At 58.3% G+C, this 115,343-nt stretch carries 96 protein-coding genes and 1 tRNA gene (2 of these 97 cut by a window edge); 57 read left to right on the top strand and 40 right to left on the bottom strand.

Annotated elements, in window-relative coordinates; translation table 11 throughout:
- From cyoA to AK821_RS23630, 6 genes are all read left to right on the top strand, one after another.
- Positions 1-346: the 3' end of a ubiquinol oxidase subunit II gene (gene cyoA, locus AK821_RS23655; RefSeq protein ID WP_007916947.1), read on the top strand. It extends 596 nt beyond the left edge of the window; 346 of the gene's 942 nt are visible here — the last part of the coding sequence; its start codon lies beyond the left edge, outside the window; its stop codon occupies positions 344-346.
- 3 nt (positions 347-349) lie between these two features.
- Positions 350-2,380, top strand: coding sequence for a cytochrome o ubiquinol oxidase subunit I (gene cyoB / locus AK821_RS23650; protein WP_064392123.1), 2,031 nt, complete (start codon positions 350-352; stop codon positions 2,378-2,380).
- A gap of 3 nt (positions 2,381-2,383) precedes the next feature.
- Positions 2,384-3,007, top strand: a complete 624-nt coding sequence (cyoC, locus tag AK821_RS23645) for a cytochrome o ubiquinol oxidase subunit III (RefSeq protein WP_016985612.1) — start codon at positions 2,384-2,386, stop codon at positions 3,005-3,007.
- The gene (cyoD, locus tag AK821_RS23640) at positions 3,007-3,342 is read left to right on the top strand and encodes a cytochrome o ubiquinol oxidase subunit IV (protein ID WP_007916940.1); all 336 of its coding nucleotides are present in this window, start codon (positions 3,007-3,009) and stop codon (positions 3,340-3,342) included. The genes cyoC and cyoD overlap by 1 nt, the downstream gene beginning before the upstream one ends.
- A gap of 10 nt (positions 3,343-3,352) precedes the next feature.
- On the top strand, positions 3,353-4,240 hold the full coding sequence (gene cyoE, locus AK821_RS23635) for a heme o synthase (RefSeq protein ID WP_053123579.1): 888 nt from the start codon (positions 3,353-3,355) through the stop codon (positions 4,238-4,240).
- A 321-nt stretch (positions 4,241-4,561) separates the two neighbouring features.
- The gene (locus AK821_RS23630; protein WP_007916938.1) at positions 4,562-5,053 is read left to right on the top strand and encodes a RidA family protein; all 492 of its coding nucleotides are present in this window, start codon (positions 4,562-4,564) and stop codon (positions 5,051-5,053) included.
- 289 nt (positions 5,054-5,342) lie between these two features.
- Here AK821_RS23630 and AK821_RS23625 read toward each other — a convergent pair whose 3' ends face one another.
- From AK821_RS23625 to AK821_RS23615, 3 genes are all read right to left on the bottom strand, one after another.
- Complete coding sequence (locus AK821_RS23625; protein ID WP_007949995.1) at positions 5,343-6,044, bottom strand: hypothetical protein; 702 nt, start codon at positions 6,042-6,044, stop codon at positions 5,343-5,345.
- Positions 6,045-6,178: 134 nt separating this feature from the next.
- Complete coding sequence (locus AK821_RS23620) at positions 6,179-6,583, bottom strand: GNAT family N-acetyltransferase (protein WP_064392121.1); 405 nt, start codon at positions 6,581-6,583, stop codon at positions 6,179-6,181.
- A gap of 55 nt (positions 6,584-6,638) precedes the next feature.
- Positions 6,639-7,544, bottom strand: a complete 906-nt coding sequence (locus AK821_RS23615) for a LysR family transcriptional regulator (RefSeq protein ID WP_064392119.1) — start codon at positions 7,542-7,544, stop codon at positions 6,639-6,641.
- Between the two features lie 102 nt (positions 7,545-7,646).
- On the opposite strand from AK821_RS23615, the gene AK821_RS23610 reads away from it, so the two are divergent.
- On the top strand, positions 7,647-8,819 hold the full coding sequence (locus AK821_RS23610; RefSeq protein WP_064392117.1) for an aspartate aminotransferase family protein: 1,173 nt from the start codon (positions 7,647-7,649) through the stop codon (positions 8,817-8,819).
- Between the two features lie 117 nt (positions 8,820-8,936).
- Here AK821_RS23610 and AK821_RS23605 read toward each other — a convergent pair whose 3' ends face one another.
- From AK821_RS23605 to AK821_RS31105, 3 genes are all read right to left on the bottom strand, one after another.
- On the bottom strand, positions 8,937-10,868 hold the full coding sequence (locus AK821_RS23605) for an alkaline phosphatase D family protein (protein ID WP_064392115.1): 1,932 nt from the start codon (positions 10,866-10,868) through the stop codon (positions 8,937-8,939).
- Between the two features lie 57 nt (positions 10,869-10,925).
- Positions 10,926-11,705, bottom strand: coding sequence for a hypothetical protein (locus AK821_RS23600; protein WP_064392114.1), 780 nt, complete (start codon positions 11,703-11,705; stop codon positions 10,926-10,928).
- Between the two features lie 99 nt (positions 11,706-11,804).
- Positions 11,805-12,005, bottom strand: a complete 201-nt coding sequence (locus AK821_RS31105; protein ID WP_236708335.1) for a hypothetical protein — start codon at positions 12,003-12,005, stop codon at positions 11,805-11,807.
- Between the two features lie 283 nt (positions 12,006-12,288).
- On the opposite strand from AK821_RS31105, the gene AK821_RS23590 reads away from it, so the two are divergent.
- Both AK821_RS23590 and AK821_RS23585 read left to right on the top strand, forming a co-directional pair.
- Positions 12,289-13,044, top strand: a complete 756-nt coding sequence (locus AK821_RS23590) for a hypothetical protein (RefSeq protein ID WP_064392113.1) — start codon at positions 12,289-12,291, stop codon at positions 13,042-13,044.
- A gap of 36 nt (positions 13,045-13,080) precedes the next feature.
- Positions 13,081-13,449, top strand: a complete 369-nt coding sequence (locus AK821_RS23585) for a PH domain-containing protein (protein WP_064392111.1) — start codon at positions 13,081-13,083, stop codon at positions 13,447-13,449.
- A gap of 12 nt (positions 13,450-13,461) precedes the next feature.
- Here the strand turns inward: AK821_RS23585 and AK821_RS23580 are convergent, their stop codons facing one another.
- Together AK821_RS23580 and AK821_RS23570 are read right to left on the bottom strand one after the other, a co-directional pair.
- The gene (locus tag AK821_RS23580) at positions 13,462-13,791 is read right to left on the bottom strand and encodes a hypothetical protein (protein ID WP_064392109.1); all 330 of its coding nucleotides are present in this window, start codon (positions 13,789-13,791) and stop codon (positions 13,462-13,464) included.
- 699 nt (positions 13,792-14,490) lie between these two features.
- Complete coding sequence (locus tag AK821_RS23570) at positions 14,491-14,865, bottom strand: hypothetical protein (RefSeq protein WP_064392107.1); 375 nt, start codon at positions 14,863-14,865, stop codon at positions 14,491-14,493.
- 1,081 nt (positions 14,866-15,946) lie between these two features.
- On the opposite strand from AK821_RS23570, the gene AK821_RS23560 reads away from it, so the two are divergent.
- Together AK821_RS23560 and AK821_RS23555 are read left to right on the top strand one after the other, a co-directional pair.
- A complete protein-coding gene (locus AK821_RS23560; protein ID WP_152974192.1) occupies positions 15,947-20,539 on the top strand; it encodes an NACHT domain-containing protein in 4,593 nt (1,530 codons plus the stop codon).
- Positions 20,540-20,613: 74 nt separating this feature from the next.
- Positions 20,614-21,540, top strand: a complete 927-nt coding sequence (locus tag AK821_RS23555) for a DUF2971 domain-containing protein (RefSeq protein WP_064392101.1) — start codon at positions 20,614-20,616, stop codon at positions 21,538-21,540.
- Positions 21,541-21,862: 322 nt separating this feature from the next.
- Here the strand turns inward: AK821_RS23555 and AK821_RS23550 are convergent, their stop codons facing one another.
- The 10 genes from AK821_RS23550 to AK821_RS23505 all read right to left on the bottom strand — a co-directional run bounded on the left by AK821_RS23550 (position 21,863) and on the right by AK821_RS23505 (position 30,805).
- Positions 21,863-22,807: a hypothetical protein gene (locus tag AK821_RS23550; protein ID WP_064392099.1), complete on the bottom strand. Its 945-nt coding sequence runs from the start codon at positions 22,805-22,807 to the stop codon at positions 21,863-21,865.
- Positions 22,808-22,899: 92 nt separating this feature from the next.
- On the bottom strand, positions 22,900-25,806 hold the full coding sequence (locus AK821_RS23545; RefSeq protein ID WP_064392097.1) for a DUF927 domain-containing protein: 2,907 nt from the start codon (positions 25,804-25,806) through the stop codon (positions 22,900-22,902).
- Positions 25,803-26,075 carry a DUF3077 domain-containing protein gene (locus AK821_RS23540; protein ID WP_064392095.1) on the bottom strand — a complete coding sequence of 91 codons (273 nt, stop codon included), beginning with the start codon at positions 26,073-26,075 and terminating at the stop codon, positions 25,803-25,805. Before AK821_RS23540 ends, AK821_RS23545 begins: the two co-directional genes overlap by 4 nt.
- Positions 26,072-26,356: a hypothetical protein gene (locus AK821_RS31100; RefSeq protein ID WP_064392093.1), complete on the bottom strand. Its 285-nt coding sequence runs from the start codon at positions 26,354-26,356 to the stop codon at positions 26,072-26,074. The genes AK821_RS23540 and AK821_RS31100 overlap by 4 nt, the downstream gene beginning before the upstream one ends.
- A 534-nt stretch (positions 26,357-26,890) precedes the next feature.
- A complete protein-coding gene (locus AK821_RS23530; RefSeq protein ID WP_064392091.1) occupies positions 26,891-27,196 on the bottom strand; it encodes a hypothetical protein in 306 nt (101 codons plus the stop codon).
- Entirely contained in the window at positions 27,193-27,801 is a 609-nt protein-coding gene (locus AK821_RS23525) for a hypothetical protein (protein WP_064392088.1), read from the bottom strand. Before AK821_RS23525 ends, AK821_RS23530 begins: the two co-directional genes overlap by 4 nt.
- A complete protein-coding gene (locus tag AK821_RS23520; RefSeq protein ID WP_064364333.1) occupies positions 27,798-28,064 on the bottom strand; it encodes a helix-turn-helix transcriptional regulator in 267 nt (88 codons plus the stop codon). Before AK821_RS23520 ends, AK821_RS23525 begins: the two co-directional genes overlap by 4 nt.
- An 85-nt stretch (positions 28,065-28,149) precedes the next feature.
- On the bottom strand, positions 28,150-29,070 hold the full coding sequence (locus AK821_RS23515) for a hypothetical protein (RefSeq protein WP_064392156.1): 921 nt from the start codon (positions 29,068-29,070) through the stop codon (positions 28,150-28,152).
- A 244-nt stretch (positions 29,071-29,314) separates the two neighbouring features.
- Positions 29,315-30,556: a tyrosine-type recombinase/integrase gene (locus tag AK821_RS23510; RefSeq protein ID WP_064392086.1), complete on the bottom strand. Its 1,242-nt coding sequence runs from the start codon at positions 30,554-30,556 to the stop codon at positions 29,315-29,317.
- Positions 30,557-30,720: 164 nt separating this feature from the next.
- A tRNA-Leu gene (locus AK821_RS23505) sits at positions 30,721-30,805 on the bottom strand.
- Positions 30,806-30,912: 107 nt separating this feature from the next.
- Here AK821_RS23505 and queA point away from each other — a divergent pair.
- The 6 genes from queA to AK821_RS23475 all read left to right on the top strand — a co-directional run bounded on the left by queA (position 30,913) and on the right by AK821_RS23475 (position 37,016).
- Positions 30,913-31,977: a tRNA preQ1(34) S-adenosylmethionine ribosyltransferase-isomerase QueA gene (queA, locus tag AK821_RS23500; protein WP_064392084.1), complete on the top strand. Its 1,065-nt coding sequence runs from the start codon at positions 30,913-30,915 to the stop codon at positions 31,975-31,977.
- A gap of 14 nt (positions 31,978-31,991) precedes the next feature.
- Positions 31,992-33,107: a tRNA guanosine(34) transglycosylase Tgt gene (gene tgt, locus AK821_RS23495; RefSeq protein ID WP_161806670.1), complete on the top strand. Its 1,116-nt coding sequence runs from the start codon at positions 31,992-31,994 to the stop codon at positions 33,105-33,107.
- Positions 33,108-33,150: 43 nt separating this feature from the next.
- Positions 33,151-33,489: a preprotein translocase subunit YajC gene (gene yajC, locus AK821_RS23490; RefSeq protein WP_007916913.1), complete on the top strand. Its 339-nt coding sequence runs from the start codon at positions 33,151-33,153 to the stop codon at positions 33,487-33,489.
- Between the two features lie 64 nt (positions 33,490-33,553).
- Positions 33,554-35,422, top strand: a complete 1,869-nt coding sequence (secD, locus tag AK821_RS23485) for a protein translocase subunit SecD (RefSeq protein WP_064392080.1) — start codon at positions 33,554-33,556, stop codon at positions 35,420-35,422.
- A 9-nt stretch (positions 35,423-35,431) separates the two neighbouring features.
- Entirely contained in the window at positions 35,432-36,346 is a 915-nt protein-coding gene (gene secF, locus AK821_RS23480) for a protein translocase subunit SecF (protein WP_064392078.1), read from the top strand.
- A 121-nt stretch (positions 36,347-36,467) separates the two neighbouring features.
- Complete coding sequence (locus AK821_RS23475) at positions 36,468-37,016, top strand: glycine zipper 2TM domain-containing protein (protein ID WP_064392076.1); 549 nt, start codon at positions 36,468-36,470, stop codon at positions 37,014-37,016.
- 249 nt (positions 37,017-37,265) lie between these two features.
- Here AK821_RS23475 and suhB read toward each other — a convergent pair whose 3' ends face one another.
- Positions 37,266-38,084: a type III secretion system regulator SuhB gene (suhB, locus tag AK821_RS23470; protein ID WP_064392074.1), complete on the bottom strand. Its 819-nt coding sequence runs from the start codon at positions 38,082-38,084 to the stop codon at positions 37,266-37,268.
- Positions 38,085-38,229: 145 nt separating this feature from the next.
- Here suhB and trmJ point away from each other — a divergent pair, with 145 nt between their 5' ends.
- The 21 genes from trmJ (at position 38,230) to AK821_RS23365 (ending at position 57,172) form a co-directional block, all read left to right on the top strand.
- Positions 38,230-39,000, top strand: coding sequence for a tRNA (cytosine(32)/uridine(32)-2'-O)-methyltransferase TrmJ (gene trmJ / locus AK821_RS23465; protein ID WP_064392072.1), 771 nt, complete (start codon positions 38,230-38,232; stop codon positions 38,998-39,000).
- Between the two features lie 3 nt (positions 39,001-39,003).
- Complete coding sequence (cysE, locus tag AK821_RS23460) at positions 39,004-39,780, top strand: serine O-acetyltransferase (protein ID WP_007916901.1); 777 nt, start codon at positions 39,004-39,006, stop codon at positions 39,778-39,780.
- Between the two features lie 245 nt (positions 39,781-40,025).
- The gene (gene iscR, locus AK821_RS23455; protein WP_003227911.1) at positions 40,026-40,517 is read left to right on the top strand and encodes a Fe-S cluster assembly transcriptional regulator IscR; all 492 of its coding nucleotides are present in this window, start codon (positions 40,026-40,028) and stop codon (positions 40,515-40,517) included.
- 47 nt (positions 40,518-40,564) lie between these two features.
- Positions 40,565-41,779, top strand: coding sequence for an IscS subfamily cysteine desulfurase (locus AK821_RS23450; protein WP_008084662.1), 1,215 nt, complete (start codon positions 40,565-40,567; stop codon positions 41,777-41,779).
- 100 nt (positions 41,780-41,879) lie between these two features.
- Positions 41,880-42,290, top strand: a complete 411-nt coding sequence (gene iscU / locus AK821_RS23445; RefSeq protein ID WP_064392070.1) for a Fe-S cluster assembly scaffold IscU — start codon at positions 41,880-41,882, stop codon at positions 42,288-42,290.
- Positions 42,291-42,300: 10 nt separating this feature from the next.
- On the top strand, positions 42,301-42,624 hold the full coding sequence (gene iscA / locus AK821_RS23440) for an iron-sulfur cluster assembly protein IscA (protein WP_003227904.1): 324 nt from the start codon (positions 42,301-42,303) through the stop codon (positions 42,622-42,624).
- Between the two features lie 8 nt (positions 42,625-42,632).
- Entirely contained in the window at positions 42,633-43,154 is a 522-nt protein-coding gene (gene hscB, locus AK821_RS23435; protein WP_064392068.1) for a co-chaperone HscB, read from the top strand.
- 51 nt (positions 43,155-43,205) lie between these two features.
- Positions 43,206-45,071, top strand: a complete 1,866-nt coding sequence (gene hscA, locus AK821_RS23430) for a Fe-S protein assembly chaperone HscA (protein WP_064392066.1) — start codon at positions 43,206-43,208, stop codon at positions 45,069-45,071.
- The gene (gene fdx / locus AK821_RS23425; protein WP_064392064.1) at positions 45,071-45,412 is read left to right on the top strand and encodes an ISC system 2Fe-2S type ferredoxin; all 342 of its coding nucleotides are present in this window, start codon (positions 45,071-45,073) and stop codon (positions 45,410-45,412) included. Before hscA ends, fdx begins: the two co-directional genes overlap by 1 nt.
- A gap of 14 nt (positions 45,413-45,426) precedes the next feature.
- Complete coding sequence (iscX, locus tag AK821_RS23420; RefSeq protein WP_008084655.1) at positions 45,427-45,627, top strand: Fe-S cluster assembly protein IscX; 201 nt, start codon at positions 45,427-45,429, stop codon at positions 45,625-45,627.
- An 88-nt stretch (positions 45,628-45,715) separates the two neighbouring features.
- Positions 45,716-46,141, top strand: coding sequence for a nucleoside-diphosphate kinase (ndk, locus tag AK821_RS23415; protein WP_007916882.1), 426 nt, complete (start codon positions 45,716-45,718; stop codon positions 46,139-46,141).
- A gap of 28 nt (positions 46,142-46,169) precedes the next feature.
- The gene (rlmN, locus tag AK821_RS23410) at positions 46,170-47,318 is read left to right on the top strand and encodes a 23S rRNA (adenine(2503)-C(2))-methyltransferase RlmN (protein ID WP_038362965.1); all 1,149 of its coding nucleotides are present in this window, start codon (positions 46,170-46,172) and stop codon (positions 47,316-47,318) included.
- 12 nt (positions 47,319-47,330) lie between these two features.
- Complete coding sequence (pilW, locus tag AK821_RS23405; RefSeq protein ID WP_064392062.1) at positions 47,331-48,089, top strand: type IV pilus biogenesis/stability protein PilW; 759 nt, start codon at positions 47,331-47,333, stop codon at positions 48,087-48,089.
- Positions 48,089-49,123: a RodZ domain-containing protein gene (locus AK821_RS23400; protein WP_064392060.1), complete on the top strand. Its 1,035-nt coding sequence runs from the start codon at positions 48,089-48,091 to the stop codon at positions 49,121-49,123. Before pilW ends, AK821_RS23400 begins: the two co-directional genes overlap by 1 nt.
- 3 nt (positions 49,124-49,126) lie before the next feature.
- A complete protein-coding gene (ispG, locus tag AK821_RS23395; protein ID WP_008084646.1) occupies positions 49,127-50,236 on the top strand; it encodes a flavodoxin-dependent (E)-4-hydroxy-3-methylbut-2-enyl-diphosphate synthase in 1,110 nt (369 codons plus the stop codon).
- A 37-nt stretch (positions 50,237-50,273) separates the two neighbouring features.
- Positions 50,274-51,563, top strand: coding sequence for a histidine--tRNA ligase (hisS, locus tag AK821_RS23390; RefSeq protein WP_064392057.1), 1,290 nt, complete (start codon positions 50,274-50,276; stop codon positions 51,561-51,563).
- 41 nt (positions 51,564-51,604) lie between these two features.
- Positions 51,605-52,246, top strand: coding sequence for a YfgM family protein (locus tag AK821_RS23385; protein ID WP_038362971.1), 642 nt, complete (start codon positions 51,605-51,607; stop codon positions 52,244-52,246).
- Complete coding sequence (gene bamB / locus AK821_RS23380; RefSeq protein WP_034156262.1) at positions 52,239-53,390, top strand: outer membrane protein assembly factor BamB; 1,152 nt, start codon at positions 52,239-52,241, stop codon at positions 53,388-53,390. The genes AK821_RS23385 and bamB overlap by 8 nt, the downstream gene beginning before the upstream one ends.
- 136 nt (positions 53,391-53,526) lie before the next feature.
- Complete coding sequence (der, locus tag AK821_RS23375; protein ID WP_008084638.1) at positions 53,527-54,996, top strand: ribosome biogenesis GTPase Der; 1,470 nt, start codon at positions 53,527-53,529, stop codon at positions 54,994-54,996.
- Positions 54,997-55,244: 248 nt separating this feature from the next.
- Positions 55,245-56,393 (top strand): pyridoxal phosphate-dependent aminotransferase, encoded by a 1,149-nt coding sequence (locus tag AK821_RS23370; RefSeq protein ID WP_064392055.1) that lies wholly within the window; start codon positions 55,245-55,247, stop codon positions 56,391-56,393.
- A complete protein-coding gene (locus AK821_RS23365; protein WP_064392053.1) occupies positions 56,381-57,172 on the top strand; it encodes an amidohydrolase in 792 nt (263 codons plus the stop codon). Before AK821_RS23370 ends, AK821_RS23365 begins: the two co-directional genes overlap by 13 nt.
- Positions 57,173-57,272: 100 nt before the next feature.
- Here the strand turns inward: AK821_RS23365 and leuA are convergent, their stop codons facing one another.
- The 4 genes from leuA to AK821_RS23345 all read right to left on the bottom strand — a co-directional run bounded on the left by leuA (position 57,273) and on the right by AK821_RS23345 (position 62,640).
- Positions 57,273-58,952, bottom strand: coding sequence for a 2-isopropylmalate synthase (gene leuA / locus AK821_RS23360; protein ID WP_016984364.1), 1,680 nt, complete (start codon positions 58,950-58,952; stop codon positions 57,273-57,275).
- Positions 58,953-59,416: 464 nt separating this feature from the next.
- Complete coding sequence (locus AK821_RS23355; RefSeq protein WP_064392050.1) at positions 59,417-60,238, bottom strand: M23 family metallopeptidase; 822 nt, start codon at positions 60,236-60,238, stop codon at positions 59,417-59,419.
- A 3-nt stretch (positions 60,239-60,241) separates the two neighbouring features.
- The gene (xseA, locus tag AK821_RS23350; RefSeq protein WP_008082520.1) at positions 60,242-61,621 is read right to left on the bottom strand and encodes an exodeoxyribonuclease VII large subunit; all 1,380 of its coding nucleotides are present in this window, start codon (positions 61,619-61,621) and stop codon (positions 60,242-60,244) included.
- A 131-nt stretch (positions 61,622-61,752) separates the two neighbouring features.
- Positions 61,753-62,640 (bottom strand): LysR family transcriptional regulator, encoded by an 888-nt coding sequence (locus AK821_RS23345; protein ID WP_064392048.1) that lies wholly within the window; start codon positions 62,638-62,640, stop codon positions 61,753-61,755.
- A 100-nt stretch (positions 62,641-62,740) separates the two neighbouring features.
- On the opposite strand from AK821_RS23345, the gene AK821_RS23340 reads away from it, so the two are divergent.
- The 4 genes from AK821_RS23340 (at position 62,741) to guaA (ending at position 67,458) form a co-directional block, all read left to right on the top strand.
- Positions 62,741-63,508 (top strand): sulfite exporter TauE/SafE family protein, encoded by a 768-nt coding sequence (locus tag AK821_RS23340; RefSeq protein WP_064392046.1) that lies wholly within the window; start codon positions 62,741-62,743, stop codon positions 63,506-63,508.
- A gap of 138 nt (positions 63,509-63,646) precedes the next feature.
- Positions 63,647-64,195 (top strand): sugar ABC transporter ATPase, encoded by a 549-nt coding sequence (locus AK821_RS23335; protein ID WP_064392044.1) that lies wholly within the window; start codon positions 63,647-63,649, stop codon positions 64,193-64,195.
- Positions 64,196-64,311: 116 nt separating this feature from the next.
- A complete protein-coding gene (guaB, locus tag AK821_RS23330; RefSeq protein WP_064392042.1) occupies positions 64,312-65,781 on the top strand; it encodes an IMP dehydrogenase in 1,470 nt (489 codons plus the stop codon).
- 99 nt (positions 65,782-65,880) lie between these two features.
- The gene (guaA, locus tag AK821_RS23325; RefSeq protein ID WP_034156271.1) at positions 65,881-67,458 is read left to right on the top strand and encodes a glutamine-hydrolyzing GMP synthase; all 1,578 of its coding nucleotides are present in this window, start codon (positions 65,881-65,883) and stop codon (positions 67,456-67,458) included.
- An 82-nt stretch (positions 67,459-67,540) separates the two neighbouring features.
- Here the strand turns inward: guaA and AK821_RS23320 are convergent, their stop codons facing one another.
- Positions 67,541-70,567, bottom strand: a complete 3,027-nt coding sequence (locus AK821_RS23320; protein WP_082355485.1) for a membrane-targeted effector domain-containing toxin — start codon at positions 70,565-70,567, stop codon at positions 67,541-67,543.
- Positions 70,568-70,785: 218 nt separating this feature from the next.
- Here AK821_RS23320 and AK821_RS23315 point away from each other — a divergent pair, with 218 nt between their 5' ends.
- A complete protein-coding gene (locus AK821_RS23315; RefSeq protein WP_064392154.1) occupies positions 70,786-72,162 on the top strand; it encodes a multicopper oxidase family protein in 1,377 nt (458 codons plus the stop codon).
- Positions 72,162-72,662, top strand: a complete 501-nt coding sequence (tadA, locus tag AK821_RS23310; RefSeq protein ID WP_053123497.1) for a tRNA adenosine(34) deaminase TadA — start codon at positions 72,162-72,164, stop codon at positions 72,660-72,662. Before AK821_RS23315 ends, tadA begins: the two co-directional genes overlap by 1 nt.
- A gap of 578 nt (positions 72,663-73,240) precedes the next feature.
- Here tadA and cmoB read toward each other — a convergent pair.
- The 8 genes from cmoB to AK821_RS23270 all read right to left on the bottom strand — a co-directional run bounded on the left by cmoB (position 73,241) and on the right by AK821_RS23270 (position 84,297).
- Entirely contained in the window at positions 73,241-74,197 is a 957-nt protein-coding gene (cmoB, locus tag AK821_RS23305) for a tRNA 5-methoxyuridine(34)/uridine 5-oxyacetic acid(34) synthase CmoB (protein WP_064392040.1), read from the bottom strand.
- Positions 74,194-74,937: a carboxy-S-adenosyl-L-methionine synthase CmoA gene (gene cmoA, locus AK821_RS23300; RefSeq protein WP_064392038.1), complete on the bottom strand. Its 744-nt coding sequence runs from the start codon at positions 74,935-74,937 to the stop codon at positions 74,194-74,196. Before cmoA ends, cmoB begins: the two co-directional genes overlap by 4 nt.
- A gap of 200 nt (positions 74,938-75,137) precedes the next feature.
- A complete protein-coding gene (locus AK821_RS23295; RefSeq protein ID WP_177330976.1) occupies positions 75,138-75,776 on the bottom strand; it encodes a lysoplasmalogenase in 639 nt (212 codons plus the stop codon).
- A gap of 2 nt (positions 75,777-75,778) precedes the next feature.
- Positions 75,779-76,171 carry a protease inhibitor I42 family protein gene (locus tag AK821_RS23290; RefSeq protein WP_064392034.1) on the bottom strand — a complete coding sequence of 131 codons (393 nt, stop codon included), beginning with the start codon at positions 76,169-76,171 and terminating at the stop codon, positions 75,779-75,781.
- A gap of 216 nt (positions 76,172-76,387) precedes the next feature.
- Complete coding sequence (gene lon, locus AK821_RS23285) at positions 76,388-78,805, bottom strand: endopeptidase La (protein WP_064392032.1); 2,418 nt, start codon at positions 78,803-78,805, stop codon at positions 76,388-76,390.
- Between the two features lie 685 nt (positions 78,806-79,490).
- Positions 79,491-79,862 (bottom strand): DUF6124 family protein, encoded by a 372-nt coding sequence (locus AK821_RS23280; protein WP_064392030.1) that lies wholly within the window; start codon positions 79,860-79,862, stop codon positions 79,491-79,493.
- Positions 79,863-80,306: 444 nt separating this feature from the next.
- A complete protein-coding gene (locus AK821_RS23275) occupies positions 80,307-82,718 on the bottom strand; it encodes a glucose/quinate/shikimate family membrane-bound PQQ-dependent dehydrogenase (RefSeq protein ID WP_064392028.1) in 2,412 nt (803 codons plus the stop codon).
- Between the two features lie 217 nt (positions 82,719-82,935).
- Positions 82,936-84,297: a carbohydrate porin gene (locus AK821_RS23270; RefSeq protein ID WP_064392027.1), complete on the bottom strand. Its 1,362-nt coding sequence runs from the start codon at positions 84,295-84,297 to the stop codon at positions 82,936-82,938.
- A gap of 333 nt (positions 84,298-84,630) precedes the next feature.
- Between AK821_RS23270 and AK821_RS23265 the strand changes: the two genes are divergently transcribed.
- Both AK821_RS23265 and AK821_RS23260 read left to right on the top strand, forming a co-directional pair.
- Positions 84,631-84,861: a VF530 family DNA-binding protein gene (locus AK821_RS23265; protein ID WP_008088485.1), complete on the top strand. Its 231-nt coding sequence runs from the start codon at positions 84,631-84,633 to the stop codon at positions 84,859-84,861.
- 1 nt (position 84,862) lies between these two features.
- Positions 84,863-85,501: a Pr6Pr family membrane protein gene (locus tag AK821_RS23260; protein ID WP_064392025.1), complete on the top strand. Its 639-nt coding sequence runs from the start codon at positions 84,863-84,865 to the stop codon at positions 85,499-85,501.
- 99 nt (positions 85,502-85,600) lie between these two features.
- Here the strand turns inward: AK821_RS23260 and AK821_RS23255 are convergent, their stop codons facing one another.
- The gene (locus AK821_RS23255; RefSeq protein WP_064392023.1) at positions 85,601-86,389 is read right to left on the bottom strand and encodes a siderophore-interacting protein; all 789 of its coding nucleotides are present in this window, start codon (positions 86,387-86,389) and stop codon (positions 85,601-85,603) included.
- Positions 86,386-86,961, bottom strand: coding sequence for a PadR family transcriptional regulator (locus AK821_RS23250; protein WP_064392020.1), 576 nt, complete (start codon positions 86,959-86,961; stop codon positions 86,386-86,388). The genes AK821_RS23255 and AK821_RS23250 overlap by 4 nt, the downstream gene beginning before the upstream one ends.
- Positions 86,962-87,476: 515 nt before the next feature.
- On the opposite strand from AK821_RS23250, the gene AK821_RS23245 reads away from it, so the two are divergent.
- The 5 genes from AK821_RS23245 to AK821_RS23225 all read left to right on the top strand — a co-directional run bounded on the left by AK821_RS23245 (position 87,477) and on the right by AK821_RS23225 (position 93,353).
- On the top strand, positions 87,477-87,953 hold the full coding sequence (locus tag AK821_RS23245) for a CS1 type fimbrial major subunit (RefSeq protein WP_177330975.1): 477 nt from the start codon (positions 87,477-87,479) through the stop codon (positions 87,951-87,953).
- Positions 87,954-88,061: 108 nt separating this feature from the next.
- Complete coding sequence (locus tag AK821_RS23240; RefSeq protein WP_064392017.1) at positions 88,062-90,584, top strand: CS1-pili formation C-terminal domain-containing protein; 2,523 nt, start codon at positions 88,062-88,064, stop codon at positions 90,582-90,584.
- Positions 90,585-90,618: 34 nt separating this feature from the next.
- Positions 90,619-91,884, top strand: coding sequence for a hypothetical protein (locus AK821_RS23235; protein ID WP_064392015.1), 1,266 nt, complete (start codon positions 90,619-90,621; stop codon positions 91,882-91,884).
- Between the two features lie 216 nt (positions 91,885-92,100).
- Positions 92,101-92,865 (top strand): pilus assembly protein, encoded by a 765-nt coding sequence (locus tag AK821_RS23230; RefSeq protein ID WP_064392013.1) that lies wholly within the window; start codon positions 92,101-92,103, stop codon positions 92,863-92,865.
- Entirely contained in the window at positions 92,862-93,353 is a 492-nt protein-coding gene (locus tag AK821_RS23225; RefSeq protein WP_064392011.1) for a CS1 type fimbrial major subunit, read from the top strand. Before AK821_RS23230 ends, AK821_RS23225 begins: the two co-directional genes overlap by 4 nt.
- Before the next feature lie 53 nt (positions 93,354-93,406).
- Here AK821_RS23225 and AK821_RS23220 read toward each other — a convergent pair whose 3' ends face one another.
- Both AK821_RS23220 and AK821_RS23215 read right to left on the bottom strand, forming a co-directional pair.
- Positions 93,407-98,089, bottom strand: coding sequence for a dermonecrotic toxin domain-containing protein (locus AK821_RS23220; RefSeq protein WP_064392010.1), 4,683 nt, complete (start codon positions 98,087-98,089; stop codon positions 93,407-93,409).
- 165 nt (positions 98,090-98,254) lie between these two features.
- Complete coding sequence (locus AK821_RS23215) at positions 98,255-101,368, bottom strand: transglycosylase domain-containing protein (protein WP_064392008.1); 3,114 nt, start codon at positions 101,366-101,368, stop codon at positions 98,255-98,257.
- Positions 101,369-102,023: 655 nt separating this feature from the next.
- Here AK821_RS23215 and AK821_RS23210 point away from each other — a divergent pair.
- Positions 102,024-103,445, top strand: a complete 1,422-nt coding sequence (locus tag AK821_RS23210) for an amino acid permease (protein ID WP_064392006.1) — start codon at positions 102,024-102,026, stop codon at positions 103,443-103,445.
- 141 nt (positions 103,446-103,586) lie between these two features.
- Here the strand turns inward: AK821_RS23210 and AK821_RS23205 are convergent, their stop codons facing one another.
- The gene (locus tag AK821_RS23205) at positions 103,587-105,206 is read right to left on the bottom strand and encodes an FMN-binding glutamate synthase family protein (protein WP_064392004.1); all 1,620 of its coding nucleotides are present in this window, start codon (positions 105,204-105,206) and stop codon (positions 103,587-103,589) included.
- Between the two features lie 171 nt (positions 105,207-105,377).
- Positions 105,378-106,178 (bottom strand): helix-turn-helix transcriptional regulator, encoded by an 801-nt coding sequence (locus tag AK821_RS23200; RefSeq protein ID WP_064392003.1) that lies wholly within the window; start codon positions 106,176-106,178, stop codon positions 105,378-105,380.
- Positions 106,179-106,303: 125 nt separating this feature from the next.
- Between AK821_RS23200 and AK821_RS23195 the strand changes: the two genes are divergently transcribed.
- From AK821_RS23195 to AK821_RS23175, 5 genes are all read left to right on the top strand, one after another.
- Complete coding sequence (locus AK821_RS23195) at positions 106,304-107,125, top strand: carbon-nitrogen hydrolase family protein (RefSeq protein WP_064392001.1); 822 nt, start codon at positions 106,304-106,306, stop codon at positions 107,123-107,125.
- Between the two features lie 298 nt (positions 107,126-107,423).
- Complete coding sequence (locus AK821_RS23190; protein ID WP_064391999.1) at positions 107,424-108,749, top strand: APC family permease; 1,326 nt, start codon at positions 107,424-107,426, stop codon at positions 108,747-108,749.
- 76 nt (positions 108,750-108,825) lie between these two features.
- On the top strand, positions 108,826-109,260 hold the full coding sequence (locus AK821_RS23185; RefSeq protein WP_064391997.1) for an NUDIX hydrolase: 435 nt from the start codon (positions 108,826-108,828) through the stop codon (positions 109,258-109,260).
- A gap of 23 nt (positions 109,261-109,283) precedes the next feature.
- Complete coding sequence (locus tag AK821_RS23180) at positions 109,284-109,922, top strand: LysE family translocator (protein WP_064391996.1); 639 nt, start codon at positions 109,284-109,286, stop codon at positions 109,920-109,922.
- A 2-nt stretch (positions 109,923-109,924) separates the two neighbouring features.
- On the top strand, positions 109,925-110,422 hold the full coding sequence (locus AK821_RS23175) for a GNAT family N-acetyltransferase (RefSeq protein ID WP_064391994.1): 498 nt from the start codon (positions 109,925-109,927) through the stop codon (positions 110,420-110,422).
- Positions 110,423-110,439: 17 nt separating this feature from the next.
- Here AK821_RS23175 and metR read toward each other — a convergent pair whose 3' ends face one another.
- Complete coding sequence (gene metR / locus AK821_RS23170) at positions 110,440-111,357, bottom strand: transcriptional regulator MetR (RefSeq protein ID WP_064391992.1); 918 nt, start codon at positions 111,355-111,357, stop codon at positions 110,440-110,442.
- A 141-nt stretch (positions 111,358-111,498) separates the two neighbouring features.
- Positions 111,499-115,343, bottom strand: partial view of a dermonecrotic toxin domain-containing protein gene (locus tag AK821_RS23165; protein ID WP_064391990.1) — the 3' portion only. The gene runs 1,357 nt beyond the window's last position; the window shows 3,845 of its 5,202 coding nt (coding positions 1,358-5,202); its start codon lies beyond the right edge, outside the window — the gene reads right to left on this strand; it ends in the stop codon at positions 111,499-111,501.

Genomic DNA, 115,343 nt, shown 5'->3' with positions numbered 1-115,343 from the left:
CGCTGAAATGGACGGTATCTCCGCCAACTACAGCGGCGCGGGTTTCACCGGCATGAAGTTCAAAGCTATCTCCACCACTCAGGAAGATTTCGACGCCTGGGTAAGTGAAGTCAAGAAGTCACCTAAACAGCTTGATCAAGCTGAATACGCGGCCCTTGCCAAACCGAGCCAGAACAACCCAGTCGAGCTCTACTCCTCGGTCACGCCGAACCAGTTCCAGATCATCGTCGACAAGTACGAAGGTATGAAGCCGGGCAAGCCGCTGAAGCACGAGAAGAAAGAGAAAGAAGTGGCGGCCACGGAAATTGACTCGAGTTCGCATTCAGCTGCCGGGGCAGAGGAGTAAACGATGTTTGGTAAATTAAGTTGGGAAGCAGTCCCATTCCACGAGCCGATCGTGATGGTGACCATCGCCATGATCGCCCTCGGTGGTCTGGCGCTGTTCGCTGCAATCACCTACTTCAAGAAGTGGACGTACTTGTGGACCGAGTGGTTGACCTCGGTCGACCACAAGAAAATCGGCGTGATGTACATCATCGTTGCCATGGTCATGCTGCTGCGCGGTTTTGCCGACGCCATCATGATGCGTACCCAGTTGGCCATGGCCACCGAGGGTTCGCCTGGCTACCTGCCACCTGAACACTATGACCAGATCTTCACCGCTCACGGTGTGATCATGATCATCTTCATGGCGATGCCATTCTTCACCGGCCTGATGAACCTTGCAGTGCCGCTGCAGATCGGCGCGCGTGACGTTGCGTTCCCGTTCCTGAACTCCCTGAGCTTCTGGCTGCTGGTATCCGGCGTAGTACTGATCAACCTGTCCCTGGGCGTCGGCGAATTCGCCAAGACCGGTTGGGTTGCCTATCCACCATTGTCGGGTCTGCAGTACAGCCCTGGCGTGGGTATGGACTACTACATCTGGGCGCTACAGCTATCCGGCTTAGGTACGACGCTAACGGGGGTCAACTTCCTCGCGACCGTACTGAAAATGCGTACCCCTGGCATGAAACTGATGGACATGCCGATCTTCACCTGGACCTGCACCTGGGCAAACGTTCTGATCGTGGCTTCGTTCCCGATCCTGACCGCTACCCTGGCACTGCTGACCCTTGACCGTTACATGGATTTCCACATTTTCACCAATGAACTTGGTGGCAATCCAATGATGTACGTCAACCTGTTCTGGGCGTGGGGCCACCCTGAGGTTTACATCCTGATCCTGCCGGCATTCGGCATCTTCTCGGAAGTGATCTCGGCCTTCACCGGCAAGAAACTGTTCGGCCACCACTCGATGATCTACGCCTCGGGCGCGATCTCGGTACTGGGCTTCATGGTTTGGCTGCACCACTTCTTCACCATGGGTTCGGGTGCCAGCGTCAACGCCTTCTTCGGTCTGGCGACGATGCTGATTTCCATCCCGACGGGTGTGAAGCTATTCAACTGGCTGTTCACCATCTACCAGGGCCGTCTGCGCTTCACCAGCCAGGTTCTGTGGACTCTGGGCTTCATGGTGACCTTCGCCATCGGCGGCATGACCGGCGTACTGCTGGCCATTCCGGGTGCTGACTTCGTTCTGCACAACAGCCTGTTCGTGATCGCACACTTCCACAACGTGATCATCGGCGGTGCGGTATTCGGTTACATCGCTGGTTTCGCGTTCTACTTCCCGAAAGCGTTCGGCTTCAAGCTGCACGAAGGCTGGGGTAAAGCAGCGTTCTGGTTCTGGATCTCGGGCTTCTTCGTCGCGTTCATGCCGCTCTATGCACTGGGCTTCATGGGCATGACCCGTCGTCTGAACGCCACCACCAACCCTGAGTGGGTACCGTACCTGTACGTTGCCATGTTCGGTGCGGTGATGATCGCTGTGGGTATCGCCTGCCAGCTGATCCAGCTCTATGTGAGCGTGCGTGACCGTAACAAGCCAGAGAACGTTTGCGATCACGGTGACCCGTGGAATGCACACACCCTGGAATGGTCGACCTCGTCGCCACCTCCGTTCTACAACTTTGCCGTGCTGCCTAAGGCTGACTGCATCGACCCGTTCACTGAAGCCAAGGAAAACGGTACTGCGTACCAGCAACCGGCCAAGTACGAGCCGATCCACATGCCGAACAACACAGCCACTGGCGTGGTGATGGGCGCACTGTTGACCGTCTTCGGTTTCGCGATGATCTGGCACATCTGGTGGTTGGCGATCGCCAGCCTGGCCGGCACCATCATCTACTTCGTGATCCACGCTGCACGTGACGACCAGGGCTATATGGTTCCGGTTGAAACGATCGAGCGTATCGAAGCCGAGCAGCACAAGCGTCTGGTTGCGGCAGGGAAAATCCCGGCCGGTGCCACCCGTGTTGAAACCTCGTTGGAACAGGCTTAAACCATGTCGAACTTAGTGACCAATGTTGGACACGCCCATGGTGACCATGGGCACGATGACCATCACCACGACTCGGGCGAGATGACCGTATACGGTTTCTGGCTCTACCTGATGACCGACTGCATTCTGTTTGCGTCGATCTTCGCGGTGTACGCAGTACTGGTAAACAACGTAGCCGGTGGCCCAGCGGGCCACGACATCTTCGAACTGCCATACGTGCTGGGCGAAACCGCTCTGCTGTTGTTCAGTTCGATCACCTACGGCTTCGCCATGCTGGCGTTGTTCAAAGGCAAGAAGCAGCAGGTTCTGGGCTGGTTGTTCATGACCTTCCTGCTGGGCGCAGGCTTTATCGCCATGGAGATCAACGAGTTCCACCTGCTGATCTCCGAGGGCTTCGGTCCTAGCCGTTCGGGCTTCCTGTCCGCGTTCTTCACCCTGGTCGGTACCCACGGTCTGCACGTATCTGCGGGTCTGATCTGGATGGGCATCATGATGTACCAGGTCAACAAGCACGGCCTGACGGCGACCAACAAGACCCGTCTGAGCTGCCTGAGCCTGTTCTGGCACTTCCTGGACGTGGTGTGGATCTGCGTATTCACCGTTGTTTACCTGATGGGGACTCTGTAATGGCTAATGCACACTCCCATGACAGCCATGATGCTGGCCACGGCAGCGTAAAGTCGTACGCCATTGGCTTCATCCTGTCGGTGATCCTGACCGTGATTCCTTTCGGTCTGGTGATGTACCCGAGCCTGCCGAAAGCCACCACGCTGGCAATCGTTCTGCTGTTCGCAGTGATTCAGGTGATCGTTCACCTGTATTACTTCCTGCACCTGGACCGTTCCATTGCTCAGCGTAACAACGTGATCGCATTCGTCTTCACGGCGATCGTGATCGTGCTGCTGGTTGGCCTGTCGCTGTGGATCATGTTCAGCATCCACACGTACATGATGGCGAAGTGAGGTAGACCCGATGTCGCTCAAGCACTTTATCCAAATCACCAAACCGGGGATCATTTTCGGTAACGTGCTTTCTGTGGCAGGCGGGTTCTTCCTGGCCTCGAAAGGGCATGTCGATCTGGCGGTGTTTCTGGCTGCCATGATCGGTACATCCCTGGTTGTTGCCTCCGGTTGCGTGTTCAACAACTGCATCGACCGCGACATCGACCTGAAGATGGAACGCACCAAGAACCGGGTGCTGGTGCAGGGCTTGATCTCCCTGAAACTGGCCTTGGTCTACGCGACCATCCTTGGTGTTCTCGGCGTTGCTTTGTTGTACAAGGTGGCCAACCCGTTGGCCGCTTTGTTCGCGGTGATCGGCTTCGTTATCTACGTCGGCTTCTACAGCCTGTACCTCAAGCGCAAGTCGGTTCACGGCACGCTGGTGGGCAGTCTGTCGGGCGCCATGCCGCCAGTGATCGGTTACGTTGCCGTCACCAACAGCTTCGACATGGCCGCGCTGACGTTGCTGGTGATGTTCAGTCTGTGGCAGATGCCGCATTCCTACGCCATCGCGATCTTCCGCTTCAATGATTACCTGGCCGCATCGATTCCGGTGTTGCCAGTGAAGCGCGGGATTCAAGTGGCGAAGAAGCACATCCTGCTCTACATCCTGGCGTTCCTCGTGGCGACCTTGATGCTGACCTTCAGCGGTTACGCCGGCATGAGCTACCTCGCCGTCGCCGCGGCCATGGGCATGTACTGGTTGTACATGGCCTGGACCGGCTACAAAGCGGTGGATGACACGGTCTGGGCACGCAAGCTGTTCGTGTTCTCGATCTTCACCATCACTGCGTTGAGCGTCATGATGTCCCTGGACTTCAAGGTGCCGGCAGAGTTGCTGCTGACGTACGCGCCGTAAGGCTCAAAGGCTTGAAGAAAAACCCCGCACATTGAGAGATGTGCGGGGTTTTTTGTTGGGTGGATTATGCTGATTTGATGTGCTGCCCTTCGCGAGCAGGCTCGCTCCCACAGGGGATATTCGATCGACGCAGATCCAATGTGGGAGCGAGCCTGCTCGCGAATTCCAACGTCACTGAATTTGCTGGGTTGCTGGTTGCAGACTTCCAGTAAACCCCCTAGATTTGGATCCAACCATGACAGTGGTAGCGCCTTGCCATTTGCTCGCGCTCAACTGTCCTGACCTACGGTTTTTTATGCACTGATCATAAGGCTGGGCGAAATGACTGAGAGGATGACCTGCGACGAGCGTTTTATTGCCCTGGCCCAAGAGCTGAACTACGACATCTATGGTGAGAACACCGCCGGCGGCAATTACGCGCCGCTGATCCGTCATCATGATGAGCTGTACATCAGCGGTATGGTGCCGCGCACTAATGGCAAGATTCAGTACCCGGGTCGCGTCGGACTGGAGCTGACCCTCAAGGATGCGCAAGCCGCCGCGAGCATCAGTGCAATGCGTTGCCTGGCGCTGATCGTCGATGCGGTGGGTTCACTGGACAAGATCAAGGCGTTGTTGCGGGTGACGGTGTATGTGAAGTCGACGCCGGACTTCGTTGACCTGAGTGAAGTGGCCAACGGTGCCTCGGACGTGTTCAGTCATGTGCTCGGCGATGCCGGCCGGCACACGCGCACCACAGTCGGTGTTTATCAGTTGCCGAAGAATGCGGCGATTGAGGTGGACATGATTGTAGCGTTGCATCCTTCGGCTTGAGGGTGACTTCACGGCTTGCCCTCACCCTAACCCTCTCCCGGAGGGAGAGGGGACTGACCGAGGTTTCTTGCGCTATACATCGACCTGAGAGGCCGAGGCGATTGTGGATTCGGCACCGCACTTTCATTTCGGTGCATCTCTTGAATATCTCACGATCGGCTCCCTCTCCCTCGGGAGAGGGCAGGGGTGAGGGGCGAGGATTTTCGCCTCCTCACGAATCCCCAGCCGAAAACCAAAAAGCCCCGCACTGAATCCCAGCGCGGGGCTTTTTCGTACAGCGGCTGCGCTATTACTGCGCGGCGATGCTATAGCCATCGAACGCAGTCTGCTGTTGCAGCGCGGTGATGATGTTCTTGCGGTTTACCGCCTGCTCGGTGCCAGCGTTGTCGACGAAGACTTCGCTTTCCAGTTCCGCTTCTTCGCCTTCACCGACGAAGGTGAAACCGAGGAACTCCAGCGCTGCACGGTCAACGTTCAGGCGCGAGCGTGGCGTGCGCAGTGGCAGGGTCACACTGATGCCGTCCTTGCTGATGGTGAAGATTTCGACTTCTTTCTTCTTCGCAGCCTTGCTCTTGCCGCCGCTCGGGTTGCTGATCGCCTGATGGGTCTGGTTCAGCACTTTCAGCGCGAGGCCGTAAACGATTTCCTGGAACGCCGGATCGTCCTTGAAGCTGGACAGGATGCGGCCGATCGAGAACTTGCTGCTGAGGTCTTCAAGGGCGGCGAGGTCGGCGGCTTCGGCGTCTTTCAGTGCCTTGAGTTCGCCCATCAGCTCGTAGGCCTTGTCGTCATCGAAGCTGTCGTGAGCCTGACGGATCGCCGCGCGCAGCTCGCGGATCTGGTCGCTTTCGCGGGTCGACTGGAACGCGTCCAGGACCATCTCGCTGATGATTTTGGCTTGTGGCAGGTGTTGTGAAAGATTGATGGAGTTTTCGTATTCCGCTTTGGACGATTCGGTGACTACGGATTCAGCGGTGTTGAAATCGGACATTGAAATTTCACTACTTTTTAACTTGAGTGGAGATGAGAAAACCCAAGGGCTTTTTCAGGCCGACTAATTTAGGGGAGCGCGGCGGCGTTGTCACGGAGCAACGGTCTGCCGGTCGAGTTTTTTCCCGCAGTGGGTTATTTCCGGCGCGGCCGTTCCATGGCGATCACCGAGGTCTCAAAACCCAGGCTGGCAAAAAAAGCCTCTGCGCCTTCGCGCCCGGCACGCAGCACCCACGTGATATCCGGTTTGTCGCCCATGATGTGCTCGACCAGTGCGCGGCCAATCCCCTCACGCCGATGCTGGTCATCGACCACCACCATCGACAGGTAACCGTTGGACAAACCATCGCTGATTCCGCGGGCGAATCCGATGATCTGCTCACCCTCGACGGCGACGGCGGTGCGCTGAGAGTTCTTGATCAGCAGGGCGAAGTGTTCAGCTGAGCCGGTGCGATGGCCCCAGCCATGCTCCCCGAGAAACTGCCGCACCGATTGCGTTTCGGCGGGCAGCAAATCACGTACGTTGAGAGTGTTGTTCATCTGCTGTTCGGGTCCTTGTCAGCGATTTTTCATGGAAGGGTGGAGCCGCGCAGCCTCAGGATTTCCCCCACGTCTGCATCGCAAACTCCACGAACCGGCGCAATTTTGGCAAGCGATAGCGATCCGGCGCGTAGAGCAGATGCATCGGTCGGCTGGGTGGCTGGAAGTCGGCGATCACCTTCACCAGTCGGCCTTCACGCAGGTCTTGTTCCACCAGCGCATCCGGCAGCATCACGATGCCCATGCCGGTGCGTGCCGCCTGATGCAGGCCGGCGGAGCTGTTGATCAGCATAGGCCCGCTGACGTCGACCATGATTTCCCCGTCGGGGCCGCCGAGGCGCCAGCGTTTTTCCACCGATTGCCAGTCGTCGCCGGCGGGATAGGCGAACGACAGGCAGTCGTGTTGTTGCAAGTCTTCCGGGGTTTTCGGCATGCCGCGCCGGGCAACATAGTGCGGCGAGGCGCACACGGTCAGGGTGTAGTCGATCAAGGGTCGGGCGATCAGGTTGGACTGGTCGAAATTGCCCAGCCGAAACGCCACATCGAGGCCGCTTTCCAGTAGATCGGGACGGCTGTTGGTCAGGATCACATCGAGTTTGACTTGGGGGTACAACAGGGAAAACTCACTGAGCGCCGGCGCCAGCCGTTCGACGCCGAACGTCAGCGGCGCGGTGAGGCGCAGCATGCCCCGCGGTTGATCGAGGGTCTGCTCGGCGAGACGTTCGGAATCGGCGACCAACCCCAACACTTCCAGACAGCGCTGGTAGTAAACGCTGCCGAATTCAGTGAGTCGCTGACGTCGAGTGGTGCGCTGCAACAGTTGCACACCGAGCCGTTGCTCCAGCGCGCGAAGATGATTGCCAACCATGGTCGTCGACATGTCGCACTGCAACGCGGCCGCCGTCATGCTCCCGGCTTCGACGACTTTGACGTACACGCTCATCGACTGGAACAGGTCCATTATCAAGCTCTGCTTTTAAATGAATGAAGTTTTGCCGAGTTTATCCAGTTTCGCTGGCTAACCATACTGCCAGCACACCGACCTGCACTGGAGTTTCAAGTCATGACCGCCGCCTTGATGAACACCTACCAACCACTGGCCTTGAGCTTCACCAAAGGCCTGGGCACTCGCCTGTGGGATCAGGCCGGCCGCGAGTATCTGGATGCGGTGGCCGGTGTCGCGGTGACCAATGTCGGCCACTCGCATCCGCGGATCGTTTCGGCGATCAGCGAGCAGGCCGGGTTGCTGCTGCACACATCGAATCTGTACAGCATCGACTGGCAGCAACAATTGGCCAAACGGCTGACCGAGCTGTCGGGCATGGAGCGGGCGTTCTTCAATAACTCCGGTGCTGAGGCCAATGAAACGGCATTGAAACTGGCGCGTTTGTACGGTTGGCGCAAGGGCATCGAACAGCCGCTGGTGGTGGTCATGGCCAACGCGTTCCACGGCCGCACACTCGGCACCTTGTCGGCCAGTGATGGTCCGGCGGTGCGCCTGGGTTTCAACGAATTGCCGGGGGATTTCCTCAAAGTGCCGTTCGGTGATCTCGCTGCGCTGGAACAGGTGCAGCAAAAGCACGGCGAGCGCATCGTCGCGATTCTGGTCGAGCCAATCCAGGGCGAAAGCGGTGTGCAGCTCGCGCCGCCCGGTTACCTGAAAGCGCTACGCGAACTGTGCAATCGCCATGCGTGGTTATTGATGCTTGATGAAATCCAGACCGGCATCGGACGCACCGGGCGCTGGTTCGCGTTTCAACATGAAGGCATTGTCCCGGACGTCATGACCCTGGCAAAAGGACTGGGCAACGGCGTGCCGATCGGCGCGTGCCTCGCCCGGGGCAGGGCGGCAGATCTGTTTACGCCCGGGAGCCATGGCAGCACCTTCGGCGGCAATCCACTCGCGTGCCGGGTCGCTTGCACGGTGCTGGATATCATCGAAGAACAGGGCCTGCTGGAAAACGCCCGGATTCAGGGGCAACGGCTGTTGACTCGTCTGCGTGCAGAGCTGGCGGACAATCCCAATGTGCTGGCGATTCGCGGGCAGGGCTTGATGATCGGTATCGAGCTGAAACAACCGGTGCGTGATCTGACCCTGATCGCCGCGCGGGATCATGGGCTGTTGATCAACGTCACGCGGGGCAAGACGATACGGCTGCTGCCACCGCTGACGATTGATGAGCGGGAGGTGGAGATGATTGTCAGAGGAGTTGGGCGGATTGTTTCCGCGAGTTAATGGATATCCGATAACCCTGTGGGAGCGAGCTTGCTCGCGAAGGCGTCGTCACAGTCGACATTAATGTTGAATGCTCGACCGCATTCGCGAGCAAGCTCGCTCCCACACGGGAAGCCTCTAGTCCGGATAATCCGCCAGATCCGGCGCCAGCATCCGTGTCTTCGCCTTGCCATTCGAATTGTGCTGAATGATCTCCCGCGGCTGCCCCTGTTCATTGAAAAACACCTGACCGATCCCCGCCGAATTCCATAAGCGTTCACCTGCCTCAGCATGTTCCGGCGTGTACGGCACGATGCGCATGCGTCGGCGTTTGGTGAACCAGTTCAGCGGGGAGCGTGGCGAGTAGAGCCAGCGGTTGAGGCGGTCGAACCATTCCAGCAGGCTTTTCGGAAACTCGTTCTTGATGCCGCTGCTGGTGATCTGCCAGATTCGCGGACCGGCCTTGCGGTGGCGGATAAGCACTTCGTAGACGAAGGAATAATGCACATCGCCGGACAGCACCACGTAGTTACCCGGTGTGCGCGAGTGGCGGAAAATGTTCAGGATCACCTGCGCCGCACCGCGATGGGCCATCCAGTTTTCCGCGTCGACCAGCAGCGGGTAACCGCACCAGCTGAACACCTTCTGCACCGTTTCGATCAGCTTCACGCCGAAGATCGGTGCCGGGGAAACGATGATCGCTGACGGGTGATCGAGCAGTTCCTGTTGCAGCTCGCTCAACGCCTCCCAATCGAGCAGGCCCGAGGGTTGCTTGAGCGCCATCTCACTGCGCCAGCGCCGGGTGCGCGTGTCGATGACCACGAGCGCCGGGCTGCTCGGCAGGACGAAATGCCATTGTTGAAAGCGCAGCAAATCATCGATCAGAGCATCCTGCACCGGGCTGTCGAGATATTGGTCATCACCGCTGGCGCTCAGCCCCAGGGTTTTCTCCAAGACATCCTTGAAAGCATCGGGATTATTGCCCCAGCCCTGACACAACATATACGCGATCAGCGCATTGCCGATGATGCGTTTGGAGAACGGATGACCGTAGGCCGTTTCCTCCCATTGCGCAGACAGGTTCCAGTCATCGGTGATGTCGTGATCGTCGAAAATCATCAGGCTCGGCAGATGCGCCAGCGCGCGGGCGACCTTGTCCAATCCAGCCTTGAAGGCATCGATGCGAGTCTGTTCGAGGGTGTAGCGCTTGAGGCGTTCGGGCGTCAGTTCAGGAGCTTGCGGATTGATCAGCGACCAAGCCGTCGGCGACCACACCAACAAGTACATCGCCATGACTTCGGCGAAGGTCACCAAGTGATTGTCAGCGCTGCTGCTGGTGAAAATCGGCTTACGCGCACCACCGAAAAATCGCTCGCGCAATGTCTCGTTACTTTCCAGCGCCGGTAACAAATCCGCACGGTGGTAGTAACTGGCCGGGTGTTTGTAGAGCTTGGCGCTATCGCTGACCACGGCGCCTTCGAGGTGTTCATCGAACAGTCCGAGTCGTTCGATCAAGGCATGAATTGCGCGCAACATCGGACCGGCAACATCGTCGGCGTAGACCTGGTCGCCGCTCATCATGAGCAGGGCGGGGCGTTGTTGCGGGTCGGTTTCCGTCGCTAACAGTTGATCGACGCAGAGCAGACCGTCCACCGCCGGGTGATGGGGTTTGCGGCAGGAGCCATGTAGCAATTGGTCGATTCGCGAACGTATGACGAAGTTCGGGCAGCGGGCATCGCCGTAAAGTAAGTGCGGCGCCCAATCGGCAATTCCGCTTGCCGTCTCATCAATCAGCAAGTCGTAATCGACCCGCGTGTCGCAGGGTAGCGGGGTAGTTAATGCAACATCGATCAAATGCACGAAAGCATGCTGGCCCACCGCGATGGTCGTACAGTTGCCATCGTCCAGCGGTATATCGGCGACATCTTGCAGACGCAGCGTCAGCGAAAGCTTGCGGCTTGCGACCAGCCACATCACCAGGCGTGCCGGTTCCAGTCGCCGCAGCAAAGGGCCCGCCAGTATTGCAGGCAGTGAGGCGGGGGAATCAGGCGATAGCGCGGAAGCAGGCATCCGGTGTCAGGACTCTAAGTGCAGGTCGGCGATCATAGCGCAGGCAGCAAACGGCGTTCAGCGAGATGTTTGCGTGAGGCTCAAATCCACCAGGTTCCACTGGGTATCGCCATCTGCGCCCGCGACTGCTTGCATGGAGCAGCTGTAGTTGTAGACGACCGTCGCGGCCAACATGTTGTCTGCCGAGATAACCGCGGGGACTTTATAAATCTGGTCGTTCTGGCGGCTAGCTTTGAAGGCCGGGCCAATCACACGCTCTGTGGAGGGGAAACGCAGAGCGTGCTGTAACGCCGGAATGCACATGACAACGGCCATGTAGGATCGGTCAGCGTCTGCTCCATCACCAGCAGCCTGGCGTTTGGCATTGATGACGGCGCGATCGGTCTCGTTGAAATCGTTGACGATAAGGTTTTCGGATAAGGTTTTTCGCGACCGGCCACGGTAATCAGGAAGCAATGCAGATTCCGGCGGTTCAGACTTTTGTGTCGTGGCATTCGGCGCGGCAGAAGCGGCTGTGGCGACCGCTGCTTGCGCAGGTGCCGGCGGCGACACCGCTTCGGCCACTGCAACGGCCGGCTCTGCCGGCGCGATGACCTGTGTTTCAGCGGAGGGCATGAGTTGTTGGGATGTCTGCGCTGTTGTCTCGACGGTTTCGGCAGATTTCTTGTCGGGAAACAACGACAGCGAAATGGAAAGCACCACCATGGCCACAATCACACCGCCCGCCACGCCGACAATGTTGCCGAAGAACAGATTCCAGTTGCCGCGGTTCTTCACCACCCAGCGCCACATGAAACCCCAGGTAGCGACAAAAACCACTAAATGCAGAAAATCCATTCGATCCTTTCCTTAAACCTTCTAAACCTGAAACCAACGCATGTTCGAGGTGAACGCTGATGATGGGCAGCACGATAGCAAAACAGATGCACCGTCCGATCAAGTGTTGGGGAAATAATTCACCGCCAGAAACATCAAGGTGATCATGCCGGCAGTGAAGCCACACACCGCGCCCAGCAACTGACGTGCAATCGGATGTTCGGGTTGGCGGCGATTGGCGACCCACATCCACACGCCCGCGAGGACCCCGGCGCTGGCCAGGAAACCCACCAGGCTGCGATCCAGGTTGGCCGTCGCCATCGGGGTGCCAAGAGCCCGCCGTAAATCAGTGTGAAGACAATGCCAGTCACCACGCTACTGCCGGCGCCGGCAAGGTTGGCGAGTAACAGATTCCACTCGCCGCGTTGCTTCACCACCCACAACCAGGTTCCGCCCATTACCAGCAAGCACAACAAAGCATCCATTGATTTATTCCCGAGCGCCCGTTAACAGAAGCGCTTGATACGCCTCCATCGAAAGTGGACGGCAAGATAGCAAAATAGTAGCTTCGCGCCACCTTCTTCCACTGCGTAACGGACTACACATGCCTACCGTTTCTTCTGTCTCGCGCCTGCTCAGCGCTTTCCTCCTCGCCACCGTTATGACCCCGGCGCTTGCCGGCTGGGATGAAACCCCGGAGGTCGCCTGGAAAGGATACCTCGCCGATTGTCAGAGTTTTCAGGACGTAGTGAACAGAGTCCAAAGCGGGGCCATGACGAGCAGGCAAGCGATGAACCGCGTCGACAGCTTGAATCACACTCTTTACGTCCATCGCGATCACCTTGCCCCGGCAAGCCTTGCCTCTCCCGAATATGCCCGTTGCGAAACCGTCATTGCCCAAGCGTTCGAGATCCGCAACAAGGAGGAGCCGGTCCTGGTCGCCGAGCTTCAAGAGCAATACTACAAGGATCAGGCCGAGCACCAGAAATCCCCGGAATACAAGCGCGCCCGTGCTCTGGGCTTTAGCGACGTCGGCGGAATCGGCAAGCTCAAAGAACTCGCCGAGGAATCGGAAACGGATGGCGAAGCGTATCTGAAGACGTTGATGATTAAGGTCGACTGGAAATGCGGCCGGCATTTCCGCGCGGTGCAATACGTCAAACCCTATGTGGTCTACTTCGTCGGCCCCAATGCGGGCAGCTGCGCCGTCTACAGGGAAGTCGCGGTGCTGGGTGGACCAATGGTAGAGCGGGGCGACCCCATCGACGAGAACTTGATATTCCAGTACGTAGGATGGAAGACGCTGAAGGGAGCGGGTGGGTTTCCGATCAAGATTCGAGTGGTGAAAGTGCGCAAGTGATTTGCCGGGTTTTTTATTCAACCAGAGGATGGACAGATGATCGACTTCAACAACAAAGGCTTCTTCAAACTCAAGCAAAACAATGAATACGCCGAGCGCGTTACCTCCCTCTTGCTGGAAGGTGAAGAAGTGATCGACGCCTACAAGGCCATGCGCGATGGCGTGGTGTTTACCAACAAACGCATCATCGCAGTCAACGTTCAGGGCATTACCGGCAGCAAGAAGGATTTCACGTCCTTGCCATACAAAAACATCGTCGCGTACTCCGTGGAAACCTCGGGAACGTTCGATCTGGACTCAGAGCTGGAGATCTACTTTTCGTCGCTGGGGAAAGTGAAATTCGAATTCTCCGGGAAGACATCGATGGTGGAGATTTCCAAGTACATCTCCAAGCATCTGCTGTAACGGCTCAGCTCATCACAGGATGTCTTTCAAATAACCCTTGAGCGCGAGGAGCGGCTGATCCAGCTGCTCCAGCGAACGCGCTTCGCTGAACTCGGCGGATAATTTGTGCAACTCGCGTCCGAGCGGTTTCTCGATACCGCCCAAGGCGTCCATCGCTAGGCCAAGGCATTCGTTCATCTTGAACTGAATAGTCTCGACATCCCCACGCCGCACCAATAGTTCGAAAATGTCTTTCTGGTAATCACCCATGACCATGTCGTCCCGCAAAATCGGGCTCAGGCCTTCTTCCTCGTAAGCGAGTTTGAGGGAGAAAAGGGCGACTGTTTCCAGTGACGTTTCCATGGGGGGATCCTTGGGATTTCGGTTGACCAAGAAGCGGTGAATCAAAAGATCGCAGCCTTCGGCAGCTCCTACAACAGCAGGCACTTTCCGGCAGACGAAAAAAAAGGCCTTGCTAAGCAAGACCTTTCTTAATTTTGGTGCCCGAGGGAGACTGTAGTGTTCCAGTAAACTCAAGGCCTCCAGAGAGGTTTGCTATTTCGGGATACATGTAGGGATACATGGTCTCTTTTGCTGGGCTTAGTATGAATAGTCCATAGGGTGCCATGCAAACCTTTCGATAGACCAAGCGTCGTTTGAACTGGAGCCTGTGAGGCCCGGTTTATAAGGGGGCGACCTGCCGTGGTTTGGTTAGGCACACACGTGGGCATACAGGGTGCATCGCGCCGCTTACTTTGTCGCTCTCTGAAACGCCCGGTCGTTAGCCTCCGTGACGAACGATTGTGGGCGTGTCCTGGTGATTCTCGAGCACGGCATATCCTCCTTTCTTCGTAACAAGAGAAATAGGCTGTGAGGATTCGCCCCCATCAATGGAAATGCGGACCTCCAGACTCTGATCCTCGAAAGAGCGAAGTTCTTGTATCAACTGTGCGACGGTTTTGCCGCGACCGATCCATTCTGGGGTCATACATACTCCAACTGAAGGTATGCGCTGCTGGGGAAATCAGCTGTTGAGTGAAGGCGTTACCGGGGCTTGCAGGATTAAGTAGGAAAAACCCCATGGTCCTCGGCCCACTTTCCGTACGCACTCGCACCCATATTCACAAAATCTGGGAAAACGCCGACCTCGACGGATTGAAAAAAGGCGAGGCAATGACTCCAGTCGGAGTCGCTCGGATCGTCCACGGCCCAGCACTCGTAACCCAACGACTTCCAGTCAAGCTTAGGGTCTGAGTTGGATGCCCGCAGGAGTTCCTCAGCAATACGCTCTGCCCATGCAATTGCTTTACCTGCAGTGGAGGCCGCGACGTAAATACCTGTGGATGACTCGCAGTCTTCAATGATGCCTTTTTGAAACAAGGCCCACCGTTCTGGCTCGTGGTAGGTGAATCCTACGAGGAATTTATTGATGTTCAATCCTTTTGGTTCTGTCGCTGGCAGCAACGTTACCGTGCTTTCGCGGACCTCAGTAATCGGGTAAATCTGGAAATCGCGAGATGTATGTCATCTTGGGTATCTCCGTCCCACTCCTCAACCGTTTCCAGCTCTGCACGTAACCTGGCAATACGCTGTTCGATCTCTTCGATCTCGGGGGCGCCACATTGCTTAGCGATTGCCTGCCAACCGTCATCAGAGATTTTTTCCTGAAAGGATGAGCCGGACTGGGCATCTGCGATTAGCTTCTGGAGGTTACTCATCTGAGATCTCGGGTGGGTTACAGAAAAAGGCGCTGGGGACCCTGACGATATCCTGAGGATACGGGGTCGGAAACCCGCGGGACTGCATTAGTGGAAGGTTTCCAAAGTTACTGAAATTTCAGGCATTGAAATCGAAAGAAATCTGCTGAAAAAAGGCCATCGTTACCGCATCGGTAACGATGGCCTTTTGTGTTGATGATTATGGACACCTTGGGCTGTCAACCGAGTCAGCCTGTCAACCAATGTAAAAAAATCAGCCACTGCCAAGATCACGCGGGTTTTATGCCCCGTGTCATTCAGAAGTGCTCAGGGTCCCCGGCGACTCTCAGCAGCTTGTGCAATTGCACTGGTGAACTGTCTGTTCACCCGGTTCACCTGTTCACTAAGCTGGGCATCTGTCCGCTAACAAAGTCCGGCGGGTTTCCGACCCCGTATGTGTCTCGAAGCCTCAGGGGCCCCGGTACCTGCTGGGGTTTCAGCGCTGACGGAACACGTTGCTAATGGGGGGTGGGGACATATACCTCCCAAATGTCGTGTAACACGTGTTACGGGTGTAATGACTATCTATAACCTGTTGAATTTAAAGGGTAAAATAGGCGTTACACTAAGTGTTGGCTTTCTTTGTGTTCAGTGTAACAACTCCTCATAGGTGTAACGTTTTTAGCCAGCCGATGGTGCTAAGAATCCTCCGAGCTCGAGGTTTGCTGTCTGCTAAGGATCGAGGTTCGCCAAAGAATGCTCCCCGCTAACGCGGTCGATCACTTGAGTGATTTTCACGGTATGCAGAAAGGTACGCGTGATTGCAATGGCATGCCGGGCACGTGGAACGTGCGGGTGAACCGTGGCATATTCCTCGCACATTCCTTCAACTGCAGCGCGGTCAACCAATGACGGTCTTGAGAACTGACATCGAAAGGGCACTCGATGAAATCGCTTCGCAAGAGGAGGGTATGCGTTTTCAGGGGCTGGCAATAGTACTCGGCAAGAAGCTCTGGCCTGAACTCATCGCCCGCCAGAGGAAGAAGGATTTTGGTCTTGATGCATACGCGAGCGCGAGTCTGACGCCAGATTCTGTCGGCAAGGGGCTAGCCGCTTCCATCACACCAACGCTGAAGAAGATTTCTGACGACGCAGAGACCGCCAAGAAGAATTTCCCTGACCTCGGAAAGCTACTCTTCGTGACGTCCGCCAAAGTCGGTAACGCTGACCGAAGGAGGTGGGAAGAGGCAATTCAGAAAAACCAAGGTGTAGAACTTCACATCATCGAGCGCGAAGAGATTATTACGCAGATGATGATGCCGGAGAATGCTTCACTCCGTGCGAGCTTCCTCAACCTCGGGATTGATGCCGAACCACAGGTCGCTGACCTCATTGAAAGAACAAGGCGCGCAGCCACTACTGTCACTCGGGCTTGGACATCTAAGACAAAAGGGCATCCGCTCATTGATCTGACTGCCGTGCGGCTTGAAACGAACGGTGCGAAGTCTGCGGATATGCTCTCGCTTGAACAAATAGATCTGGCGCTGATGCAGAGCGGTCGCATCGTTCTCGAGGGGCCGGCAGGTCGCGGAAAAACCACGACACTTGTTCGACTAGCGCAGCTCGCACGCACTGTCGGTACACCGCTTATCGTTGAACTTCCTGCCTGGACGTCATCGCACCGGGGAATTCTAGAATACATTGCAGGCATGCCTGCGTTCCAGGCCGAAGGTCTCTCGGCCACCGACCTCGCGCGCGTACAGCAAACAGAACCCTTGCTGTTCTTGTTGAACGGGTGGAATGAAATTGCGGAGTCGAATTCTTCTCGGGCGAACGACGCGCTTCGTGAACTCGAACGGGACTTTCCGAGCGCGGGCATCATAGTCGCAACACGCACGCACCATTTAACACCACCACTCCCTGGTGCGTTACGGCTGCGATTGTCGCGTCTGCGGCGTACGCAGCGTGCGGCTTACCTAGCGGAACGCCTTGGCGAGAAAGACGCTCAGCTCCGCGCCCGCATCGATGCTGATTCGTCGCTAGATGAATTGACCCGTACGCCATTTATTCTCTCTGAAGTCACTTCGCTGTTTGAAGCCGGCGTCGAAATTCCCTCCACGAAAATCGGAATTCTAGATCAAGTTCTCTTATTGCAAGAACAGCGTGACGAACACAGGAATGCGCTTCAAACGGCACCTATCTTTGGCCGGCAACAGGATTACTTAAAAGCTATCGCAACTGAGATGACTCGCATCGGCGCGACGACATTGCTCGAGGCTGACACACGGACAGTCGTTGCTGCCGTCGTCCGAGACCTTGCTCTCCATGGGCAGATTGAGCCAGTGGGAGCACCGGCGGTTCTCGCGACGCTCACAGCTCATCACATCTTAGAGCGCGTTGATTATCCGCTGACATCGTTTCAATTTGAGCACCAGCAGCTTCAGGAATATTACGCTGCACTTGATTTACGTGGATTGCTTCTCAACTCGCTGAGCGATGAAGTCGATGCGACCGCCAATTTTATAGCCAAGTATGTGAATGTTCCGGCCTGGGCTGAATCGTTGCGCATGATTGCCGAGACGATTGCCGATGAGGCCGCCGACAACAAAAGCGAATTGAGAAACATCAGTGCAGGTGTGAAGCTGGTGAAGATGGCTCTCTCCGTCGACCCGGTATTCGCCGCCGAGCTTGCGCAGTTATGCGGCGGGGCCGTATGGAATGAAGTTCGCGCAGTCGTCGGCGAGCATCTTCGCGGCCTCTATGCCACCCGTGGCGGCAGTTTTCGGCATTACGCCACTGCTGCCTTGCTCGCTACCGGCTCGGACGACTTCAGTGACCTCATCGTGCCTCTGCTAACGGAACAAGACCAACAGACGCGGCTCCACACGTACCGGCTCTGGCCGGACATTCAAGTATCATCGTTAGGAGTAAATTGGCAGGAGCTGGCGCGTGGATGGAGCGAGGAGGTGCGCGCGGATTTTGTCTCCGAGTTGTTACATCATCGTGTTGATGACGAGATCTCGACCCTCGCTGCCGAAGATAAAAGCGTTGCGGTGAAGAAGGCAGCTGTCTCCGGGCTCATGTGGACCGGGTCTAGCGACGCATTGGTTCGCGTCCTGGAGTCGATGGATGAACAGACATTCGACGAGGTCGCTCTCCAAAACGCGGACCGCATGCCCGATGCACTCAGGCTCAAGACCATTGCGTCGATGAGTAAATTCATCGCGAACTCCCAGGACCATCCTGCGCGCCTGCGAGTCGCTGTTGATTTGATTGGTTTTGGCCAGACAAATTTGGAAGACGTCATCAGGGGGGCACTGGCTGCTCTGTCCATTGGCGACATACGCAATTTCGGCCTGCACTATATACGGCCGGCGCTGGAACATCTGCTTAAGACCGATCCCGTTTGGCTGAGCGAATGGATGACCGTCCAAATCGCCGAACGCGGTCTCCACGAGCACGAGGATTGGTTGTCGTTTGCGCCTGTCATTCCCGACAGCCTCGTCGAGAAGTACCTGCAACGCCTCGAGACAGAAGATCTTGGGAAAGTCAGCTTCGGGGGCATCATTTCCATCGTTGCCAAAGTTGCAGATGCGAAACTTGCGGCGCGGGTTTTTGCGAAATTACGCGAGTTGCGTCGTCAGGTGGACGGAGAGCCTGACGTGCAACACCACCTCGAGTGGCAGGTGACTCGGCAATTAGAAGCCCTATTTCGCCACCTACCCGGCGACCTCGCAGCGGCAGGCATTCTCTCGTCCGTCGCAAGCGGTGATCCGCTCGACATCAAGGTCGCGGCTGGCCTGCTAAGCAAGGTTGCCAGATCGGAAATGGAACCACTTCAAATTGCGGACGGGGAACTGAGAACACAGCTTCATACCTACCTGAAAAGCAACGTCGATGTTGTCCTGCGCCAAGACGACTTCAACGGCGGGGAAAAATCCAACTTCGCCTCGTCGATCGCCCAAGCTGGAATACCTGAAGACATGGCGGATCTCGTGCGGCTCATCCGCGCTGACATTGAGCGTGTTCGCCGCGGTCGAGCCGCGCATATAGCCGGCGACCGCAGCCCTCTTGGAAATGGTGGATCTATGAGCTACGCCAGATGGAATATAGATGCCATCTTGCAGCTCGACGCGTCCGGTGCTGAGCAAGTTCTCATTGATCTGCTCTCCGAGTCGGAATACCGCTCCGAAGCCGCCGCTGCGATGGCGCGCGACTTCTTACCGAAAACGAAGCGTTTCTCCAACCGGACTTTCCGCTATGACTTGATGTGGGCCGCACGTGAAGGTCGCATTCCGCATCCGGGTGATAATCAGCGGCGCCTGCGATTTGCCAGTGCACTTGATGCCGAAATCAAGCGCACGCGAGAGCGGAGCACAGACGGGAAAGCAAGCACAGGGCCGACAGATCTCGCAATGGCGCTTGCCGCAATTGATGGCGTCGGCTACGCGTCAGTTGTGCTCGACGTGATTGCTAAGCCCGGTCAGTGGGACCACTACAATTGTCTCGATGTCGTCGAGCGTCTGTTGATGGCGGGTGTGGGCTTGCCTACGTGCACTGTTTTCGCACTTGTCGATTCCATCGTAGAGCGCACGGAGAAATGGGTGCAGGATGCAGACAGGTCTCTGATGCGTCGTATCCTTACGATATGCCCGTTCGCCAACGATCCACATGCCGGCATTTCCAAAATGCGAGAGATGCTCGGTAAGTGGCAATTCCGGGGAGCTGAACTCGGGGAGCTTGTCACTGCTCTGGGTGAAAGTCGATCAGATGCTGCCGCTGATTTCCTGTACGAGCTTGCGTCCGATGCGCCTACGTTCGCTCAGTGCGAGGACGATTTTTTCAATGCCTTTGCGGTACTCGACACGTCACGGACGCAGGAGTTGCTGCTGGGGTTTGTAGATCCAGATATTCACGGCATCCCACTGACGCGTCATTACTGCGGCGACACGCTGGTCATGCGACTGGTGGAGTTGGCCCAGCGCAAGCCTGAGGTGGCCGATTATCTACGGAATTTGTGTGAACGAGATCTACCTGATCCCTATCGGCACGTCCTTTCAATGGTGATGAGCAGGCTACGCACACCTGAAGCCGATATCGCAAATATGAATTTGATCGATGATACCCAGCCATCACCGATTCCACAGGGTATTTGGTACCAGCTTGAAAGCGCATTCGTTGAGCGTCAGCCCTATGGGCAAAACTCCAACGTCTTCACGCAACAAGCACGCGCTTCAAATGAACTGCGTGTTCTGCTGTTCAGAATGGCAATTGAGGACGATAAACGACGCAAGTCTGCATTCGTGCTTCTCGGCCAAATCGAAGAATGGCGGCTGGAACATGGCAGGCCGACGGGTGAACCTCGTCACCCTGATCTTGCATCCGGTCAACCTTGGCCGCCCGTAGATCCGTGACCTTTTTCTTTAGCTATAAGAAAAAGGCCCTATTTTATAAATTACGAGAGTCGCGGAACTTGGGAGAGGTATGAATGCGTATTCTATATAAGTATATGCCTTTTAGGCTCGAGTTTTTCGAAGATCCCCTACTTAGACTAACACCGCCCTCTAATCTCAATGATCCGTTTGACTCGAAGCCTACTCAATCAGGGATTGATAAAAAGCTTAAGTTCTTTTTTGATGATCAAGGTGAGTATGAAAGTTCTAAATTAAAGTCTGAGGGTATACGCTCTACATACGAGAAGGGGCTTAGGGATGGACTTGATCAGTTCGGAATAATTTCGCTAACAGAAGATCCGTACAATCTTCTGATGTGGTCGCACTACGCCGATGAGCACAAAGGTTTGGTTGTATCAATTGCGTGTGATTCATCGACATTTGAATATCACGACAAATTTACAGAAGGATGCGGTGTGTCAAAAATAATCCCGGCGAGGGTTAGGTATAGCAATATGCGCCCAGGCTTTCAGATGCCTGATGATGCTATATATGAATATTTTGAACACAATTTTTATACTCACTTTGCTACGACAAAAGGTAATGACTGGATTTACGAAAAAGAATATAGGTATCTTTTAAGGTTGACGGAAGCCGATGTCGCGATCGTAGATGTTGCTTTTGAAAGTTGGGTGAATAATCTAGGTCCAGATATCCGTATAACTCATTTGCGTAATAGTACTTATAAGGTCGAATCGTCTAGTGCTGAGAAGCGGGATCTACTGCCTTGGGTGCTAGCAATCGCTCAAGGAAAAAAAGAAATATCCAATGTGATGCTTTTCAAGCGATTGAAAAAAAACTCAGTTACAGGGGTGTACTTTGGAAGTCGTGTGAGTGATGAGAGTATTCTTCAGGCACGCGAGGGTATTGAAAGAAATACTATTTTCGGACGTTCGGTGAGTGTTCATAAAAGTATTATCAGTCAAGATAGATTTGAAATAAACTTTGAGAGATTGCACTGATTTATCAATTAATAGGAATGGTGGGGGTAGTTGTTGGTGGCGGTGAGCAGTTCATTTGTTCGAGTGTTGGTGCTAAAAAGGGGCCTTGTGGGCCCCTTTTTGGGTGAAACAGCTTAATTGGTTTTTACAAGTCTCTCTGTGCCGTCATAAGGAAATTATTAAAATTCAGATCTATTTTCGACGATGCAGTTGGTCGTCAATATGCGCTATTTCCGCTTTAATTGCCTTGATGGCCAGCGCTTCAGTCTGACTTGTTTTTTTCGTTACTACGTTCATTGTTTTCAAAAGAGAGTTCAGATGAGCTTTCCGGTTTTTGAGCGTGTCAGACAAGCTCGTGCTGTTTTGTATTGGATTTTTCATTACGTTCATCCTTGCGTTGTTCCAGACTGATCATATCTTCGGGCTGCTGCTGCACCTGCAGGCTGTCGAGCTGTATTAAGTCCTGCGCGCTGTATTGGTAAGAGCGGTCTATGAGCTCGTGCCATGTCCATCGCCCATGATTTTCACCTTGTTCGGGTACGGCCAAATTCATCATCCCTACCTGATCAAGATCCAGCAGTTTGTAATTAGCCCACAGCTTTCCACCCACCTCGAACAACGCTTTCGCGGCCTCGTTCCATCGCTCCTCGAGTACAGTCTGCGAGAGCCAAAGCGCGGTGCGTTCTATCGCCTTATGTTTTTCCTGCGCTTCAGCGATGTATTTATCTACGGTGAGGAGCTCTTGCTCCAAAGCGGCCATGATCAGGTGTTGCCGACGGTCATGTTCGGCGGCGGCTGTCAGGTTCTTCGCCGCCTTTTGTGCGTCGGTGTTGGCGGTCTTCTCGCCTTCGGTATCGCCCCATGCAACGGCCTGTGCGTACGCAGTGGCAGCGTCCGTTTCCGCCTGACGCGCTTTGACCATGTCCTCCGCTGCCTGTTGTTGGATCTGTTCCAGGCGAGTGCTGAGGCTCTGGCGCTTTTCGTTTAGCTCCTGCTCATCAGCCTTCCAGTTATCCATCGCCTCGATGTAACCCGCCATCAGGGAGTCGCAGTTGAGAAGATTCTCACGGCGACTGATCTTCCGATCTAAAAGGTCGGCATTGTTGTTGCGCGAATCGAAATTCCGTTTCAGCTCGTTGTACTTGTCCCGCAGTTCGCGTTTCCGATCCGGTTCAATGGGGTCGTCACTTTCCAGCACGGTCTCAAGTGGCAGCATTGCGGCGTGAAACCGTTCTGCCTCGCTGCGCAGTTGGTCGCGACGGTCTTTCAGGTCTTGAATCTCGTTCATGTGTTTAGTCTCTGTTCAGTTCGATTGGGATTGGTTGAGTGGCTGGCGAGGCCGGGACTTAGCCGGCGCTACCTCGATCAGCAGAGATGCCCTCAGGCAGCCCGAGCCTCGCTCTCATCCATTCCCGGAATCGTCTTCACGATGTAGCAGCGTTGCGTGCCGAGACCGGGTAACCGGATCAGGCTCGACGCCTTCCCGTCCTTTCCCGGTTCCAGAACACCGCGCTGTAGCAGTTCCTTGTTCACCGCGTTGATGTTCATGCCCCGGAAGATCTCCGAGCGCCATAACTCGGGGAGCACGTAGTAGGTGTTGGTGGTGTGCAGGGCATCTCCTAGACCGTGCTCCAACGTCTTACGAAAACCGAGTCGGTCGATGGTGCGCGGCCCGTGCTCATCGATTTTTGCCGCCGCCGATTCCCAGCGCGTGAAGCGGCTTTCACCGAAGCGCTCGATGACCTGGCGCAGCCGCGCCAAGATCGCATCGCCCTCGAAGTTGCCTGCGCCGCCGCGCTCGTTCATCCATGCATTGAGACACACTCGAGCAGCGGTGGTGGCAGTCCCGTCGGGCCAGCCTGTGATGCCCATCGCCGTGGCCAGCTCGCCCGCTGCTGCGGCGAGACCGAAGCGAGCGGCGGCACGGTGCGCTTGTCCACTGGCAGATGCTGGTAACGACTGGGCAATAAAGCCTTCCAGCGTGCGGCGCAGGATGGCGGACCATCCGTGACGCTTACCGGGTTCACACAGCGCCGTCAGGAAGGCCGTGAGCGGCGTGCCGTAGTACTTCGCTACGCGTGTCTTGAGCGCGTCGGACAGTGCCGCCGCATCCTCAAAACCGTTAAGCAAATCGAACATGCCAAGGCCTTTGCTGGCATCGGCCGGGACAGCGAGCATGCGCACTTCCATACCCGCTTTCAGTTCCTTGTTCGCTTCGGCCATGTGCTGGGCCAAGGTCTTCTCGCCGGTGGAGAGAAATAGCAGGCGCCACTCCTGTACCTGTCGGCCAGCTTGGCCTCGATCGTTGGCGCGTGCCTTGCCGGTGCCATTGCCGAGCATGTACACCGTCTCGCCGATAATGCGCGGGTCGCACATGCCTATTTCATCCAAGACCAGAAGGCCGTCGGAATGCGCGGCGGCAATGGATTCGAGCGCGTTATCGGTCGACCGCCACGAACGCACCAGACGCGGTCCGCCGTAGATTGAGGCGGCAACTTGCAAGTGCGTGGTCTTGCCGCCGGAGCTATCGCCGTACAAGTGAAAGCCGCCCGACTCTTGACCAAGCATGTGCAGCAGCGGGCCTGCGAAGGCCACCCCGACGACAAACGCCAAACGGTGATTACCGATGCACAGCGCGCCGATCTGTTCCTGCCATTGTTCAAGCGTGCCCGCTTCGCTGATCGGCGGAAGTTGCGAGCCGGCCTCGTAGAAGTGCAAGTGTTCGCTGTGCGCGCCTACCTGCTGCTCGGGTAGTAGAAAGGCAGTGTCATGCCAACCCAAGCGCGTGACCAGTCGAGCCCGTTGCGCGCTGTCGAAGCCGCCGAGATAACTCTGCAGGTCATTGCGTGCATTGCGGCCAGAACGACTGCCTGCGAGGCGTAGCCCCATGTCCACCAGTGGACCCAGCACATCTTTGCCGAAGTCACCGGTCATGGTGCGCGCCGGAATGTTCCAGCGCTTCTTGGCGCCGTCGGGATCGTCGAATTCAACCAACAAACCCCAGTTCTGACCTTTGTCGTCGCGAGTACGGGCGAGGATCTCCAGTGGTGAACACACCGGACGCGCTTCACCGTCGTCACCGGCATAAAACACACCTTCGGACGTCAGCCGAAAGCCGCCGGGCATCAGATCATTTTTCGATTTTGTCGGGCGTTTGGCTCCTGATTTCGTCTTCGCTTCCGGCTTGGCTTCTGGCTGCTCCGCTGCTGGCTTTTCCTCGATCAAACCGTACAGCTCGCCGCTGGTCTCCAGCGCGGCGAAATGGGCGGCTGTCCAATTTTTTGTGAGAGCATCAGCAGCGTCATCACCATCATCCCATTGACCACCTTTGGCGAAAGCGGCGCGGCCACTCTTCAGCGTGGGGTTGTGTTTGAACGAGTCCAGAGCGATGAAACGGACCGAGGCGGCGCCGATTTCGCGCAGCTTCTCGGCGACGGTTTTCATGCAAGCTTTGCCGCTGTCGTCGTTGTCAGGCCACAACAGCACATCGCGACCTTTAAGTGGTGTCAGGTCAGCTTTATGCCAAGAGTTGGAACCGTTCGGCCAGCAGGTGGCCACGTGGCCCGGCAGCAGTTCGGCGGCAGCATCGGCAGCTTTTTCGCCTTCGCATAAAACTATCGGTGCATCACTGCGCTCAGCCAGTTCATCAAGTCGCAACAGCGGACGTGGATCGGGCAGACCCTGCCAGCGCCATTGCTTGGTTTGGCCATCGGCGCGCTCGCACCATGTAAGTGGTGCAAAGACCTTTTTCGGCTTGCCGTCCTCATCGGGCGTCAGGTCGAAGCGGTAGAGCGCCATAAGCGGCTGGCCTTGTGCATCACGGTAGATCCACACCTTGGACGGTGCGCCGTGCTGCCGATGCTTGGCAGGGCACTTGTTCATGGCCTCCGCTGGGATCGGCTGAATGGCAATCCACTCAGGGGCTTTCGTCTTGGCAGGCGCGTTCTTCGCGTGGGCGGTGCCGGGCGCAACATTCAGTAGGTCTGCGAGTTTATTGCATGCCTCGACGTCTGTGCCGCCGTCCAGATAGCGCACCAGATCAATCAGGTCGCCGCCCTTGTCGCCGGTAGCAAAGTCGGCCCATGTGCCCTTGCTCAGATTGATCTTGAGCGAACCGGCGCGCTTATCGCTGCGTGTCGGGTTAGGTGCTGTGTATTCCTTGCCTCCATCGACGCGCTTGCCATTGGGCAGCCAGTGCGACAGAACGCGATCAATGTCTTTCAGTGCAGCGGCTTTCACGTCGGCAAAGCTTGGACGTTTTGCGGAGGTGCTCGGGCGTTGGCTCATGCGTCAGCCCTCGGCAAAAACAGTGCGTCGTTGATGTCATCGATCAGCGCTTTGGCCATTTCGCCAAGGTACAGAGCAGGCCAACTGAAACGCTCACCGCTGTCACTCATGGCCGCGTCGAAATTGAGCTGGTTGGCGTGATGCTGCAGCAGGGAAACCATCTCCAGTGCATCCTCGACCGGTACTCCGGCATTGACTCGGAACAACTTCAAATCGGTGGCGTTCACGCGAGTAAATGTGGCGTGACCCAGCGTGGTGGACGTGGTCATAGCGCACCGCCTTTCTGCGTAGCAGGCATCGAGGTGGAGTCGCCGTGCAAGGTCAGTGTTTTAATCAAACCAAGAGTGCCGCGCACGTCCCAGAGGACGGCGGCGATGACATGATTAGCGAGGCGCGAGGAGTCGTTTTCGAAGTGTTCTTCAAGCAACGTCAGAACCGAGTCGGCACGAGCAATGGCGCAGGTGATGGCGTCGATTGGCACACCGGCTTCTGCGGTCGGATTCACGCAGAGCAGGTCTTCGGGCAGGGCGAAACTCAAAGCGTTGTTCATTGGGCACCGCCTGCGGTTTCGAGTGCGCGGGCTTTGGCCATGTGAGCGTTGTAACGGGAGAGGCGTGTAGCGAGACTGGAATTGGCGTGTAAAGCGGCGAGAGCCATTGCACGATGTGCAGCGGCGCGAATTTTGGACGGATTGAGGGCGTGCATGAGTGGCGCTCCAAGTTTTGACTATGGAACTGCCACGATCCTTTCCACGGGATTGGGTGGCAGCTGTGCATGGGGTGGAAATACCGGGAAACTTGGAACCCGGCCAGGCCGAAGCCTGCCCACACACAGCCGCCATAACTCGAAATCGCAGGCGTAAAAAAAGACGCCTGCAATCGTAATGGGGGCGCCTGTGCGCCAAGTTTTCAAACGGGTTTCCACGCCCGGTCGCTGATTTTGCAGCGACGGCCAAAGAGTAACGTCCGTTTTTCGAAAGTGCAACTGCGCTGATTGCTTGCGGTTTTTTCAGGTGCGGCATAAATTGTTCGTGCATGTAGATTGACCTCAACGCCTCCGGATCGCCCCCGGAGGCGTTTTCGTTTCAGGCATGGGCTTCCCAGCGCAGGGATAGGAGGGGTAGGAAGCCGCCGCTGAGCATCGAGCGGGCGTCTTCGTACGCTTGGGTTTGCTGCCCTTCGTCGACGATCACAGCGCCGGTTTTTTCACAGTGGAGGGTGAGGGCGCACCAGGTGCCGTCGGCCCAACTCAGTACGCTGACCACGCGGCCTCGCTTTTCCTGTTGGCTGCGGTGGCGTTCAAGGCGCTGCATGAAGCGAGTAGAAAATCCGATCCGGCGCAGCACGGAGAACGGATGCATCAAGGCGTTATCAGCGATCTTGCGATTCATGCTGCCTCCTGCGCATTAGCGAACAGTGGAGGCGGTGTTTCGCCTTTGAGCCAGGCGAGGATCTTGCTGTCTTCAGCACAGCGGCGACGGTGTAAAACGGCCATTTGCTCGCGGCGTTGTGCAACACACTCCTCGACATAACCGTTCAGGTCGGAGGTCAAGCGCATATCTTGATGAGCGCGCTCGCTTGTCGTCTTCTCAACGGCAAGATCCTCATCCGTGATGCGTTGCCATACCGCCGGATCGTTCGCGAATGCCGCTGATTGATCGACGAGCCAGTAGGTAACCCAGTCGGTCATGCCGCGCGATTTCAACGAGGCGAGGCGGCTTTGGCTCATAGCAAAATTGCCGGAGCCGTGAACGCTCGAAAACTCTCTGCGCACCGCATTTTTGCGGATCAGTTCGGGCAGTTCCCAAGGATTGGCTTTCAGTGGAAGCACGAGACCATCAGGGTTGAAAAAGAACGCTTCTTGCTCTTCGCCGTTCCAGCTCACGCCCGCAATGGTGCGATGACGCCAGTTGATTTCACCAGGTTGATAGAGCCGGAATCCGATGCTGTATGAATCGAAGAATGGTCCCTTGAAAGGGCAGTAATTGCGCTTCATGCGGCCACCTGGTCACGTGCCTCAATGCGACTACGTGCCCAAGCTTGAACTTCGCCAAGTACCCACGCGACAGGAGCGCCGCGAGCATTGCTCATGCTTAATTTTACGGGGCGCGGAAAGCCGCTTTCAGCGCACTGCATAAGCTTGTAGATGGTGGGGCGAGCTAAGCCAATGATGGCCATGACCTCAGATATTCTGATCAGGGTCGTGGCTGGGTCGCGATGAGAGAGGGAGTTTGTTTCAGTAGCAATAGAGATAGTCATAGTCGTGCCTTTATGGTGAGAGACAGGCACAGACTAGGGGGCGAAAAAAAAGCAAACATGGTTTGCTTTTTGTGAACTTGAAAAATTATCGAGGAATAAATCCACCTTTCCTTAAGTGCTTCCTAACGGTCGGCGCAGATGCCTTGCCCTGCGCGACTATCGTTTTGACTAACTCGGTTTCGGATATTTTTGGATTGCTGGATATTTGGCTTCTCGCGGCTGTACTAATTTCCTCGAAAAGTTTGTGGCTGTTTTCCTGCTTTACTGCGCCTGGATTTCTATTCGCCTTTCCAGCAGCTTGGGCTCTTGCTGAAGCTTTAGCCGCAAAGGCCTTATCCAATGCACTTCTTAGAAAACTTGATGCCGCGAAATCGTTACGCAGACCATCGCTGAAATCAGCCTGTTGATAGAGAGAAGCTAGCATCAAGATCTTGGAGGCCTCGCCATTGAAAATGGCGAAGTCTTCCCGAGCAATGATTTCTGAGCTGCTATCTCGTCTTCGCGCTCGGGTTACGAGTGCAAGGTACTGCTGAGGATCAGTTTGTCTTAGCTGCTCTATCAGGTCGACATCCAAGTCGTATAGAGATAGCTCTAAATCAAATAGCCAATTTGCAAGGGCTTCGACCGCCTGAACTGCTTGTATAAGAGCGTAAGTCGCTACGAGCTGAGTGTCGCTTGCCGGATGATCAATCCCGAGGAAGCGGCGGACGACTCTCGGCAGTGACGTGGTTTCGGAAAAACTGAGGTGCTCTTCAATTGTGGCGCGGAGATGAAACATTGTTTTTGTCACTGAATCAGCACAATCAGCATACCGACCATCCTCTAGCCAGAAGAAGGTTGCGTTATCGATACACGCAAAAGCGTCGCGAAAGCTCTCAGCAAAATGGCTATACAACGCTAGCTCGCGGACGGCTTGCTCGACCTCGTCAAGATCCCAAAGGAGACTGGTCACATCTGCTCCGGCGATTTCAAGTTCCAGATCTCTGGTGCCAAGTGTGTGTTCCATCAGAGCGCCCCTCGCCCCCACAAAGGATGGCTGACCCTGCGTGCAATGCCCTGGAAAGAGGTTGCCGACAGGGAGCATGTGGCTCCGTGTCCGTTACACATCCCGCCGACGTAACACGCGGTTGATGGGCGCGTCAGATACGGTGTAACTCGATATAAGTTCAATGTTTTCAATGGGTTGATGTGGTGCGTTACACGCGTAACACCGGTTACACCTGTTTTAGGTGGGGTGCGTGTTTTTGCTCTCATACAACCTTTCCAAACTGTACCTGCGACACATTCCCTGCCTCTAATGCATCAAGATGATTCGCATACCACTGCATCATTTTCACGCGTTGCTCAAGATATTGGGCTTTGTTGTACACGCCTGAGATTCCTTCTTCTTTGTGAGCAAGCTGTGCCTCAACATGTTCTTTCGGCCAACCATGTTCTCGAAGCAATGTGCTCGCTGTATGGCGAGTTCCATGCCCAACAAGGCGCCCCTTATAGCCAATGGTGGCGAAGACCTTGTTGATCGTGTTTTCACTGATGGTTGGATTTTTCGCTCCGACTCCGGGGAATAGCCAACGACTCCGTCCGGTCAAGCAGTGCAGCTCTTTAAGCGCAGCAACAGCTTGGTGAGGAAGGGGGCATACGAAATCCCGACGCATCTTCATCTTGGCGGCTGGTGTGGTCCAAATGGCTTTATCAAGGTCGAACTCTTTCCATTCAGCCAGGCGGACCATCCCCGGCCTTGATGCCGTCCATACACAAAGCCATGCAGCAGTGCGGGCCGTCAGCCTACTTGGAGTGTTTTTGAGTGCTTGGAGAAATTCAGCCAGCTCAGGCTCCAGCAGATGTGGGTGCTGTTGAGTCTTTGGGGCTTGGGCCGCAATATCGCGAAGGCGACTGCCAGGATCGTTTTCGGTAAGACCCAAGCCGATGGCCCGCCCGAATATCTGATTTATCCATGTGCGGCACTTCTCCGCCACGTTGTGTGCGTCTCGGGCTTCGATTGATGCTTGGAGTTCTGCGCAGTCGGTACGGGTTATTTCGTCTAGCGGCTTATCTCCCAGTGCCGGGAGTATGTCTTTGTCGAGGTAGGTGCGGATTTTGTTGAGAGTGGAGGGTGCGAGACCCTTCTCCTCTTTTGCCTTCAGCCAGGCATCAGCGGCAGCTCGAAAGGTTCGAGTCTTGGCCGCGTCGATAGCAGCTTTAGCGGATCTCTTCTGTTCAAGTGGGTCGGCACCGCTACTAACTACTTTGCGTAGATCAGCGGCTTTGTCTCGTGCCAGCGCGCCACTTACTTCCGGGTAACCCCCGAGCCCCATCCAAGCCCAATTGCCCGCCGGACGTTTGTAGCGAAGTTGCCAAGACTTGCCTCCATCAGGTTTGACCCTGAAATAGAGGCCGTTTCCGTCCAGCTCTCGGTATTCCTTTGATTCCGGCTCCAATCCCGCGAGTGTCGTGTCAGCGAGAGGGCGGCGCTTGATGTCTGCGCGCTTCATCCTTGTATCCCAAAGTTCGGTATTTTTCTCAGGATACAAGCAGGGATACAGGGATACAACGGATAGGGGGAGACTGGCATAAACAGACAGGCACAAAAAAACCGGCCAAGTGGCCGGTTTCTCTGGGTCTGAAAGTCTGGTAGAGACTTTCAGATACTGCTATATGGTGCCCCGAGGGAGACTCGAACTCCCACTCCTTTCGAAAACGGATTTTGAATCCGCCGCGTCTACCAATTCCGCCATCAGGGCTCAATGGCGGCGAAGTATAGAGATGAGATTACCGTCGGTCAATCAGGTACATAGAGAATTTTCAATATTTCCGCTAGACTTTCCGGCCCTGCTAGACGAACCCCATCATGCGCGTTGCTGACTTTACTTTCGAGCTCCCTGATTCGCTGATCGCCCGCCACCCTTTGGCCGAGCGTCGCGGTAGTCGCCTGCTGACCCTTGACGGGCCGAGCGGCGCCCTTGCACACCGTCAATTCACTGATTTGCTCGAGCATTTGCGCCCGGGCGATTTGATGGTGTTCAACAATACCCGGGTGATTCCGGCGCGGCTGTTCGGGCAGAAAGCGTCCGGCGGCAAACTGGAAATCCTCGTTGAGCGGGTGCTCGATACGCACCGCGTGCTGGCCCATGTGCGTTCCAGCAAGTCGCCGAAGCCGGGTTCGAAGATCCTTATCGACGGCGGTGGCGAGGCAGAAATGCTCGCGCGTCATGATGCGTTGTTCGAGGTGGGCTTCGCTGAAGAAGTGCTGCCGCTGCTCGACCGCGTCGGGCACATGCCGTTGCCTCCTTATATAGACCGCCCGGACGAAGGCTCGGATCGCGAGCGTTATCAGACCGTGTACGCCGAGAAACTCGGTGCGGTGGCGGCGCCGACGGCGGGGCTGCATTTCGATCAGTCGCTGATGGAAGCGATTGCTGCGAAGGGCGTCGAGACGGCGTTCGTCACGCTGCACGTGGGCGCGGGCACGTTCCAGCCGGTGCGCGTCGAGAAGCTTGAAGATCACCACATGCACACCGAGTGGCTGGAAGTCGGCCAGGATGTGGTCGATGCGGTCGCGGCATGCCGAGCGCGCGGCGGTCGGGTAATTGCTGTCGGCACGACCAGCGTGCGTTCGCTGGAGAGTGCGGCGCGCGATGGCGTGCTCAAGCCGTTCAGTGGCGACACCGATATCTTTATTTTCCCGGGCCGACCGTTTCATGTGGTCGATGCCCTGGTGACCAATTTCCATTTGCCGGAATCCACGCTGTTGATGCTGGTTTCCGCATTTGCCGGTTATCCGGAAACCATGGCCGCCTACAAGGCTGCCGTGGACAACGGTTACCGCTTTTTCAGCTACGGTGATGCGATGTTCATCACCCGCAATCCCGCACCGACTGCCCCTGAACAATCAGGCCCAGAGGAAACAGAATGAGTCGCGAATGTCGCATGTCCTTTGAGCTCCTTGCCACCGATGGCAAGGCCCGTCGTGGTCGTCTGACCTTCCCTCGTGGCACCGTCGAGACCCCGGCGTTCATGCCGGTGGGCACTTACGGCACGGTCAAGGGCATGTTGCCGCGTGACATCGTCGCCACTGGCGCAGAAATAATTCTGGGCAACACCTTCCACCTGTGGCTGCGTCCTGGCACCCAAGTGATCAAGGAACACGGCGACCTGCACGATTTCATGCAGTGGAAAGGCCCGATCCTGACCGACTCCGGTGGTTTCCAGGTGTTCAGCCTGGGCGCGATGCGCAAGATCAAGGAGGAGGGCGTGACCTTCGCTTCCCCGGTCGACGGCGCCAAAGTGTTCATGGGGCCGGAAGAATCGATGCAGGTGCAACGCGATCTCGGCTCCGACATCGTGATGATTTTTGACGAATGCACGCCGTACCCGGCTGACGAAGACGTCGCGCGCGTTTCGATGGAATTGTCGCTGCGCTGGGCTCAGCGTTCGAAAAATGCTCACGGTGAAAACTCTGCGGCACTGTTCGGTATCGTGCAGGGTGGCATGCACCAGGATCTGCGCATGCGCTCGCTGGAAGGCCTCGACAAGATCGGCTTCGATGGCCTCGCTATCGGCGGTCTGTCGGTGGGCGAGCCGAAGCACGAGATGATCAAAGTATTGGATTATCTGCCGGGCATGATGCCGGCTGACAAACCTCGTTACCTTATGGGCGTTGGCAAACCGGAAGATCTGGTTGAGGGTGTGCGCCGCGGTGTGGACATGTTCGATTGCGTGATGCCAACCCGTAATGCCCGCAATGGGCATCTGTTCATTGATACAGGCGTGCTGAAGATCCGTAACGCGTTCCATCGCCATGATGAATCGCCGCTGGATCCGACCTGCGATTGCTATACCTGCCAGAACTTCTCGCGCGCTTATCTGCATCATCTGGACAAGTGCGGCGAAATGCTGGGAAGCATGCTCAATACCATCCACAACTTGCGCCATTATCAGGTGCTGATGGCTGGTTTGCGCGAGGCTATTCAACAGGGTACATTGGCCGCCTTTGTCGATGCCTTCTACGCCAAACGCGGACTTCCCGTTCCGCCTTTGGACTGAGTTTTCTGACCCCAAGATTCAACATTTGCAACTGGAGTGCTAAATGAGCTTTTTTATCTCTAACGCCATGGCTGACGCGGCTGCACCGGCTGCTGCCGGCCCTATGGGCGGCGGTTTCGAGTGGATTTTCCTGGTCGGCTTCCTGGTCATTTTCTACCTGATGATCTGGCGTCCACAGGCCAAGCGCGCCAAAGAGCAGAAGAACCTGCTGAGCAGCCTGCAGAAAGGCGACGAAGTTGTGACCACTGGCGGCATCGCCGGCAAGATCACCAAAGTAGCCGATGACTTCGTGGTTCTGGAAGTTTCCGACACCGTCGAAATGAAATTCCAGAAAGGCGCCATCGCCGCCACGCTGCCAAAAGGCACGCTGAAAGCGATCTAAGAGCAACAACTTCTACTCAATCGACGGGGCGCGCAAGGCGCCCCGCGTCATAACGGGCGGCGTGATGCTGAACAAATATCCTCTGTGGAAATACATTCTGATCCTGGCGGTGCTGGCGGTCGGTCTGATTTATTCCGCTCCGAATCTATACCCCGATGACCCGGCCATTCAGATCAGCGGCGCCAGCACGGCTCTGCAGGTCAATCAGGCCGATCTGGATCGCGTAAGCACCGCGCTCAAAGAGTCCGGCATCAACGTCAAGGCAGCCACACTGGCGGCAAATGGCAAGGGCGGTCTGATCCGTCTGAGCAAGGCTGAAGATCAGCTGCCGGCCAAAGACGTAGTGCGCAAGGCGTTGGGTGATGACTACGTCGTCGCGCTGAACCTGGCACAGACCACCCCGCAATGGCTGCGCAATCTGGGCGCGCACCCGATGAAGCTGGGTCTGGACTTGTCCGGTGGTGTGCACTTCCTGCTGGAAGTGGACATGGACAAAGCTCTCGATGCACGCCTGAAAGTCTACGAAGGCGACGTCAAGAGCCTGCTGCGCAAAGAGAAACTGCGTTATCGCAGCCTGCCGCAGCTCAATGGTGCCATTCAGTTGGGCTTCAGCGATGAAGACTCCCGTGAACAGGCCCGTGCGCTGGTCCGCAAGAACTTCAACGATTTCGACATTGTTCCGGCCGACCTCAACGGTCAACCGGTACTGCGTCTGGCGATGACCCCGGCCAAGCTGGCGGAAATCCGTGAATACTCCATCAAGCAGAACTTGACCACGGTACGTAACCGCGTCAACGAGCTGGGTGTTGCCGAACCGATCGTCCAGCGTCAGGGCGCCAACCGCATCGTGGTTGAGCTGCCGGGCGTGCAGGACACTGCCGAAGCCAAGCGTATTCTCGGCAAGACGGCCAACCTTGAGTTCCGTCTGGCTGCAGAGCCGGGTGCTTCGAAAGCCACTTCCGAAACTTTCGAGTTCCGTGAAGGCAATCGTCCTCCTGCGCAGATCGAACGTGGTCTGATCATCACCGGTGACCAGGTGACTGACGCCAAGGCCGGTTTCGGCGAGCACGGCACGCCTGAAGTGAACATCCGTCTGGATGGTCACGGTGGTGAACTGATGAGCCGCGCAACCCGTTCGAACGTTGGTCGCAGCATGGCGGTGATCTTCATCGAACAACGCCCGATCACCACTTACACCAAGCAAGTGGTCGACGGCGTCGAAAAAGACGTCGCGGTGCAAACGTTCAAAGAAGAGAAGAAGATCATCAGCCTGGCGACCATTCAGTCGCCGCTGGGTGCTCAGTTCCGCATCACTGGCCTGAACGGTCAGGGCGAATCGTCCGAACTGGCGCTGCTGCTGCGTGCCGGTGGTCTGGCTGCACCGATGTACTTCGCTGAAGAGCGCACCATCGGCCCGAGCCTGGGTGCTGACAACATCACCAAAGGTATCGATGCGTCGCTGTGGGGCATGCTGTTCGTGTCGCTGTTCATCATCGCCATCTACCGTTTCTTCGGCATCATTGCCACCGTCGCACTGGCGGTGAACATGGTCTTGCTGCTGGCGCTGATGTCGCTGCTGGGTGCAACACTGACCCTGCCGGGTATCGCCGGTATCGTGTTGACCATGGGTATGGCGGTCGACGCCAACGTGCTGATCTTCTCGCGGATCCGTGAAGAGATCGCCGCCGGCATGACCGTGCAGCGTGCAATCAACGAAGGCTTCGGCCGGGCATTCACCGCGATTCTCGACGCCAACCTGACTACCTTGCTGGTCGGCGGGATTCTCTTTGCCATGGGCACCGGCCCGGTCAAAGGTTTCGCGGTGACCATGTCCCTCGGGATCTTTACCTCGATGTTCACGGCCATCATGGTGACCCGCGCAATGGTCAACCTGATCTTTGGCGGACGTGACTTCAAGAAGTTGTGGATTTAAGGGGCTGCCATGTTACGTACAATCAACTTCATGGGCGTTCGCAACTTCGCGTTCGGCGTCACAGTGTTTCTCACGTTGCTGGCTATGTTCAGTGTCGCTACCAAGGGCATGAACTGGGGTCTGGACTTCACCGGCGGTACGCTCATCGAGCTGACCTACGAGCGTCCGGCCGATGTCACCAAAGTGCGTGAGCAACTGGCTACCTCCGGTTATCACGAAGCGATCGTGCAGAACTTCGGTGCAACCACCGATCTGCTGGTGCGCATGCCGGGTGAAGACCCGCAGTTGGGCCATCAAGTAGCGCAAGCACTGCAGAAAGTCGGCGGCGACAACCCGGCGACGGTCAAGCGTGTCGAGTTCGTCGGCCCGCAGGTCGGTGAAGAGCTGCGCGACCAGGGCGGCCTCGGCATGCTGCTGGCGCTCGGCGGTATCCTGATCTACCTGGCTTTCCGCTTTCAGTGGAAGTTCGCGGTCGGCGCCATCGTTTCGCTGATTCACGACGTGATCGTAACCATCGGTATCCTGTCGTACTTCCAGATCACTTTCGATCTGACCGTGCTGGCGGCGGTGCTGGCGATCATCGGTTACTCGCTGAACGACACCATCGTGGTATTCGACCGGGTTCGTGAGAACTTCCGTGTCCTGCGCAAGGCAACGCTGATCGAGAACATCAATATCTCGACCACCCAGACGTTGTTGCGGACCATGGCGACGTCGATCTCCACTTTGCTGGCGATCGCGGCACTGCTGTTCTTCGGCGGTGACAACCTGTTCGGCTTCTCCATCGCCCTGTTCATCGGTGTTCTGGCGGGTACTTACTCGTCGATCTACATCGCGAACGTGGTGCTGATCTGGCTGAACCTGACCACCGAGGATCTGATTCCTCCGGCCAATACCGAGAAGGAAGTCGACGACCGTCCATAACGGCCATCGCTTCCCCGGCTGTCAGCCCAAGAAAGGCGCGAGTTGAACTCGCGCCTTTTTTTATGCTCCAAGGCTGGGAGAAGCGCGGGCGCGTCCCGCATGTGATGGTCAGGAGGTTCATGTGAACAAGTCGTTACTGGTTGGTGCGGTATTGGGTGCTGTCGGTGTGACTGCCGGGGGTGCTGTTGCCACCTACAGCCTGGTTAAAAGCGGCCCTGAGTATGCGCAAGTGTTGGCCGTTGAGCCGGTTAAAACACAGATCAAGACTCCACGTGAAGTGTGCAAGGACGTGGCAGTGACTCGTCAGGCACCGGTAAAGGATCAACACCAGATTGCCGGTACCGTCGTCGGTGCGCTGGCAGGTGGTTTGCTGGGTAATCAGATTGGCGGCGGCACCGGCAAGAAAATTGCCACGGTAGCCGGTGCAGTCGGCGGCGGTTATGCGGGTAACAAGGTGCAGGAAGGCATGCAAGAGCGTGACACCTACACCACCACGCAGACCCGCTGCAACACGGTCAATGACATCAGTGACAAGGTCGTCGGTTACGACGTGCGTTACTCGCTCGATGGCAAGGAAGGCAAAGTGCGGATGGATCGCGATCCGGGCAACCAGATTCCGGTCGACAAGGAAGGCAAGCTGATTCTGTCGCAGAATGAGCCGGCTCAGTAAGAACCGACTGTTTTAAAAGAAGCACCCTGCGGGGTGCTTTTTTTGTGCCCGCCATTTAAGCCGCGCAACAAATCCCCTGTAGGAGTGAGCCTGCTCGCGATAGCTATTTATCATTCGATGCAGGTGGTGGCTGATACACCGCTATCGTGAGCAGGCTCACTCCTACATTGGTCTCGTGGTGTGGCGCTTGGCGAGTTCCAGACATAAAAAAAGCACCCCGAAGGGTGCTTTTTTCGTCTCGCCGGAAGCTTAGCGCTTCAGCGAAGCCGGCAGGTGCGGCTGGATCGCCGTCAGAACTGCCTTGAAGCATTTGGTGTTGCCGGCAACGATGTGGCCTTTTTCAAGGAAGTCGTGACCGCCGGTGAAGTCGCTCACCAGGCCGCCAGCTTCTTGAATCAGCAGGGCGCCTGCAGCCATGTCCCACTCGGACAGACCCGACTCCCAGAACGCATCGAAGCGACCAGCAGCCACGTAAGCCAGGTCCAGGCTCGCCGAGCCAGCGCGACGGATGCCGGCAGTCTGGCCAACCAGGGCGCGGAACATGCCCAGGTAGTTTTCCAGGTTGTCCATTTGATCGTCACGGAACGGGAAGCCGGTACCCAGCAGGGCGCCGTCGAGGCTGGTACGACCGCTGACGCGCAGACGGCGACCGTTCAGTTGAGCGCCGCGACCACGGCTGGCGGTGAATTCTTCCTGGCGAACCGGATCCAGAACAACAGCGTGTTCCAGGCGACCACGGTACTTGCAGGCAATGCTGACAGCGAAGTGAGGAATGCCGCGCAGGAAGTTGGCGGTGCCGTCCAGTGGATCGATGATCCACAAGTACTCTTCGCCTTCGATGCCGGTACCGGCGTGCAGGCCAGTCTCTTCACCGCGGATCGAGTGGTTCGGGTAAGCCTTGCGCAGCGCGTCGATGATTTTCTGTTCAGCGGCGCGATCAACCTCGGATACATAATCCTTGGCGTCTTTTTCGTCGACCTTGATGGTATCCAGGCGCTCGATGGAGCGGAAGATCAGTTCACTGGCGCTGCGGGCGGCGCGCAGCGCGATATTCAGCATGGGCTGCATGGATGTGTCACCTAAGGTTGTTAAAGAAAGCCGCGCATTCTATCAGAACTTTTCTTCAGGTGAAGGACGCTGTTCGCTTTCATAGCTTAACGGTAGGCTGTTCTGTAAGATTTGCACCCCTTTCCTGTGTCCGAGAGCGCCTCCCTTGCTGCAGAACATTCGTGTCGTCCTGGTCAATACCAGCCACCCCGGCAACATCGGCGGGGCCGCGCGCGCCATGAAAAACATGGGTCTGTCGCGATTGGTGCTGGTCGAACCGCGCCTGTTTCCGCATCACGAGGCCGATGCTCGCGCCTCCGGTGCCGGTGACATTCTTGAAAGCGCACAAGTCGTCGCCACCCTGGAAGATGCCTTGGTCGGCTGCAATCTGGTGCTTGGCACCAGCGCCCGTGACCGTCGAATCCCCTGGCCACTGCTTGATCCGCGCGAGTGCGGTACCAAAGTGGTCGAGGAGGCCGGGCAGGGTGCTGAAATTGCGCTGGTGTTCGGTCGTGAAGATTCCGGCCTGACCAACGAAGAGCTGCAGCGATGTCACTTTCACGTGCACATCCCCTCCGATCCGGAGTTCAGCTCGCTGAACCTTGGCGCGGCGGTGCAGGTGTTGAGCTACGAAGTGCGCATGGCCTGGCTGGCTGCACAAGGTCAGCCGAGCAAGATCGAGAAAGAAGAAGTGGCCTCGGTGAAAAGCGCCGAGCTGGCGACCATGGATGAGCTGGAGCGCTTTTATGAGCACTTGGAGCAGACGCTGGTCGCCATCGAATTCCTCGATCCGGAAAAACCACGGCACTTGATGGCGCGCCTGCGCCGGTTGTATGGACGCAGCTCGGTCAGCCGGGCGGAAATGAATATTTTGCGTGGCATCCTCACGGAAACCCAGAAGGCGGCCCGTGGTGAGCTTCTTAAGCGGAAGGACTAAATGATGTTTGAGCGTTTGCGTGAAGATATCCAGAGCGTTTTCCATCGAGACCCGGCGGCGCGTAACGCTTTTGAAGTCCTGACCTGCTACCCCGGCATGCATGCCATCTGGATTCATCGATTGGCCGGCATGCTCTGGCGTAACGAGCTGAAATGGCTGGCGCGGCTGGTGTCGAACTTCGGACGCTGGTTGACCGGCATCGAGATTCATCCGGGCGCCAAAGTCGGTCGACGCTTCTTTATCGACCACGGCATGGGCATCGTCATCGGTGAAACCGCCGAGATTGGCGATGACGTGACCATTTATCAGGGTGTAACTCTGGGTGGCACCAGCTGGAACAAAGGCAAGCGTCACCCGACGTTGGGTGATGGTGTGGTTGTGGGGGCTGGCGCCAAGGTGCTTGGCCCGTTCACGGTCGGCGCCGGCGCCAAGGTTGGTTCCAACGCTGTAGTGACCAAAGAAGTGCCGCCGGGCGCCACAGTTGTCGGTATTCCGGGGCGGATCATCGTCAAGTCTGACGAGGAGCAGGACGCCAAGCGCAAGGCCATGGCCGAGAAGATCGGCTTCGATGCCTATGGCGTCAGCGAAGACATGCCCGACCCGGTGGCGCGCGCCATCGGTCAGTTGCTCGATCACCTGCAAGCGGTGGACGGACGGCTGGAAGGGATGTGTGGTGCGCTGAAGGATCTTGGCAGCAATTATTGTGCGAAAGATCTGCCTGAACTGCGTGAAGAAGACTTCGCCTGCGTCAAAGGCAAAGACGAGTCCAAAGCCAGCTAAGCCCTGTGTAGGAGCTGCCGAAGGCTGCGATCCCTTGATCTTCTATAGAGCAAAATCAAAAGATCGCAGCCTGCGGCAGCTCCTACAGAAGCTTGCGCCGGCCGGTGTGCCATTAGGCCGCAGACCCTGCTATCATTCGCGCGCTCTTTTGCGGGTAATCCTGACTAAAGTACTAGGTCTTAAAGTTGACTTAAATACTCGGGAATTGCATACTCGCCCCATTCTGAACTCCGTGGTAACTGTCCATGCGACTGACTACAAAAGGCCGATACGCCGTGACCGCCATGCTTGACCTGGCGTTGCACGCGCAGCACGGGCCCGTGTCCCTGGCCGATATCTCCGAGCGCCAAGGCATCTCCCTGTCTTACCTCGAGCAGCTGTTCGCCAAGCTGCGCCGCAGCAACCTGGTTTCCAGTGTTCGCGGTCCGGGTGGCGGCTACCAATTGTCCCGCGACATGCAGGGCATTCAGGTCGCCCAGGTGATCGATGCAGTAAACGAATCGGTTGATGCCACCAAGTGCCAGGGCCAGGGCGATTGCCATTCCGGCGACACCTGCCTGACCCACCATCTGTGGTGCGATCTGAGTCTGCAGATTCACGAATTTCTAAGTGGTATCAGCTTGGCTGATCTTGTAACTCGCCGTGAGGTGCAAGAAGTAGCCCAGCGTCAGGACCAGCGCCGTTGCAACAGCAAGGCGCCACGCCTGGACAAGATTGAAGCGTCCGCCGTCGAATGACAGCCGAAGAGCTAGCGGTACGCCAGCCCTGATTTAGGAGATAGTCCATGAAATTGCCGATTTACCTTGATTACTCTGCGACCACCCCGGTCGATCCGCGCGTTGCGCAAAAAATGAGTGAATGCCTGCTGGTCGACGGAAACTTCGGTAACCCGGCGTCCCGTTCCCACGTGTTTGGCTGGAAAGCTGAAGAGTCCGTCGAAAACGCCCGTCGTCAGGTGGCCGATCTGGTCAACGCCGACCCGCGCGAAATCGTCTGGACCTCCGGCGCTACCGAATCCGACAACCTGGCTATCAAGGGTGCGGCGCATTTCTACGGCTCCAAGGGCAAGCACCTGATCACCTCGAAGATTGAGCACAAGGCTGTCCTCGACACCATGCGCCAACTGGAGCGTGAAGGTTTCGAAGTGACCTACCTCGAGCCGACAGAAGACGGCCTGATCACTCCGGCCATGATTGAAGCTGCACTGCGCGAAGACACCATCCTGGTCTCCGTGATGCACGTGAACAACGAAATCGGCACCGTCAACGACATTGCTGCTATCGGCGAAATGCTCCGCGCCAAGGGCATCCTGTTCCACGTCGACGCCGCTCAGTCCACTGGCAAGGTCGAGATCGACCTGCAGAAACTGAAAGTCGACATGATGTCGTTCTCCGCTCACAAGACCTACGGCCCTAAAGGCATCGGCGCGCTGTACGTCAGCCGCAAGCCGCGTGTGCGCATCGAAGCGACCATGCACGGCGGCGGTCACGAGCGTGGCATGCGTTCCGGCACCCTGGCGACCCACCAGATCGTCGGCATGGGCGAAGCGTTCCGCGTAGCCAAAGAAGACATGGCTGCCGAAAACGTCCGTATCAAAGCGTTGAGCGACCGCTTCTACAAGCAGGTCGAGCATCTGGAAGAGCTGTACGTCAACGGCAGCCTGACCGCCCGCGTTCCGCACAACCTGAACCTGAGCTTCAACTACGTTGAAGGCGAGTCGCTGATCATGGCGCTCAAGGATCTGGCAGTGTCGTCCGGTTCGGCCTGCACCTCGGCGTCCTTGGAGCCTTCGTACGTACTGCGCGCCCTGGGCCGCAACGACGAGCTGGCACACAGCTCGATCCGCTTCACCTTCGGCCGTTTCACTACCGAAGAAGAAATCGACTACGCCGCGCAGAAAGTCTGCGAGGCCGTTACCAAGCTGCGCGCTCTGTCGCCGCTGTGGGACATGTACAAAGACGGCGTCGATATCTCGAAAATCGAGTGGGCGGCACACTAAATATAGAAGCCGCCGGATACAGATCCTGTAGCGACGCGGCGGTTTACGCAGCGCAGTTGCAGGGCTGAAGAGCGGCCCTGATGAGTGAGGATTAAGAATCATGGCTTACAGCGAAAAGGTCATCGACCACTACGAAAACCCGCGCAACGTCGGCAAGATGAACGCGGAAGATCCTGATGTCGGCACCGGCATGGTCGGCGCTCCGGCGTGCGGCGACGTAATGCGTCTTCAAATCAAGGTCAACGACGCTGGCATCATCGAAGATGCCAAGTTCAAGACCTACGGCTGCGGTTCGGCCATCGCTTCCAGCTCCCTCGCCACCGAGTGGATGAAGGGCAAGACTCTGGACGAAGCCGAAACCATCAAGAACACCCAGCTGGCCGAAGAACTGGCTCTGCCACCAGTGAAAATTCACTGCTCGGTACTGGCTGAAGACGCTATCAAAGCGGCTGTTCGCGATTACAAGCAGAAGAAAGGCTTGATCTCACTTTCTGGATTTGGCGACGAGTAAGGAGTCACCGATGGCTATCAGCATGACAGAAGCGGCTGCTCGACACGTGCGGCGCTCCCTCGACGGGCGCGGCAAAGGTGAAGGGATTCGTCTGGGTGTTCGCACCACAGGCTGTTCCGGCCTTGCCTACGTGCTGGAGTTTGTCGACGAGGTGGTTGCAGAGGATCAGGTGTTCGAGAGTCACGGCGAAAAAGTGATCATCGACCCTAAAAGCCTCGCCTACCTGGACGGCACCGAGCTCGACTTCGTCAAGGAAGGGTTGAACGAAGGCTTCAAGTTCAACAACCCCAACGTACGCGGTGAATGTGGCTGCGGCGAAAGCTTCAACATCTGAGGCTTGTCGTGGGTATTCCTTGTCATTTCGCTTTATTCGAGCTGCAACCGGGTTTCCGTCTGGATCTCGAGCAGTTGGCCACGCGCTATCGCGAGTTGGCGCGCGGCGTTCATCCTGACCGCTTCGCCGACGCTTCCGAGCGTGAGCAGCGCACGGCACTCGAGCAGTCTGCGCGGCTCAACGACGCCTATCAGACGCTCAAGAGTCCGGCCCAGCGCGCACGCTACCTGCTGACCATCAGCGGGCATGAAGTGCCGATGGAAGTCACTGTCCATGATCCCGAGTTTCTTCTGCAGCAGATGCAATGGCGCGAAGAGCTTGAAGACCTTCAGGACAGTGCCGACCTCGACGGTGTCGCGGTATTCAAGCGTCGTCTGAAAGTGGCTCAGGAAGAACTCAACGAAAGCTTCGCAGCCTGTTGGGATGATGCAGCGCAACGCGAACAGGCTGAACGCCTGATGCGGCGCATGCAGTTTCTCGACAAGCTCACCTACGAAGTGCGCCAGTTAGAAGAGCGCCTCGACGATTAACCCAGTGCTGCCCTGAATGCACGCCTGATAGACAGACAAGACCTGATTACCATGGCTCTACTGCAGATCGCCGAACCCGGCCAAAGTCCTCAACCGCACCAGCGTCGCCTGGCTGTGGGTATCGACCTGGGCACTACCAATTCGCTGGTCGCTGCGTTGCGCAGTGGTCTTTCCGAGCCGCTGGCCGACGCCAACGGGCAGGTCATCCTGCCGTCCGCCGTGCGTTACCACGCCGATCGCGTCGAAGTCGGCGAGTCGGCCAAGCTGGCCGCGTCTTCCGATCCTTTGAACACTGTGCTGTCGGTCAAGCGCTTGATGGGTCGTGGTCTGTCCGACGTCAAGCAATTGGGCGAGCAACTGCCGTACCGCTTTGTCGGCGGCGAATCGCACATGCCGTTCATCGACACCGTGCAGGGCCCGAAAAGCCCGGTCGAAGTTTCTGCCGACATCCTCAAAGTCCTGCGTCAGCGTGCTGAAGCGACGTTGGGTGGCGAACTGGTCGGCGCGGTGATCACCGTTCCGGCGTATTTCGACGATGCTCAGCGTCAGGCCACCAAAGATGCGGCCAAGCTCGCCGGTCTGAATGTGTTGCGTCTGCTCAATGAGCCGACCGCAGCCGCTGTGGCGTACGGTCTGGATCAACACGCTGAAGGCCTGGTCGCGATTTATGACCTGGGTGGCGGTACTTTCGATATTTCGATTCTGCGTCTGACTGGCGGTGTTTTCGAAGTGCTGGCCACTGGCGGCGACAGCGCGCTGGGCGGCGATGACTTCGATCACGCGATTGCCGGCTGGATCATCGAGAGCGCCGGTCTGTCCGCCGATCTCGATCCGGGCGCACAACGCAATCTGCTGCAAACCGCTTGCGCGGCCAAAGAAGCCCTGACCGATGCGGCCAGCGTTGAAGTGGCCTATGGCGACTGGAAAGCGCCGTTGACCCGCGAAGCCTTCGATGCGCTGATCGAGCCAATGGTCGCACGCAGCCTGAAAGCCTGCCGCCGCGCCGTTCGCGATTCCGGTATCGAGCTGGACGACGTACACGCTGTGGTCATGGTCGGCGGTTCGACGCGCGTGCCGCGTGTTCGCGAAGCCGTTGCCGAAGCCTTCGGTCGTCAGCCGCTGACTGAAATCGATCCGGATCAAGTGGTGGCCATCGGTGCTGCGATCCAGGCTGATACGCTGGCTGGCAACAAGCGCGATGGCGGCGAATTGCTGCTGCTCGACGTTATTCCGCTGTCCCTGGGGCTGGAAACCATGGGCGGCCTGATGGAGAAGGTGATTCCGCGTAACACCACCATCCCCGTCGCTCGCGCACAAGATTTCACTACTTATAAAGACGGCCAGTCGGCCATGGCTATCCACGTCCTGCAGGGTGAGCGCGAGCTGATCAGTGACTGCCGCTCGCTGGCGCGCTTTGAATTGCGCGGCATTCCAGCGATGGTCGCCGGTGCAGCGAAAATTCGTGTGACCTTCCAGGTCGACGCCGACGGTCTGCTCAGCGTTTCTGCCCGTGAACTGGGTTCGGGCGTTGAGGCGAGCATTCAGGTCAAGCCGTCTTACGGTCTGACCGACGGCGAAATCGCCAAAATGCTCAAGGATTCGTTCCAGCATGCCAATGACGACAAGGTCGCCCGCGTTCTGCGCGAGCAGCAAGTCGATGCCCAGCGCCTGATCGAAGCGGTGCAGGGCGCTCTTGAGGTTGATGGCGAGCGGTTGCTCGACGCCGAAGAGCGCATGGTTATCGACCTGCAACTGCAGGAGCTGGCCGAACTGATGAAAGGTACTGATGGTTATGCCATCGAGCAGCAGACCAAGCGTCTGTCGCAAGTGACCGATGCCTTTGCTGCCCGCCGCATGGATCTGACGGTGAAAGCCGCTCTGTCGGGGCGCAATCTGAATGAAATCGAGGATATCTGATGCCGCAGGTCATTTTTCTGCCCCACGAGAAGTTCTGCCCTGAGGGTATGGTGGTCGACGCTGCGCCTGGCACTTCGATTCTCGAACTGGCCCACGAACACCACATCGAGATGGAAAGTGCTTGCGGCGGCGTGTGTGCTTGCACCACTTGTCACTGCATCATCCGTGAGGGTTTCGACTCGATGGAGGAGGCTGACGAGCTGGAAGAAGACTTCCTTGATCGTGCCTGGGGTCTGGAAGCGCAATCTCGTCTGGCTTGCCAGGCTATCGTTGGTGAAGAAGACATCACCGTCGAGATTCCGAAATATTCGCTTAACCATGCGGCCGAAGCGCCGCACTGACTGGTAAGACTGTCATGAGCTACGGTTGGAATGATGTTCAACGTATTGCAGAAGAGTTGGCCGAGGCCAAGCCGGGCGTAGACCCGTTTTCTGTCAATTTCGTCGATCTGCAGCAATGGATCAAAGAGCTGCCGGATTTTGACAATACCTCTGGTCGTGTTGGCGAGAAGGTGTTGGAAGCGGTTCAGACGCTCTGGGCTGAAGAATTGGACTGATCGTCCTCGCAGGTTAGGCAATACCCAAGAACCCGCGTATAATTCGCGGGTTTAATTTTTCGCAAATTACCGTTTCTGGAGTTACACCATGGCTGTTCAACGCACTTTCTCCATCATCAAGCCTGACGCTGTTGCAAAAAACGTCATCGGCGAAATCACCACTCGTTTCGAAAAAGCCGGCCTGCGCGTTGTAGCTTCGAAACTGAAGCAACTGTCCAAAGCCGAAGCTGAAGGCTTCTACGCTGAGCACAGCGCTCGTGGTTTCTTCGGCGACCTGGTTGCTTTCATGATCTCCGGTCCTGTTGTTGTTCAGGTTCTGGAAGGCGAAAACGCTATCGCTCTGAACCGTGAGCTGATGGGCGCTACCAACCCTAAAGAAGCTGCTGCCGGCACCATCCGCGCTGACTTCGCTGATTCCATCGACGCCAACGCTGTTCACGGTTCGGACTCCGAAGCCGCAGCTGCTCGTGAAATCTCGTACTTCTTCGCAGCTACTGAAGTAACCACTCGCTAAGCATTGGCTTAAGAGTGAAGGTGAATCCATGACTACATCGACTGTAAAAACCAACCTGCTGGGTCTGACTCAACAGGAAATGGAAAAATTCTTCGACTCAATCGGGGAGAAGCGTTTCCGTGCCGGTCAGGTAATGAAATGGATTCACCACTTTGGTGTCGATGATTTCGACGCCATGACGAACGTCAGCAAGGCCTTGCGCGACAAGCTCAAGGTTATTGCTGAGGTCCGTGGTCCGGAAGTGGTCAGCGAGGACATCTCCAGCGACGGCACCCGTAAATGGGTGGTGCGCGTGGCGTCCGGCAGCTGCGTCGAGACCGTGTACATTCCCCAGGGCAAGCGCGGCACATTGTGCGTTTCGTCCCAGGCAGGCTGTGCCCTGGATTGCAGTTTCTGCTCCACCGGCAAGCAAGGCTTCAATAGCAACCTCACCGCCGCCGAAGTCATCGGTCAGGTGTGGATTGCCAACAAATCTTTCGGCAGTGTCCCGGCAACCGTCGACCGTGCCATCACCAACGTGGTGATGATGGGCATGGGTGAGCCACTGCTGAACTTCGACAACGTCGTCGCCGCCATGCATCTGATGATGGATGACCTCGGCTACGGGATCTCCAAGCGCCGCGTGACCCTGTCCACTTCGGGCGTGGTGCCGATGATCGATGAGCTGGCCAAGCACATCGACGTGTCCCTGGCGTTGTCCCTGCACGCACCGAATGACGCATTGCGTAACCAATTGGTGCCGATCAACAAGAAATATCCGCTTAAGATGCTGCTCGAGTCGTGCCAGCGCTACATGTCGTCCCTGGGCGAAAAACGCGTGCTGACCATCGAGTACACCTTGCTCAAGGACATCAACGATAAAGTTGAACACGCCGTTGAGATGATCGAGCTACTGAAGAATATTCCGTGCAAGATCAACCTGATTCCGTTCAACCCGTTCCCGCATTCCGGGTACGAGCGCCCGAGCAACAACGCGATCCGTCGTTTCCAGGATCAGTTGCATCAGGCCGGTTTCAACGTCACTGTCCGCACCACCCGTGGTGAAGACATCGACGCTGCATGTGGTCAATTGGTAGGGCAGGTGCTGGATCGCACCCGTCGCAGCGAACGTTATATCGCCGTGCGTGAGTTGAGCGCCGACAGCGATCTGGCACAGAACGCCGCGAACACTAACTAAGAGAGGATCTCTATGTCCCTGCGCTTTGCGCTGCTGTTGCTGTTGGCCAGCCTGTGTGCTGGTTGTGTCCTGTCGGGTGACTACAACCCGATGAAGACCAGCAAGGGCCGCGATGAAGCGCGGGCTGCCTACGTGCAGCTGGGGCTGGGATACTTGCAGCAAGGCATGAGCGAGCGGGCCAAGGTGCCGCTGAAGAAGGCGCTGGAGATCGACGGTTCCGATCCTGACGCCAACGCGGCCCTCGGGCTGGTGTTTCAGTCCGAAATGGAGCCGGAACTGGCCGACGAACACTTCCGCAAGGCTTTGTCCTCCCGTCCCGCCGATGCGCGCATCCTCAACAACTACGGCAGTTTTCTCTACGAACAACAGCGTTATAAAGAAGCCTACGAGCGTTTTGAACAGGCCGCCGCCGATACCCTGTATCCTGAGCGTTCGCGTGTGTTCGAGAACCTCGGCATGACGGCCGCGAAGCTCGGTCAGCGTGATCTGGCGCAGCAACAGCTGGAAAAGGCCCTGCGTTTGAACCGTCAACAACCGCGCGCATTGCTGGAAATGGCTGAGTTGTCCTACGAAGACAGGCATTATGTGCCCGCGCGTGACTATTACGACCGTTTCAGCCTGCTCACCGAACAAAATGCACGTAGTCTATTGCTCGGCGTTCGGCTGGCAAAAGTGTTTGAAGATCGCGACAAGGCCGCCAGTTATGGCCTGCAATTAAAACGACTCTATCCCGGTACGCCGGAATATCAGCAATACCTGTCGGAGCAATGATGAAAGCGGCGCATCCCGAAGTTGTAGCAGCGAATCGCGTTAACCCCGGTGAGACCCTGCGCCAGGCCCGCGAAAGCAATGGCTGGTCGCTGGCCGAAGTGGCCCTCAAGCTCAACCTCACCGTGACTTCCCTGAGCAATCTTGAAGCCGGCGCTTTCGACAAGCTGCCGGGGCATACCTTCGCTCGCGGTTATATTCGCGCCTATGCCAAATTGCTCGGCATGGACCAGACCGTTCTGGTTCAGCAGTTCGACCAATCCACCGGTACCGATTCCCAAGGCAGCAATGTTCACGCCCTCGGCCGTATCGAAGAGCCGGTGCGGGTCTCCCACACCATTTTGCGGATCGTCAGCCTGTTGTTGCTGATTGCGGTCATCGGCGGTGGTTTCGTCTGGTGGCAGGATCAGACCTCGCTGCGCACCAAGGACCTGACGTCTCTGGCGCCTGAGCACGTTGAAGTCGAAGGTGCCGACGGTACGACCCAGATTCACCCGATCGATGAGCCGGAAGACCAGGCAGTCGAGGAAAATCAGGCTGACACTTCGACGACACTGGCGTTGCCTCAGTCCGAAACCACGGCTGAATCGACCGGTGCCGAAGGCGCTGCTCCGGCAACCACTCCAACTGCTCCGGCTGCAACGCCGACCGCCCCGGTTCATACGCCGGCACCGGTTGTTGCTACTCCGGCTACCCCAGCGCCAAACGTGCCGGCCACTCCAGCGCCGACCGTTACCGCTCCGGTTGTTCCTGCTGCCCCGGCAGCCCCCGCAGAAACGGTCGCACCAGTGGCTGGCGATGGTCAGGTACAACTGCAGTTCAGCGCCGATTGCTGGGCACAAGTGACCGACGGTCGTGGCAAAGTGATCTTCAGTGGTCTCAAGCATAAAGGCGATAGCGTCAGCGTTTCCGGCAAGCCGCCGCTTAACGTGCGTCTGGGTGTAGCCCGTGCCGCGCAGGTCAGCTACAACGGCCAACCGGTCGATATCGCTCCGTTCACCAGTGGCGAGACTGCTCGCCTGAAGTTGGGTCAATAAGTCATGCACGGCGAATCTCCAATCAAACGTCGCGTTTCGCGCAAGATCTGGGTCGGCAACGTACCGGTGGGCGGCGATGCGCCGATCGCGGTGCAGAGCATGACCAACAGCGACACCAATGACGTTGCCGCCACCGTTGCGCAAATCAATCGTCTGGAAGCCGCTGGCGTCGATATCGTCCGCGTTTCGGTGCCGGACATGGACGCCGCCGAGGCGTTCGGCAAAATCAAGCAACTGGTCAAGGTGCCGCTGGTTGCCGACATCCACTTCGACTACAAGATTGCTTTGCGAGTCGCTGAGCTGGGTGTGGATTGCCTGCGTATCAACCCGGGCAACATCGGTCGTGAAGACCGCGTGCGCGCCGTGGTCGATGCTGCCCGTGATCGCGGGATTCCGATCCGCATCGGCGTCAACGCCGGTTCGCTGGAAAAAGACCTGCAGAAGAAATACGGCGAGCCGACGCCAGCGGCGCTGGTCGAATCTGCTTTGCGCCACGTTGAACACCTCGAACGCCTGAATTTCCAGGACTTCAAGGTCAGCGTGAAGGCTTCCGACGTGTTCATGGCCGTCGAAGCCTACCGCTTGCTGGCGAAAGAAATCGTTCAGCCGCTGCACCTCGGCATCACCGAAGCCGGTGGATTGCGTTCGGGCACAGTGAAATCCGCCGTGGGCCTAGGTATGCTGCTCGCCGAAGGGATTGGCGATACTATCCGCATCTCGCTGGCGGCCGATCCGGTCGAGGAAGTGAAGGTCGGTTACGACATTCTCAAGTCTTTGCATCTGCGTTCCCGTGGCATCAACTTCATCGCCTGCCCGAGCTGCTCGCGGCAGAACTTCGATGTGGTGAAAACCATGAACGAGCTGGAAGGGCGCCTTGAAGACCTGCTGGTGCCGCTGGATGTCGCGGTGATCGGTTGCGTGGTCAACGGCCCCGGCGAAGCCAAGGAAGCCCATATCGGCTTGACCGGCGGCACGCCAAACCTGATTTACATCGACGGCAAGCCGGCGCAGAAACTGACGAATGACAATCTGGTGGACGAGCTGGAAAGGCTGATCCGCCAGAAAGCGGCCGAAAAGGTCGAAGCTGACGCTGCCGTAATTGCGCGCGGCTGACCCTGACTGAAGAGCCGAACGAATTTAAGGATTTAAAGTGAGCAAGTCATTGCAAGCCATTCGTGGCATGAACGACATCCTGCCCGAACAGACCCCCCTGTGGCGTTATTTCGAAGGCACTGTCGCACGTCTGCTGGATAACTACGGTTACAAGCAGATCCGCATGCCGATCGTCGAGTTCACCGAGCTGTTCAAGCGCTCGATCGGTGAAGTGACCGACATCGTCGAAAAAGAGATGTATACCTTCGAAGACCGCAACGGCGACTCCCTGACCCTGCGTCCGGAAGGCACGGCGGCGTGCGTGCGTGCTGTACTTGAGCACGGCATTACCGGCGGTGGCCAGGTGCAGAAACTCTGGTACATCGGCCCGATGTTCCGCCACGAGCGTCCGCAGAAAGGTCGTTATCGCCAGTTCCACCAGATCGGTCTGGAAGTGTTCAACCTCGACGGTCCGGACATCGACGCCGAGCTGATCACCATGACCTGGCGCCTGTGGGGCGAGCTGGGCATTCGTGATGCGGTCAAACTCGAACTCAACAGCCTCGGCACCAGCGAGTCCCGTGGTCGCTACCGTGAAGCGCTGGTCGAGTACCTCTCGGCGCACCACGACAAGCTCGACGAAGACAGCCAGCGTCGCCTGAAAACCAACCCGCTGCGCGTGCTCGACACAAAAAATGCCGACACCCAAGCAGTGCTGGTCGATGCGCCGAAAATGGCCGACTACCTCGACGACGAATCCCGTGCTCACTTCGAAGGCTTGAAATCGCGTCTGGATGCCGTCGGCATCCCTTACGTGCTCAACCCGAAGCTGGTGCGCGGCCTCGATTACTACAGCAAAACCGTTTTCGAATGGGTCACCGACAAGCTCGGCGCCCAGGGCACTGTCTGCGCCGGCGGTCGTTACGACGGTCTGGTCGAGCAGATGGGCGGCAAGCCGACCACTGGCGTCGGTTTCGCCATGGGCATCGAGCGTCTGGTGTTGATGCTCGAAACCCTGGAGCAGATCCCGGAAGAAATCTCCCGTCAGGTCGATGTCTACCTCTGCGCCTTCGGTGAAGAAGCCGAGCTGGCCGGTCTGGCCCTGGCAGAACGTGTTCGCGATCAACTTCCAAACCTGCGCCTGCAAGTCAATGCCGGCGCCGGCAGCTTCAAAAGCCAGTTCAAGAAGGCCGACAAGAGCGGTGCGCTGTACGCACTGATCCTCGGTGACGACGAAATGGCCCAGCAAGTGGTAGGTTTCAAACCCCTGCGTGGCCAGGGCGAACAACAAAGCATTGCCTGGGATGCGCTCGCCGCTCACCTGGCCACCTGCGTCGTGCAGGGTTGAAGCTGTCCAAACAGCCGATTTAGCGATTAAGGAGTATTGGGGTGTCGAGTACCGAAGACGAACAGTTGGCGGATTTGAAAGACTGGTGGACACGCAACGGCAAACCTCTGGTCACCGGCGGCCTGTTGGCGCTGGTCATCGTGTTCGGCTGGCAGGCATATCACAAATACCAGAGCAACCAGTCGCAAGGCGCCTCGGTGCTCTATCAGCAATTGCTGGAAACCACGCTGACGCCTGACGGCAAGCCTGATGCCGCCCGCGTTGCGGACTTGGCCGGCAAGCTCAACAGCGAGTTCGGCGGTTCTGCCTATGCGCAGTACGGCAGCCTGTTCGTGGCCAAAGTGGCTGTGGACAGCGGCAAGCTGGACGACGCCGCGACCGAGCTGAAAGCCATCGTCGACAAACCGGCCAACCCGGCGCTGGGCGAAATCGCCCGTCAGCGTCTGGCGCAGGTACTCGGCGCACAGAACAAGGCTGAAGATGCCCTGAAACTGCTCGACGGCGACGCCGACAAAGCGTTCCTGGCGACTCGCGAAGAACTCAAGGGCGACCTGCTGGTGCAGTTGGGCCGTACCGATGACGCGAACAAGGCGTATCAAAAAGCCAAGGCGGCACTGTCGGATGAAGCGGCGGTCGGTGGCCTTCAAATCAAGCTCGACGACCTGGCCAAAGGGGATGCGTGACGTGATCCGTTGGAAGCATGCAGCATTGCTGGCTCTGGCCCTTCTGGCCGCGGGTTGCAGCAGCAACAGCAAGAAAGAATTGCCACCGGCTGAACTGACCGACTTCAAAGAAGAAGTGGTTCTGCACAAGCAGTGGAGTCGTTCGATCGGTGACGGTCAGGGCGAAACCTACAACATGCTGGTGCCGGCGATCGACGGTGACACCATCTACGCCGCCGATGTGACCGGCGTGGTGATGGCCATGGATCGCGGCAATGGCGACGTGAAATGGAAGCAGGATCTTGACCTGCCTGTCTCCGGCGCCGTTGGCGTGGGTTACGGTCTGGTTCTGATCGGCACCCTGCGCGGTGAAGTCGTCGCTCTGGACACCAGCAACGGTGAAGAGAAGTGGCGCGCTCGCGTCAACAGCGAAGTCCTCGCGCCACCGGCCAACAACGGTGACGTGGTGGTTGTGCAGACTCAGGACGATCGTCTGATCGGTCTGGATGCATCGACCGGTACTCAGCGCTGGGTGTATGACAGCACCCCGGCCGTACTGACCCTGCGTGGCACCAGTGCCCCGCTGGTGACCAACCGCCTCGCGGTGGCTGGCCTGTCGACCGGTAAAGTGGTTGCTCTGGACATTTCCAACGGCGTGCCGGTCTGGGAACAACGCATTGCGATTCCACAAGGTCGTTCGGAACTGGAGCGCGTGGTCGACATCGACGGCGGTCTGCTGCTGTCCGGCGGTACTTTGTACGTTGCCAGCTATCAGGGTCGCGTGGCGGCACTGGACCTGGAAAGCGGTCGTCAACTCTGGCAGCGCGATGCGTCGAGCTACGCTGGTATTGCTCAGGGTTTCGGCAGCGTTTACGTGAGCCTGTCTTCGGGCACCGTTGAAGGCGTCGACGAGCGTTCCACCACAGCATTGTGGAGCAACGATTCGCTGGCTCGCCGTCAACTGTCGGCTCCGGAAGTGTTCTCCAGCTATGTTGCAGTGGGTGACCTGGAAGGTTATCTGCACCTGCTGAGTCAGGTTGACGGTCGTTTCGTCGGCCGTGAGCGCATCGACAGCGACGGCCTGCGTGCCCGTCCGCTGGTGGTGGGTGACACGATTTATGTATATGGCAACAGCGGCAAACTGGAAGCCCTGACCATCAAGTAACAACTATGCTTGGGGTTAAACCCCCAGGCGGCCCCGGATTCATGGGGCTTGCAGCGCTAACAGGCGTTGCCCCGAGCACCAGCCGCTGCCTCGCAGCGGCTTTTGTATTTTCTGAAATAACGAAGTGGAGAGCCGCATGGTTCCCGTAATCGCCCTGGTGGGCCGACCGAACGTCGGCAAGTCCACCTTGTTCAACCGCCTGACCAGGACTCGCGACGCCATTGTCGGCGACTTGTCCGGTCTGACCCGTGATCGCCAGTACGGTGAGGCCAAGTGGCAAGGGCGTTCCTACATTCTGGTCGACACCGGTGGTATCTCCGGTGACGAGCACGGTATGGACGAAAAAATGGCCGAGCAGTCGCTGCTGGCCATTGAAGAAGCAGACGTTGTGCTGTTCCTGGTAGATGCCAAGGCCGGTTTCACCGCCGCCGACCAGATGATCGCCGAACACCTGCGCAAACGTAACAAGCGTTCCTACGTGGTGGCCAACAAGGTCGACAACATCGACCCGGAAATGGCCCGCGCTGAGTTCGCTCCATTGGGCATGGGCCACGCGATCCCGATCGCCGGTGCTCACGGCCGTGGCATCACGCAGATGCTGGAAATCGCCCTGGGTGATTTCCCGAAAGACGAAGAAGAGCCGGAAGACGGCGAAGAAGAGATCGTTGCCGAAGGCGAGGAAGCCAAGCGCATTCCTGGCCCGAGCGAAAAAGACGGCATCAAGATCGCCATCATCGGTCGTCCCAACGTCGGTAAATCGACGCTGGTCAACCGTATGCTCGGTGAAGACCGGGTTATCGTTTACGACCAGCCGGGCACCACGCGCGACAGTATCTACATTCCGTTCGAACGCAATGAAGAGAAGTACACGCTGATCGACACCGCTGGTGTGCGCAAGCGCGGCAAGATCCACGAAGAAGTCGAAAAATTCTCCGTGGTCAAAACCCTGCAGGCGATCAAAGACGCCAACGTGGTGATCTTTGTGATGGACGCCCGCGAAGGTGTGGTCGATCACGACCTCAACCTGCTGGGCTTCGCCATCGAGTCGGGTCGTGCGCTGGTGATCGCGATCAACAAATGGGACGGCATGACGCCGAGCGAGCGCGACTTCGTCAAGGTCGAGTTGCAGCGTCGGTTGTTCTTCGTTGACTACGCCGACATTCACTTCATCTCGGCCTTGCACGGTACTGGCGTGGGCAACCTCTACGCTTCGGTGCAGAACTCGTTCAAGTCGGCGGTCACCCGCTGGCCGACCAACCGTCTGACCCAGATTCTGGAAGATGCGGTTGGCGAGCACGCGCCACCGATGGTCAACAACCGCCGGATCAAGTTGCGCTACGCCCACTTGGGTGGTGCCAACCCGCCGATCATCGTGATCCACGGTAACCAGATCGAGAAAGTGCCGAAGTCGTACGTGCGCTATCTGGAGAACACTTACCGCCGTGTGCTGAAGCTGGTCGGTACGCCGATCCGCATCGAGTTCAAGGGCGGCGAGAACCCGTACGAAGGCAACAAAAACACGCTGACCGACCGCCAGGTCAACAGGAAGCGTCGGATGATGTCGCACAGCAAGAAAGCTGACAAGAAGCGCCGCGACAAGAAGTGATTGAGGTGGCCATTCCCGCAATTGCATGGGAATGATCAACCGCTTCTGTAGGAGCTGCCGCAGGCTGCGATCTTTTGATTTTGCTTTAAAGGCAAGATCAGAAGATCGCAGCCTTCGGCAGCGCCTACATGGGTTCGGCGATAAGAAGGGCGCTCACCAGAGCGCCCTTTTTTTATGGGCGCCGGATGGGCTATCCTCGGGCTCTCCCGCGCCGTCGTCAGAGCCGGGTGTTGAGCAGGGAACCCCCGATGATCACCAGTAAGCTGCCGAATGTCGGCATCACTATTTTCACGCAGATGTCTCAGCTCGCCGCGCAAACCGGCGCGATCAACCTGTCTCAGGGTTTTCCTGATTTTGACGGCCCGCAGTCTCTGCGTGACGCGGTCGGTCGGCACATTGCCAGTGGTCATAACCAGTATTCGCCGATGACCGGATTGCCGGCCTTGCGCGAGCAGATTGCGGCGAAAATCGCTCGCAGCTATGGCGTGCAGGTCAATGCCGACAGCGAAGTGACGGTCACGCCGGGCGCGACGCAGGCGATCTTCTGTGCGATTCAGGCGGTTATCCACAGCGGCGACGAAGTCATTGTGTTCGACCCGTGCTACGACAGCTACGAACCGGCGACGGAGTTGGCGGGTGGTCGCTGCGTGCATGTGCAATTGAACCCGGAAGATTTCTCCATCGATTTCGACCAGCTCGCCGCGGCCCTGAGCCCGCGCACGAAAATGATCGTCATCAATACCCCGCATAACCCGAGCGGTGCACTGATCAGCCGTGCGGAGCTGGATCAACTGGCGGCGCTGATCCGTGATCGCGACATCTACCTGATTAGCGACGAAGTCTATGAACACCTGGTGTTCGACGGTGTGCCGCATGTCAGCGTGCTCGCCCACGAAGAGCTGTATCAGCGTGCCTTCGTCGTGAGTTCGTTCGGCAAGACCTATCACGTCACTGGCTGGAAGACCGGCTACGTCGTCGCGCCGCCGGCGCTGACGGCCGAACTGCGCAAAGTCCACCAGTACGTCAGTTTCTGCGGTGTCACACCGCTGCAATACGCCTTGGCCGATTACATGGCCGAGCACCCGGAGCACGTTGAAGAGCTGCCGGGTTTCTATCAGGCCAAGCGCGATCTGTTCTGTGATCTGTTGACGCCGTCGCGCTTCACCTTCAAACGTGTCACCGGCACCTATTTCCAACTGGTCGATTACTCACAGATCCGTCCTGACCTGAATGACGTCGAGATGGCCATGTGGATGACCCGCGAGCACGGCGTGGCGAGTATTCCGGTGTCGGTGTTTTACCAGAACCCACCTGAAGGCCAGCGCCTCGTGCGCCTGTGCTTTGCCAAACGCGAGGAGACGCTGCGTGAGGCGGCGGCGAAACTATGCGTGATCTGAGTGCATTACCCGATCTCAATCTGGCGCTGATCCAGACCACTTTGGCCTGGCACGACCGTCAGGCCAACTTCGAGCATTTCGAGCAGTTGCTGGAGCAGGCACAGGGCGCTGATCTGATCATCCTGCCGGAAATGTTCACCACCGGTTTCTCCATGGAGTCAGAAACGCTCGCCGAAGCCGAGAACGGTCCGACCAGTAAATGGCTGCGCGTTCAGGCGGCGAAACTCGATGCGGTGATTACCGGCAGCGTGATTATTCAGGCTGCTGACGGCAGCCATCGCAATCGCCTGTTGTGGGCGCGGCCGGACGGTGAAGTGCTGCATTACGACAAGCGTCATCTGTTCCGCATGGCCGGCGAGCACAACCATTACACCCCCGGCGAACGGCAGGTGCAGTTCGAACTCAAGGGCTGGCGTATCCGCCCGCTGATTTGTTACGACCTGCGTTTCCCGGTGTGGAGCCGCGATGCGCAGGACACAGATCTGCTGCTGTACACCGCCAACTGGCCGGGTGCGCGACGTCTGCACTGGAATCGCCTGTTGCCAGCGCGAGCGATCGAAAACCTTTGTTATGTGGCGGCGGTGAATCGCGTTGGCACCGACGGCAAGGGTTTCGCTTACACCGGCGACAGTCAGGTGCTGGATTTCCAGGGTGAAACCTTGCTGGCGGCGGGGGAGGCGGACGGCGTGTTCAAGGTGGTTTTGGAGGCCGCACCATTGGCGGCTTATCGTGAGCGCTTCCCGGCGAATCTGGATGCCGACACCTTCGAGTTCACCTGAGGTAACTGATCGTTCCCACGCGGAGCATGGGAACGAGCGCATCAGGCAAAAAAAGGCCCCGGAGTTCGCACTTCGGGGCCTTTTGCATTGCAGCAAAGGCTTACGCCGCTTTCGCCTCAGGCTGGCTCAGCGAGCGGTTCAGTGCGCTGAACAGCGCCTTGAAGCTGGCCGTGGTGATGTTTTCATCGATACCCACGCCGTGCACCGCACGTTCACCGTTCACCCGCAGCTCGATGTACGCCGCTGCCTTGGCGTTGGTACCTGCGCCAATCGCGTGTTCGTTATAGTCCATGATCTCCACCGGAACCGGCAGACCGGCGACCAGTGCTTCCAGCGCACCGTTGCCCTTGCCGCGCCAGTGCAGGTTGGTTTCGCCCTGACCTTTGCTCGCCACTTCCACTTCGACGGCGCTGTTACCGTTTTCTTCCTGCAGGCGATGGCTGACCAGCGCGTACGGGGTGTTGGCTTGCAGGTATTCGCTGATCAACAGCGAGTGGATCTGCTTGGCGGTCATCTCCAGACCCAGACGGTCGGTTTCACGCTGCACGACCTGACTGAATTCGATCTGCATGCGACGTGGCAGGCTGATGCCGTATTCCTGCTCCAGCAAGTAAGCGATGCCGCCCTTACCCGACTGGCTGTTGACGCGAATCACCGCCTCGTAGCTGCGGCCAATGTCGGCCGGGTCGATCGGCAAGTACGGCACTTCCCACAGTGCGTCCGGTTTCTGTTGGGAGAAGCCTTTGCGGATCGCATCCTGGTGCGAGCCGGAGAACGCGGTGTGCACCAGGTCGCCAACGTACGGGTGACGCGGGTGAACCTGAATCTGGTTGCACTCCTCAACGACTTTACGCACGCCGTCGATGTCGGAGAAGTCCAGCTGCGGGTCGAGACCCTGGGTGTACATGTTCAATGCGACGGTGACGAGGTCGACGTTACCGGTGCGTTCGCCGTTGCCGAACAGGCAGCCTTCGACGCGATCGGCGCCAGCCATCAGGCCCAGCTCGGTGGCAGCGACGCCGGTGCCACGGTCGTTGTGGGTGTGCAGGCTGATGATCACGCTGTCACGACGGTTGATGTTGCGGCCGAACCACTCGATCTGGTCGGCGTAGATGTTCGGCGTTGCGCATTCAACGGTGGCGGGCAGGTTCAGGATCATCTTGTGCTCAGGCGTCGGGTTCCACACCTCGATCACCGCATCACAGACTTCCTTGGCGAATTCCAGTTCGGTAGCGCTGAAGGTTTCCGGCGAGTATTCAAACGTCCATTCGGTGTCCGGCTGCATGGCTGCATATTTGACGAACAGCTTGGCGGCGTTCACGGCGATGGCCTTGATGCCGTCCTTGTCCTGGTTGAAAACGATGCGACGGAAAGACGGCGAGGTGGCGTTGTACAGGTGAACGATGGCTTTCTTCGCGCCGCGCAGGGATTCGAAGGTGCGCTCGATCAAGTCTTCACGGCCCTGGGTCAGCACCTGAATGGTGGTGTCGTCTGGGATGTGGCCTTCTTCGATCAGGGTACGCACGAAGTCGAAGTCGGTTTGCGAAGCGGCCGGGAACGACGCTTCGATTTCCTTCACGCCGACTTGCACGAGGGTTTTCCAGAAACGCAGTTTCTTCACCGCGTCCATCGGCTCGATCAGTGACTGGTTGCCGTCGCGCAGGTCGGAGCTGCACCAGATCGGCGCGGTGTCGATGGTTTTCGACGGCCAGGTGCGATCCGGCAGGTTGATGACAGGAAACGCGCGGTATTTCGAAGACGGATCTTTGAGCATGCTCATCGGGAAATTCCTTATTGTCTGGGCCGAAAAGAGGCGGCCTGCCGGTGTTACGAATGTTCTGGGAAAAGCGTGGGACGAGGTGCCGCGATTCAGCCCGGCAGTCGTGCGCTGACAAGGCACAGGCTGCGGTGCTGGCGAAGCTGAATAAGGGTGTGAGAGGTTTTCATGCCTTCAACCCTAACCGCGAGGGGAGAGGTTGGCAAGCAGTCGGAAAAAATTGAGAGGAATACTCGGAAAGAGAGTTTTTGCGGGATTTTATTGCGCTGGAGATCGCTGATCGTTGTGATATTTGCGCGAGGTTTGATTGGGGCGCAATTGGGGATGATGGGGTGTCAGGGGGGTTTGAGTACAGCATAAGCCGCCATCGCGAGCAGGCTCACTCCTACAGTTGATCGTGTTCACAACACCGGTCCAATGTAGGAGTGAGCCTGCTCGCGATGAGGCCATAAGCTTCGCTCTATTTTTTAAGGCTGAAACGCGCCAATAAAAATCGCCGGCTCCACCCGCGCATCATTCAGGCTGACATTCCAGTGCATGTGCGGCCCGGTCGCGCGACCGGTCATGCCAACCTTACCGACCACCGCGCCCCGCGCCAGTTGATCGCCGACCTTCACATCAATCTTCGACATATGGCAGAACATGCTGATAAAGCCCTGCCCATGGTCGACAAACACCGTGTTGCCATTGAAGAAGTAATTGCCGGTGAGGATCACCTTGCCCGCCGCCGGCGTCTTGATCGGCGTGCCCGCCGGCACCGCGAAGTCGAGGCCGGCGTGCGGATTGCGCTCCTCACCATTAAAGAAGCGGCGCACGCCAAACTTGCTCGACAGCGGTCCATTGACCGGTTTGTCCAGCAGCAGATTGCTTGGCGTGTTCGGGCTGAAGCTGCGGTAAGCCTTGATCTGCTCGGCCAGTTCGCCCTCGATGCGCTTGAGGTTCGACTGATCCGGGTTTACTTGCTGTTTGTTCTTCAGGGTGATGCGCTGTTCCGGGTATTTCTTGTTGCCCACGGTGAACGGCAGATTGCGCCCGCCACTGCTGATCTGTTGCGCGCCCGGCTTCACCGTCAACGGCACGCCGACAATCGCCAGCCAGTTGTTCTGTTCTTTCACCACCAGCACCGGTTTGCCCTGATACGTGGCTTTCGGCGCCTGCGCGGCCGCGCCCAGATCAACCACTGCGACGCCGCCCGGCACCGGTTTGTTCAGCAGTCGAGTGATGTAGCTGTCGGCATGGGCGTTGAAGGTCAGGCAGAGCAAAAACAATGAAGCCAGAAAACGCGGCATGGATCAGTCCAGTAAAGAGAGGGTGACAGGCGTCAGGTGATTGTCCTCGACGCGCACTTGCAGTTCGCCTTCGCCCAGTTTGGCCTTCAGGCGCTGGCCAGTGTGGGTCTGCGCGGCGTTGCGGATCGCATGGCCGCGCTCATCGAGCAGAATGCTGTAACCACGGCCGAGCGTTGCCAGCGGGCTGACCACGTGCAGCGTCTGCATCTGACTGTGCAATTGCAGGCGACGGTTTTTCAGGCCTTCGCGCATGGCCCGTGGCAGACGTTCGGCGAGGCTGTCGAGGCGCTGGCGCAACATCGCCAATTGCCGTCCCGGATGTTGCCCGGCGAGGCGGGTTTCCAGGCGAATCAGGCGCTCGCGACGTGTGTTGAGGCTGCGCTCGAACGCCCGACGCATGCGCATGTCCAGATCGTCCAGACGTTGCGCTTGCTGGCGCAGACGCTCGCCGGGATGACGCAAGCGACGCGCCATGCCTTCGAGGCGCAGACGATCACGCATCAAACGGTCGCGCATGCGCATCACCAAACGGCGATGCAGACTTTCGACCTGACGGATCAAATGGCTGGAATCGGGCGCGAGTAACTCGGCAGCCGCAGACGGCGTGGGGGCGCGGACGTCAGCGACAAAGTCACTGATCGACACATCGGTTTCATGGCCGACAGCACTGACAATCGGCGTCACACAGGCATCAACGGCGCGGGCCACGGCTTCTTCGTTGAAGCACCAGAGGTCTTCCAGCGAACCGCCGCCTCGGGCGAGGATCAACGCGTCGAAGCCACGGGCATCGGCCATTTTCAGCGCGCGGACGATTTGCGCGGTGGCTTCGCGGCCCTGCACGGCGGTCGGGATCAGCGTCAGTTGTACTTGCGGTGCACGGCGGCGGAACACGCTGATGATGTCGCGAATCACCGCGCCGGTCGGCGAGCTGATGATGCCGATGCGCTGCGGATGCGCGGGCAGCGGCACTTTGCGTTCGGCGCTGAACAGGCCTTCGGCGCTGAGCTTTTCTTTGAGTGCATCGAAAGCGAGACGCAGCGCGCCGTCACCGGCCGGCTCAACGGTGTCGAGAATCAACTGATAGTCGCCACGGCCCTCGAACAGCGAGACCTTGCCGCGTACCTTCACTGCCAGGCCGTCCTTCAACGCCTGACGCACTCGCGCGGCGTTCTGCCGGAACAGCGCGCAACGCACCTGCGCGCCGCTGTCCTTGAGGGTGAAATAGATGTGGCCGGACGCCGGGCGGGCGAGGTTGGAGATTTCGCCTTCAACCCAGATGTTGCTGAACACGTCTTCGAGCAACACCCGCGCACGGCCGTTGAGCTGGCTGACGGTCAGGACTTCACGGTCCAGGCCAAGTCTTGCAAAGGGATCTTTAATCATGGGGCGCAGTTTAAAGGCATTTGCCGTCGAATCACCACAAGTCCCCTGTAGGAGTGAGTCTGCTCGCGATAGCGGTGTGTCAGTCGCAGGATAGGTTGAATGTTCAACCGCGATCGCGAGCAGGCTCACTCCTACAAGGGGGTTGTGAAGGTTTCGATGAAGTGGTGGATCAAAGGTGTCGGATTCTGGCGATAGGCGAGGGCGACGGTGCTTTCGCAGTCCGGATCGCTCAGCGGCAGAAATCGTACGCCGCGTGGTGCAATGTCTTGCATTGATTCCGGCAGCAGGGCGATGCCGAAACCGGCCTGAATCAACTGTAACTGCGTGGTTTTGCGCGACATCACCCGCGCCGCTTTCGGGAAGAAACCCTGACGCATGCACAGGTCGGCACACAGATAACTCAAGCCGCCGCGTTGCGGATGCGGGATCGAGATAAACGCCTCGTCCTTCAATTGCACCAGTTGCACAGTGTTGGCATTTGCCAGGTAATGATTGTGCGGTACCGCCAGTAGCAACCGTTCAGTGAACAGCGGGACAATCTGAATGCCTTCGCGCTGGCGCAACACCGGCAACCGCAACAGGCCGATATCGAGGCGCCCTTCGGCCAGTTCCTCCAGTTGCGCCTCGGAAGACAACTTGCCGATGTCCAGCGACACGCCGCTCTGCTGATCAAGGTAGGTGCTGATCTGCTGAAGAAGCCATCCGCTGATCGTCACCGTACTCGAATGGCTCAGGCGCAAAGTGCCGCGTTGGCCATTGCCAACCGCAGTGGCCATGGCGCTGGCCTTGCTCAGTTCGTTCAGCAGATTCCGAGCGCGCGGCAAAAATGCTTCCCCCGCCGCAGTGAGCCGGGGCTGGCGTGCCGTGCGTTCGAACAGCGGTGTTTGCAGACGCGTTTCCATGTCCTTGATTTGCCGGCTCAGCGCTGATTGCGCGATATACAAACGTTCAGCCGCCGCACTGAAACTGCCGCAGTCGGCGATTTCGACGAAGTAACGCAATTGACGGGTTGAAAGCACGAGCCATGCCTTTTCGAGATGAGTAAGCGACCTGGAAGATATTAGTCGCAACGCTTGGTGCTGGCTAAAGTCATCTCAGACTTATTAAGGAAGTAGACCCATGAGTGTGGCGGCGTTGTTGAGCGAGTGGACATGGGGCGCCGGTGGTTGGGCGTTGATCGGCTTGGGTATCGCTCTGGCCTATATCGTGTTCGGTATCGCCGGATTTGGCACGGCGCTGGTCGCGGGGCCGATTCTGATTCTGTTCATGCCGTTGTCGAAGATTGTGCCGCTGCTGGTGCTGCTGGATTTCGTCGCGGCGTTCGGCAATCTGCTGCCGTCGCGGCGGGGTGTGGCCAAGCCCGAGTTGTTGCGGCTGCTGCCGTGCATGGCGGTCGGTTGCACGTTGGGCGTTATTTTCCTGCTTAACCTGAAATCCGATGTATTGCTGCTGTTGATGGGGCTGTTTATCAGCGCTTATGCGATTTACAGCCTGTGGGTAACAGCGCGGCCGACGCAAATGTCGGCGGGGTGGGCGGTGCCGATGGGCACGGTGGGTGGGCTGTTTGGTGCGCTGTTTGGCAGTGGCGGCTTTTTATATGCGATTTATCTCAACAGCCGATTGCCGAAAGAAGCGGCGCGGGCCACGCAAAGTGCGTTGATCAGTTGCAGCACGGTGGTGCGTTTGAGTCTGTTTGCCATCGCGGGTGTGTATGCCGAGCTACCCTTGTTGATGTTGGCGCTTTGTCTGTTGCCGGCCATGGCGTTGGGGTTGTGGATCGGGCGGCGGTTGACCATGCGTTTGTCGCGCGAGGCGTTTGTGCGATTGGTGACGTGGCTGGTGCTGGCGAGCGGGCTCGCGTTGATCGGGCGCTACCTCAGCACTTGACCGGATTTCGTCAGGGATTAAGCTGCCGGCCTTTAGGGCCTCTTCGCGAGCAAGCTCGCTCCCACAGTTGGAATGCATTCAAAGTGTGGGAGCGGGCCTGCTCGCGAAGGCGTCAGCAGCCACACCGCAGGACTTTCCATGAATTCGCAAAGCATCATCGTCCCGAAAATCTCCACCCTGCCGGTCCATGAACCCCGGGCCCGGGCGATCCTGCGCTGGCTGGTACGCAAGAACATCGTCAAGGAGGAGTTGAGCACCTGCGGCCGCACCGGCAATCGCATGGCGTACGCGATTGCCGATGGCGCCCGTGCCGTGGTGCTGCACCCGCAGGCGTTGCCATTCGGAGAGCCAATCAACGGCCTGGAGATCGTCACCAAGCGTTGCATCTACACTCCGGCGAAGGGCTTTCTCGAGGAGGCCGGTTGCGCCGAGTGCCGCCGCGAGGTCGGCGAAGCGCTGTTCGAGAGCCTCGAAGACTGGTTCCCCGGGCGCACCGATAACTTCACCTGCCCCGAATGCGGGCATGAAGATGACATCAACGGTTTTCTGTTTTTGCAGGAATGCGGGTTTTCCAACCTCGGTTTCATCTTCAATAACTGGCTTGAGGCCGGTTTCAAGCAAAGCTTTATCGACGAGTTCGCCGACTGGCTCGATCAACCTGTCTCTTGGGTCAAGGTGGAGCTGTAGATCCGGGGATTCCCGTACATCAGCAACATTGATATTAAGCTGAGTTTTACGTTGATCCGAAGGGGGTGTCTGACTATAATGGCGCGCTTCCATTTTCCCGCTCGGGAGCCCCCGCGATGCTGCGTATCAGCCAAGAAGCTCTGACATTCGACGACATTCTCCTAGTGCCTGGTTATTCCGAGGTGCTTCCTAACGAAGTCAGTCTCAAGACCCGCCTAACCCGTGGCATCGAGCTGAATATTCCTCTGGTTTCTGCTGCAATGGACACCGTTACTGAAGCCCGACTGGCAATTGCCATGGCTCAGGAAGGTGGCATCGGCATTATCCACAAGAACATGACCATCGAGCAGCAAGCTGCCGAAGTTCGCAAGGTCAAGCGTTACGAAGCCGGTGTAGTCAAGGACCCAATCACCATCGAGGCTGATGCCACGGTGCGTGAACTGTTCGAATTGACCCGTCTGCACAACATTTCCGGCGTTCCGGTCCTGCACGATGGCGACCTGGTCGGCATCGTCACTTCCCGTGACGTGCGTTTCGAAAACCGTCTGGAAGCCACTGTCCGTGAAGTGATGACGCCTAAAGAGCGCCTGGTCACGGTCAAGGAAGGCGCCGACAAGAACGACGTTCGCGAGTTGTTGCACAAAAACCGCATCGAACGCGTACTGATCGTCGACGACAAATTCGCCCTCAAAGGCATGATGACCGTCAACGACATCGAAAAAGCCAAAGCCTACCCGCTGGCCAGCAAGGACGACCAAGGTCGTCTGCGCGTTGGCGCTGCTGTCGGTACCGGTAAAGACACCGGTGACCGCGTTGCCGCTCTGGTCAATGCCGGTGTGGACGTAGTGGTAGTTGATACCGCTCACGGTCACTCCAAAGGCGTGATCGACCGCGTTCGCTGGGTCAAAGAGAACTTCCCTGAAGTGCAGGTGATCGGCGGCAACATCGCCACCGGCGCCGCTGCCAAGGCTCTGGCCGAAGCAGGCGCTGACGCAGTCAAGGTCGGTATCGGCCCTGGCTCGATCTGCACCACCCGTATCGTCGCCGGTGTCGGCGTCCCGCAAATCAGTGCCATCGCCAACGTCGCCGCTGCCCTTGAAGGCACCGGCGTACCGTTGATCGCCGACGGCGGCATCCGTTTCTCCGGTGACCTGTCCAAGGCCATCGTAGCCGGTGCTTCCTGCGTGATGATGGGCTCGATGTTCGCCGGTACTGAAGAAGCGCCGGGCGAAATCGAACTGTTCCAGGGCCGTTCGTACAAGGCTTATCGCGGCATGGGTTCGCTGGGCGCCATGTCCCAGGCTCAAGGTTCCTCCGACCGTTATTTCCAGGACTCCTCGGCAGGCGCCGAGAAGCTTGTTCCGGAAGGCATCGAAGGCCGTGTGCCGTATAAAGGCACCCTGAGCGCGATCATTCACCAGTTGATGGGCGGTCTGCGTTCCTCGATGGGCTACACCGGTAGCGCCAACATCGAAGAAATGCGCACCAAGCCTGAGTTCGTGCGGATCACCGGTGCTGGCATGGCCGAATCCCACGTGCACGACGTGCAGATCACCAAAGAAGCGCCAAACTACCGCGTAGGTTGAGCCTTCAAGCAATAAAGTAAGCAACCGGGGCTGTTTGATTCAGCCCCGAGTTGTTTCTGAATCACGACTGTTTCTGAACGACTTAGACGAGACTGAATCATGGCCCTCGATATTCACGCTCACCGCATCCTGATCCTCGACTTCGGTTCGCAATATACCCAACTGATCGCCCGCCGCGTGCGCGAGATCGGTGTGTACTGCGAACTGCACCCGTTCGATATGGACGAAGATGCGATCCGCGAATTCGCTCCTAAAGGCGTCATCCTCGCCGGCGGCCCCGAGTCCGTACACGTCGCCGACAGCCCGCGCTGCCCACAGGCAGTGTTCGATCTGGGCGTACCGGTCTTCGGTATCTGCTACGGCATGCAAACCATGGCCGAGCAACTGGGCGGCAAGGTTGAAGGTTCCGAACTGCGTGAGTTCGGTTACGCCCGCGTTGATGTAGTCGGCAAGAGCCGCCTGCTCGACGGCATCGAAGACCACATCGACGCCGACGGCCTGTTCGGCCTCGACGTATGGATGAGCCACGGTGACAAGGTCACCAGGATGCCGGAAGACTTCCACATCCTCGCCAGCACCCCAAGCTGCCCGATCGCCGGTATGTTCAACGACGACCGTGGCTACTACGGCGTGCAGTTCCACCCGGAAGTGACCCACACCAAGCAGGGCGGTCGCATCCTGTCGCGTTTCGTTCTCGACATCTGCGGCTGTGAAGCATTGTGGACGCCGTCGAAGATCGCTGAAGACGCCATCGCCAACATCCGAGCACAAGTCGGCACCGACAACGTGCTGCTGGGCCTGTCCGGCGGCGTTGACTCCTCGGTGGTTGCCGCGCTGCTGCACAAAGCCATCGGCGACCAACTGACCTGCGTCTTCGTCGACAACGGCCTGCTGCGTCTGCACGAAGGCGAGCAAGTGATGGCCATGTTCGCCGAGAACATGGGCGTCAAGGTGATCCGCGCCAATGCTGAAGACCAGTTCCTCGACAACCTGGCCGGCGAAGCCGATCCAGAGAAGAAGCGCAAGATCATCGGTCGCACCTTCATCGACGTATTCGATGCCCAGTCGAACAAACTGGAAAACATCAAATACCTCGCTCAGGGCACTATCTACCCGGACGTGATCGAGTCGGCTGGCGCGAAAAGCGGCAAGGCCCACGTGATCAAGTCGCACCACAACGTGGGCGGCCTGCCGGAAGAAATGAACCTGAAACTGGTCGAGCCACTGCGCGAACTGTTCAAGGACGAAGTCCGTCGTCTGGGTCTGGAACTCGGCCTGCCGTACGACATGGTCTACCGTCACCCGTTCCCGGGCCCGGGCCTGGGCGTGCGCATCCTCGGTGAAGTGAAGAAGGAATACGCCGATCTGCTGCGTCGTGCCGACCATATCTTCATCGAAGAACTGCGCAAAGCCGACTGGTACCACAAAGTCAGCCAGGCCTTCGTCGTGTTCCAGCCAGTCAAATCGGTTGGCGTTGTAGGCGATGGCCGTCGTTACGCTTGGGTTGTAGCCCTGCGTGCCGTAGAAACCATCGACTTCATGACCGCACGTTGGGCGCACCTGCCTTACGAACTGCTGGAAACCGTATCCGGCCGCATCATCAATGAAATCGAAGGCATCTCCCGCGTCACTTACGACGTGTCGAGCAAGCCGCCAGCGACCATTGAGTGGGAGTGATCTCGCACAAGCCTTGATGGCTTGAGCGCTGTCACCGAAAGCCGTGTGAAATTCGATTTCACACGGCTTTTTTGTGTCTGCGTTACAGCGGTTTCGACCAGCCAGCGAGGCTCATGCCCATCTCATCCAGTGCCTGTAGCAACGTCTTGATGCTGTCATAGCGTTTACCGCTGACCGAAGGCCAGCTCGGGCGTTCGATGTAGAAGCGTCTCCCGTCATTTTCAATAATGGTGCGCACCAGTTCTTTGCTGCGACTGCGATGCACGATAAATGTCATGTTGGGTTGTTGTTTCAAGGAGTACATACCGTAACGCGGCAGCAGCGTTTCGAATTCCGCCATGGTTTGTGCGATCCACGGTGTTTCCATTTGCAGCCGCAGGTCGCCTCGCACCAGTGCGGAGCGGTCAAACGCGGTACCGCCCAGCGGGAGGATTTTCCCCGGGTCGACTTCGATGCCACGTGATACTCCTTCGGCGACATCCTCGACACGAATGCCGATAGCTTCTTCCAGCTCACTGACGCCGGCAACGCCGTCGAAGGTGTTCGAGTGGGAGTTGCCCATCAGAGCGACCCACTTGTGTGCGCCCCGCGCTGCCTGATCGGCACGAATGACCGATCTGGCGAAGTAGTTCATCATTTTCTGCCGTGCAGTCTCGTCGACCGTGAGCGCCTGGGCAGTCATGATCTCCATGCCGTAGAGCCGGTAGCTCGCCATGCAATCAATGGCCTGTATATGGATGCCTTGTTTTCTGGCTTCCCTGACCAGTTCAAGAAACGTGTAACGCTCCAATGGATCAGTCATGTTGCCGACATCAAGCGCTTTCAGGTAAGTCTCGAGATCCTTGGGCATGACGCCGGTACGGAAGAACTCGTCCAGGGCCGCCTGGTGAAAGTCGGTCAGCAGGTGTTCCATGTACAGGGTCTTCACTTGTTTGCTGGCGAGTAACTCCATGTTTTCGATCAGCCATTGTTTACTGCCGATAGCGGTATGACTTTCACCGATGACCAGCCCTCGGGCATGTTGCAGAATCCTGTCGATGATCTCCTCGGCAGTCGCGTCTGTCGCCAGTACCGGCACGGGAGGGCGCCCAGGCAATTGCAGTGTGGCAAAGAACTCCAAGGCGTCGTGGTAGAGACGTTTTCTGATGACCTTGAAATCGCGGTAGGCATCGAACGCGTTGAGGCTGTCGTAGACATCCCGTAGTGCCTCATCGTCGAGCCCCGCCGCGCCTTGCGCAAGATGCGATTTGAGGGGGGCAGGCACGTCGTATTCGGATGCCGGCAGGGTGGTTATCGGTGCTGGGACAGGTTGGCGTTGACCGCGGGATCCTGCCAGCGCAGATGGCTTGCCGCCCCCCTTGAGACCGCCGCGTGGCATGGTTTCCCACTCGCCCTCAGCGTTCAGGCGTATGGCGATGGAACCAGTAAAACTGTCGGGTTTCGCGGGGTCGATGATGGCCCAGTGGCCGCCACCGTTGAGGTCGGTTTCGTAACGCACGTAGTAGGCGCAGTCGTCGATCATGATGGCTGTGGAGGGCGTGGAGTCGAGCAGGTAAATCCCCTGAAGCTTGCCGGGCTCACTGCCAGGCGTCAGTCCTTCCAGTAATTCATTGGCTTGCCAGTGTTGCGGTATCGGCGGTCGCGGGATGTCTTCGAGTAATGATGTGGCAGTCGGCGTTTGAACACCGATCGGTGGCGAACCCACTGGCTTCAAGGTTTTTTCGGGCAGTGCCCGTTTCAGCTCGTCGCTGTTCTCTACGGTCAAGTCGGCCATTTCCCGAGCTTCGGCGGCATCGACCTCAGGGCCGGTCTCCAGCAATGCCCCCGGCCCTTTGAGCACCATGAGATTGAACAGCATGTCGATGCCGTTGAGCACTGCACCGAGGATCCCGGCCTTGCGTTGCGCGGTGGTTTTTCCGTTGACCGCCTGATCGATGTTCAAACCCATGCCGGCAATGCTAGCGCCGATCACTGGAAGCGCTATCGGCCAGCCGACCACTGCCATCGGGCCAAATACTTTGACACCTGCGCTGAGATAACCGATCCACAGTTGCTTGCGCAGATCGCCATTGGAGGTCAGGGAAAGCGTGGCTTCCGCGAACATGGCATCACGGGTCGAATCGCTCAACCAGGTAAAGGCGTCACCCTTGATCGCGCGGCTCTGCCCATTGATCATTGAGTGGTCGTAGACGCCCCAGGTTTTCACCAGGCGGTTCATCAGATCGCTGAGGTTATCGCTGACCTGCTGGCGGTCAGCGAGGGAGAAATGTGTCATCAATGTCTGCCGGGTAGCGCTGTTGTTCATCCGCAGCAGCACCCAGTAGTGCATGTCTGTAGCGCTTTCCAGTACCTGGAAAGGCTCGGTATCGCTTGGCAGATAAACGACCTGTCGTCCCTTCGTCGTGATGAATCGAAACGCACTGATGGCGCAGTAACCGGCGATATCGAACGTGGTGACCTCAGCGCTGCAAGGGTGAGCGGCCTGCAGCATTTGCAGGCTGACAGGCCAGGTGATCGGGCCGATGACGGCTTGCGTGACGAACTGGAAGTCTTCGTCGCTCAATTGCCGTTTGTCTCGTGCCTGCAGGGCTTTGACGAGGAAGTTGCATTTGGCCAATGTGCGGAAATGGCTGTTCGAGGTGCTCCAGAATGCTGTCAATTTTTCGCTGTACAACGCGCTGAAGTCGACGCTCCAGAATTCCTTTAGCACCGCGCTTCCGTGCAGGCGCACTTCATTGGATTCATTGAAGGTGCCGGCACCCGGGCCTGCGGTATAAAAACCACCGTACACGTCAAGTAGATCGGCATTGTCCTGATCGGCGACACGAAATCGGTGGATCACCAGTTCGGTCAGGGTCATGGTCGAGGTGGGCGTCGCGTGCACATGCTCCCAGCCAGTAAAGGCTTTGGCGCTGCTTTGCGAAGCATCGAAGCGATGAAAGTAGACCTGATCCGGATCCAGTCCGTTGATCTCATGTTTTTTTAGTAAGTCGCTGGCGACCTGATGCGCCTCATCCTGCAGGCTGGGGCAGTTCTGGATGACGGTGGCGGCAATGGCCCCAAGCGCGGCCTTGTCGGCAGCATTGGGCAGGGAGGGTGGTGCGTTCATGCTCTCTATCCTTGAGAAACGGGTGTCGCAGGATGACCTGTTCACTCAAGGACTGTGCACTACATAGTTATGTTATGGGTACGATCAAAATGCTGTATGGCGCGGGCGCGACTGCGTCCATCCGCCGCGCCGCCCTTACTGTTTCGCAATTGCAGGTGTATCGTATTTGCCTTTTGCGGGCCTGGCGCCCGTGGCTGATACGTGAGGTGGTTGAGTTCATGTCTTTTACCCGTCGACAAATACTCGGTGGTCTGGCCGGTCTTGTAGTGGTTGGCGTGGGGGCCGGTGGCGCGTCGCGTTACTGGCTGGGCAAAATGGCTGATGCTGAAGCGGGCCACGATTACGAACTGATCGCCGCGCCGCTGGATGTTGAACTGGTGCCGGGGCATAAAACCGCAGCCTGGGCGTTCGGCCCCTCGGCGCCAGGAACCGAGCTGCGTGTGCGTCAGGGTGAATGGCTGCGCGTACGTTTCATCAACCATTTGCCGGTGGCGACCACCATTCACTGGCATGGCATTCGCCTGCCGCTGGAAATGGACGGTGTGCCGTACGTTTCGCAGCTACCGGTGCTACCAGGCGAGTACTTCGATTACAAATTCCGCGTGCCGGATGCTGGCAGCTATTGGTATCACCCGCACGTCAGCAGCAGCGAAGAGCTCGGTCGCGGGCTGGTCGGGCCGCTGATCATCGAAGAGCGCGAGCCGACCGGTTTCGTTTATGAAAAGACCTTGAGCCTGAAGAACTGGCACATCGATGACGTAGGCAATTTCGTCGAGTTCAGCATTCCGCGTGAAGCGGCGCGGGGCGGAACGGCGGGGCGCCTTTCGACAATTAATGGTGTGCCATCGCCGGTGATCGAATTGCCGGCCGGGCAGATCACGCGAGTGCGTTTGCTCAACCTCGACAACACCCTGACTTACCGCATCAATATTCCCGGGGTCGAAGCACGGATTTATGCGCTGGACGGCAACCCGGTCGAGCCGCGACCGCTGGGCAAGGAATACTGGCTGGGCCCCGGCATGCGCATTTGCCTGGCGATCAAAGCGCCAGCGGCTGGCGAAGAATTATCGCTGCGCAACGGCCCGGTGCGTCTGGGCACGCTGCGTTCGGTGGCCAATACCGACGCGCCGACTGACTGGCCGAAGGCGCTGCCGGCCAACCCGGTGGCTGAGCCGGACCTGGCCAATGCCGAGAAACTCAACTTCAATTTCGAATGGGTCGGTTCGGTATCGGTGAACGTCGATAACGGCCGGCCGCCGAGTCTGTGGCAGATCAACGGCAAGGCCTGGGACATCACCGACAAGACGTGTGCGGATCGGCCGATTGCCAGCCTGAAGCTGGGTCAGAGCTATATTTTCGAATTGAAGAACATGACCCAGTACCAGCACCCGATCCACTTGCACGGGATGAGCTTCAAAGTGATTGCGTCGAATCGGCACAAGATCATTCCGTACTTCACCGACACGTACCTGTTGGGCAAGAACGAGCGCGCGCAAGTGGCGCTGGTGGCCGATAACCCGGGGGTATGGATGTTCCACTGCCATGTGATCGACCACATGGAAACCGGCCTGATGGCCGCCATCGAGGTGAAGTGATGCGCCAGATTCGCCCAGCGGCGATCATCGACCGCAGCCGTGACCGCGATTTCATGCGTGAAGCGTTGGCGCTTGCCGCACAAGGCGCAGCCCTCGGCGAAGTTCCGGTGGGCGCGGTGCTGGTGCAGGATGGCGAGATCATCGGTCGCGGCTTCAATTGCCCGATCAGCGCCAGCGACCCGAGTGCCCACGCGGAAATGGTCGCTATTCGTGCTGCCGCACAGGCCGTGGATAACTATCGTCTGCCAGGCAGCACGCTGTATGTGACGCTGGAACCGTGCAGCATGTGCGCTGGTTTGATCGTGCATTCGCGGGTGGCGCGGGTGGTGTACGGCGCGCTGGAGCCGAAGGCGGGGATTGTGCAGAGCCAGGGGCAGTTTTTTACCCAGGGCTTTTTGAATCACCGAGTGTTGTATGAAGGCGGGGTGTTGGCGGAGGAGTGTGGTGCGGTGCTGACTGAATTCTTCCGCGCCCGCCGAGCAAAAAGCCCCTCACCCTAACCCTCTCCCAGAGGGAGAGGGGACTGACCGAGTTGAATGGGTGATCTCCGCCGACCTGAGTTATCGAGTCGAACTCGAGTTTTGAAAAGCCCAAATATCGGCTCCCTCTCCCAGAGGGAGAGGGGACTGACCGAGTTGAATGGGCGATCCCCGCCGACCTGAGTTATCGGGTCGAACTCAAGTTTTGAAAAGTCCAAAGATCGGCTCCCTCTCCCAGAGGGAGAGGGAACTGACCGGATTGGATGGGCGATCCCCGCCGACCTGAGTTATCGAGTCGAACTCAAGTTTCGAAAAGCCCAAAGATCGGCTCCCTCTCCCAGAGGGAGAGGGGACTGACCGAGTTGAATGGGCGATCCCCGCCGACCTGAGTTATCGAGTCGAACTCAAGTTTCGAAAAGCCCAAAGATCGGCTCCCTCTCGCAGAGGGAGAGGGGACTGACCGAGTTGAATGGGCGATCCCCGCCGACCTGAGTTATCGAGTCGAACTCAAGTTTTGAAAAGCCCAAAGATCGGCTCCCTCTCCTTGGGGAGAGGGCTGGGGTGAGGGGTGAATTCACCGCGGTGTTTGAGAGGTTGGGTTACTTCTTCGCGACGATCACCGCACGCATTGGCGCCGGCAGGCCTTCGATGGTTTTGCTGTGGTCTTCGGGATCAAGGAAGTCGCTCAACGACTGATACTTCATCCACTCCGTACCGCGCTGTTCTTCAACTGTTGTCGTGCTCACATCCACGCAACGAATGTCGGTGAAACCGGCACGACGCAGCCACAATTCCAGCGCCGGCACCGACGGCAGAAACCACACGTTACGCATCTGCGCATAACGGTCTTCCGGCATCAGCACCTGATGCTTGTCGCCTTCCACCACCAGTGTTTCCAGCACCAGTTCGCCGCCCTTGACCAGGCAATCCTTCAGCGCCAGCAAATGCTCGATCGGCGAGCGGCGGTGGTAGAACACGCCCATGGAAAACACCGTGTCGAAACCTTCCAGATTCGCCGGCAGGTCTTCGAACGGGAACGGCAAATGCCAGGCATTTGGTTCGGACAGGTAACGCTGCACGGCCTGGAACTGGCAGAAGAACAGCCAGTTCGGGTCAACACCAATCACACTGTCTGCACCCGCACCGAGCATGCGCCACATGTAATAGCCGTTGCCGCAACCGACGTCGAGGATGCGTTTGCCCTTCAGGTCGAGATGTGGAGCTACGCGCGACCATTTCCAGTCCGAACGCCATTCGGTATCGACGTGCACACCAAACAGATCGAACGGCCCTTTGCGCCACGGCGACAGGCCCATCAGCGCAGTGCGCATCTGCGCGCGGGTTTCGTCGTCGCAATCGGTGTCGAGTTTCAGGCCGTTGAGCAGATCGACTTCGCTCGGCTGAATCTTCGGCAAGGCATCGAGCGCACTCTGCCAGCGCTCCAGATCGCCATGGCCCTTGTCCATTTTCTTGTCGAGTTGACGCTGCAGGGTGTTGGCCCATTCGGCCAGCGGCGTGCCGGCCAGACGGCGGGCGAGGGGGGACAGATCAATCATGGCAAGGCAATCAACGAGGCAAAGTTAAGACACTGGAACCACGGCACGACTTTCGAGAACCCGGCGGCCAGCAGGCGTTCGCGGTGTTCTTCGAGGCTGTCGGGCTTCATGACGTTTTCGATGGCGCTGCGCTTCTGGGCAATTTCCAGTTCGCTGTAGCCGTTGGCGCGTTTGAAGGCGACGTGCAAATCGGTGAGCAATGCGTGTTCTTCGGCATCGTTGAAACGCAGCTTCTCCGAGAGAATCAGCGCGCCACCGGGCAACAACGATTGGCGGATGCGCGAGAGCAACGCGGTGCGCTGCTCGGGGGCGATGAATTGCAGGGTGAAGTTCAGCGCGACCACCGAGGCGGGCTGGAAGTCGAGGGCAAGGATGTCGCCCTCGATCACTTCGACCGGCAGCAACTCCTGGAACATCGAATCCTGACCGTTGAGGTACTCGCGGCAGCGTTCGACCATGGCGGCCGAGTTATCCACAGCGATAACGCGGCAACCGTCGGTGCGCACGTGGCGACGCAGGGCCTGGGTCACGGCGCCCAAGGATGAGCCGAGATCGTAGAGCACGCTGTTCGGCTGAGCGAACTGCGCGGCGAGCACGCCGAGGTTTTCGACGATGGTCGGATAACCCGGCACCGAGCGCTTGATCATGTCCGGGAACACCCGCACGACGTCTTCGTTGAAGGCGAAGTCGGGTACCTGGGCCAGAGGCTTGGCGAAAATGCGATCGGGTTCTTTGCTCACGGCGGTTCCGGCGGTGTAAATGGAAAGGCCGGCATTTTAGCCAAAAGGGCGCGGGGATGCGCGGGTTGTCTGATAAAGCGTTTTTTTGCCGGTGATCGTTCCCACGCTCTGCGTGGGAATGCCGCCCCGGACGCTCCGCGTCCCTGCGCAAATGACGCAGAGCGTCACAGGATGCATTCCCACGCGGAGCGTTGGAACGATCAGATCCGTTTAGTCTGGGAGAAAGCGGAGGCGGCGATGCCCCATTGGCCCAGCCAGTAGCTGAGGATGATGACGTACGGCGCGGCGTGGAATGGCGATACAAAGCGATCGATGCCGATCACGCTGTCCGAGAACACAAACGCCAGCGCACCGCCCGCCGCCAGCAACGCCGAACGTCTCGGCACATCGGTGCCGAGACGAGCAAGCGCGCGCCAGAGCATCGCGCTGATTGCCGTGCCATAGACAATCACTGGCACCAGCAACGGCCCCAGACCACTGGAAATCAGCAGTCCGAGCAACACCGCACCCACCGCGAGTGCCAAGACCAGCGGCAACACCGCCAGACGCTTGCAGTCACTCAGATAAGCCTTCAGATAAGCCAGGTGCGCAACCAGAAACGCGCCCAGCCCGAACACAAACAAATCCCCCGGCCACGCCAACAACACATCACCCAGCAACGAAAAAATCAGGCCGAGGCTGATCCAGCGCCGATAGTCGCTGGGCGGCGCATCATGCAACCAGCCGAGCAACGCCAGTACCGGCAACGGTTTGACCAACAGACAAAGCAGCGCCGCATGCGTACTGACGCCGTAAAGAAAGGTCACCGCGCCCATCAGCGCCAGAATCAGCCAGCCCACAATCAGTTCACCGAAATGGCGCAGTCAAAGGTTTCCACCGGCAGCACTTCCGGCGCCCATGGCTGTTGCGAGGTCAGGCGCAGACGCCCGGTACCGGGGGCAAACGCCTGAAAGCGCCAGGTCGACAGACCCGCTGCACCGACCACGCCGGCATCTTCCGGATTGCTGTAGACCTCGGGGCTGAGCGCGCGCAGCACACCGCCAGCCGAGTCCTGAATGGCCCAGCGATAACCGGTGGTTGGATTGCTTGGCAGCATGACGATGAGGTTTTGCCCGTTGGTGAGCCGTACGGGGCATTCGCTTTGTTTTTCCACGGTCACGTTGTGTTTCGGTTGCGTGGCGCAGGCGGCCAGCAGCGAGAGGGCGAGGGGGAGAAACAGGCGAGTGGGGGACATAGGGTCAGCGGCTCCGGGCGTTCACGACGAACGGCGAGCATAACTGAAGATGAGACAAAGTGTGACAGTCTGGGGGTGAAGGTGACCGGGTTGACGCCATCGCGAGCAGGCTCACTCCTACAGTGGGTTGTGGCGTTCACAAATCAACTGTTCACCATAGAACCCTGTAGGAGTGAGCCTGCTCGCGATAGCAGTAGTCATGTCACCGCAGAACTGTCAGAACAGGATCTTCGCCACATCCGCAAACTTCTTGGCGAAATGCACAGTAATCCCTTCCTTCAGATAATCCGGCAATTCCTCAAAATTACCCCGGTTCGGCTCCGGCAAAATCAACTCGAAGATCTTCTGCCGCCGCGCCGCAATCACCTTCTCACGCACCCCGCCAATCGGCAGCACATGCCCGGTCAGCGTCAGTTCGCCGGTCATTGCCACGCCTTTTTTCGGTGGCTGGTTGCGCGCGAGGGAGAGCAGGGCGCTGGCCATGGTCACACCGGCGCTCGGGCCGTCCTTCGGTGTCGCGCCTTCCGGCACATGCAAGTGGACGAAGGCTTCGTCGAAGAACTTCGCATCGCCGCCGAACTGTTTCAAGTGCGAGCTGACGTAGCTGTAGGCGATCTCCGCCGACTCCTTCATCACATCACCCAGTTGCCCGGTGAGTTTGAAACCCCGGTTGAGCGTATGAATGCGCGTCGCTTCGATCGGCAACGTCGCGCCACCCATGCTGGTCCACGCCAGACCGGTAATCACACCGGTGCCGGACAGCACTTGTTCGTTGCGGAACACTGGATGACCCAGTGACGCTTCGAGGTCTTTCGGCCCGAGTTTGATCACCGCTTTCGGCTCGTCGATCAGCTTCATCACCGCTTTGCGCACCAGTTTGCCCATCTGTTTTTCCAGCTGACGCACGCCGGCTTCACGGGCGTAACCGTCGATCAGGGCTTTGAGCGCGCTGTCGCTGATGCTCAGGCTGCCCTTGGACACGCCGGCCTTTTCCAGCAGTTTCGGCCACAGGTGACGCTTGGCGATGGCGACTTTTTCTTCAGTGATGTAGCCCGACAGGCGAATCACTTCCATGCGGTCCAGCAGTGGGCCTGGGATCGAATCGAGGGTGTTGGCGGTGCAGACGAACAGGACTTTCGACAAGTCCATTCGCAGGTCGAGGTAATGGTCGAGGAATTCGACGTTCTGTTCCGGGTCGAGGGTTTCCAGCAGCGCCGAGGCCGGGTCGCCTTGGTAGCTCTGGCCCATCTTGTCGATCTCGTCGAGCATGATCACCGGGTTCATCACTTCGACGTCTTTCAACGCCTGCACCAGTTTGCCCGGTTGCGCGCCGATGTAGGTGCGGCGATGGCCCTTGATCTCGGCTTCGTCGCGCATGCCGCCGAGGCTGAAGCGGTAGAACGGTCGGCCGAGGGATTCGGCGATGGATTTGCCGACGCTGGTTTTACCCACGCCCGGCGGGCCGACCAGCAGCACGATGGAACCGCTGATCTCACCTTTATAAGCACCGACGGCGAGGAATTCGAGGATGCGATCCTTGATGTCGTCGAGACCGGCGTGGTGTTTGTCGAGCACTTTGCGCGCGTGCTTGAGGTCGAGTTTGTCCTCGCCATACACGCCCCACGGCACCGAGGTCGCCCAGTCGAGGTAGTTGCGGGTGACCGCGTACTCCGGCGAGCCGGTTTCGAGGATCGACAGTTTGTTCATTTCCTCTTCAAGGCGTTTTTGTACCTGCGCCGGCAGGACTTTGCCTTCGAGGCGTTGTTCGAACTGTTCGAGGTCGGCGCTGCGGTCGTCTTTGGTCAGGCCGAGTTCCTGCTGGATGACCTTGAGTTGTTCCTTGAGGAAGAACTCGCGCTGATGCTCGCCGATCTTGCGGTTAACTTCCGCCGAGATCTCTTTTTGCAGGCGCGCGACTTCGACTTCCTTGCGCAGCATCGGCAGGACTTTTTCCATGCGCTTGAGCATCGGCACGCAGTCGAGCACTTCTTGCAGCTCAGGGCCGGTGGCGGATGTGAGGGCGGCGGCGAAGTCGGTCAGCGGCGACGGGTCGTTGGGGCTGAAGCGGTTGAGGTAGTTTTTCAGTTCTTCGCTGTACAGCGGGTTGAGCGGCAGCAGTTCTTTGATCGCGTTGATCAGCGCCATGCCGTAGGCCTTGACCTCGTCGGTCGGCTCGGTCGGCTGGTGCGGGTATTCGACTTCGACCAGGTACGGTGGGCGGTGGTGTTTGAGCCAGGTTTTGATGCGTACGCGGCTCAGGCCCTGGGCGACGAATTGCAGTTTGCCGTTCTCGCGGCTGGCGTGGTGGACTTTGACCAGCGTGCCGTATTCGGGCAGGGCGCCGGTGTTGAAGTGGCGCGGGTCTTCCTGGGGCGTGTCCATGAAGAACAGGGCCAGGGAGTGGTGGTCGGATTTGCTGACGAGGTCGAGGGTTTCGGCCCAGGGTTCTTCGTTGACGATGACCGGCAGGACTTGGGCCGGGAAGAACGGGCGGTTGTGGATCGGGATGATGTAGACCTTGTCCGGCAGGTTCTGGCCTGGCAGGGCGAGGCCTTTGCCGGAGGAGGTGTGTTCGATGTGTTCGGCTTCGGTGTAGTCGTCGGGGTTTTCCGGGAATTCTTGCTGGTCGCTCATGGGGCACCTGCGCAATGGGGTATGGGTCTTAGATGGGGCAGGCTTTCGGTGGTTTCAATGGCGGGGGATGTTTCTGCTTGTGTGTTCAGGGTTTTGACAGGGGTCACGCTTTGGGCTTGGCGGCCTTTGGGCCGACCATGTTCTTGGGGGTTGTGTGTATATCCGTTTTTTTGGTGATGGCGGATTAAGGTTTCGCCCTTACGGCGAGTCACCTTTTCCAAACGCCGAAAAGGTAACCGAAAAGGCTTGCTCCTACGTGCGGCCCGCTCGCTGAGGCTCGGGGTTCCTTCGCTGCGGGATCGATCCGGGCGCAGCGCCTACGGTTTGCTTCGCTGCACCTCCTCTCGCTGTGTTTGGCTGCGCCAAACGGTCGCTGCGCTCCCACGCCCGGATCAATCCCTCCACTCAGCCTTCCGACGTCGCTCGTGGATCAAGATCAAGATCAAGATCAAGATCAAGAGCAGGCGAGCTGACACTCGGCCTATTGAGTGGTGAAGAGCGGGTGTTTGGCTTTGGTTTTTTGGTGGGTTCGCCCCTCACCCCAGCCCTCTCCCGAGGGAGAGGGGGCCGGTTTTTGGGCTTTTCAGAATGTGAGTTCGGCTCGGTATTGCACGTCGGCGTGTCTATCCCAAACACCTCGGTCAGTCCCCTCTCCCTCCGGGAGAGGGTTAGGGTGAGGGGCTTTTCAGTTGTGAGTGGGGGGGGATATTTCGTGGTTATCCAGTGCGCGGTTCACCGCGAGTTCGGCGAGCATGATGATTTGCTGGATCGCCAGGATGGTGCGTCGCTGCGGCAGTTCGATGTACGCGGCGATGTCGCTGGTCATGAGGCTGGCTTGGGCCAGGGATTCACAGGCGTGGACCAGCAGGCTTTCGTTGTCTTGGTCGGGGGCGACCTGGAACATGGTGCTGGGTTTGTGGAAGCGCAGGGTTAGGGCGTTGGGTTTGAGGTAGTGGTCGAGGGCGCGTTCGGCTGCGTCATGGACTCTTTTTGAGTCGGGGAATTCGTAGGGGGTGGTGTCGTCCGCTGCGGGCGGATTGGGTGTTGGTTTGATCATGGTGAAGCTCCGAATGATAAGTGGGGCTGTCACTCTCAATCGCCGCGACGCGACAAAGGGTGGCAGCTGTACGCAGGTTCGCGGACCGAGCCATTCGGCAATCTCGGCATACCCGAAGGTATCCCGCGCACAGCCACCATCAAACCAAACAACAAGCACCTGAGCGCTCCCGTTTGGGTCGGCGATTATGCATCAAATCGAATGAACTGCTCGGGCCGCGACGCCCGTTCGCTGAATTTGTAGCGACCCCCAGAGCCTATCCAGCCGATTTCCGAGGCACAACCGACGCGACTTGTCGGAAAACTCCGCGCCACTTTCAACGTCTGTAGGACGAGTACCTTTCCCACAGATAAACACTTTTCAACCTGTGGATGCAGAAATGGCGTGCACAAAAAAGGCGATGTCCCTTGCGGGGCATCGCCTTTGTTTTACCGCCGTTGAAACTTATTCCGGCAGTTTGTAGGCAATGATGTAGTCGCCCATTTTAGTGCCCAGCGAGCCGTGACCGCCGACAACGAGCAGAACGTATTGCTTGCCGTCCTTGCCGGTGTAGGTCATCGGGGTCGCTTGACCACCCGCCGGCAGACGCGATTTCCACAGCTCTTTGCCGCTGTTGACGTCGTACGCGCGCAGGTACTGGTCGAGGGTGCCGCTGAGGAAGCCGACGCCGCCAGCCGTGACCATCGAGCCGCCCATGCTAGGCACGCCCAGGGTGAAGCCGATCGGGATGGGCGAGCTGTCGCGGCTGGTGCCGTTTTTGCGTTTCCACACGACTTTGCCGGTGGTCAGGTCGATACCGGCAACGTAGCCCCAGGACGGGGCCTGGCACGGTACGCCGAGTGGCGACATGAACGGGTGCATGATCACGGCGTATGGCGCGCCAGTGTTCGGTTGCACGCCAGCGGTTTCGCTTTCGCGTTTGCTGTCGGCGGCGACTTGCTCGCGTGGCACCATTTTCGAAACGAAGGCCATGTAGTTCGGGCTGGTGAACAGCATTTGGCGAACCGGATCGACCGAGACGCCGCCCCAGTTGAACACGCCCACGTTACCCGGGTAGATCAGGCTGCCCTGTTCCGACGGCGGGGTGTACTGGCCTTCATAACGCAGTTCTTTGAACTGGATGCGGCACAGCATCTGGTCGAACGGGCTCGCGCCCCACATGGCTTTTTCGGTCAGTTCCGGGGCCAGCAGGTTGAGGTCCGAACGGGCCTGGGTCGGTGCGGTGTGGTCGCCTTTCACGGCGCCTTGCGGAACCGGGATTTCCTTGATCGGAATGATCGGCGTGCCGTCACGACGGTCGAGGACGTACAGGCTGCCCTGTTTGGTCGGGGCGATCAGCGCCGGTTTCACGCCGTCGGCGGTTTTCATGTCGAGCAGGGTTGGCTGGCTGCCAACGTCCATGTCCCACAGGTCGTGGTGGGTGAACTGGTAGTTCCAGCGCACTTTACCGGTGGCCAGGTCCAGAGCAACGATACCGGCGCTGAATTTCTCGGCGCCCGGGGTGCGGTCTGCGCCCCACTGGTCTGGAGTCTGGTTGCCCAGTGGCAGGTAAACCATGCCGAGTTTTTCGTCGACACTGGCCAGCGACCACATGTTCGCCGAGTTGCGGCTGTAGGTTTCGCCCGGCGCCAGAGGCTCGGTGGCGTCTGGTTTGTCGCTGTCCCAGTTCCACACGAGGTGACCGTCGCGCACGTCGAAGGCGCGGATCACGCCCGATGGCTCGTTGGTCGATTCGTTGTCGGTGACGTGACCGCCCATGATCACCAGATCACGAGTAATCGCGGCCGGCGAGGTGGAGTAGTAGCCACCAGCGGTGAACGGGCCGATGCCTTGGGTCAGGTCAACCACGCCGTTTTTGCCGAAGCCTTCGCAGATTTTGCCGGTGTCGGCGTTCAGCGCGATCAGACGGGCATCAGCGGTTGGCAGGTACAGACGACGCGGGCAGGCCTGAGCAACGGCTTTGCCGGCTTCGGAAATCACCGCGGAGGCTGCGTTTTCAGTTTTGGCGTACGCGGCTTCGTCGTAGTACGACACGCCACGGCAGGTCATGTGGGCGAAGCCTTTGAAGCCGACCGGGCTCTTGATCTGCGGGTCGAAGCGCCACAGTTCTTTACCGGTGTCCGGATCCAGGGCCAACACTTTGCTGTGCGCGGTGCAGGCGTAGACCATGCCGTTGGCTTTCAGCGGGGTGTTTTCGTTGGTCAGCTCGACCGGGTCATCCGCCGTTGGCAGGTCGCCGGTCTGGATGCGCCAGGCTTCTTGCAGCTTGCCGACGTTGGCCGGGGTGATCTGTTTCAGCGGCGAATAACGGTCACCGAATTCGGTGCGGCCGTAGGCCTGCCAGTCGCCATCGGGCATCGCTGGTGCGGTGCTGCTGGTGTCGGCGGTGTCGCGGCCCAGTTCGCCGAAGGTTTCGCCCGGGTGGGTGAACAGGCTGATCAGCGCGGTGAGGCCGGCCAGAACCACGGCCACGGTCAGACCGCGAGTGCCCATCGGCGCAGGGCCGTCAAGCAGCAGCGGACGACGGAACCACGGCAGCAACATCACGAAGCCGAGGACGAACCACAGGGCCAGACGTGGCACCAGTTGCCACCAGTCCAGACCGACTTCCCACAGTGCCCAGACGGTGCTGGCGAACAGAACGATGGCGTACAGGCCCAGTGCCGCGCGACGGCGCATCAGCAACAGGATGCCGCTCAGCGCAATGCCGATACCGGCCAGCAGGTAATACAACGAGCCGCCGAGCATGCTCAGCTTGACCCCTCCGGCCAACATGGCCAGGCCCATCAGTAGAAGCAGAATGCCGAGCAGGCTCGGTAGCAAACGGCCCCGACTCGAAGCACTTTCGGTGCTCATAGTGTGATTCTCCGTGACGTTTATGTAGTCCCGCGCTGTAGTCACTTTAGATGACGATTTGGCACAGGCATGGTTCAGATAAAAACTTGTCTAGCTAACGAAATTCATTTGTAGGAGTGAGCCTGCTCGCGATAGCGGTGTGTCAGTCTCTGGAGATGTCGCCTGAAACACCGCCATCGCGAGCAGGCTCACTCCTACATTTGATCCGTGGTGTGCTTTAGAACGAGGACTGGATCTTGATCCCGCCGATCAGGGCGTCGTCGACGTCGTTCACGCCACCGGGGTGGCGGATGTATTGCAGGTTCGGGCGTACGGTCAGCCAGTTGGTCACGTGCACGCCGTAATACAGCTCGGCGCTGTATTCGGTGTCTTGCGGTGGCAGGAACGACGGGTCGTCGTAGTCATACACGGCGTTGGCGCGGTTACTGGCTTCGGCGTTTTTGCGGTAGGCCGGGTTGACGTGCACGCGGGCGAGGGCGAAGCCGATGTCGTCCTTGGCGCGCGCATCGAACGGGCCTTTGTAGGTGATGCCGGCCTGCACGTAGTTGTCGATCGCGTTGGTTTTCTTGTCGTGCATCGTGCCATTGGCAAACACGCTCAAGCCGCGACTGTTGTCGCTGGCGACGCTGGTGATTTGCTGCTGAATGCCCAGCCACACCCCGTGTTTGCTCGACGCGCTGCGGTAGGCTTCGCCGCTCAGCGCTGCCGGTTGGCCATTCTGATCTTTGTAAGCATCGGTGGCCTTGGCATTGCTGTAGTAATAACCGGCGCGATATTCACCCGGCAGGCCGTTGAGCTTCGGTGTCCACACCAGTTCGATCGGCAGGATCGCGCCCTGAGTGCCGCTGCCGCTGAGCTTGAAGCCGTTGCCGCGATCGAGGTTCGACGGGTTCTGCTCGTAGGCGCCGACCTGTGCGTACAACTCGGGGGTCAGGTGATATTTGACGCGCAGCGCCCATTGGCTGACCGGCCAGTTGTACCAGATGCCGCCGACCCAGTTGCCGACCTGCGAGCCGCAGAACGCGAGGTTCTGGAAGTCGCACGGGAAGCTGTTGAAATCTTCGCCTTCGCCGAAACGGCCGACCTTGATGTCGAGTTTCTGATCGAAGAACTTCTGCTGGTACCACATCTGCGTCAGGCGTGTGGTCTGGCCACGGCCCCAGACTTCCTGGGCCGAGGTGAAACCACCGACACGCGGATCGTTGATGCGGTCGTTGCTGATGTTGTTGCCGCTGCGCTTGGTGATGGTCAGTTGAAACTCGGCGTCGTCCCAGCCGAGGATCTTTTGCAGGTCCAGGTGCGTGCCCAGACCGAACTGATCGCTGTAACGCGCGGTGCGGTCATGGTCATAGCCACCGTGCAGGTTGCTGCCCATTTCGCCGGTGTAATCGAGTTTGAAGTCGTAGCCTTTTTCCGAGAGTTCGGTGCGCGTGCCGTTCCAGTCACCGAGCATGTACGGTGATTCACTGTCGAACGCGGGCGCCGCTTGTGCGCAGGTGGCGAGACCTAGCGCAGTGCAGCTGCCAAGGGTGCGCAGGGCTGAGATAGCGCTGTCTCGGGAGAAGGAAAAATCGGGCATGGATAAGTCTTTTTTTGGTGTTTTCGGGGGTGCAATTCGTGCGCTTCAATATGTCGCAGGCAGTGAAGCGATTCAGCGGAAGGGCGGCAGGATAATGATCTGTAACAAAAAGACAAAGGCCTTTTATAAACATGCATCCTTTCGGATTTGGTAACAGTGCGAAAAGATCGCAGCCTTCGGCAGCTCCTACATTGAAATGCGTACACCTGTAGGAGCTGCCGAAGGCTGCGATCTTTTGACCTTGACCTACATTTGAAGGAAGCCCTTCCACCGAACCACCCCCTCGGCTAAGGTGCGCGGCTTCTGCATTTTCACTTCGCCCAAAGGCCTGGCATGAACGACCAAACCCCCGATCCGCTGCACGGCGTCACCCTCGAACAGATCCTCAACGCACTGGTGACCCATTACGAATGGTCGGGGCTGGCCGAGCGCATCGATATTCGCTGCTTCAAGAGCGACCCGAGCATCAAGTCGAGCCTGACGTTCCTGCGTAAAACCCCGTGGGCGCGGGAGAAGGTCGAGCGTCTGTACGTGAAGCTGATGCGCACCAAGCGACCGCTTTGAGATGGACGCCGTGTGGCGACATCGCCTGATCACCTGCGCGGCCGTATTGGGCTGGGCGGGGTTGGGCATTCAGCTGTACCTGATTTTCTTCGCGCGCTTGAGTGTTGGCGCCAGCCTGTTGGGCGGGCTGGTGAGCTTTTTCAGTTACTTCACGATTTTGACCAATACGCTGGTGGCGACGGTGCTGACCTGTGCCGTGACCGCGCGCGAATCCGCTGCGCGCCGCTGGTTTTTGCAGCCGTGGGTCAGCAGTGGGATTGCCGTGAGCATTGCTGTGGTCGGACTGGCCTACAGCATTTTGCTGCGGCATTTGTGGCATCCCGAAGGTTGGCAATTTGTCGCCGATGAACTGCTGCACGACGTGATGCCGCTGCTGTTTCTGGGCTATTGGTGGGCGTGCGTGCCCAAGGGCACTTTGCGCTGGTGGCATCTGCCGGTGTGGCTGATTTATCCGCTGGCGTATTTCATCTACGCGTTGTTGCGCGGGCATTTGCTCGGCGCGTATGCATATCCGTTTATTGACGTGGCGGTGTTGGGTTATCCACAGGTGCTGATCAATGCCGGGGGGATATTGCTGGGGTTTGTGGTGATTGGCTTGGTGGTCATTGGTCTCGACCGCTGGAGATTTGCACGAAGTTAAAGCACTTGTAGGAGCTGCCGCAGGCTGCGATCTTTTGACTTTGCTTTTTCAAAAACAAGATCAAAAGATCGCAGCCTGCGGCAGCTCCTACAAGGGATATCACTCTTCTTCAGGAGTGCCTTCGGCGCGCCAGTAACCGACCGCTTTGATGAGCTGCTCATCGAGCCCATGCTCATCAATCAGCACCCGGCGAATCTGCCGCGAGACTTTCGTTTCGGTCGCCACCCACGCATACAGATTGCCCTTGGGCACCTGCAATTGCTTCACCGTCGCCAGCAGGTTGTCCTTGCTGCCTTCGCGCAACACCCAGATCACATTGACCTGCGCCGGACTCTCCAGCACTTGCTGCTCGGCGCCGTTCTCCACTTCGATCACCACCAGCGCCTTGCGATTGGCCGCCAGGCCTTCGAGGCGGCGGGCGATGGCGGGCAGGGCAGTTTCATCGCCGATCAGCAAATAGCTGTCGAAGATGTCCGGCACGATCATCGAGCCGCGCGGGCCACCGATGTGCAGGAATTGCCCGGGTTGCGCTTGCTCGGCCCAGGTCGACGCCGGGCCGTCACCGTGCAGAACAAAATCGATGTCCAGTTCCAGCGCATCGAGGTCGTAACGACGCGGGGTGTAGTCGCGCATTTCCGGCATCGGCCCGTTGTCCTTGCCAGCGCCGAGCACCATGGTCTCCAGCGCGGCCGTTTGTTCGGCGTTCTGCGGGAACAGCAGCTTGACGTGATCGTCCGTGCCCAGGCTGACGAACCCGGCCAGCTCCGGCCCGCCGAGGGTGATACGGCGCATGCGCGGGGTCAGGTCGACCACGCGCAAGACTTCAAGCTTGCGGCGTTTGATTTCGTGCATCACGCGGTGAATGGTTTGGGTATCGACTGCGGTCATTCGGCTTTCTCCTGGGCAAATTGAACGGCAGGGCCGTCGACAATGGCTTTGGCGGTGTCGTTGAGCAGGTCACGCACGCGCAGGATTTCGTCGGCGCTCCAGCGCCCGTGGTGCATTTGCAAGGCATGGCGCAGGTTATGCACGGCTTCATGGATTTCTGGTGGGCGATCATGGCCTCGCAGCGAGCGTTTACTGACTTCGATGCGCATGCGCACACCGTCCAGTGCCACGGCTTGTTCAGTTAAAGACAGACGCCCGGCGTCGGTGACGCTGTAGCGTTTTTTACCGCCTTCGGCGTCACCGGCAACCAGGTCGCTTTCTTCCAGAAAGGTCAGGGTCGGGTAAATCACACCGGGGCTCGGGCTGTAGGCGCCATCGAACATGCCTTCAATCTGGCGGATCAGGTCATAGCCGTGGCACGGCTGTTCGGCAATCAGCGCCAGCAGTAATAATTTCAGGTCGCCTGGAGCGAACACGCGGGGGCCGCGACCGCCGCGTTCGCGGCCGGGGCGTTTCTCGAAGCCGTCACGAGCGTCGCCGTGTTCGCGGTGGGGGGCATGATGGTCTCTCATTTTTTCCTTCTCTCTCGTCGTGTTTAGATACAACTTAAGATATATCTTTAGGCCTGCGCAAGGCTTTCTGACCGACGGCTGCCTTCCATCAATCGAATTTTCAGGCATCCCTGCGCGCGAATGATCAAAAAAAAGCGGTATTAAATCGCCCGCTAAAAGTGCAGTTTAGTGCTAACTCTCTAATAGCCGATGACGGCCTTTATTATCAGGAGAGTGTGGTATCGGTCTTACGGAAGTTGCTTTAAAAGTTGGCGCGCCAAGACAGATTGCTGGCGCGCTGTAGTCTCTCTCTTACAGTTGAACTTGAATTTTTCAGAAATTAACGGTTTTTTCTTTCTGGGGTGATGGCCGCCAGGCTACAAGTTCCTCGGAAGTTGCCTGCTTACTTTAAATATGAATTGCTTGATGATTGTCTGGCGTTGCAAGTTGAGGGTGGACACACCTCGTTCGTGAACGTTTCGTTCGCCAGACACTTTCAATGAATAAACCAATTTATATATGACAGGTATTGAATGATGCTCAAGAAACTCGCTTTTGCCGCTCCTCTGACCGTACTGGCCATGACTGCTTCCATCGCGTTCGCCGCCACCGAAGCAAAACATTCGATCAGTCTGGTTGCGCATGTGCCTGCCGACGATTTCTATGCGGTACCGGTCGATGCCGATCTGGTCAACAAGGATCAGGACATGAGCTACAACCCGTCGACTGCTTCGATGCGTGAGGTCAATGGTCATTTCGACGTGCTGCACACGGCCGGCAAGGTCCACGCTCGCTTGGAAAGCGTGCCGAAGCTTATCGCCGGCAGCCAGAGTATCGATCTCAAGGTCGAACTCAATGGCAAGACGCTGACCACCACGTCCCAGGAAGTGGTCGGTGATGCAGAGTCCAATACACGCTACCGCGCACCGTTCAAAATCAGTGCGCCAGGCGCCAAGCCAACCGCTGGCGATTACACCGGCGTGGTCATGCTGGTCGTAGAACCTTCGGTTTGATCGCTACAGGCAGCAACTAACGCTTACTTGTCCAAGTAACGTAACCGGCCGGCAACTTGTCTGTTGTCCGGTCGGGCTTTTACTTTCCGGTAACCAGAGTATTCGTTCATGTTTCCGATGACGCCCATCGCGGCTGCGCTTGCGTTGCTGTCATGCACCAGCGTACTGGCGGCGCCCGCACCAGTTGATAACACCCCACGAAGCTTACTGGCGCAGGCAAAAGGTTTGCCGGCAGACTTTGAAGAGCACTTTTTTGATGTTCCATTGGCGGTTCGGGTGGCACTTGATAGACAGCCGTTGGGCGAGGCAATGATTGTCTTGTCGCGCGATGATCGTATTACCTTGCTCGACTTTACCGACACCAGCGACAGTCGTTTCAGCGCCAGTGAGCGTGAAACCTGGGCGAGCATTCTCAAACCCGGAGTCGCCTTGGGGGCGTGTAGCGGACAATGCCCCGAGCAATTGCTGGCGGTGCATTACAACCTGGAAAACTCCTTGCTCTCGATTGCCACGGAAAATGCCGAGCGCGATCTGCAGACCCAGCGCTTTCACGATCAGCCCGAGGGCGGCAGCAGTGGACTGATCCTGCGCAACCAACTCAACTTCAACGGCGGTCAGGACCAGGATCCGGGTGGCCGGCTAGGCTTGGAGGCCAGTGGCAGCCTCGGTAACTGGAGTCAGACCTTCAACATGCAATTGGCGCGTCTCGGCGGGCCGGACGACAAGACCTATCACGCAATACATGAGCTTTATACCCAGCGCGAACTGCAGGGCAGTTTTTTCCGCTTGGGTTATTTCACCCCCAATTCCGAAGGCCTGACCCGTCAACCGCGTTCATTCGGTACCAGTCCCGACACGGCGGTGGGCGTTATGTACGGCAGTTCCGACAGCCTTGCGGTGGACAGTCCCCGGCCAAGTGTTTATCCGATCTATGTCACGGCCAACCGGCAGGCGTCAGTGGAAATCTATCGCGATGGCCTGCTGATCAATACCCAGGCGGTTCCCGCAGGCCTGCAGACACTTGATACCCGGCCCCTGCCTGGCGGTATCTACGAAGTGGAAGTGCGTTTGATCGAAGACGGTCAGACGACCTCGACCACTCAGGAGCTGATCTACAAACCCGTCAACTGGAGCAACCTCGACGACCGCTGGCGCTACAACCTGTTTGCCGGCCAGGAAAGCAAACTGCTCAGTAACTGGGAAGAGCAGGACAGCGGCGACATGACCGCCGGCGCCTCGATCAATTATCTGCTGCATCCGCGGGTGATTCTCGGACTGTCGGCGCGCCAGGTACGCGCAAAACTGCAATACGGCAGCTCGATCGACTGGAGTGTCGCGGACAACACCAGCTTTTACGCCAATCTTTATCAGACCGAGGATCACGGCACCGGCGTTGATTTGCAGGGGTTATACAACTACGGCGCCGGGAGCCTGGTGATCAGCCACAATCGCAGTTGGCTCGACACCCGCAATACCTACGACACGCTGCCCGACGGTACGCGTGTACGCCAACGCAACGTCTTCACCGGTGAGACCAGCAATTCGTCGCTGTCGCTCAGTCACCGGATCAGCCGCAAAAACTCGCTGAGTGCGCGGGTGTCCCATAGCGAGGGCAATGTTGAAGGTGTCGGCGCCGATCTGGGCTGGTCGCAGCGTACCGAGCTATTCGGCAGCGACGCCAATTGGCGGCTGTCGTTGTTTGATCGACCGGGCAGTTACAGCAGTGGCGATGCACGCAATCGCGGCGTCGACCTTAGTGTCAGCATGGCGTTGGGCGGGGCAGGCCAGCAAATATCCGGCAGCATCGGCAGCCGCACCGCGCGCGATGGCAGCCGTGACAACAATGCCTCGGTGGGTTATCGCAAGGACCTGCAAGACCATGTACTGCAAAGTGTGTCGGTGACGGCGCTGACCGACACTTATGGTGTCGGCCTGGCCAGCCTGGCGAACTTTCGCACCGACACGGTCAATGGCGACGGCTTCCTGCAGCGCTCGTCTTACAACGGCAACTTCACCGGTGGGGTAAACCTCGACAGCACCGTGGTGATTGGCGCCCGACAGCTGTTGATGACCAGCCAGCACCATGGGCGCGGCGCGGGCATGATCGTCGATGTCGAGTCGGACATTGCCGGCATATCCCTGCGCGCCGACGATCTCAGTGGCGGCAGCGCGGCTCTGCACCCCGGACGCAACTTCATCCCGCTTACAGCCTATCGAAACAGCTCGGTGAACTTTGACTTTGAGGGCAATCACGTTCCGGCGGCGAGTATCGAACCGTCGCGCACCCGCTATCACCTGAACAAGGGTGGCGTGGAGTACCGCAAGGTGCGCGTGATGAAAACCCTGACCGTACTTGGTCGCCTCGTCGACCCACAAGGACGGCCGCTCAAAGGGCATCACGTGATCAACCACGCCAGTCGTGGGGTCAGCGAAGTCGACGGCTTTTTCTCGATGGAAATGCACGCCGGCTCGCCAACCCTGCAAGTGCGCTACGCCGACCAGTTGTTGTGTCAATTCCGTCTCGACACCGACAAGCACCGCAGTGAAAACAACGTGCTGATGATCGGCGATCTGCGCTGCTCGCCGGACACGTTGGCCGAGGCCAGCATCAGTCAGCAGAAGGCCGGCTGATGACTCCAGTATTGATCCTTCACAGAGTGCAATCATGACCCTGAATATTTTTTCGCCGCGATGGCGGTACAGTGGCTCACTGCTGGGGTTACTGGCGATGTTGACATCACCTTCGGCGGGAGCGGTGACCCAGGAAATCAAGGCGTTGTTCACGCCTGACTCCTCCAATCCGCAACGTAATGAGTTCGTCAACAAGACGCCGCCCAGTGGTTACTGTGAGTACTACCCCGATATATGTGCCAGGAGCAATATTTTCAGTATCCGCCTGATGACACGCGTCGAGTCGAACAAAGCCATGCAGGCCAATGCTGATTCACGTAACAGTGCCATGTTCAAGGCGCCGGCAGGGTGGCGGTCGTTGTTGGTCACGAATGTGGATACCGGAGACGTCAAGCGTGTCGAAGTACGTATTGCTGGCATCAGTTCCAATTATGAGTTGAGTGATACAGCTGCCAAATTAACCGGCGCCTCGAACGCAGAGGATGGGCACACTGCGTTATGGAAAGGCTCGAGCTGGGTGAATCCGGCACCTCCCTGTCAAACCACCGGGGTCGGTTTTTTTTCGGAGAAAACCTACGCTTTTTTCTGGTTAACCCCAAACGAAAGCCCCTGCGTGAAAGTCGCCAACTTTCCAATCCCTGCCATGAGCTACACCTATCTGGATTTTGCCTACGAACTGCGTACGCCAAATCCATTGGACATGTCGTCGGGGAATTACACCGGGAGCTTGAGTTATCGCCTTGGCCCTGGGGCAGACTTCGACTTCGGCGACGTCATGATTCCGAATGACCCTGAATTGACCCTCGATTTCAATCTTGAGGTTCAGCACACCCTGAAAGTCGAAATCCCCCCCGGTGGCGAGAAAATCCAGCTGGTGCCGGCCGGTGGCTGGCAAAGCTGGCTGCACGCCGGTCGGCGGCCGGTGAGCCTGTTCCGCGATCAGACTTTCAACATCTCGGCGTCGTCGCACTTCAAGATGCGAATAGGGTGCGGACCTGGAATTAATGACGAATGCGCGCTGGAGGATTCCGACGTGAACCGACGGGTCGAACTGTTCGTTTTTGTCAGCCTGCCCAATGGCATCACCGACCTTTCCGGCCAACCGGTGAGGCGCTTGCGACTGAGGCCGGGTGCGGGGAATGAGCTGTATTTCAAACCCGGCTTCTATGTGGATCGGGCACCAGGAACCCTGCATTTCGAAGTACCTGCGCATTCCATGGCAAACATGCTGCGGCCCGGTGAAGGCCGAGGCGGCAGTTACTCAGGTGTTGTCGTGGTGATCTGGGATTCGGATATCTGAGGGCGCGAGCTACGAACAGGCTGGCCACCGTCCGTGGCCGATGTTCGCCGTGCGAGTCAGTTTTACAGGGCGTTTTGGCGTGAAGACTTGCACAGGGATTCAGCGGTGGTTGTTACGTTCTTTCCTGCTGCTGCTCAGTCTTCATCACCGTGACAGGGGCTCGGAAGTCCGACAGGTGAAGCTTGCGTTGTGTTCAATGTAAAGAGGTTTATGGCTATGAAACGATTGTTGCTGATGATGGGTTTGAGCAGTTTTTCCCTGGCCGTGTCGGCCGGGCCGCAGATCAACGTCGGTACGGTGTACGACTACCTCGACGGCGATAAAAGCACCTACCTGAAACGGGTGTTCAACAGCGGTGACAGCACTGCATTCGTTAAGGTCAACATCCTCGAAATCGTCTATGAGGCCGACGGTACGTCGCGGGAAATCGAGGTCAGAAACCAGGCGGACATGGCCAGTCGTGATGGCCTGATGGCCAGCCCCGCACGGCTGATCGTGCCGGCCAATGGCATGCAGGGCACACGCCTTCTGCTGATGGGCGCGCGTGACACCGAGCGCTATTTCCGTGTGCGCTTCATCCCGGTGGTGCCGGAAAAGGAAGATGAATTCGCAGTCTCCGCCGAAGAGCGTGACGAATACAAAAACAACTTGTCTGCCGGGGTCAACGTCATGACCGGTTTCGGTACGGTGTTCTTTGTGCGCCCGAAAAACAGCCGCTTCGACAGCGTGATCGAAGATGCGCCAACGACGTATCGAGTGCGTAACAACGGCAACACTGTGGTGGTGGTCGATGAGTTTCGCAATTGTGCCCTGAAGGACGAAAACGCCTGCGAGCCGACCACCAAACACCACATCCGCGCTGGTAACAGTTTCGAATTCGACAAGAAGCCCGGACGCGAATATCGCTTCAATCTGGTCGAGGGCGACAGCAAAAAGACTTTGCGCGTCGCCGGCAACTCATCACGGGATGACCTGAGATGATCAAGCAATCGTTCATTGCCTTGTGCGCGGGCGTTCTGACGTTGTTCAGTGCCGGGCTATTTGCGGCGCGCGAGGAGCACCGGTTCCAGGTGTCGGTGGACATTCCGACGCTGGGTTTTTACGTCATACCGGCCGAGACGGACTGGATTCATCGCGCGCAGATTCTGCCGTGGAATGTCAGTACGAAAACCCTGGGCGGCGTGCGCAAGCACTTTGATGTCAGGCACGACACCAGTGCAATCGAGGCCCGGCTGGACAGTGAACCCTTCCTGTCCAATGGTCGCGACGAGCAAAACATCTATTTGCGTGTCAGCTTTGCCGGTACCGTGCTGACTCATGCGACGCCGCGTCAGGTGCTTTCCGCCGAGCAGGCCAGGGCCGGAGGGCGTTACGTGCTGGATATTCAGCCGATCGTGCCCGCCGGTGGCTACAAACCGGGAAATTATTACGGCAACGTGCACCTGATATTCAATGCGGCGGCGCCCTGAGTTCGCAGGTCTGTCCGGTTTCAATGAACAGACCCAGGACTTTTACGTCGGAATCAAAGTCCGGCGCGCTTCAATGCTTCACGGGTCAAACGTCGCGCGAGCTCCTTTTCGTCATCGCCCAGATCGATCAGTAAACGGTCGAATACCGCGTCGCTGATGGGGGCTTCGTCAAACACCACGGTCGGCGGCACCGATAATTCGTTGATCAATGCGTTGAGTTGCTCCCGAAGCGTTGCGCGATCGTCGTCCGAGGTTGATTCAACCCATTGGCGCTGGGTTTCGCGCAGGCTTTCAAGCCGCTCATATCTGGCTTGATACAGACGTTTATTGCTTTCGCTGCGCACCGGGTATTTGTCGCTCAGGTATTGCGTCCAGAAATCGAGTTCGAGCATCGCGTTTACCAGGCCGTCACCTTCACCCAGCGCCAGTACGGTGTCATACGCCTGATCAATCATCGCGTCCGAGACGCCGGACACCTGTCGGTAAAGCATGCCTTCGGACTGCCAGGGCAGACCGAGGCGTTTGGCCAGTCCCGTCTGATACGCCAGGTAGATTTCAACGTCATCGGGGTTGCCGCCACGGCTCGCGACGTCGGCCCGGGCAATCTCGTTGACATGCTCCAGTCGCGCCGCACCTTTTGCCAGTGTCACCAGTTTCAGCTCAAGCTCTGCCGGACCGATGGAGTAGGCACGTGCTTCGAAAGCCAGGACGTTGATGCCCATATGGTTGAACAGCTGCGCTCCGGCATCGGCGCAGTCAACCGGTGCGACCACCATGGTGAAGAGTTTTTCCCGCAGACGAGTGTCAACGTGCACGGCGTCGAGCATGCGCCAGACGCGTTGCATCAGTTGATCGCGAACGGCCCCTCCGGCGCGGTAATCGGCAAAGTCCCGAACACTGAGCAAGGTCGCCATGAACGGCTGGGCGGCGGGCTCTTCGACCAGTTCGGCCCAAGGTGTCTCGCGGTTTACGCCCCAGCCTGGAACGTCGCCCCAGTAATCGGCGCCGTAGGTCGAGACGATCGAGGTGTTTTCCGCATGACCAAGCGGTATGAGAGGCTCGGGAGGCAGGGCCATCGAGCGACGGTGTGCCTGATAGCGCAACTGGTTGATTTCCGACAACCCGGCGACGTCGAGTCGCGTGCGTGCCACCAGCCATTGCGCATCGGACCCCGTCGCGACTTCAGGCAATCGGGAAAGCGGATTGTCGCGCAAGTCGAGGAGAAAACCACGCGGGCGGGGCTTGGCCAGCGTTCCTTCGGGCCAGGCGGTCAGCCCGGTATTTCTCAGTGTGATCACCTTGAGGCGAGGCATGCGTGTGAGGTCGGGCGACAAATTCAATGGATTGTTGTCAAGTTTCAACACTTCCAGATAAGTCAGGCTGCGCAGGCGCGCGACGGCGGCGGGATCCAGGACGATCTGGTTATCGCTCAAGCGAAGGCGCTCGAGCCGACGCACCGAAGAACCTATCTGGTCTGGCAAACGTGTCAGGCCACAACCTTTGGCACTGAGCTCGATCAGGTGCGGGAAGTCTTTGAGCAGGCTGGACGGGTCAGTGGCAAACCGTGTGTTGTCGAGTTTCAGCACGGTGACTTTGTCGAGGAATTTCTTCAAAACCGGCCGCTTTGCCCACCAGGTCTGCAGGTCCAGTGGCAGCATTTCCCGCGAGAGGTCGAGGGTGTAAGACGTGGGATCTGCGCGGTTGCCGAGGTCCTCATTCTTGCGTTCGAAACAGTCGAGCAGACGCTCATAAATATGCAGCCCGCCATCGTCGCGAAAGCTCTGACTATGCGGCCCCCAGGTCTCCGGTTGCTGGTAACGCCAGCGATGAACGATATTGCGCAGCTCATCGAGATCCTTTGCCTGAGTTTCAATGGCTTTGAGCGGTTCGCCTTGCTCGGTCAGGGCTTCAGCAAATACGTTGACTTCATGCGGGCTGAAATGCGGGTGCAGATCCTCGATGCGCTCCTGCAGGGTGACGGCATTTTTGGTCAAGCCTGCGCCACGCACCAGAAACAATGTGTCGTATTCAGCCACCGGGCGTATCGGTGGGTTGGCGAGCAGCGTGCGGCGCTCACTCAGCGCCGTGGTCTTGGCGAGAATCCACTGTTTGAAGGGTTCAATCTCGCTCGGCCGGTAACCCAGGACACTGCCGCCGTCCTTGTCGATGGCGTGAAGGATCGATTCATACAGACCACTCGTGTCGTGGATGGGACGATTTTCGCCATCGCGCACTTGGTAGCGGTCTGTCGCGAGCCGCACCAGCACTCGAACCTGTTCGGCTGAATCGCTACCGGCGCTGCAGCGTAACTCGCCATCGAAAGCGCCATCACGGATCTCGATCCGCAGGGCTCCAAAAGTGTCGCTGTAGTGGCGCAAGGTCCCGAGAATCAGACGCTCGCTGTCGACGTTGCTCAGCGTTTCGAGCTGCAAGCCCTGGGCGGCCCTGACCGATTGCAGTTCGAATTGCACCTCGCGCGCCAATGTTCTCAAGCGCAGCGGCAAACGACGGCGCAGGGCAATCTGCTGCAACTCCATCGGCCGCGCCTGGGTAATGACACGTTCTGCAAGGACGGACGTGAGTTGCGGACAATCCACCAACACTTGTCGGGCGGGTAGCGACGGTGCTGGTGCGACCTCATCTGGCGCCATACCCAGGTGTATCAGGGTGTCGAGCAACAAGGGCGGAGGTGGAGTGTTTTCAACATGCATGCGACGCAGCGTGTTCTCTTCGGTGCCGGTAAACAGACGAATCTGTTCCAGTTGCGTATCGCTTGAACCTTCAGTGCCATGGACGACCCGGCGCATCAGTTGCGTAGCGGACCACTGTCGCGGGTTTTCCGTTTCGCAGACCCAGGCGCCACGGGCGTTGTGCACGAGAGCAGGCGAGTAGGCGCGGGGCCGCTGCGGGTGGCGAATGCGATGCTGGCCGGTAAGCCGATCCTGCTTTACTTCAAACAGATGCTTATCGAGCCGCAGCAGCTGTTTGTCGCCCACCGAATGCAACCCTTGTGCATCGGGCGTTACGGTTGTCGGCAGGGCCTGATCGGGCAAGCGATAGGGCGTCAGGTCAGGATTCCACAAGCGCGTCTGGCCGTCCGCCAGTTGCACCGGCTTCATGCCCTCGATGAACGGCGACAACTTGAACCGGGCGACATGACCGAGGGTGGCTCCGGCGGCGAAGGCGCCCAACTGAACAACGCTTTCGAGTATGCCGATCGCTTGCTCACCCGCCTCGGCAAAGTGTCCTTCGGCCATATCCACCACTCCTTCGAATGCGCCATCAAGCAATTGATAGGTGGTGTAAGCCAGCATCAGCTCGCCCACAAAGGGTACGAACGGTGTTACCACCAGCAGTGCTACGTTGAAAATGTCCGAGAGCAGTTTCTCCAGATTGTCCCACCAGGCCCAGCGCGCCATTTGATCGGCGTAGGCGGTGGAAATCGCAATCTCTGCAGCGTCACCAAGGATTTTGTTGAGCTTTTGGCGATACAGATAACCCCATAGATCACCGTTGAAACGAGTCTCGCGATCATCCCGGAACCGCAACAGGCTGAATTGCAGATTGGGGTTGTCCACCGGTGTATCGCGCCAGCTCGGTGCGTTGGAACCTGGCGATGCGGGTTGCCATTTAACCCGGCTCAGGCGGTCGTTCAAACGTGAAAAGAAATGCCCACGCTGTTGCTGATTGACGAACTGGCTGAAGAACGTCTGATAGCTTGCCGGCGAGGACTTGTTGCGCAATTGCCGGGTGAGCTCGCTCATGAATTCGAGCGCCGAGGCGTATTGCTTGAACGGATGTTCAGGGTCGTGGGGAACGTAGGCAATTATCGGGACAGGAGCTTTCGCGCTGCCTGCATCAGGGATGATGAGGACAATCCCGGTCAACGTCACGTCCATCAGGGCAAGGTTGTAATAATCGACCGGTTGACCGTTCCATTGCAGGTTGCGGCGGTCATCCAGCATGCCTTTGACAACGTGGTAGGCATCCTCGCTGAGGTCTTTTTTAATCAGCGCCATACGGGCGGCAACATTCATCGCGGACTTTTGGCTGAGCACGACTTTGTGCCGTAAAACCTGCTTTGCAACGCCATCGGACGGCAGTAGAAATGCATGCAAATGCTTTTCGTAGCGAGCACCGAGATCCAGTTCCCGACACAGTGACTTGAATTGTTCGACCGTCAGTTTGTGTTTAAGTGGCTTAACGCTGAAATGCCCATTGGCGTCAGGGCGAGTGATGAACTCCGAGTCCTTGCTGAAGACTTCGTTACGGGAAAAATTATGCAGCGCAGCATCCAGCAGAGAGACGGTGCGGCTTTTCGTTCCGGCAGCGAAGTCATGCGTCCACCATGATGTATTCACTGGCGCATACAAGCGCAGCCAGGTGTGCTCGACGTCATCCTCGACAGCAAAGCGCTGCTTAAGTGCCTCCTGCAACAAGGGTTTGGCAAAGGCGTAGACGTCTTGCAGGTTGCTCAGTGCGCTATCGACGCCGTTCTGGCTTTTCCAGGCCAGTTGCAGGTCGTTTTTCAGACGCTGGTGATCCCGGGTCGAAGCCTCTCGATGCCACTGTGCAAGGGTCGCGCGGGTATTTTTCAACTGCTTGATGCGCGCCGCATTACTGCTCAGCAGCCAGGCTGGAAGGGCTTTTTCGATTGTCTCGTAATGAACGCTGGCATCGGCAGGCGCCAGCGTTGAGGGTGCGGGCGGTCGTCCAGGCAAGGGAATGAGGGGCATTGAGGTGATCGTCCTTGATCAGAATGGGACAATCAGACTAGGCAACAACACTCACCTGAAAAAGCGCAAAAAACTGTTTGGAACTGCACTGAATTCGATGTCTGGCGTCGAAAATCAAGGTGTGAAAAATACAATGTTATCGCCTCGGCGCAAGCGTTCTGTGCATCAACGCGCTGCGGTGACCTCCGGCGTCTGGCACATCGTGTGCGTGCCTGGTTGCAAGTACGGTGACAGGATCGGCGCCATACCCTTGAGCACCTGCACCGGCAGTGCCGAGGTGAATTTGAAGTTTTCCGCCGAGCGCCCAGGCACGAAGGCGGTCAACGTGCCGAAATGATTGTTGCCGATGTAGAACACAAAAGTCGCAGTGCGGTTGATGGATTTCGAGCTGAGGATGCGTCCGCCGGAACCTATGGCTTCGATGCGGTTGTCACCCGTCCCGGTCTTGCCACCCATGACCAGTGGCGTGCCGTCGGCGATTTTGAAACTGCCAGAAACACGTTTCGCCGTGCCTGAATCCACCACTTGCGAGAGCGCCTCGCGCATGGCCGTGGCGACTTCCGATGGCATCACTCGTTTGCCGACGTGGGGGTCGTTGGTCAAGCGTGTTTCGTACGGGGTGTCTGCGGCAAAGTGCAGGCTGTCGATACGCAGCGTCGGCATGCGTACGCCGTCGTTGAGGATGGTGCCGATCAGTTCGGCCAATGCCGCAGGGCGATCGCCAGAGCTACCGATCGCAGTCGCCAGCGATGGTACGAGATGGTCAAACGGATAGCCGACCTTTTGCCAGCGCTGGTGAATTTCCAGGAACGCTTCGATCTCGAGCATGGTGCGGATACGACTGTCGCGGGCGCCTTTGTGCTTGCTCTTGAACAGCCAGCTGTAGACTTCCTGACGCTCGAACTGGCTGGCCTTGACGATTTGGCTGAACGTCGCGTCGGGGTTGTGAAGCAAGTAGCCCATCAACCACAGGTCGAGAGGGTGAACCTTGGCGATGAAGCCTTGATCCGGCAGGTCGTAGCTGCCGGGGCCATAGGAATCGTAGAGACGGATAAGGCGATCGTCGGTAAGTTTTTCATTGAGCCTGGCGCCTTTGAGGTGCGCGCGCACGAAGGTATTGAAGTCTTCCTGGCTGGCATCGGGCAACAGATAACGGTGCACGGCGGCCATGCGGATCGGCGTTGGACGCATGCTGTCGAGGAATGTATCAAGCCGTGCCTGGGTGTCCTTGTTTTTGTATTTCTTCCAGAATTTGAGCAGGAACGAGGTGCCTTCGCGGTCGGCGAAACTGGCCAGGTATTCCTGACGGCGCGGGTCACGATCATCCTTGAGCAATTCGGCGCTGCTGTTGGGGCCGGAGTAGGTGACGTAGCGCACCACATCGCGCATCAGGCGAATGAACGGCAAATTGATCGATTCACGAAGCGCATCGCGCAGCGTCGGTATGCGACCGTTGTCCTCCTTGCGAAAGTTGTGAAACACGTGCAAACCGCCACCGGTGAAAAACGCCTCGCCAGGGCTGGCGGAATATTTGCGATCCAGCGCCGCGCCGAGCATTTTCGACAGGTCGCGATCCTTGTTTTGCACCAGGTAATCGATGACCCACTGGCTCAGGCGATCCTGATCGGGGATTTCGACTTTCTTCAGCTCCGGTACCGACATGCCGCCATATTTGTCGTGCAGTTCGGAGATGATTTGCAGATAAGTGGTCAGCACCCGCATCTTCGCCGTTGAGCCGAGTTCCAGCTTGCTGCCTTCGTTGATGTCGAACGGCTGGTCGGTACTGTCAGTCTGGATGCGCACCCGCGAGCCGTCCGGGGTCAGCTCGAACAGGGTGAAACTGTAACGCACCTGGGTCGTGCTGGTCGGGGTGAGCAGGCGCTCGCCCATCAAGCCGATCTGCGCGGCGAAGGCCGGGTCGGCAAGTTTTTTCAGGTACTCGGTGGCCTGGGTCTGCAAGTCGCCTTGCAAGGTACTGGTGGCCGACAGATCGAGGCGGTCCAGGTCGTACAGCGGTCGGTTGAGCATGCTCGCCAGACGGCTGCGGGCGACGCTGATGCCTTTATTGGTTTCGATAGGCTGGATGGTCGGTTGGGTCTGCCAGTCGCGGTAGGTGACTTTGCTGGCCAGTGCTGCATCGGCCACTGCGGCATCGATCACGCCGTTCTGCTTGAGCAGGCGCAAGTGGCTATCGGTGAGGTCGGCAAGTTCTTCACGGCCCTTGGTCAGGTAATGTGAAGGGCGCCGCTGGGCGATCATCAGCGAGAGCATTTCGCGCAAGGCCAGGCCTTTGTCGGCCATGGATTGCGGATCGGTAGCCGGGCTGTTCAGTTGCTCGTTGGCCTTGGTGAAATCACTGCCGTACCAGACCCGCAAGCCTTCCGCCATGCCGTGCACTTCACCGTGCCCCGGCACCGCCGACAATGGCACGCTATTGAGGTAATCGCGGACGATGTTCTGCCGTGCGCCGAGGGTTTGCGGGCCAGGCTGATAGGCGCGCACGCTGGCGGAAATCATCTGGCGGATTTTCTCCGCACCGGACACCGTCAGACCCTCCGGTGAGTGGCGGTATTTTTCCAGTTGCGGCGCCCGCGCACTGCCGCCAGCCGACTGACCGGGCAGGTGCAGTAATTTCGCCACCTGCGACCACGCGGCCAAGCCGAAGCGGGGCCAATCCACTGCCGGATTGGCGCGGGGCTGTTTGGGGGCGAGCAGGAAGCGGTTTTCAATGAACAACAGACTGCTGACGACCACGGGTGGTATCGCCGCGAAGCTGGGATACAGCTGCTGCGGATAGTTGTATTTGTATAGCGGCGCAGCGCGGCAATCAGTGATGGTCAGGCCAGCCTGGATTTTTTCCGAATACGGCACGAACAGACCTTTGTCGGTGTAGCTGAGCAAGGCCGGAGAAAAACGCGTTTGCTCGCTGATCACGTAACTGCGCTTGAGCAGGCGCGGCAGGAATTCATCGAGAGAGCTGTAGCCCAGACGTAAATCGAACGGACCATTGCCGGGGTAACGGATCGCTTCACTGGGACCTGGTTCCAGCTTGTAGGTCAGCGAAGAAGCGTACTTGCTGACTTCAGCGGACTGGAAGCGCGAGGTGCGCATTTCTTTGGACGCAGCCAGTCCTGCCACGATCGCGATAATCAACAGCAACAACCAGAATGCCTTCCAGCCATGCCGAGGGCGGCGTGGTTTATCGGGGACAGGCGCTTGATCCACACGTTCAGTCGGAACCACGGTTTTACTCGAATCGGTTTGCCACAAAGCGCCCATAGTCGATTGATCCATCCACACAGATTGATCGGACTTGTCTGAAGCTTAGACGGTGGTTGGCGCTGGTGAAAAAATTGTGAAGGGTTGGGGGTGGGGAAGTGCTGAACAAATCTGGAAGTCGAGCAGATGGCTTTGAGGTTTGGAGATTTGTGGCGAGGGGATTTATCCCCGTTCGGCTGCGTAGCAGACGCAAAACCAGTCACCGCGGTGTGTCAGAAAATCTGCAGTGACTGGTTTTGGGACCGCTTCGCAGCCCATCGGGGATAAATCCCCTCACCACAGGAGCAATGTGAGTCAGAGAGTTCTGAGTTAGAGCCGTTGCAGGATCAATTGCACTTAGGCAGGGGCATGACGGTGCACCAATGCTGTGCAATACTCGCCGCCTTTTTCAGCGGTGAAAATTCCTGCGAAACCCAGGGAATGCCTCTCCGTAAACCGGGCTTTTGCCGAGAGTTGTCGCTGAATGTTGTGGTTTATAGAGTGAAAAATCCTGCCCAAGGCTTTTTATACTGCACGCCCCGCTGATCTTGCAGGTTTTGTCCTACAAGACGCGTCTGCCCACGAGGCAAGCGCGGTTTCACAGCAGCCAAGGCTTATCGGTCGAGGCTTCGACACTCGGTGGTCATATCCAATAACAAGACGAGGTTGCACCCCCATGCCAGTCGGCAATCACCTGCCTCACGGCGAAACCGCTCAGGGCGGTCCGCTCAAACGCGAACTCGGCGAACGGCATATTCGCTTGATGGCGCTCGGCGCCTGTATCGGTGTCGGTCTGTTTCTAGGCTCGGCCAAGGCCATCGAAATGGCCGGCCCGGCGATCATGATTTCCTACATCCTTGGTGGCCTGGCGATCCTGGTAATCATGCGCGCCCTCGGCGAGATGGCTGTGCACAACCCGGTGGCCGGTTCGTTCAGCCGTTACGCGCAAGACTATCTCGGCCCGTTGGCCGGCTTCCTCACTGGCTGGAACTACTGGTTCCTGTGGCTGGTGACCTGCGTCGCGGAAATCACTGCGGTGGCGGTGTACATGGGCATCTGGTTCCCCGATGTACCGCGCTGGATCTGGGCCCTCGCGGCGCTGGTCAGCATGGGTTCGATCAACCTGATCGCGGTGAAGGCCTTCGGTGAGTTCGAATTCTGGTTTGCCCTGATCAAGATCGTCACGATCATCGCCATGGTCATTGGCGGGGTCGGCATTATTGCTTTCGGCTTCGGCAATGACGGCGTGGCGCTGGGCATCTCCAACCTGTGGGCCCATGGCGGCTTCATGCCCAACGGCGTGACCGGTGTGCTGATGTCCTTGCAAATGGTCATGTTCGCCTACCTCGGCGTCGAGATGATCGGCCTGACCGCCGGTGAAGCCAAGAACCCGCAGAAGACCATTCCCGATGCGATCGGCTCGGTGTTCTGGCGGATTCTGCTGTTCTACGTCGGTGCGTTGTTCGTGATCCTTTCGATCTATCCGTGGAATGAAATCGGCACCCAGGGCAGCCCGTTTGTGATGCCCTTCGAACGTCTGGGCATCAAGACCGCCGCCGGCATCATCAACTTCGTGGTGATCACCGCCGCGCTGTCGTCGTGCAACGGCGGCATTTTCAGCACCGGGCGCATGCTCTATAGCCTGGCGCAGAACGGCCAGGCGCCGGCCGGTTTCGCCAAAACCTCCAACAACGGTGTGCCGCGTCGTGCGCTGCTGTTGTCGATCGCGGTATTGCTCCTGGGCGTAATGCTCAACTATCTGGTGCCGGAAAAAGTCTTCGTCTGGGTGACTTCGATTGCCACCTTCGGTGCGATCTGGACCTGGGTGATGATCCTGCTGGCTCAGCTGAAATTCCGCAAAGGCCTGAGCGCCAGCGAGCGTGCCGGCCTCAAATACAAGATGTGGCTGTACCCGGTGAGCTCGTACTTCGCACTGGCATTTCTGGTGCTGGTGGTCGGCCTGATGGCGTACTTCCCGGACACCCGCGTGGCGCTGTATATCGGCCCGGCGTTCCTGGTCCTGCTGACGGTGTTGTTCTATGTGTTCAAGTTGCAACCGACCGGTGATTCGCAAGTTGCGGCGCGCTCGGCTTCGTAAGTTGTAGACGCTGAAATCAAAGCCCCGGTCGCAAGGTCGGGGCTTTTTTGTGGGCGAGCCGTACTGTTTTTTCGCTTTGTACTGTTTCGCAACCGTGAGGTATGAAGCGCCAGCCTGTCGAACAGACTGACGCTTTTCAGCTTATGCTGCGGCGATTTCGTTTGGCTCGAAACTGTCCGCCCGCGCCATCTGCCACATCCGCGAATAAAATTCGCCGTTCACCTCTCCAGTGAGCAACTCCCCCGGTTTGAGGAACACGTGCAGCTGCGAGAACAGTTTGATTTCAGTCGCCGACATGCGCCGCACCAGATGTTTGGCCGACAGTTGCGATGGATGTTCAAGACCTGCGGCGGCCAGCATTTCCGCCAAGGCTTTCAATGTGCTGCGATGGAAATTGAACACACGCTGCGCTTTGTCCGGAACCACCAGCGCACGCTGGCGCAAAGCGTCCTGAGTGGCAACGCCGGTCGGGCATTTGTTGGTGTGGCAGCTTTGTGACTGGATGCAGCCGATCGCGAACATGAAGCCGCGTGCGGAGTTGGCCCAGTCTGCGCCGATGGCCAGCACGCTGGCGATGTCGAAGGCACTGACGATCTTGCCGCTGGCGCCGAGCTTGATCTTGTCGCGCAGATTCAGGCCGACCAGGGTGTTGTGCACGAACAGCAGGCCTTCGCGCATCGGTACGCCGATGTGGTCGGTGAACTCCACCGGTGCGGCGCCGGTGCCGCCTTCCTTGCCGTCGACGACAATGAAATCCGGAAGGATGCCGGTTTCCAGCATGGCCTTGGCGATGCCCATGAATTCCCACGGATGGCCGAGGCAGAACTTGAAACCCACCGGTTTGCCGCCAGACAGTTCACGCAGTTGCTGGATGAAATGCATCATCTCGATCGGCGTGGAAAACGCGCTGTGGCGTGACGGCGACACACAGTCTTCGCCCATCATGATGCCGCGTGTCTCGGCGATTTCCCTGGTGACTTTATGCTTGGGCAGGATGCCGCCGTGGCCGGGTTTGGCACCCTGGCTCATCTTGATTTCGATCATTCGCACTTGTGGATTCTGTGCCTGGGTGGCGAAGCGTTCCGGGTCGAAACGGCCATCGCTGGTGCGGCAACCGAAGTAGCCGCTGCCCAGTTCCCAGGTCAGGTCGCCGCCGTGTTCGCGGTGATACGGGCTGATGCTGCCTTCGCCGGTATCGTGGGCGAAATTGCCGAGTTTCGCGCCTTGGTTGAGTGCACGGATCGCGTTGGCACTGAGCGAGCCGAAGCTCATCGCCGAGATGTTGAACACCGATGCCGAGTACGGCTGCGTGCATTGCGGACCGCCGACGGTGACGCGGAAACTGCTCGGATCGCTCAGCGGCGCCGGGCGCATCGAGTGGCCGATGAATTCAAAGCCCGCCTGGTAGACATCGATCAGTGTGCCGAAGGGCTTGTCGGCGCTTTCGTTTTTCGCGCGCGAATAGACCAGCGAGCGCTGGGCTCGGGAGAAGGGCAAGGCGTCGCTGTCGGATTCGAGCAAGTATTGGCGGATCTCGGGGCGGATGCCTTCAACCAGATAGCGGATGTTGCCGAGGATCGGGTAGTTGCGTCGCACTGCGTGGGGGCTTTGCAACAGGTCGAACACGCCGAGCAGGCTCAGCACGCCGGTGACGACGGTGATCGGCCACAGCCAGTCATGTTCGAGAAAAGGCAGGCTGGCGAGGGTGAAAATCACGCAGACGGCAAAGAAGGCGTAGCGGCTCAGGAGTGACAGGCTCATACGGTTTCCTTGGTTCGGACTCGGAATAATCAGCGAAGATTGAGGGATAAACACATTCCCCTGTAGGAGTGAGCCTGCTCGCGATAGCGGTATATCAGCTACAAATGATTTGACTGACCCGACGCTATCGCGAGCAGGCTCACTCCTACATAGAGAAACTTCACCAAACGATCAGGCGTTTTGCGCCTGAAGAAAAATCGAAAACAGCTCGGACTGGGATTTGATTCCCAGCTTGCTGTACATGTGTTTCTTATGAACTTTCACGGTTTCTACGGAGATTTCCAGCTTACGGGCGATTTCTTTACTGGAGCAACCGCTGAGCATCAGGCGGCCTACATCCAGCTCGCGGGCGGTCAGTTGCGCGCCCTTGAGTTGCTGCACCGACGCTTCCAGTTGCACGCGCCAGTCTGCCTGCGCAGGTGCGGCGGCGAGCGCCACGGTTTCGTTGATTTCATAGGGTAGCCGCTGGCGTAGCAGGCCGAGCACCCACGGCTGAATCAGTGACAGCAGGGCGATCTGCTCAGAGGTAAAACGCTGTTCGCTGCCCAGCGACAGGCACAACGTGCGCTCGCCTTCGAGCTGGCAATTGAACTGGATTTCGTCGGCCACGACATTCAGACGAAAGTATCGCTGGTAATACTCGGTCAGCTCGAAATGCTCCGGGGCGACCTCCGACAGGCGATACAAACCGGTGCGCGATTGCTCGCGGCAGGCAATGTAAAACGGGTCGAGCAGATACAGACCGCGCAAATAATCCTGAAACAACTGATCAGGACTGCCGTCCTCACCGGGGCATTCGGCAAAGACCTGCGGGTGCTGATCGGCACTGAACAGCAGCGCGACCCAGCTATCGAACGGCACGTACTGATCCAGCAGGCGCACCAGTTGCGCCCAGAAATTCGGTTTGTCGAGCGCGTCGATCAGTTGTCCGACGGCGCGGTGCCAGGTGATGTCGTCAAACGAAAGTGCCATGCAACTACCCCTATCGGGTTACCCCGGCCGCGTGATTCCCTGGCCGGCTGCTTGCTGCGCATACTGGCCCACAGACAGCCACCGGGCAATCTTTCAGCGCCCGACGCTCATAACAAGGAATTCTCATGAAAGTCGAACTCGCCCAACTGGCGGGCCGTGACAATGCCACGGCATACAACCTCGAACGCGCCTTGGCGGCGATTGCCGCGTGCGCTGCCGATACGCAACTGATCGTGTTCCCGGAAACCCACTTGATGGGCTTCCCGACCGCGGAGACTGTCGCGCAAACCGCCGAGCCGGTCGATGGACCGACCGTCAGCGCAGTGCTGGCGGCGGTTCGCGAGCGCAATATCGGTGTGGGAATCGGCATGGCCGAGAACGACAACGGGCGCTTCTTCAACACCACGTTGTTGATCACGCCTGAAGGCATCGCCCTGAAATACCGCAAGACGCATCTGTGGGCGTCGGATCGCGGTGTGTTCGAGGCCGGCGACCGCTACGCCACCTGCGAGTGGAACGGGGTGCGTGTCGGCCTGTTGATCTGCTACGACATCGAGTTCCCGGAAACCGCGCGTGCCCTGGCGCAACTGGGCGTCGAGTTGCTTGTCGTGACCAACGGCAACATGGACCCGTACGCGCCGACGCGCCGCACCGCGATCATGGCCCGCGCGCAAGAGAATCAGGCCTTTGCGTTGATGGTCAACCGCGTGGAGGCGGGGGATGACGGTTTGGTGTTTGCAGGTGGCAGTGCGCTGGTCGATCCGCTGGGGACGTTGCTGTTCGAGGCCGGACGGGAAGAAGGGCAGTTCAGTGTTGAGCTGGATTTCGACCGGTTAGAGATTGCACGCAGGGATTATCGCTATCTCGATGATCAGCGTTTGAAGTTGCCGGGGGAGGTGGAGGAGCGTGGCGATGGTGTTCGTGAGTTGTTGATTCCACGCCGTTGACCGATGCCCTCACCCTAACCCTCTCCCAGGAGGAGAGGGGACTGACCGAGTTGATTGTCCGAGGTACGCCTACCTGAAATACCGAGTCGCACTCAGGTTTTACCCGATCGTTCCCACGCTCTGCGTGGGAATGCAGCCCGGGACGCTCCGCGTCCCAAGAGCGGACGCAGAGCGTCCATTGAGGCATTCCCACGCAGAGCGTGGGAACGATCAGACACCAGAACAATAAAACACACCCGAAAACATTCGCCGAACCCGGCTCTGCCATAAATCCAATAAAATTCGGAGTAAGTCGCTCATGGCTCGTTTGCAACGCACCCTGTCATTAGGGTCGGTGGTGCTGTTCGGCATCGCCTATATGACGCCGATCATTGTCCTCGGCACCTTTGGCATCCTCGCTCAATCCACCGCCGGCATGGTGCCCGCCGCCTATCTGACGGCGCTGGTGGCGATGTTCTTCACCGCCATGAGCTACGGGCGCATGGCTGCCGCATTCCCGGTCGCCGGTTCCGCTTACAGCTACGTGCGCAAGGCGATCAGCCCGAAACTCGGCTTCATCGCTGGTTGGGCGGTGCTGCTCGACTACCTGTTCCTGCCGATGGCGATCTGGCTGATCGGCGCAGCCTATCTGGCGTCGGCGTTCCCCTCGATTCCGCAGTGGATCTGGGTGCTGGCGTTCATCGGCATCACCAGTACGATCAACATCGTCGGCCTGAAACTGGCCAACGGCATCAACGCCTTGTTGATGCTGGTGCAGTTCCTCGTACTGATCGCGTTCGTCGCGCTCTGCGTGCACTACATCGGCGGCGATGCGAGCACGCCGCTGTGGTCGAGCAAGCCGTTCTTCAACGGCGACATGCAGATGCCACTGATCATGAGCGGCGCGGCGATTGCCTGTTATTCGTTCCTGGGTTTTGACGCGGTCAGCACGCTGACGGAAGAAACCCGTGATCCGCGACGCACCATTCCCCGGGCGATCATGTTGATCACCTTGATCGGCGGATTGATCTTTGTGAGCGTGTCGTACTTTGTGCAGATCGCGCATCCGTCGTTGCAGTTCGACAGTGTCGACTCGGCAGCTTACGAGATTGCCCGCAATATTGGCGGCGATCTGTTCGTGTCGATTTTCCTCATCGGTCTGATCGTCGGCCAATTCGCCTCCGGTCTTTCCGCCCAGGCCAGCGGTTCACGACTGTTGTTCGCCATGGGCCGCGACGGGGTGCTACCGAAGTCGTTTTTCGGCACCCTGCACGCGCGCTTCGGTACGCCGGTCAACAGCATCCTGCTCTGTGCGGTGGTGGCGTTACTGGCGCTGAAACTCGACGTGACCACGTCTACCTCATTCATCAATTTCGGCGCGTTCCTCGCGTTCAGCCTGGTCAACCTGTCGGTGATCTTCCATTACTGGATCGCTGGCGAGAACAAAGGCCCGCGTGAGCTGGTGCTGTTTCTGATCTTCCCGTTCATCGGTCTGGTCGCGGACTTGTGGCTGATGGTCAGCCTCGATCATCTGGCGCTCTATCTGGGGCTGAGCTGGCTGGCCATTGGCGTGGTGTATCTGGCGATACTCACCGGCGGCTTCCGTCGCCAGCCTCCGGAAATGGATTTCCAGGAAGCGACCTGAGATCGTCGGCAACCGCTTTGCGCACAAACGGCAGGCATGTGATGCTTGCCGTTTTTACGCCAAGGCTTTCTCTGTCATGTCGACTTTTTCCGCACAAACGCCTGCCCTGATCCGCATTGCCGCCGCGCTGTTGCTTAACACTGACGGCCAGACACTGTTGGTGCGCAAGCGCGGCACTACGGCATTCATGCAGCCGGGTGGCAAGATCGAAGCGCACGAGTTGCCGGTGCATGCGCTGGCACGTGAACTGGGAGAGGAATTGGGTCTGCAGATCGATCCGGCGCAAGCGACGTTTCTCGGCCAGTTTTCCGCCCCCGCCGCCAACGAGCCGGGATTCGTTGTACAAGCAGAGATCTTCCAACTGACCATCGATGCTGAGGTCACACCGGCAGCAGAAATCGAAGAGGTGATCTGGGTCGATCCTGCCACTGATCCAGCCGTCGAGCTGGCGCCATTGACACGCGACCTGATCCTGCCGTTTTATCGCCAATCATTGACGGCCATCGCCTGATCATCCTCGCAAAGGACTTTGCCATGATCCCGCTTCAAGACGTGCTGATCTTCGCCGCTGCAGCCTTGTTGATGGTGCTGACACCAGGGCCGAACATGATCTACCTGATCTCGCGTTCGATCTGTCAGGGACGCAGGGCCGGGATCACGTCGTTGTTGGGTGTGGTGGCGGGTTTCTTTGTGCATCTGTTTGCCGCGGCGGCCGGGTTGACTGCAGTGTTCCTCGCGGTGCCGATGGCTTATGAAGTGTTGAAGTGGGCCGGTGCGCTGTACCTGCTGTGGCTGGCCTGGCAAGCGGTGAAACCCGGCGCGCGTTCCCCGTTCGAGGCACAGCAGTTGCCGCCGGACTCGTCGCGCAAACTGATCACCATGGGTTTCCTCACCAGCGCGCTGAACCCGAAAATCGCCGTGTTCTACCTCTCGGTGTTTCCGCAGTTCATCACGCCTGAGCACGGTTCAGTGTTCACTCAAAGCATCATCCTCGGCCTGACCCAGATCAGTGTCAGTTTCAGCGTCAACCTGCTGATTGCGTTGTTCGCGGCAGGCATTGCGTCGTGGTTCGTGCGTAACCCGACGTGGCTGGCGATGCAGCGTTACTTCATGGGTTTTGTCCTCGGCGGCCTCGCTGTGCGGCTGATGCTTGAGCAACGCAGGACGGCTTGAACATGTGGATAGAACGGCTGGACGCCAGTCACGCCCTGGCTTATCGCGAGCTGATGCTTGAGGCTTATGACCGGCATCCGCAGGCTTTCACTTCCAGTGTGCGTGAGCGCGCAGTGATGCCGTTGAGCTGGTGGGAAGGGCGCCTGACCAGCAAGCTTGACGTTGTGCTGGGCGCTTTCGAGGGGGGCCGGCTGGCCGGCATTGTCGGTCTCGCCTTCGAGCCGCGCGAGAAAGCCCGACATAAAGCCACTTTGTTCGGCATGTACGTCTCGGCCGACTTCCGCGAGCATGGCCTGGGATTCGAACTGGTCCAGGCGGCACTGGCCGAAGCGCAAAACCACCCGGCATTGAAAGTTGTCCAACTGACCGTAACCGCCGGCAACGGCGCCGCCTGCAAACTCTATCAGCGCTGCGGCTTCATCCAGTTCGGCCTGGAACCGCTGGCGGTGCGGGTCGGTGAAGATTACTTCGATAAGATCCACATGTGGCGCCAACTCTGACTCCAGCAGTAAAGGCTTCAGCGAACCGCGCTGACACCGTCCAGGGTCGAAAACGAAGTGTCCTTGGCTGTCAGCAGGAAATCGCGCATGTATGGCGCATCGAGCATGTCCGCACGAATCGCCGCGTACAGCGTGGCAAACAGGCCTTTCTCGCCCAGGCGCTTGGCCTTTACGTAACCACGCGAGCTGTACTCATGCAGCGCCCAGTGCGGCATGCCGCAGACGCCACGGCCGCTGGCAACCAGCTGCATCATCATCACCGTCAGCTCGGAAGTGCGTACCTGTGCAGGCTCGATGTCGGCCGGTTCAAGGAAACGGGTGAAGATGTCCAGGCGATCGCGCTCCACCGGGTAGGTGATCAGGGTTTCGCTGAGCAAGTCTTCGGGGACGATGTACGGTTTGCTCGCCAATGCGTGTTGATTGGCTACCGCGAGCATGGCTTCGTAGGTGAACAGCGGCACGTAGGTGATGCCGGCGATTTCCAGTGGATCGGAGGTTACCACCAGATCCAGATCGCCACGGGCCAGTGCCGGTAGCGGGGCGAAGGAAAAACCCGAGGCCAGATCGAGTTCGACTTCCGGCCACGCGTCGCGGAACTGGTCGATGGTCGGCATCAGCCACTGAAAGCAGCTGTGGCATTCGATGGCCATGTGCAGGCGCCCGGCAGTGCCACCCGCCAGACGGCTGATGTCACGTTCGGCGGCGCGCAGCAGCGGCAGTGTCGCGTCAGCCAGTTGCAGCAAGCGCAAACCGGCGCTGGTGAAACGCACCGGTTTGGTCTTGCGGACGAACAATGGCATGCCCAGACGTTCCTCCAGTTCCTTGAACTGGTGTGACAGCGCCGATTGGGTCAGGTGCAAGCGGTCAGCGGCGTCGACCAGGCTGTCGGCTTCGCGCAGGGCGTGCAGGGTTTTCAGATGACGGATTTCAAGCACTGCAGGCTCCATGAAACAAATTTGTGATGATAGTGATTGCGGTGAGTTTGTCTCATGTTGGTGTAGCTGTCGACCAGCATGACTTTCTGCATGTCCGGGGTTTATGGCAGCGGAGCACTGGTAATGCTCCGCTGCTTTTACCTACAGCTTTGAAAAGTGCCGAATGCCCAGCGCTCTACCGACATCGCCACGCCAGATCGCTTCGACCTGCGCGCCACTCGCGGCCTGCGCCTGCTGCCATTGCAGACCAAGGTTGCGCTGCTCGGGCAGTTTCAAATGAGCTTTGACGAAGTCTTCGAAAGGGACCTTGTCCGAGGTGTAGTGAAAGTGCGCATACCAAAGCGCGCGTGGCGGATTGGTGCTCAGATCGCGCACCTCGTACTCCTGGAGAAAGTCTTTGCGCCCGTCGGGTCGTTTGCCCAGTGCGCGCAGTGTGCCCTCCTTGCGGATATCGACCTTTTTCTGTTGCAGCAGATAGTCCAGATATCCCTCGGTAGGTGTTCTGCTGCGCAGTGACTGGTCGATGCGCAACGTACGGCCGAGGCTTAACAACTCCTGAGCCTTGTCCTGCAATTGCACGACCAGCGGCTCGTCTGGCGAGAGCCGCGCGATGGCATTCGCACGGGTACTCAGTTCTGTCGATTCACTGCCGAACATGTGTTCCAGATCGATTGGCAGCATGTCCTGGCGCGCGTAACCGGTGACTTTGCTGTTATAGGCGGGTACGGCGGCGAGACGCTTGCGGGCTTCGCTCAGCAGGGGTTGTACGTTGGTTGGCAAGGATTGAGCAGAGGCCGCAGGTTGCGCGTCCAGATGGTACTTGCCGCTCGAACGCGGCAGCCAGGTTTCCCGGTAACCGTCGATGCTTTCGATGGTGAAACGCTTTTGCCGGGTCCCGGCATCAATACTTTCGATACCGATCAGCAATTGGTTGTCCTCGGTTTCAAACAATTGCTTGCCGCCCGCTTCTTTGGGCTTGATCGGCGGACGTTGCTTGATCGCTTGACGGGCATGCTGTTCAACCTGGGTCAGACCGTCGAGAAACGCCTTGACCTGCTCGAGATCCAGGTGCTGCGGATAACCCAGTGACCACGCGTTCAACTGACGTCGAAAGCCTGCGTAGATTTCCAGGCAGTCCTCGATCACACGGTTGCGTTGGGCAAGGCTGGCATGTACTTCAGGTAAATGATGCTGCGTCAGCAGAGCACGTCCGACCTTGACCCGGGCGTCTTTGAGTTGCACGTGAAAGTAGACCCAGGACAGGTCGTCGACCGCCTCGTAGTGGGTAATGATCTCCAGAATGTGCGCGGTTCTCAGGTAATAGTGCGTGGTTTCGCCAAACCGTTGGTTGAGTGGCGCGAGCTCCGCTGCCATTCTGGCTTTATGCGCCCGGTTAGTGATGCGGCTTTGCCAGAGATTGGCCTGTTCGATAAATCCGTGCTGGTGATCGAACTCCTTGAGGAAGTTTTTGCGCACGACTTTGCGTTGGGCCATGAGACTTATATGGGCTGTAGTGTTATCGACGGGTGTCGCGTCAGACTGCGCAACGAGTGCGTCGACACTGTTCAGATGTTCCAGCAGGCGTTGGCGGGAAATGGCGGCGCGCTGTAATGACCGATCAACCTGCGCCCATGCGCAGCGACTCTGAATGTCTTCGAGCAACAGGCGTTTTCTACCGTGACTCAGCGGCAGTAGTTCGGCAACATTCTGGTATAGCACCTGGGCCAGTTCGATATCGTTGAGACAGGCTGCGTCAACCGTCGCTTCCAGAGATTGACGCTCGGCAATGGGCAGTTGCCGGTAACGTTCCAGAAGTTGGTTGGAGCTGCGCGTCTGGGTATCAAGGCGCCGGGTGTAGGCATCGACGGTGTTGGTCAGAGTCAGTTGCCTGCGCAGTTGGCGATCGGTCCACCAACGTGGCAGCCACTGACGGATGGATTCGGGCCAGAGCGGGTCGAGGCCATTGGCCAAATGCCCGATGGCCGCGCCACCGCCGGCACCGCCGCCGTCCATCAACGTGCCATGCACGGCGTAATGGGTGTTCCATTGACCGGCCTCATCAAGGGCGATCGGCTGTTTATAGGTGCGCGCCCACGTGCCATAGAGCCTCCAGCCGCGTGGGGCATCGTGCAACTGAATACGGTAGATGCGCCCCTGACGCACCATGAAATCCCCATCGGGATGGCGATAGACATTGCGATAAATGCCGTGGCTATCGGTTCGCAGACCCGTCAGGGAAATCTCGAATTCATACTCGTAGCCCTTGAAGCGATCAAGTGACTGGCGCGCCCATTGCCATGAGGTCGGTGTGGCACCGGACTTTGTTGTCAATGCTGTACCGCGGCGCTGGCGTGGTATCAGGCGGGCGGCGGCGGGTACCGAGATCGTCGCTGGGAGAATATCCATGGCGGCATCGATCAGGGACAGCAACACCGATTCGACTTCCGCCAGACCATGCCCGATGTCTCCGCGTAGAAACGCCGCAACCGCGAGGTTGGCGCTGTTCCACGCGTCATACAGGGCGACCGAGGCACCAATGAATGGCAGCATGCCCACGGCCATTTTCAGGTAGTTGAACAGCGTGCCGGACTTCAGTGCGCATGTTTCCAGATACAAGGCGTCATTGGAGCGAGAACTGCTGCGATGAGCTTCCAGCATTCGGCCCATGTGCACATTGAGCAAGTGCGTGGCCAGTGACGTCGAGGTTGGCCAGGCCAGCCCGGTGCCGATCAGCGCGTGGAAATTGCGCAGTTGCGCCTCATTGATCCGGCTGACATGGCTGGCAAAATCGCCGCTCAAGGTGCGCCCGGCCAGATAGTTGACCATGCGCGCGTCTACGCAACGTTTGAACAGATCCAGACGTGCCTCTTCCAGCGTGGCGTACTGGCGCAGCAAAATCCCGTCGGTGCTGTCCGGTAAATACAGCAGGGTCAGGCCACTGACCTGTTCGACGATGAACGTCACCCCGGCCAGGGTGCTCGGCCCCTGGTGGGCGGTGTCCGCGCCGCCGACGGTCAGATGTGCAGGCAACAGCACGATACGTTGGCCCTTGACGCTATATGCTTCCCGCGTCGAGGCATCGATGGCAATCTTCAGCAGCGCGTATCCGGCGCTGTCGATATGCCGTTGCAGTACGGCGAATTCGCCTTGCAGCTTGAGCATCAACCGCCATGGCTCGCTCAGGCATTCGCGCCTATACGCCAGGTCGAACGCTGATTCGCCGGGCATCCCAAGAAAGGTCTGGCGAATAAGTGTTTCATAACCTCCGGCCAGGTCCAGATCGGTTAATGAGCTGCGCAAATAGGCCGGAGTCAATCCGCTTTCCACGGCTCTTCGATCCTGTTCATCTTCGGCGCTGACCTTGACCCGCAGGAATGACAGTCGCCACCACATCGCCTGGTCTATGTTGTCCTGCGCCAGTTCCTCGAGGGCCATTTCGCTGCGCCGGGTACTCGCCATCAGCGTGTTGCGTTGCGGTGTGCCAGGGGCTGCGCCGTCGATCAAGGTTTTCCGCCATTCGGTGCTATCGGGCAGATCCAGCATCACGGACACGCTTCGCTTGAGCGCGAAATCCTTGCGCAGTCGAGCGTCAAGGCGCTTTTTGCTGAAGGCGGGGCGAGCTGGCAGATCACGCTCGAGCAAGGCATGACAACGCTGCATGGCGTTGAGGTAGTCACGGATCAACGTTTTGATACGCGCGCGCTGTGCGTTGTCGAGGTTGTCCAGCCAGGACGGCAGGTTGCCGGCGAGTGCGGCGGTGCGTTCCTGTTCGAGGCGATAGGCATACGCGAGTTCGCGTGCCTGTGACAGGGGCACGGTCAAGCGTGTGAGATGTTGTTCGCGCAGTTGCTCCATTGCTGCCGCACGTTCGCTGGCACGGGAGGGCAGTGGATTTTCACGGATGACGGTTGCTGCCTGCTGCTCGCATTGGAACAGCTGCCGTTCAAGTACCCACACGAGCGGATCGCCGCTGATTGGCGTCAGTT

Origin of the sequence: Pseudomonas sp. RIT-PI-r (assembly GCF_001297015.1) — a bacterium.
Lineage (GTDB): Bacteria > Pseudomonadota > Gammaproteobacteria > Pseudomonadales > Pseudomonadaceae > Aquipseudomonas.
The sequence above is the reverse complement of the archived record's forward strand: the minus strand, read 5'-3'. Positions and strand labels throughout refer to the sequence as shown.

What these genes read in the sequence shown, in the direction of transcription:
- cyoB (WP_064392123.1), top strand. Translation starts at nt 350, where the DNA reads ATGTTTGGTAAATTAAGTTGGGAAGCAGTCCCATTCCACGAGCCGATC.
- cyoC (WP_016985612.1), top strand. Translation starts at nt 2,384, where the DNA reads ATGTCGAACTTAGTGACCAATGTTGGACACGCCCATGGTGACCATGGG.
- cyoD (WP_007916940.1), top strand. Translation starts at nt 3,007, where the DNA reads ATGGCTAATGCACACTCCCATGACAGCCATGATGCTGGCCACGGCAGC.
- cyoE (WP_053123579.1), top strand. Translation starts at nt 3,353, where the DNA reads ATGTCGCTCAAGCACTTTATCCAAATCACCAAACCGGGGATCATTTTC.
- AK821_RS23630 (WP_007916938.1), top strand. Translation starts at nt 4,562, where the DNA reads ATGACTGAGAGGATGACCTGCGACGAGCGTTTTATTGCCCTGGCCCAA.
- AK821_RS23625 (WP_007949995.1), bottom strand. Translation starts at nt 6,044, where the DNA reads ATGTCCGATTTCAACACCGCTGAATCCGTAGTCACCGAATCGTCCAAA.
- AK821_RS23620 (WP_064392121.1), bottom strand. Translation starts at nt 6,583, where the DNA reads ATGAACAACACTCTCAACGTACGTGATTTGCTGCCCGCCGAAACGCAA.
- AK821_RS23615 (WP_064392119.1), bottom strand. Translation starts at nt 7,544, where the DNA reads ATGGACCTGTTCCAGTCGATGAGCGTGTACGTCAAAGTCGTCGAAGCC.
- AK821_RS23610 (WP_064392117.1), top strand. Translation starts at nt 7,647, where the DNA reads ATGACCGCCGCCTTGATGAACACCTACCAACCACTGGCCTTGAGCTTC.
- AK821_RS23605 (WP_064392115.1), bottom strand. Translation starts at nt 10,868, where the DNA reads ATGCCTGCTTCCGCGCTATCGCCTGATTCCCCCGCCTCACTGCCTGCA.
- AK821_RS23600 (WP_064392114.1), bottom strand. Translation starts at nt 11,705, where the DNA reads ATGGATTTTCTGCATTTAGTGGTTTTTGTCGCTACCTGGGGTTTCATG.
- AK821_RS31105 (WP_236708335.1), bottom strand. Translation starts at nt 12,005, where the DNA reads ATGGCGACGGCCAACCTGGATCGCAGCCTGGTGGGTTTCCTGGCCAGC.
- AK821_RS23590 (WP_064392113.1), top strand. Translation starts at nt 12,289, where the DNA reads ATGCCTACCGTTTCTTCTGTCTCGCGCCTGCTCAGCGCTTTCCTCCTC.
- AK821_RS23585 (WP_064392111.1), top strand. Translation starts at nt 13,081, where the DNA reads ATGATCGACTTCAACAACAAAGGCTTCTTCAAACTCAAGCAAAACAAT.
- AK821_RS23580 (WP_064392109.1), bottom strand. Translation starts at nt 13,791, where the DNA reads ATGGAAACGTCACTGGAAACAGTCGCCCTTTTCTCCCTCAAACTCGCT.
- AK821_RS23555 (WP_064392101.1), top strand. Translation starts at nt 20,614, where the DNA reads ATGCGTATTCTATATAAGTATATGCCTTTTAGGCTCGAGTTTTTCGAA.
- AK821_RS23550 (WP_064392099.1), bottom strand. Translation starts at nt 22,807, where the DNA reads ATGAACGAGATTCAAGACCTGAAAGACCGTCGCGACCAACTGCGCAGC.
- AK821_RS23545 (WP_064392097.1), bottom strand. Translation starts at nt 25,806, where the DNA reads ATGAGCCAACGCCCGAGCACCTCCGCAAAACGTCCAAGCTTTGCCGAC.
- AK821_RS23540 (WP_064392095.1), bottom strand. Translation starts at nt 26,075, where the DNA reads ATGACCACGTCCACCACGCTGGGTCACGCCACATTTACTCGCGTGAAC.
- AK821_RS31100 (WP_064392093.1), bottom strand. Translation starts at nt 26,356, where the DNA reads ATGAACAACGCTTTGAGTTTCGCCCTGCCCGAAGACCTGCTCTGCGTG.
- AK821_RS23530 (WP_064392091.1), bottom strand. Translation starts at nt 27,196, where the DNA reads ATGAATCGCAAGATCGCTGATAACGCCTTGATGCATCCGTTCTCCGTG.
- AK821_RS23525 (WP_064392088.1), bottom strand. Translation starts at nt 27,801, where the DNA reads ATGAAGCGCAATTACTGCCCTTTCAAGGGACCATTCTTCGATTCATAC.
- AK821_RS23520 (WP_064364333.1), bottom strand. Translation starts at nt 28,064, where the DNA reads ATGACTATCTCTATTGCTACTGAAACAAACTCCCTCTCTCATCGCGAC.
- AK821_RS23515 (WP_064392156.1), bottom strand. Translation starts at nt 29,070, where the DNA reads ATGGAACACACACTTGGCACCAGAGATCTGGAACTTGAAATCGCCGGA.
- AK821_RS23510 (WP_064392086.1), bottom strand. Translation starts at nt 30,556, where the DNA reads ATGAAGCGCGCAGACATCAAGCGCCGCCCTCTCGCTGACACGACACTC.
- queA (WP_064392084.1), top strand. Translation starts at nt 30,913, where the DNA reads ATGCGCGTTGCTGACTTTACTTTCGAGCTCCCTGATTCGCTGATCGCC.
- tgt (WP_161806670.1), top strand. Translation starts at nt 31,992, where the DNA reads ATGTCCTTTGAGCTCCTTGCCACCGATGGCAAGGCCCGTCGTGGTCGT.
- yajC (WP_007916913.1), top strand. Translation starts at nt 33,151, where the DNA reads ATGAGCTTTTTTATCTCTAACGCCATGGCTGACGCGGCTGCACCGGCT.
- secD (WP_064392080.1), top strand. Translation starts at nt 33,554, where the DNA reads ATGCTGAACAAATATCCTCTGTGGAAATACATTCTGATCCTGGCGGTG.
- secF (WP_064392078.1), top strand. Translation starts at nt 35,432, where the DNA reads ATGTTACGTACAATCAACTTCATGGGCGTTCGCAACTTCGCGTTCGGC.
- suhB (WP_064392074.1), bottom strand. Translation starts at nt 38,084, where the DNA reads ATGCAGCCCATGCTGAATATCGCGCTGCGCGCCGCCCGCAGCGCCAGT.
- cysE (WP_007916901.1), top strand. Translation starts at nt 39,004, where the DNA reads ATGTTTGAGCGTTTGCGTGAAGATATCCAGAGCGTTTTCCATCGAGAC.
- iscR (WP_003227911.1), top strand. Translation starts at nt 40,026, where the DNA reads ATGCGACTGACTACAAAAGGCCGATACGCCGTGACCGCCATGCTTGAC.
- AK821_RS23450 (WP_008084662.1), top strand. Translation starts at nt 40,565, where the DNA reads ATGAAATTGCCGATTTACCTTGATTACTCTGCGACCACCCCGGTCGAT.
- iscU (WP_064392070.1), top strand. Translation starts at nt 41,880, where the DNA reads ATGGCTTACAGCGAAAAGGTCATCGACCACTACGAAAACCCGCGCAAC.
- iscA (WP_003227904.1), top strand. Translation starts at nt 42,301, where the DNA reads ATGGCTATCAGCATGACAGAAGCGGCTGCTCGACACGTGCGGCGCTCC.
- hscA (WP_064392066.1), top strand. Translation starts at nt 43,206, where the DNA reads ATGGCTCTACTGCAGATCGCCGAACCCGGCCAAAGTCCTCAACCGCAC.
- fdx (WP_064392064.1), top strand. Translation starts at nt 45,071, where the DNA reads ATGCCGCAGGTCATTTTTCTGCCCCACGAGAAGTTCTGCCCTGAGGGT.
- iscX (WP_008084655.1), top strand. Translation starts at nt 45,427, where the DNA reads ATGAGCTACGGTTGGAATGATGTTCAACGTATTGCAGAAGAGTTGGCC.
- ndk (WP_007916882.1), top strand. Translation starts at nt 45,716, where the DNA reads ATGGCTGTTCAACGCACTTTCTCCATCATCAAGCCTGACGCTGTTGCA.
- rlmN (WP_038362965.1), top strand. Translation starts at nt 46,170, where the DNA reads ATGACTACATCGACTGTAAAAACCAACCTGCTGGGTCTGACTCAACAG.
- pilW (WP_064392062.1), top strand. Translation starts at nt 47,331, where the DNA reads ATGTCCCTGCGCTTTGCGCTGCTGTTGCTGTTGGCCAGCCTGTGTGCT.
- AK821_RS23400 (WP_064392060.1), top strand. Translation starts at nt 48,089, where the DNA reads ATGAAAGCGGCGCATCCCGAAGTTGTAGCAGCGAATCGCGTTAACCCC.
- ispG (WP_008084646.1), top strand. Translation starts at nt 49,127, where the DNA reads ATGCACGGCGAATCTCCAATCAAACGTCGCGTTTCGCGCAAGATCTGG.
- bamB (WP_034156262.1), top strand. Translation starts at nt 52,239, where the DNA reads ATGCGTGACGTGATCCGTTGGAAGCATGCAGCATTGCTGGCTCTGGCC.
- der (WP_008084638.1), top strand. Translation starts at nt 53,527, where the DNA reads ATGGTTCCCGTAATCGCCCTGGTGGGCCGACCGAACGTCGGCAAGTCC.
- AK821_RS23370 (WP_064392055.1), top strand. Translation starts at nt 55,245, where the DNA reads ATGATCACCAGTAAGCTGCCGAATGTCGGCATCACTATTTTCACGCAG.
- AK821_RS23365 (WP_064392053.1), top strand. Translation starts at nt 56,381, where the DNA reads ATGCGTGATCTGAGTGCATTACCCGATCTCAATCTGGCGCTGATCCAG.
- leuA (WP_016984364.1), bottom strand. Translation starts at nt 58,952, where the DNA reads ATGAGCATGCTCAAAGATCCGTCTTCGAAATACCGCGCGTTTCCTGTC.
- AK821_RS23355 (WP_064392050.1), bottom strand. Translation starts at nt 60,238, where the DNA reads ATGCCGCGTTTTCTGGCTTCATTGTTTTTGCTCTGCCTGACCTTCAAC.
- xseA (WP_008082520.1), bottom strand. Translation starts at nt 61,621, where the DNA reads ATGATTAAAGATCCCTTTGCAAGACTTGGCCTGGACCGTGAAGTCCTG.
- AK821_RS23340 (WP_064392046.1), top strand. Translation starts at nt 62,741, where the DNA reads ATGAGTGTGGCGGCGTTGTTGAGCGAGTGGACATGGGGCGCCGGTGGT.
- AK821_RS23335 (WP_064392044.1), top strand. Translation starts at nt 63,647, where the DNA reads ATGAATTCGCAAAGCATCATCGTCCCGAAAATCTCCACCCTGCCGGTC.
- guaB (WP_064392042.1), top strand. Translation starts at nt 64,312, where the DNA reads ATGCTGCGTATCAGCCAAGAAGCTCTGACATTCGACGACATTCTCCTA.
- guaA (WP_034156271.1), top strand. Translation starts at nt 65,881, where the DNA reads ATGGCCCTCGATATTCACGCTCACCGCATCCTGATCCTCGACTTCGGT.
- AK821_RS23320 (WP_082355485.1), bottom strand. Translation starts at nt 70,567, where the DNA reads ATGAACGCACCACCCTCCCTGCCCAATGCTGCCGACAAGGCCGCGCTT.
- AK821_RS23315 (WP_064392154.1), top strand. Translation starts at nt 70,786, where the DNA reads ATGTCTTTTACCCGTCGACAAATACTCGGTGGTCTGGCCGGTCTTGTA.
- tadA (WP_053123497.1), top strand. Translation starts at nt 72,162, where the DNA reads ATGCGCCAGATTCGCCCAGCGGCGATCATCGACCGCAGCCGTGACCGC.
- cmoB (WP_064392040.1), bottom strand. Translation starts at nt 74,197, where the DNA reads ATGATTGATCTGTCCCCCCTCGCCCGCCGTCTGGCCGGCACGCCGCTG.
- AK821_RS23290 (WP_064392034.1), bottom strand. Translation starts at nt 76,171, where the DNA reads ATGTCCCCCACTCGCCTGTTTCTCCCCCTCGCCCTCTCGCTGCTGGCC.
- lon (WP_064392032.1), bottom strand. Translation starts at nt 78,805, where the DNA reads ATGAGCGACCAGCAAGAATTCCCGGAAAACCCCGACGACTACACCGAA.
- AK821_RS23280 (WP_064392030.1), bottom strand. Translation starts at nt 79,862, where the DNA reads ATGATCAAACCAACACCCAATCCGCCCGCAGCGGACGACACCACCCCC.
- AK821_RS23275 (WP_064392028.1), bottom strand. Translation starts at nt 82,718, where the DNA reads ATGAGCACCGAAAGTGCTTCGAGTCGGGGCCGTTTGCTACCGAGCCTG.
- AK821_RS23270 (WP_064392027.1), bottom strand. Translation starts at nt 84,297, where the DNA reads ATGCCCGATTTTTCCTTCTCCCGAGACAGCGCTATCTCAGCCCTGCGC.
- AK821_RS23265 (WP_008088485.1), top strand. Translation starts at nt 84,631, where the DNA reads ATGAACGACCAAACCCCCGATCCGCTGCACGGCGTCACCCTCGAACAG.
- AK821_RS23260 (WP_064392025.1), top strand. Translation starts at nt 84,863, where the DNA reads ATGGACGCCGTGTGGCGACATCGCCTGATCACCTGCGCGGCCGTATTG.
- AK821_RS23255 (WP_064392023.1), bottom strand. Translation starts at nt 86,389, where the DNA reads ATGACCGCAGTCGATACCCAAACCATTCACCGCGTGATGCACGAAATC.
- AK821_RS23250 (WP_064392020.1), bottom strand. Translation starts at nt 86,961, where the DNA reads ATGAGAGACCATCATGCCCCCCACCGCGAACACGGCGACGCTCGTGAC.
- AK821_RS23245 (WP_177330975.1), top strand. Translation starts at nt 87,477, where the DNA reads ATGCTCAAGAAACTCGCTTTTGCCGCTCCTCTGACCGTACTGGCCATG.
- AK821_RS23240 (WP_064392017.1), top strand. Translation starts at nt 88,062, where the DNA reads ATGTTTCCGATGACGCCCATCGCGGCTGCGCTTGCGTTGCTGTCATGC.
- AK821_RS23235 (WP_064392015.1), top strand. Translation starts at nt 90,619, where the DNA reads ATGACCCTGAATATTTTTTCGCCGCGATGGCGGTACAGTGGCTCACTG.
- AK821_RS23230 (WP_064392013.1), top strand. Translation starts at nt 92,101, where the DNA reads ATGAAACGATTGTTGCTGATGATGGGTTTGAGCAGTTTTTCCCTGGCC.
- AK821_RS23225 (WP_064392011.1), top strand. Translation starts at nt 92,862, where the DNA reads ATGATCAAGCAATCGTTCATTGCCTTGTGCGCGGGCGTTCTGACGTTG.
- AK821_RS23220 (WP_064392010.1), bottom strand. Translation starts at nt 98,089, where the DNA reads ATGCCCCTCATTCCCTTGCCTGGACGACCGCCCGCACCCTCAACGCTG.
- AK821_RS23215 (WP_064392008.1), bottom strand. Translation starts at nt 101,368, where the DNA reads ATGGGCGCTTTGTGGCAAACCGATTCGAGTAAAACCGTGGTTCCGACT.
- AK821_RS23210 (WP_064392006.1), top strand. Translation starts at nt 102,024, where the DNA reads ATGCCAGTCGGCAATCACCTGCCTCACGGCGAAACCGCTCAGGGCGGT.
- AK821_RS23205 (WP_064392004.1), bottom strand. Translation starts at nt 105,206, where the DNA reads ATGAGCCTGTCACTCCTGAGCCGCTACGCCTTCTTTGCCGTCTGCGTG.
- AK821_RS23200 (WP_064392003.1), bottom strand. Translation starts at nt 106,178, where the DNA reads ATGGCACTTTCGTTTGACGACATCACCTGGCACCGCGCCGTCGGACAA.
- AK821_RS23195 (WP_064392001.1), top strand. Translation starts at nt 106,304, where the DNA reads ATGAAAGTCGAACTCGCCCAACTGGCGGGCCGTGACAATGCCACGGCA.
- AK821_RS23190 (WP_064391999.1), top strand. Translation starts at nt 107,424, where the DNA reads ATGGCTCGTTTGCAACGCACCCTGTCATTAGGGTCGGTGGTGCTGTTC.
- AK821_RS23185 (WP_064391997.1), top strand. Translation starts at nt 108,826, where the DNA reads ATGTCGACTTTTTCCGCACAAACGCCTGCCCTGATCCGCATTGCCGCC.
- AK821_RS23180 (WP_064391996.1), top strand. Translation starts at nt 109,284, where the DNA reads ATGATCCCGCTTCAAGACGTGCTGATCTTCGCCGCTGCAGCCTTGTTG.
- AK821_RS23175 (WP_064391994.1), top strand. Translation starts at nt 109,925, where the DNA reads ATGTGGATAGAACGGCTGGACGCCAGTCACGCCCTGGCTTATCGCGAG.